Genomic DNA, 112,753 nt, shown 5'->3' on the forward strand with positions numbered 1-112,753 from the left:
CTCCCGCCCTCACACCACCTCACCCCGCTTCCGCCCGCGAGCCCCCGCACCCCGCCCGCTCCTGGCACGCGGATCCCGCACACCCTCCTGCATCCGCGCCCTCACCTGCGGCCACCTGGGTCTTGCGCCTCGTGGGCGGGCCCGCCGTCGCTCAGCGGCGGCGGGGTGCGTCGCTCAGCGGTGGCGGACGGTGCGGCGCGATCCCTGGGTTGGGCAGGCGAAGGCCCCGGGTCGTGTGGGACCCGGGGCCGGGGGGATGGTCAGCGTTCGCTGTCGAGGTGGGCCATCTGGGGCTCGGCGTAGCGGGCGCCGGCGACCGCGTCCCGCGGGACGGCGGCCTCGATCGCGGCCAGGTCGGCGGCGGCCAGCCGTACGTCCAGGGCCCCGAGCGACTCGGCCAGCCGCTCGCGGCGGCGCGCCCCCACCAGCGGGACGATGTCGTCGCCCTGCGCCAGCACCCAGGCGATGGCCAGCTGCGCGACCGTCGCGCCCGTGCGTTCGGCGATGCCGCGCAGGGTCTCGACGAGGGCGAGGTTGTGCTCGAGGTTCGCCCCGGTGAAGCGCGGGCTCGCAGCCCTGAAGTCGCCGGCCGCCAGCGCCCTGTCGCCCGACCAGTGCCCGCTCAGCAGCCCCCGCGACAGCACGCCGTACGCGGTGATGCCGATCCCGAGCTCCCGGCAGGTCGGCAGGATCTCACCCTCGATCCCCCTGGACAGCAGCGAGTACTCGATCTGCAGATCAGAGATGGGGTGTACGGCATGCGCACGCCGGATCGTGTCGGCTCCGGCCTCGGACAGACCGATGTGGCGTACGTGCCCCTTCTTCACCTCCTCGGCGATCGCCCCGATGGTCTCCTCGATCGGTACGGCGGGGTCGACCCGGGCGATCCGGTAGACGTCCACGTGATCGGTGCGCAGCCGCCGCAGCGTGTACGCCAAGGAGGTGTGCACGGCCTGCGGGCGACCGTCGTAGCCGAGCCACGTGCCGTCGTAGTCGCGCTGCGCCCCGAACTTGACGCTGATCTGCACGCCGTCGCGGTCGCGCCCGCGCAGGGCGTCGTGGATGAGCAGCTCGTTGTGGCCCATCCCGTAGAAGTCACCGGTGTCGAGCAGCGTGATGCCCGCGTCGAGCGCCGCATGGATCGTCGCGATCGACTCGCCTTCATCGGCGGGCCCATACAGATCCGACATCCCCATACAACCAAGCCCAAGATCGGACACGCGCGGCCCGTTGGTTCCCAGAGTTCTCATGCACCCAAGTATCGCCTATCGAATGACAGATTTCAATTTCTGTCATCCCAACTCTGCCTAAAGCCGCCGACACCTGGCAGTGCGCGCCATGCCTCCTCACCTTCCGCGCACTCCTCGAACCCGCCAGGAAGTCGCCCCCTTGACACGCAGGGAAGGGGGCGCCCCGGTCCCGCTCAAGCTCGGCCACCTCTTCGCGCGCCGGGAAGGGCACCCTGGTCGCACTCAGCCCTGGCCAACTTCTTGACGTGCCGGGAAGGGGCACCCTGGTCGCGCTCGGCCTTGGCCAGCTCTTCACGTGCCGGGAAGGAGCCTCTTTCGGGGCGAGACACCGCGATGCCCAGATCTTCGGGAAGCCCTCGGTTCGTCGGCGTAGCCCGTTGCCGTCAGAGCGGGTCGGCGACCAGCCCGCACTGCAGTGGTCGCCTGGCGATTCCGGGTGCCGCCTTCGGTGAAGGGATGGGCGTGGATGGTGGGAGTGATGGGCGTGCGTGTCAGCAGAGGCTGACACGCACGCGCGCTGTCAACCTATCTTGACAGCCTGCTTGAGGAAGACGACTCCGTCGATCAGGTCGAGCTGGGCCGGGTCCAGCGGGAAGTACGCGAAATCGTGGGAGATGCGCGGGGCGGGTTTCGTGACGGCCTTGGCCAGGCGGCGGGCGTCGATGAGCGAGTGGTCCCACGGGAGCGTGGACAGGATGCCCTCGACGGAGTCCGGGGGCGGGGTGTTGTCGCCGGCCGTGCCGAGGGCCGAGGCCAGGAAGGCGTACCGGTCGCCCAGGTGCGCTTCGGCGATCGCCCCCGCGCTCCACCACTCCAGTTGCTGGTCGCCGAACGACATGAAGGTCTTGTTCCGCTGCAGGTGGAGGTTGCTGGCGAAGACCAGGGCCGGGCCGTTCTCGGCGACGGCACGCAGGTTGGCCGCCATCATCGCGTCCCGCAGCGCCGACAGCCGGGTCCACCGTGCCGGGGAAGCGTCGGCCATCCAGTAGTGGTAGCGCAGCAGGCCGGTGGCGGTGCGCGCGTACAGTGCCGCCCGCTCCCTGTCCTCCGCGCTCAGCTGCGGCATTTGCGTGTCGAGCAGCGCCACCAGGTCGTCGGCGATCAGTCGCAGCCGCTGGGCGTCGGCGGACTGGCCGATCGACTGGGACGGATCCATGGCCGAGGCCTCGTTCGCCCACCGGTCGTCGGGGCCCAGCAGCGTGTCGAGGGTTTCCCTGGTGACCACGGTGCCGGGGAGCGGGCCGTCGAGGAGGTCGTAGAGGCCGGTGAGCGCCTGGCGCGGGCTCGCCGCCCAATACTCCAGAGGACCGTCGAACCCGAAGAACCGGAGCTTTTCGTCGTGTTCCTCGTTGTAGGCCCGCATCCAGCGCACGAGCTCGCGGTTGGCGGGGAACGAGCCGAAGTTGTGGCTGAAGCCGCGTTCCATGACGTCATCGAGCGTGCCCGCGCCCGTCGCGATGTAGTCGTCGACCACGAGGCCCATGAGGCAGTCGCTCTCGATGGCGAACGATCGGTAGCCCTCGTGCTCGACCAGATGCCGGAAGATCTCGTTGCGCAGCTCGCCCAGTTCCCCCACGAAGTGCCTGGCCTCGCCCAGGCCGAGCACCAGGGGCTTGGCGGGAAGCGACCGGAGGAATGCCGAGACGCCCGCGCCATCGAGCAGCCGGGCCGTGTCCTTGATATCCATACCTTCAACGGTATCGTTGAAGCCTCCATGTAAACTTTTCGCCGAATTCCCGGCCTTCTTGGCACTGAACCTTCAATCGATGGTGCACCTATGAGGCCAGTGGTCGCGAGCACGGCCGGGCCCCTGAACGCGCCCTCACGGCTATCGCACCTACACACCGCTACACACGCAAGCCCTGCGCGCGTTACTCCAGGTCCGTCGAGGCCGCGCCGGCGAGAGGCATCGTTCCATCGAGGCTTGAGGCTTTCTCGTCCACCGTCCACGGCAGGCGGCGGAAAAGTCTCCGGGGACCGTTCAACGACAGCCTTGAAGGCATGAGTTCTGACGACCACGAACAGCCCCCCATCGAGACATTCGTCCCGCCGCTGCGCCGCGGACCGGCCGCCCGGCCACGGCCCAGCGGCTCCGAACCCGCTCAACGACGCGTGGGGGTGAGCGCGTGAGCCTCACCTCGACCTCCGCCCCGCCTGCGTGGCGGGAGTTGCTGGGCCGGGAGCATCTCGGCGCGGCGATCGTGCTGGCCGGCGGAGTGCTCGTCGGCGCGATCAACATCTACCTGGCGGCGAGCCTGCTGCCGACCGCGGTGGCCGAGCTCGGCGGCGCGAGTTTCTACGCCTGGAACATGACGATCTACCTCGTCGCCATGGTGATCGCGACGATGCTCACTGGCCGGCTCCTGTCCCGATGGGGGAACGTCGGCGCCTACCTCCTCGGCTTCGCCACGTTCACCGCGGGCTCGCTGGCCTGCGCGGTGAGCCCGGCGATGGCGGTGCTCCTGGCTTCCAGGGGCGTCCAGGGACTGGGTGCCGGGCTGCTGTCCGGGCTGGGGTTCGCCGTCATCCGAGCGGCGCTGCCGGCCCGGCTCTGGACACGCGGCACCGCGCTGATGTCGGCGATGTACGGCGTCGGCAACTTCGCCGGCCCGGCGATCGGCGGCCTGTTCGCCCAGGTCGGCTCGTGGCGGCTGGCGTTCGGGGCGATGGCGCTGATCGGGGCCGTGTGCGGCGCGATCGTGCCTCGGGCGCTGCCGCGCAGCGAACGCGGCACCAGGCGGGTGCCGATCCCGGCCGTGTCGCTGCTGCTGTTGACGGCCGCGGCCGGCGCGGTGAGCGTGGCGGGGGTCGTGGCCGGCACGCCGTCGAAGGCCGCCGGTATCGGGGTGGCGCTGCTGCTGATGGCCGGGTTCGTCGTCCACGAGCGGCGCGGCGAGCTGCGGGTCTTCCCGCGTACGACCTATCAGAGGGGGTCGTCGTTGAAGTGGGTCTACCTGACGCTCGGGCTGCTGGCCTTCGGCGTCGCGGCCGAGTCGTTCCTGCCTCTGTTCGGCCAGCGGCTGGCCGGGCTGCCGCCCCTGGTGGCGGGGTTCTTCGCCGCGGCCATCTCGCTCGGCTGGTCGGTGACCCAGATCGGCAGCTCGTCGGTGACCGGGCACCGGGCCGTGCGGCGGCTGCGCGTGCTCGGCCCGGTGCTGCTGGCCGCGGGCCTTGTCGTTCAGGGGCTGCTGCAGCGCGAGGACACGCCGATGTGGCTGGTGCTCGTGTGGGTGCCGGTGCTGTTCGTCGCCGGGGCGGGAATCGGTCTCGCCTACCCGCACCTGTCCGTGGCCGCCATGTCCAGCACCCAGGATCCGGAGGAAGGCGGACGGGCGGCGGCGGCGATCGCCACCGTGACGAGCCTGTCGATCGCGTTCGGCACGGCGGTGGCCGGGGTCCTGGTCAACCTGGGCGGCGCCTCGATGCTCGACGCGGCCAGGAACGTGCTGTTCGGGCTCGCGGTCATCTGCGCGACCGGCGCCCTCAGCGCCCATGCCGCCAATCGATGACGCCGCTGGATCTCGCTGAAGAGAAAACCGGCGCCCAGCGTGGACCACCGGGCACTAGCCGAAGACGGCCGCCGCCTGGTTCACCTCGATCAGCCCGAGATCGGCCACCGTCGTGACGAGGTGTTCGAGCAGCGTGCGCGAGGCGCTGTCGTAGCCGGGAAGGGCGAGCCAGCCGCTCTCGGCGGACACCGCGTACGCGTTGGCGATACGGTCCTCCGAGACGCCGGTGGCGAGGTCGCCGCAGCGCCCTGACTCGGTGGTGCAGGAGCCGCCGACGGGGTTGCCGAGCGCCAGGAGGAGCTGCCAGCCGCCCCACTCCTCGAAGACCCGCACGCCGAGGAGGTCACCGGCGACGTCGGTGAAGACGGTGGACGGCAGCGCGTCGTTCGTGGCCAGGGCGTTGAGAAGGTTGCGCAGGGCGCCCCAGACGACGGAGGTGCGTGCGTCGGCGGTGCTGTCGGGGCTGATCGCCGACGCACCGTCGGCCATCGTCGCGTAGGCGTCGTGCAGTTGGCCGTGCAGGCTGAGCTGTCCGGCTAGGCGAGCGAGCGCGGCGAGGGTGCCGACGGTGCCGCGCGGGACGACGCACCAGTCCTCGGCGGCTGGATAGCGGGCCATGGTGACCCTGGTGACGCCGGCGATCTTGGGGTCGTCGGCGCGAAGCGCCAGGTAGATCGGCAGCTCGATGGAATCGGACCAGGCGGGTGCCACCTCCTCGTGGGAGATCGACACCTGGGCGACGACGCCGGCGCCGGGATTCCAGGTGGAGGAGTCGAATTCGGCGCGGGTGCGGTTCGTCTCCATGACCATGACCTGATCGCCCGAGGCGTCGAGGAAGCGCAGGAGATACTGGCGGAAGCCGTCGACCGGCTCCCAGGTGAAGACGACCGTGGTGCCGTCGTCCGCCACGGTGAGGTTGGCCGGGATGTTCGACGCCACGGGTGGCGTCACCTCGTACGTCACGGGGCCACCCCACTCGCCGGGCAGTTCGGCGGCGCGCAGCGCGCGGATGCGCACCTCGTAGGTCGCGGCCTGCATCGGGAGGACCTCGACGCGGGCCTCGGTGGCGTCGGCGGCGAGCTGCTGATCGATGACGGCCGTCCCGTCGTCGGCACGCGTGACGAGAACCCGGTAGCCGTCCGGCGTGGACGCGCCGTCCGGTTGCAGCCAGGTGATCACGAGGTACGGCGCCTCGTACGCGATGATCGGATGCGGTGGGGCGGTCCTGGTCAGGCTCGCCTCGACCCACGCGCCGACCTCGTTGCCGCGTACGCCGCGGACGCGGCAGACATACCGGCCGTACGCGCTGAGCGCGTCGGGGCCCGCGGCGACGGACGCGCTCAGCGCGAAGTCGGCGTAGGCGGAGCCGATGACGTGGCCGTCGGGCGCCACGACCTGGAAGGTGTATCCCGCGGCGTAGCGCGAGGGGCCCCAGGCGGCGGTGAAGCGGGTGCCGTCGTAGGCGAACCGGCTGATCACGGGCGCTTCCGGCGCCGGGTTCTGCTGCGTGCCGCCACCGGACGAGCCGGAACCGGAGCCGCTGGACGAGCCCCCGCCTGACGAGCCACCACCGGAGGAGCCTGAAGAACCGCCGCCGGAGCTGTGGTGGCTGAGCGCGGCGCTCACAGCCGCGGTGAGCGCCGCGCCCGTCACCATCGCCGCGCCTCCGGCGGCCACGACGGCGTCGAACGCCGCCTCCGCGGCCGCGCTGACGGCGGCGTCGACCAGTCCCTGGCAGGCCAGCTGGAGTCCCGCTTTCGCGGCCTGCTCGGCGGCGACGACGCCGAGCATGATCGAGATCGCCTCGGAGTCGGCCAGCAGGTCGCGCACGATCGCCTCGCCCAGCGCCGTCACGCCGTGAGCGAGCGCCTCGGGCAGGTCGGCCCAGGTCGTGACGATCGGTATCGGAACCGGCAGCGGCCGCAGCGAAACGGACAGGAACGGGTTGCCGGCGACGGACAGCTCGTAGGACCCGGTCAGCTCGAAGAGCAGGTTCGTGCCGTCCAGCCGTACCGTGGGACGCAGGCGCCACCTGGTCTGGAACACCTCGTTCAGCACCACGTCGGCGAGCGCGCCGCACCCCTTGGACAGGTCCGACAGCGACCGGATGACCTCCATGAAGTCGACCAGGTCGCGGACCCAGTCGAACCCCGGCCAGTCGTCGATCCTGAACTCGGCCGAGTCGTCCCCGTGGTCGACGTAGACGAACGAGCAGCGCAGCGTGCCGAAAGGATCGAGCCTGCCGGGCGCCTGCAGGGTCCCGCGGTAGGTCGTCGGCCCGTCCGTCGCGCTCTGCACGGACACCGACGCGTCGATGAACGGCTGGCCGAGGAAGCTGACGCCGGTCGTGAGCCGGAACAGGTTGTCCACGGTCCTGATGGTGACGACGGGCGGCCCGGTGAGCTGGACCACGACCAGGTCGAGGGGTTCCCGCAGGGCGATCTGCGCTTCGACGCCGCTGTAGTGCCCGTTCACCTTCACGATGGACACGAGCGTGTCGAGCGTGATCGAGGTGATCAGCGTCAGCCGTACGCTCGCGCCGATCGTGAAGCCCGCCGGGATCGGCGTCCCCGCGTAGGTCGTCTCGGCCGCGGCGTAGCTGATCCGGCTGCCGCGGAGCACCGTCACCTCGAGGAAGTCGCTGGGCCAGCTCCCTCCGGGAACGCACTGCGCGATGAAGGCGCCGATGGGCAGGTCGTCGTCGAGCGTGGCGTGGAACAGCGCCGACTGCCCGTCCACGAGCGCGATCGCCGCGGTCGTCCGGACGCCGCCGATCGTGACGTGGCCGCGCAGCGCGTAGAACGACGTCGTGGTGGGCGACCACGTGTAGGCGACGGCCAGTTCGAGGCCGGAGACGACGATGCCGGGCAGCTCGAACGGGTTGCTGATCGTGTCGCCGGAGGGGCCGACGGTCGAGGTGAGGCCGGTGTCGGTGATGGCGAGGTGGATGTCGAAGCGGTAATCCGCGTCGAAGATCCCGGTGAGCGCGGCGGTCGCGTCGAGTGTCAGCGTGTTCGCCAGCGCCGGTGTGTAGGCCAGCCGTACGCCGGTGAAAGCGATCGTGCCCGCGACCACGATGTCCGGCAGGAGCGCGCCGAACGTGCTGCGCGTGCCGACGCGGTCCACCAGCGCGTACAGCCGTACGGCGTCGCCGGTCGTGGAGCCGATCTTCAGGATGTTGGCCGGGAGGCCGAAGGAGAAGTCGAGATCGGCGAACGCGTACACGCCCGCCGTGAGCGCCGTCTGCGGATCGTCACCGCTCGGGTACGGCGACGCCGTCCCCGATCCCACCGCCTGGAGGGCGGACTGGACGACGGTCGCGACGTCGCCCAGCGTCTGCCCGGCCGGGAGGTCGCAGACGACGGCGAACGCCTGCCGCACGCGCAGCACGTCGTCGACGACCCGCAGCGCGGGGAACAGGTCGCCGAAGCGGAATCCGTCGGCGAGTGTCAGCGACACCGCGTAGGCCCACCGCCCGCCCACCTGCGCGCAGTAGGCCAGCGCCTGCGCCGTCGCCGCCGTGCCGTACCCGACGGCTCCGGCGAGCAGGAAGCGCTCGCCGGTCAGGTCCAGCCAGAACGCGGCCTCGGTGAAGCGGCCGAGCGCGAGGTCGGCGGGCACGACGGCGTCCCAGGTCCCAGGTCCGATGCTGGTGACGGCGGGGAGGTTGACCGTGCCCGCGGTCGAGGCCTGCCCGGTGATGATCGTGGGGGTGCCGGCCTGGCCGAGCGCGACGGTGACCTCGGCGATGATCCCGGCGAAGGTGAACACGCCGGTGATGGCCGCGGTGAGGGGTTCGTCCTCGCCCTCGACGTCAATGCGCCCGCCGATGGCCAGGATGTCGAGGGACACGGCGCCGAAGCCGATGGTCCAGTCGGTGAGCATGAGGCCGGCGAAGTGGAGTTCGCCGAGGTCGGGGACGGCGGTGACCTCCGCGGAGGCGATGGTGATCGAGGACGGCAGGCCGTGGGCGAGGGCGTCGGCGGGCAACGCGAACCCGGCCGATGCCGACAGGGTGGTGAGCGCGCCGATGAGGTCGATGGTCAGGCCGTCCACCAGGTCGCCGGTGAAGGTCCACGGCGCGCCGCCGCCCGGGGTGGAGGCGGTGACGCCGATCCGGACACCGCCGATGGTGAGGATGCCGTTGACGTCGGCGACGACGTTGGCGGCCGACACCGGCTCGGTGAGCGCCAGGTCGGCGCCGACCTCGGTGAGCGACAGCATGCCGGGGACGACGGTCCACAGGTCCTCGGCGTAGAAGCTGAAGCCGAACCCGCGGTAGCTTCCGTCCTCGTCGAACTCGGCCCACACGTCGGCCAGGTCGAAGCCCTGCGCCAGCGGCAGCCGGTCGGGCAGCCCGCCCCCGGCGGCGCCTCCGGGGTTCAGCCAGGCGTCGAGCTGCGCCAGCCCGGGGACGTGGACGACCTCCGCGTAGGCGGCGCGCACCAGCCAGCCCTCGCCGGCGTCCTTGATCAGGCTCGCGTCGGTGCGGAGGCCGACGATGACGACGGTCCCCAGGATGCGTCCCGACACGCCCGCGCCGCTGTCGAACCGTAGGTACGCGTCGAAGTCCTCCAGCACGAGCCCGTCGGGGACGACCACCCACGGCGCGGCCGAGGCGATGCCGACCACGAGCCTGGCGAGCTTCAGGTCGCCGGGGTCGAAGGCGAGCTCCAGACCGGTGATGTCGAGGTCGCCGAGCGTGGCCAGGCCCGGCGGCAGGGCGGGGGCCGCGCCGAGCGTGGCCAGCAGGTCGGCCAGGCTCGGCAGGTGGATCCGGCTGCCCGGCTCGAGTTCCGCCGTCCACAGCGCGCCGCGTCGGACCGGCGCGGACAGGCTCACGCTCATGTCGGTGCCGGCGACGCCGATCGTGCCTTCGATCTCGGCGACGGGCGACCAGTCCAGGTCCGCGGCCAGCCGTACGTGGACGGTCCAGTCGCGCAGGCTGAACGGCCCGGCGTTCCAGGTCCTGGTCTGGCCGATCGTGAAGGCGACGGCGAGGAGCTCGACGGCTTCGGGGTCGATGACGAGCGAGGCGTCGAGGATGCCGATGCCGGGGTCGAGGCTCATCGGGAGGATCGCGGCGACGTGCGTCATGTCGGTGCCGGCGGCGGCGGTGATCGCGTCGGGAGTGATGGCGCTGGTGATCGCGACGGTCCAGGGCTGGTCGGCGTAGGCGCCCGCGGTGACCTCGTAGCGCGACTCGCCGAGCCGGACCGTTCCGTGGACCACGACGGACCCGCCGGGGTCGTAGCCGGTCAGGTTGTGCAGCTCGGCGGTGACGTGGAAGCCGGACAGCGTCACCCCCGGCGCCAGGGTGACGCTCCCGTCGCCGAAGTCCACCGTCACGGTGGTCACGGACGGCGTGCCGCGTGGTGACAGGCCGATCGACAGGTCCCTGACCTGGACGCCGAGCAGGTCGAGCAGCGGCTGCGGCAATCGGCCCGCGACGCCGGTGAGGCCACAGGCGTCCAGCACCTGCGCGGCGCTGCCGGGCGGCACCTCCGCGACGCGTAAGGCCGCCTTCTCGCTGACCAACGTCGGCAGGTCCAGGGTCCCGGTGACGGCCGTCTCGCCGAACTGGAGCGTTCCGGTGATCGTGACGCCGCGTTCGGTCATCGTGACCTGGCCGCCGGTCATGGTCAGCGGCGGGAGGCCGACGCGTTCGATCATGAGCGGGCCGGCCGCGCTCTCCCCCGCCCAGGTGAACGTCCCGTCGGCGTTCACCGGACCGCCGACGCGCACGCCCGGCGCGTTGTCCGGGTCCGGCCACAGGTCGGGCGGCACCGGCAGTTCCGCCGTGAACGTCGTGCCCGCCCCGGTGTCCACGGTGAAGACCTGCTCGCGCAGGCCGAGGTAGTCGTAGTCTTCCGGCAGGTCGGGCCAAGTGTCCGCGAGCAGGTAGCCGTCGGGTGGCGTGGCCGTCCACAACGCTTCGACCTGCCCGTCCGCGACCGTGAAGACCACGAAGGCCGCGGTGTCCACGTCGCCGGTGACCGCCTGCGACCTGCCTCCGAGCGTCAGCGCCGTCGCGGTGAGCACGGACTCGTCCTGGGCTGTCATCGTGAACGGGGCGATCGCCGTGTCCCTGCCGACGACGTCCGCGCCGAACACGTAGGTGTATCCGCCCTTGTCGTCGGGCGCCCTGGCCGCCTCCAGGCGGGTACGCAGCGCCGCGAGGATCTCGGCCGTGTCGTAGGGGACGGTGAAGCGCACCGGGTCGCTCGGCACGCCGACCGGGGTGACGACCGCCGTGTAGGTGGCGCCGTGCACCGGGGTGAAGTCGCACACGCGCGGCGAGACGTCCACGTCCGCCTGGTCGACGAACCTGCCATCGGCGTCCCGGACCACGACGCGGTACTGGAAGGCGCCGGTGACCCCGGTCCACGACACCACGAGCCGCCCGTCGACATACTCGACTGTAACGACCGGCCCGCCGTCGCTCATGGGCTCTCCTCCGGTGTGTATTCGTCGACCTCGTCGACGGTGGCGTTCTTCGCGTCGGACGGCAGGTAGCGCAGCGTCCGGTAGGCGGGATAGCCGTCGCGGCGCACGGCCGCCATCGTGAAGTAGGAGGTGTCGACCTTCATGTCCTTGGTCTCCGGCTTCGTGACCAGGTCGGTCATCCTCTGGCCGATGTCGTCCATCGACAGCGTCACGGTCTCCGCGGGCGTGCGCACCGCGGTGAGCTCGAGCGCTCGGCGGGCCGGGTCGTACTGCATCAGCGCGCCCCATCGGAAGGCCGCGATGGCCGTCAGATGGCTTCCCCGCGTCTCCTTCACCGGCTTCCCGCACAGGATCGTGGTGTAGGCGATCTCGATGGCGAACTCCTCGAACTCCAACGCGTACAGCGGACGGTCGTAGCCGCCGTTGCCCCTGCCGGGCGGCGCCTTCAGCACCAGGTCCTTGGCCTGCTTGGTGGCGATCTGGTAGGCGGCGATCCGGCCGAACAGGTCGGCGACGAGCCTGCTCCTGGTGGACTCGACGTCGAAGGGCGAGATGCGGTAGACGGGGATGTCGTACGACATGCTTTGCCACAGCGCGGGCGGCACGACGTAGGTCGGGCGGAAGTCCTCGGAGTCGGGCAGCTCGATCAGCACGTAACCGCCGATCGCGCGCACGACGAACTGGCCGGGCGGGATCGAGTCGGTCTCGGCCTCACCGGGGACCGGCATCTCGACGTCGTCGTCTCCGGCGGGCTCGGTTTCGGTGAGTAACTCCCTGATGACGGTCTTGTACGGCTCCTCGCCGACCACGCTGGTCACGCTCGCGTACGGCTCGTCGTCGCCGATCATCAGCTTGAGGTCGTCGGGGGTGAGCAGCTCCCCGCAGACGTCGGCGACGATCGTGGCGTACCGGGACTCGTTGTCCGGCGGTGTCTCGGGGCCGGGCGGCGGCGTCGTGGACTTGGGCGAGGCCTTCTTGCGCAGCAGGGACCCGTTCGGCTGGGGGTGCTGGTAGAAGTCGTTGACGGCGAGGAACAGGTCGCGCAGCGAGCCGTTGAAGGCATAGAACGGGTCCATCGCCCCGATGGCCCGCAGGTCGGCCGGTCCCATCATGTCGACGAAGCGGAGGGTCTTGTCGTTCACGACGTACGGCCGGCGATCGGCCAGCCGCGGGTCGAACACCCACGGCGGGATCGGCACCCCGCGGAAGAGTATCTCGGCAAGCTGCACGTACCCGACATGCAGGTATTCCTTGAGGCCCCGCGGCGCGAACGCCGGATCGTAGACGGCCCGCATCACGGGCACGTCGAACGCGTCGTCGAAGGCGACCCAGTGCGGGCCGACGCGCTTCAGCCAGGTGCCGAGCCGGGTCGAGTCCGTTCCCGCGCGGGTCAGGCCGGTGGCGTACCAGGCGTCGTCCTTCTTCTCCGGCGTCAGAGTCATGCCCGGGGCCTCCTACGGGTCGAGCGTGTGCACGTAAGGACCGATCAGGTACGCGCCCTTTTCCCGCGGCGAGTTCTTGGGTTCTCCGGCGCGGGCCTTGGTGTTCGTCGTCTTTTCTGTGGTCTTCGCGCCGTTCCCGAACACCTGGACGCGCAGGGCGGTGCTCTTCGTGGCCTTGCGGACGTCGACGATCGAGCCGTCGATCGGGCGCAGCACGATGTCGCCGATCTGCTTGGTGGCGGCGGCGGGCACCATCGAGAACGTCTTTTTGACGAACTTCTTCTTTTTGCCGTCTTTCTTCGTCACCGTGTACGTGTCGGTGATCTCAGTGACGTAGATCGCGTCGACCTTGTTCTTCGCGGTGCCGCCGCCGCGCTTGTCCCACGTGGGGTTGGTGGCCTTGTCGCACCGGAACATCACCGCGGGCGTCGGGTGCCCGTGGTGCTTGGCCCGCGGCCCCGTGGACATGAGCACGATCCGGGGCCGCACCGTGGCCAGGAAGTAGGTGTCCACGCTGGAAGCGCTGGCGTGGTGGCTGGCCTTCATCACCGTGCAGTGGCCGGCGTTCGGGAACCAGTCCTTGTCCTTGGCCCAGCTCGCCTTCGCCTCGAGCGACTTCTCCATGGCCGGGCCGAGGATTTTCTCGACGTCGCCGTGTGTGCCGGAGCCCGGTGTGCTCTTCTTGGGCATCTTGGCCTTCCCGGTGTTGCCGCCGCCCTCCATCCCGTCGCCGGCGATGTCGCCTCCATGGAAGTACCGGAAGGACCCGTATTCCAGGACGAAGCAGAGCGACCTGTCGTTCTCGTCCCACAGCTTCTTGCCGTCCTTCTTTTTCTTCACCTTGGACGGGACGGGTTGGAGCGTTCCCTTGTCCTTGCCGGTCTTCTCGTAGACGGCGGCCCCCGCGGCCAGCATCGTGATCGTGATGGGGATCGGCTCGCCCTTGTACGAGACGCCGTCGCCGAACTCGATGACGAGGGGTTTCTTCGTCGTGGTTTTCGCCGCGAGCAGGACCTGGTGCTTGGTCGCCTTGAGGACCTGCATCCCGCCCTCGGCGATCTCCACCACCTTCGAATCGGCGCCCACCGCCAAGTCGAAGGCCTGCCAGAACAGCGGCATGTTCTTGGTGCGTGGGGTCCTGGGGTGCTTGCGCGGGCTGCAGTAGATGTACTTGGGCGGGTATCTCACTTTCCACTTGGTCTTGATGATGTCCTTCAGGTCGACCCCGCCGGCAGGCGGCTCGACGAACACCGTGCGCAGTCCTTGGTCGTGGTCGTCGTGGAAGTGGCTGACCATCACCGAGAAGTTCTCGACGACCTCCCCCTTGTTGCCGGGGTCCACCACGCCGTACTCCTCGAGCGCGATCACGATGGCGTCGCCGACGAAGTCGTCACCGCCGTCCACCAGCAGGCAGTTCTTCACGGTGCCCAGCAGGCTGACATCGTTGGCGACGGCGAACGGCATCCAGTCGATGGGGTCCGCGGGAACACCGGTGAGGGCGGGGGTGACGGCGTCGATCTTCTCCTTGACCTTGTCGACATCCCTCAGGATGATCATCACGGAGTCGCCGTGGCTGACGTTGAGCATGTGGATCTCAAGGCAGGCGCTGTCGGGCACGGGCATCTCGTCTCCGCAGATCAGCCCCGATTTACGTCACCGCGCACTTCGACCATACGTGGGCATATCACCCGAGTCGACGTCCGGATGCGGCCACCCAAGTCCTACCGGCACCATTATGCGGTGTCCCATTCTGGCCACGGTGGCGGGCTGGCCCGGCACTGGGAACGGGGAGATGATTCCCGCGAGGAATCCAATTCGTCTCGTTCGAGCTTGTCGAAACTCGGCTGCGTGCCCCTCTTTTCTTTCCAGAGGAATGGGGCTTGTTTGACGCCCGTAACAAAGCGCCGCATCGGCGTCGGCTCCGCGACATTTCGTCGAGTGGAGAGAAGTCTCCCGCCGGAAAGGTGATGACTTTACGTGTCCGATGAAACGCAGCCCCGCCTGGACGAGGTGTGGGTGGCCTGGACCGATGACCGGAAGCTGTGGGCAACCGCGCGGGGTGGGCCGGAGGCGGCGAACTTGCAGGCGCAGTGGCCGGACGGCAACTGGGGGAGCATCGGCGACTTCCGTCCCGATCTCACGGTGACCAACCCCGACGTGCCTGCGGATCGCATGTGGGACCGGAACACGATGCGCCTGCGAGCCCACAAGTACGGCCAGGTCTCCGCGATGTGGGAGGTCACCGTGCGCCCGGCGCTGGCCGTGACCGCGATCTGGACCGCCCAAGGCGGGCTGCAGGTCTCGGCACGGGGCGGGCCGCAGGGGGCGAACCTGCAGGCGCAGTGGCCGGACGGCAACTGGGCGAGCATCGGCGACTTCCGCGCTGACGGCACCGTGACCAACCCCGACGTGCCCGCGAACTACATGTGGGACCAGACCACCCTGCGCCTGCGCATCTCCAAGAGCGGCCTCACCTTCCCCGCCTACACGCAGGTCACCGTACGTCCTCCGCTGACCGGGCTCTCGGCGGTCCGGACCTCCGACGGCAAGCTGCAGGTCTCGGCGCAGGGCGGGCCGCAGGGGGCGAACCTGCAGGCACAGTGGCCCAACGGCAACTGGGCGAGCATCGGCGACTTCCGCGCCGACGGCACCCTGACCAACCCCGACGTGCCCGCGAACTACATGTGGGACCAGACCACTCTCCGCCTGCGGGTCTACCACAACGGACGGGCCTTCGACCCGGTCGAGGCGACCGTCGACTTCCCGCAGCCGCGCGTCCTGGCCATCGGGCCCTCGGTCACCGCCGCCGACGAAGAGGCGCGACTGCAGCACTGCCTCCAGTTCGCCGACTACCAGCCCACCGGCTACTACGCACCGGCCGGCCAGGAGATCACCATCACGGTGTACGGCAACGCGCCAGGGATGCAGGCGCTCATCGGCACGCAGGGCCTGGCCGACCGGAAGGACACCAGCCGGCAAAGCCCCAGCATGCGCGTGACCGCCCTCCGGCCCGGCGCCAACAGGATCACCGACCCGTACGGCGGCATCGTCCACCTCCGCTACACCACCGCCTCCGGCGACGGCGACGCCGTGTGGCTGACCCTGAGTGGCGCCACCCAGCCCATCCCCTACTTCGTCAAGGGGAAGACGACCACCGCCCAGTGGTCCACCATGCTGGCCAAGACATCGGCGCCGGAAGTGGAGATGGTCAGCGACTTCGTCGTCATCACCGCCCTGCTGCCCACCGCCCGGTCCTTCAAGGACACCGACCCCGGCGCAACCCTCGCCGCGCACGAGGAGATCCTCGCCATCCAGGAGAGCATCAGCGGCCTGGACGGCACCTCTGCCCTCCATGCCCGCCCGCGCCTGCGACTGTACGCGGTCGAAACGAGCAGCAACGTCCCCCCGCACGCGACGACGGGATACATCGGGCTGCCTCACGAGTCCACACCCGGGTACTTCACGAAAGCCCTGCTGACCGAGGCGGCCGCAATTCGTGGGTCATGCTGCATGAGTACGGTCACCACTTCCAGCAGGAGACCACCTACGGAGGCACCGAGGGGATCACCGAGATATCGGTCAACCTCTATGCTCTCGCCGTCGGCCGGAAATACACGAACGAATACGCGAACGAATTCCCGAAACGCTGGACAGCCACGCAGGCATATCTGGCCCGCCCCCGCGCGGAGAAACAATTCGATGCCAACCAGGTCGACGCCCAGGCAGTCTTCGAGCAGTTAAGGCGCGGCCTCGGCGAGGACTTCCTGCGCACCTGGCACAAATATGTCCGGGCCGAGCGTGCAAGCACGATGGACAACCCCGAACGCAAGAAATGGTTCGTGGTCTCGGCCTCTTTCGCCGCTCAACTCGACCTCGGCGACTTCTTCGCCGACTGGGGCCTGCTCAAGGAGACCGAGAAGGACATCTGGGACGCCGTGCACGGGCTGGGCCTGCCCAAGCCTGCCACGGACATGACCAAGCTCGAGCCCTACAAGTAAGAAGCCAGGAACACCGGTTTCGGCGGCGCTGTGCCTTGAACGTAAGACACAGATCCCTGATCAACGTTCCGTATGGCCGCGACTGTGACCATACGGAACGTTGAACACGTGGCGGCGCACTGTCGCACCGTGGGCTTGGCATTGTCCCGTCCGACGCTCCGCCACCCGCGCCAGCACGTCAGTCTCTGCTGGGACGGGAATAACCCCTGAGGCGGGTAGGGCTGTGGTTCGGCATGAGCGTGATTCTTGTGACGGGTGCGACCGGAAACGCCGGGCGTCAGGTCGTGCGCCATCTTCTGGACCAGGGCGTCGCGGTGCGTGGGCTGGCGCGCGATCCTGGTCGGGCTGCGGATGGCGGGCCTGCGGGGGCGTTGCAGGTTGTGGCGGGGGATCTGGCGAGGGCGGAGTCCTTGGCGGGGGCTCTGGGTGGGGTTGAGACGGTGTTCCTGGTGTGGCCGTTTCTGACCACGGAGGGGGCGCCTGCCGTACTGGATCTGCTCAAGAGACATGTACGGCGGGTCGTCTACTTGTCGTCCTCGGGGGTGCGGGACGGGGCCCGGCGGCAGACCGATCCGATCAACCAGTTGCATGCCGACATGGAGGCTCTGATCGAGGGGTCCAGGTTGGAGTGGACGGTGCTGCGGTCGAACACGATCGCGACCAATGCGCTGGGGTGGGCCGAGCAGATCCGGACCACCGGGGTGGTGCGGGGGCCCGACATCGCGGCCACGGCCGTGATCCATGAGGGGGACATCGGGGCCGTGGCCGCGCGGGTTCTGACGTCTCCTGGGCATGAGGGTGCGCGTCACGTGCTGACGGGACCGGAGGTCGTCAGCAGGGCGGAGCAAGTCCAGGCGATCGGCGACGCGATCGGACGGGTGCTCCGCTTCGAGCCTGTCGCATTGGACGTCGCCCGCGAACGCATGCTCGCCGACGGCCGCCCTCCCGCGCTCGTCGAAGCCCTCCTCGCCAGCGCCGAGTCCCGCCCCGAATCCCGCCTGGTCACCACCACGGTCGAGCACCTCACAGGCACACCCCCTCGCCCCTTCACCACCTGGGCCCACGACAACGCCCACGCCTTCCGCTGACCCATCGCGCCGCCCTGTCTTCCCGCCCGCCCTACCGCAGGGACGGGCGCCCGCCCCTCGTACGGACGCACCCGCCTGCCATGCCGCCTGGCCTCACGCCACGCCCGCCCTTCGTGCGCACGCATCCGCCTGCCGTGCCGCCCGACCTTTCGCCACGCCCGCACAACGCTCTCCTGTACGACCGTCTCCACCACGGCGGCAAGACTTCCTGGGCGCACGCCTCAGGGAACCCCGCGCCAAACCTCCATGGCGCACGCCTCCGCTATGCCTGCCGTCCGTGTGGCCGCGCGAGACCCTGCGCAGGCGCCCTCCGGGATGCCCCGCGCGGGAGCTGGGGCGATGGAGCCCGTGTGCCTACAGGACCGGGGGCGGGCCAGGGGTGCGGTGGAGGCGGCGTTGGGTACGGGGTGGTGATCGGCGCAGCAGGAGCGGCGGCGGGTCGTGCTGCTTGACGACGCCCTGATCACCAGTGTGACCGCCGACGAATGGCCAACTCACAAGGTTTGACTGACAGAATTGGTCATATGACAGAGGGCACGCTGACCGCCGACCACATCCTCGCCGCCGCCGAGGACGTGCTGAGGCGGTACGGCCCGGCCAAGGCGACCGTCGTGGACGTGGCCAGGGCACTGGGCGTCAGCCACGGCAGCGTCTACCGGCACTTCCCCAGCAAGGCGGCGCTGCGGGAGGCCGTCACCCAGCGCTGGCTCGACCAGTCGCAGACCGCCCTCGACGCCGTCATGAACGCGGGCGGCCCGGCGGAGGCTCGGCTGCAGGACTGGCTGACGGTCCTGTTCGGCAGCAAGCGCAAGAAGGCGCTCGACGATCCCGAGCTGTTCGCGACGTACATGGTGCTCGTGGCCGAGGCCAGCCAGGTCATCGAACGCCACGTCGCCGACCTCGTCGGGCAGATCCGCGCCATCCTCGTGGACGGCGTGGCGCGGGGCGAGTTCGTCGTGCAGGACCTCGAGCTCACGACCCGCGCGGTCTTCGACGCCACCAACCGCTTTCACGACCCGGCGTACGCCTCGGAGTGGTCGCAGCCTGGCATCGAGGACAACTTCGACGCCCTCTGGCACCTCCTCCTCCACGGCCTCAGATCCAACTGACGCTCCTCGGAGGCGCCGAGTTCGCCCGAGTGAGGCTGACCAGTAACCCAGGCATTTCGCGGGCAGCCTCCTGGTACCGCCGGGGACCTCACCATGCGATTCCGGCGCGGCGAGGAGGCCTCACGGTGCTCGCCAACATGGCCCTGGTCAACCGGGCAGGACTACGAGATGGGCGAGGAGATCCCTGGGCTTGTGATGGTCACGATGGACTCCCCCGCGTCTGCCGCCGCCGTGTGCTTCACGCTCCAGGTGGTGCTCAACGCCGACCTGTCACCGACAGGTCGGCGGTGGAGCGCTAGAGGGCGGCGCGGATGGCGGATTGGGCGGTGTCGCGGAGGTGGGCGTGGATGGCGGCGTTCGTCTCGCGGTCCGTGCGGACCTCCACCACGCGCGGCCCCTGCCCCCGCAGCGCCTTGGGCAGCTCGCTCACGTCCGTCACCAGCGTGTACGGCGTGCCCGTCGCGGCGGCCACGTACCCCAGGTCCACCCCGTGCGGCGTGCCGAAGACCCGCTCGAACGGGTCACGCAGGGACGCCTGCGGCAGCAGGGAGAAGATCCCGCCCCCGTCGTTGTTGACCACCACCAGGCACAGGTCGGGACGCGGTTCGCGAGGGCCGAGGATCAGCCCGTTCTGGTCGTGCAGGAACGACAGGTCGCCGATCAGCGCGAACGAGGGCCCGTTGTGCGCCAGCGCCGCCCCCATCGCCGTCGACACGACCCCGTCGATCCCGGAGGCGCCCCGGTTGGCGAGCAGCCGGATCCCGCGCCGCGGCCGCATCGCCTGGTCCAGGTCGCGGATCGGCATGGAGGACCCGCAGAACAGCAGCGCCCCGTTGGGCAGCGCGTCGACCAGGTCGCGCGCCAGCCGCGGCTCGCTCAGCCCGGAGGCGTCGAGCACCTCGTCGATGGCCGCGCGCGCCGCCGCGTCGGCGGTGCGCCAGGCGTGCAGCCAGCCGTCGTCGCCGGAGGCCACCGGGATCTCCACCGCCTGCGCCACCTGCGTGGCCGACCGGGTGGGATCGGGCCAGCGGGCCAGGTCGGTGGCCACCACGATGTGCTCGTCGGCCCGCTTCAGCCACGAAAGCAGCGGCCGCGACAGCCCGGGGCGGCCGAGCGTGACCACGACCTCGGGCCGGTGGGCGTCGGCGAACTCGGGCGTGCCGAGCAGGTAGTGGTAGGTGGAGATGGCGTGGTCACCGTAGCGGCCGCCGCCGTTGGGCTCCGAGAGCACCGGCCATCCGGCCATCCCCGCGGCGGCGACGTAGCGGCGCACGTTGGCGGCGCCGTCGCCGACGACCAGCACGCCCCGCCGGGTGGGCGGCAGGTGCAGCGCCACGGGCGGCGGCGCGACCCGGGCGCGCACCCACGGACCGTCGGCATCCAGAGGTTCGCACCAGGTGGTGTCGCCATCTGGGATCAGCGGCTCGCGGAAGGCCAGGTTGAGGTGCACGGGCCCGGGATCCGACGGCCCGAGGGCGCGCTGGTAGGCCCGGCACGCCAGCGAACGCCAGTACGCCACCTGGCCGGGCCGCTCCTCGGGCACTCCCAGCTCGGCGAACCACCGTACGGCCGGGCCGTACAGCTTGAGCTGGTCGATCGTCTGGTTGGCGCCGGTGCCGCGCAGCTCGGGCGGCCGGTCGGCGGTCAGCACGAGCAGCGGCACGCCAGACTCGCTCGCCTCGATGACCGCGGGGTGGAAGTTGGCGGTGGCGGTGCCGGACGAGCAGATCAGCGCGACCGGCCGCTCGGCCCGCTTGGCCAGCCCGAGCGCCAGGTAGGCGGCCGAACGCTCGTCGATGCGCACGTGCAGCCGCACCCGGGAGTCGGCGTGCAGCGCGAGCGCGAGCGGGGCCGAACGCGAGCCGGGCGACACCACCACGTCGGTGAGACCACAGCGCACCAACTCGTCGACCAGCACGGTGGCCAGCGCGGTAGCGGGATTCACAGCGAGGCCTCCTGCATCCGGCGAAGCCACGAGGGAGATTCAATCTCAAACGACGAAATATCCGACAAGTCCTGAATAGGTCGCGCAGGTACGGCGAGCCGCCCGGAATCCGGCACCAGCGACTCCCCCACCACATCCCCCGTCAGCAGCGACATCGTCCCCAGCCCGCACGCGTACGGCAGCGACGGCAACGCCCCCGCCAGCGCCAGCCCCGCGGCCAGCCCCACCGACGTCTCGACCGCGCTGGAGACCACGGCCGGCAGCCCGCACGCCTCGACCACCCGCATCGCGTTGCGTACCCCGCCCAGCGGCTGCACCTTCACCACGGCGATGTCGGCCGCCTCGGCCGCGCGCACGCGCAGCGGATCCTCGGCCCGCCTGATCGACTCGTCGGCCGCGATCGGCACGTCGCACAGCAGCCGCACCTGCGCCAGCTCCTCCAGCGTGGCGCACGGCTGCTCGGCGTACTCCAGATCGAAACGGTCCAATTCCTTCAGCCGCCGCACGGCCTCCTCGACGTTCCACGCCCCGTTGGCGTCCACGCGCAGCTTCCCACCGGGCCCGAGCGCGTCCCGCACGGCCTCCACGCGCGCCACGTCCTCGGCGAAGCCCTGGCCGCGCTCGGCGACCTTGACCTTGGCGGTCTCGCAGCCGGCCTGCCGTACCAGGGCGAAGGCCTGCTCGGGCCCCACGGCCGGGACGGTGGCGTTGACAGGGACGAAGGAACGCACAGGGGCGGGCCAGCCCTCGAAGGCGGCCTCGTGGGCGGCGGCCAGCCAGCGCGCGCACTCGCGCGGGCCGTACTCGGGGAACGGCGAGAACTCGCCCCACCCGGCGGGACCGCGCAGCAGTACCCCTTCTCTGATGGTCTGTCCCCTGAACCGGGTGCGCATCGGAATGCGGAAGACCACGGGAGAATGCGTCACGACCCTCCCCGCACTCATGTCCGAACTGTCGCCACTAACCTTACGAGCATGAGGAGGAACCCGTCGCATCCGGATCGCCCGTTGCACGCCCTTGTCCGGCGGCCCGGCCCGGAGCTTTTCGCCGCGATCCGTGACGCGCTCACCGGCGACGGCCCGGCGGTCCTCCCCCTCCATCCCGACCACGCGGACGCGGCGCTGGCGGCGCTGCGCCCGACGCATGTCGACGGCGTTCGGCAGGCTGACGGGATCGGCGTCCCCGCCGACGTCGCCGTCGTGATCGCGACCAGCGGCAGCACCGGCAAGCCCAAGGGGGTGCAGCTGTCGGCCACCGCGCTGCGCGCCTCGGCGGCGGCCTCGCTGCGCCGTCTGGAGGCCTCCAAGGGCGAGCGGTGGCTGTGCTGCCTGCCGCCCTCGCACGTATCAGGGCTGCAGGTGCTGGTCAGGGCGATGCTGAGCGAGACCGACCCGATCATCCACGAGCGCTTCGACGCGGCGGACGTGCTGGCCTCCGGCGCGGAGCACGTCTCGATGGTGCCCACGCAGCTGCACCGGCTCGTCGAGCTTGGCGCCGATCTGTCGGTGTTCCGCACGATCCTGCTCGGCGGGGCGGCTCCCCGGCCGGGGCTGGTCGGGGAGGCTCGCGACCTCGGCGCCCGGGTGGTGACCTCGTACGGCATGAGCGAGACCAGCGGAGGGTGCGTCTACGACGGCCAGCCCCTTTACAATGTAGATCTCAAAATCGCGGAGGACGGGCGGATCATGATCTCCGGACCCGTCCTGTTCTCCGGGTACCGCTTCGCGTCCGCGCCGCTGGAGGGCGGCTGGTTCACCACTTCCGACCTGGGCGAACTGTCCGGCGGCCGGTTGCGGGTGCTCGGGCGGGTCGACGACGTCATCAACACCGGCGGCGAGAAGGTGGTCGCCGCCACGGTGGCCGCCGTCCTGTCCCGCCACCCGGAGGTCGCCGACGTCGCCGTCATCGGCCGCCCCGACCCAGAATGGGGCGAACTCGTCACCGCGATCATCGTCCCCGCCGACGCGACGCGCCCGCCGACGCTCGCCCACCTGCGCGCCTACTGCCACGACCGCCTCCCACCGCACGCCGCCCCCCGCGCCCTGCGCCTCCTGCCCAGCCTCCCCCTCCTCCCGAACGGCAAGCCCGACTACGCCACCCTCCGCACCACCCTCTGACCCGAGCCGTACGGCAAGCCCCAACCTCCCCGGCGGACCCGCCCACAGCACCCGCCGGACCCGCGACACCCACCGCCCTATGGCCCCACCGACGGCCACCACCCATGGGCGTGCTCCTACGGCCCTCCCGCGTCGGGGTCGAGGTCGGAGCGACACGCGTCAAGGAACCCGGGACACGCCCGCCGCCCACCGCACGCCGCACGCCCCCGCGCCGCGCCGCGCCGCGCCGACGACGGCAACCCCCAGGCGCCGGGTCGGCGAGAAGGTGTACGGCGGAGCCCGGCGCCCAGTACGGCGAGCGACGCGGTGAACCCAGGTACGGCGGCCAAGGGACGACCCCGGGGACCACGGTTCCGTGCGCCGTAGCGGCGGGTACCACGCATCGCCGGAGGAGCGTCTCCCTGGACGGGGCCAAGCCGAAGTGCGGCGAGTGGCGGTGGGGGCGGCCCGCCGTAACCCTTGATCAGAAAGGGGGGCGGCGCGTCGTAACCCCTGGTCAGAAGGCCAGGTGCGGGCGGACTCGGGACAGCGCCTGGCGGGTGCTGGGCTCGGCGGCCAGGGCCGCCATGAGCAGGAGCCGGGCCTTGGGAGCGGTGAGCGAGCCGGCGAACACGGCACCGGCCTCGGCCAGCCCCGCCCCGCCCCCCGCCCCGTAGACGGGCAAGGCGGGACCCTGCCGGCAGCGCGAGGTCACCAGCACGATCATGCCGTGGTCGAGGCACGCACGGATCTCCTCCAGCACCCCCGGCGTGGGATTACCCGTCCCCAGGGCCTCCACCACCAGCCCGCGGGCCCCCGCGGCGCGGCAGGCCGCGATCTGGACGCCGTCGGCGCCCAGGTACACGGGCACGACGTCGACCCGGGCGTCGAGGGCGGCGAGCTCGCTCAGGTCGAACCCGGCAGGCCGTACGGGGCGGGCGGCGAGGTGGACCCGCTCGCCGTACACGTGTCCGATGGGCCCGTGGCCGGGTGAGGCGAAGGCGTCCAGCGCGAGAGTGTGCGTCTTGGTCGCGTGCCGGGCGGCGTGGATGGCCTGGGCCATGGTGATGACGGCGCCGAGCCCGTGGCCGAGGGCGGCCACCCGGATGGCGTCGGAGAGGTTGCGCGGCCCGTCGCCGTCGGGCGTGGCGGCGTGGCGCTGGGCTCCGGTCAGGACCACCGTCCGGTCGGGGCCCAGGACGAGGTCGAGGAAGTAGGCGGTCTCCTCCATGGTGTCGGTGCCGTGGGTGACGACCACCCCGTCCAGGCTGGGGTCCGTGGCGCGTTCGGCGATGCGGAGCAGGTCGGTGAGCGTGAGGTTGAAGCTGTGGGTGAGCATGAGCTCCTCGACCTCGACGGTCACCCCGGGCCCGGCGGCGCCGACCAGGTCGCGGCCGGGGACGGCCACGCTGACGGTCCCGCCGGGGTCAGGACGGGAGGCGATGGTGCCTCCCGTCGTGATGACGCGAACGCGGCTCGTCATCGCGAGGCCACCGGCAGGTCCGCGGGAACCCGGCTGCGCGCGCCCCGCGTCAGCAGGTAGTACAGCCCTCCCGCCACCAGGCCGCCCGACAGCCAGGAGAAGTCGGTGTTGTCCAGGGCGCGCGCGATGGGCCCCTGAGTGGCGGGGACCAGCCCGTACTCCCAGCTCCATGCGGCGACCAGACCCAGGCCCAGGCTGACCAGGGCCTTGCGGCTCACGGGGCCGTCCGGCGAGGCGTCGTCGCGGTAGAGGGAGGACACGTCGACCCTGCCTCTTCTGACCACGAAGAAGTCGACCAGCACGATGGCCGCCCACGGGCTGATCCACACCAGGATCGAGACCATCCAGTTGTCGAAGGCGTGGGCGAAGCTGTCCGCCTGGACGAACACCACGAGCACCGCCGAGGCCGCGACACCGGCGATCAGCGTCAGCTTCCAGCGCGCGATCCGGATGCCGACGGACAGGGCGGCCAGGGAGCAGGAGTACAGGTTGAGGATGTTGGTCGCGACGGGCCCGTGCATGATCAGCAGGAGGACGGGGACGGCCATCACCCCGAAGGTGTTCGTCACCAGGCTGGACGGGTCGTCGCCGCCGCCCGCGCTGCTCAGGTAGGCGCCGAGCGCGGCCAGCCACACCGTGGGCACGTACATGCCGAGCGCGGTCGACCAGAACACCGCCTTGCCGGACGATCGGACCCGGACGAAGCGGCTGTAGTCGGCGGAGTAGGGCAGCCAGCTGATGCCCCAGCCGATGCCGATCGCGGTGAGCAACTGGGTGACGGCGGTGAACTTCGACCCGTGCATCGTGGCAGTGGCCGTCCAGGACGGGTCGGCCTGCGTCACGGCCAGGACGGTCATGATCGCCATGAGCAGGACGGTGATCGGGACCGTGTACTTCTCGAAGGTGCGGATGGCGTAGAAGCCGTACAGCGCGAGGAACAGCTGGACGGCCATGATGATCGCCGCCACGAGGTACTTCAGGCCGGTCCCGCCGTGCACGCCCATCCGGGCGAGGATGGCCAGGACCAGGTCGAGCACGACCCAGGTGTTGACGCCGACCCAGCCCATGGTCAGCAGCCCCTGGACGACCCCGGGGACGATCGCTCCCCTGCGGCCGAAGGCGCCGCGGCCGAGCACCATCTGGCCGACCCCGGTCCTGTGCCCCATCAGGTTGAACAGGCCGAACACGGCACAGCCGACCAGGTTGCCGACCGCGACCACGGTGATGGTCTCAAGCAGGCTGAGTCCCAGCGTCACGCCGAGAGCGCCGAGCACCCAGTTGATCGGGGCGATGTTGGCCCCCGTCCAGATCCAGAACTGCTGCCACGGCGTCGAGTCGCGTGCGCCGGGCGGAATGGGTTCGACGCCGTGGCTGTCGAAGCGGACCGCATCGTTGGTGGACATTGGCTTCCTCCTCCGTGATGCGGACCACACAAGCACCTGCCGGTTTCGCTGAGGAGTGGAGGAACCTCTAGAGATTCGCCGGATCGGTGTCTATATTCACAGGGTGTTCACTCTGGAGTCCCTGGTGCGCAACGACTCGCTGGAGCTCAGGGTCCTCGTCGCAGGACCGCCGGGCGCGCTGGGCGAGCCCGTGGCGTGGGTGCACAATACCGAGCTGCCCGACCCGTCGGTCTACGTCAGGGAGCGGGAGCTCGTCCTGACCAACGGGCTGTGGGCGGCCCAGGTGACGGCGGCCGCGTTCGTGGCGAACGTCAAACGGGCCGACGCCGCCGGCATCGTGTTCGGGCTGCGAGCCGAGACGCCGCGGACGCCGCCGGAGCTGATCGAGGCATGCCGGGCGGCCGACGTGCCGCTGCTGGAGATCTCCACCGCGGTGCCGTTCACCGCGATCTCCGAGGCGGTCGCCGCCATGTACACCGACGAGCGCCAGCGGACCCTCGTCGGCATGGTGCGCAGGGGCGACGCCCTGGCCACGGCGATCTCGAGGGGCGCGGGGGCCTCGGGGGTGCTCAGCGTGCTCAGGAGCGACCACGACCTGCCTCTGGCGGTCGTCGACAGGATGGCACGGCTGCTCGCGGCGTCCGGCGCCGAACTCGACGCCGACCAGTTGCACGCCGTGGCCGCCGGGCTGTCGCGCCGTCCCCCGGCGCTGGAGCTGGACCTCGGCGAGGTCGGGCGGGCGGCGCTGTTCCCCGTGGGGGCGGTCGGCGACATCGACGCGGCGCTCATCTGCCTGCGGCCGCTGTCCACCCTCGACCGCGGCGAGCGGGACGCGCTTGAGCAGGCCGCCAGGTTCCTCAGCCTCGAGGTGGCCAAGCAGCAGGCGGTGCAGGCCATCGAGATGCGCTTCGCCAGCGAGCTGCTGGAAATGGTGCTGTCGGGCGGGCGGCGCGCCGCGGAGGTGCCCGGCAGGCTGCGCGCGTTCGGCGTGGACCCCACGGGCCCGCTGACCGTCTGCGCCGTCGCCTTCGCCGCGGGCGAGGCGGCCACCGTGCACGGCCTGGCCGAGGTGATCGGCGAGTTCTTCGCCGCCGAGGGGATCCCGGTGGTCGTCGCGAGCGGCAGCCAGGACGTCGTGGCCGTCCTGCCCTGGCGCCGCCCGGAGGTCGAGGTGCCACCGTTGGCGGAACGGCTGGTGAAGGCCGTGGAGAGGCGGTTTCCCGGGCTGCGCCCCGTCGTGGGGGTCGGCGGGATGGCACCGCACTCCGGGGAACTGCGCCGCCCGCTCGTGCAGTCGCGGGAGGCGTGCCGGGTGCTGCGCCGCACGCGCAGCCGGACGCTCAACGGGCCGGCGGTGCGCAGCTTCCTCGAACTGGGCACGCACCGGCTGCTGCTCGGCCTGCTGGACACCGAGACCCTGCACGGCTTCTCCCGCGACCTGCTGGCCCCGCTGCGCGAGCACGACGCCCGGCGCGACGGCGACCTGGAGCCGACCCTGCGGGCGTTCCTCGATCATGACGGGCAGTGGGCGGCGACGGCCTCGGCGCTGCACGTCCACGTCAACACCCTGCGCAACCGGCTCGCCAAGATCGCCGATCTGACCGGCAGGGACGTGGGGCACACCGAGGACCGGGTGGACCTGTTCCTGGCCCTGACCATCGACGCCATGGACTAGGTGGGATACACCTCCGGGTCCACCACGGGCGGCCGGGGCGTGCGGGTGGGCAGGCCCGGATCCGCCGCCGCGGCCTCGGCCACCTCCCTGCCGCGGGCGAAGCGGACGTCACCGCACTCGAGCGCGTACTCGATGAACCGGCGCAGAGCCAGGGCCCTGCCGGGACGACCGGACAGGAACGGATGGATGCACAGGTTGAACAGGCACCTGTAGTGCCGCATCCCGTCCAGCTCGGCCCGCCACAGCTCGAGAACCTTCGCCGGGGACTCGATGACCGAGCCGATGTGCGGGGCGGGCAGGTAGGCGTACTGCTCCCAGTCGTCGAGCGACCAGTGCACCGGCAGTTCGACGATCTCCCCTGAGCCGGTGGCGACCCGGTAGGGCCGGTCGTCGCCCATCAGGGACGAGTCGTAGCGCAGGCCGTGCTCGGCGACGAGGTCGGCGGTCTGCCAGGTGGCCTCCCACAGCGCCGCGCGGTGCCCGAGGATCTCGATCCCCTGGTTGGCGAAGACCGCCAGGGCGCGCTCGAAGTCCGCCCGCTCCTCCTGCGGGGTCATCGACGTGGGCGCCCGGTGACTGTAGGAGTGGTGGGCCACCTCGTGTCCGCGCTCGACGATCGAGGCGGCCAGGCCGGGCCGGTGCTCGGCCACCCAGCCGGGCACGAAGAACGTGGCGGGCACGTCCAGCTCCTCCAGCAGATCCAGGACGCGGGGCACGCCCACCTCCGGGCCGTAGGCCTGGTGCGACATCGTGCTCGCGTGCCGGGCGTAGTCGCGCCCGGCCGCGAGGATCGGCGTCTCCGCGTCGACGTCGAAGGTCAGCATCACCACCGCTGACGCCTCGCCGTTCCACGTGCTGCTCATGGCCCTCCCCTTCAGACCGCCACCTGCCGCCACTGGCGGGCGTTGCTCAGCGTCGCCATGGGTTGCAGCATCATATGGTCGAAGGCCTCGAGCGGCAGTCCGCGGGTCAGGCGTCGGGGCAGGTCGGGGTTGGCCAGCGCGCCCCTGCCGATGGACACGACGTCGGCGTGGCCGTCGTCCAGCACCTGCGCGGCCTGGCCGAGGTCGTGCATGCCGCCGTTGGCGATCACCGGCAGCCCGGTCACCCTCCTGGCCAGGCCCGTGATCGTGACGTCGCCGTCCAGCCGCGCCGTCTCGATCCAGTCCCTGCCCTCGCTCGCGATGTGCAGGTACGTCGCGCCCGCGTCGGCCAGCGCGGAGAAGGTGATCTCCGCGTCGTGGACTCCTCCCGCCCAGCGGTGGGTGAAGTCGTTGACCTTCCCCTGGGACAGCCGGATCCCGACGCAGAACTCGGGCCCCACCTCGGCCCGGATGGCGGCCACCACGTCCGCGGCGAAGCGCACCCGGTTGGCGACCGGGCCGCCGTAGGAGTCGTCGCGCCGGTTGGTGTAGTCGGTGAGGAACTGGTCCACCAGGTAGCCGTTGGCGCCGTGCACCTCCACCCCGTCGAAGCCGGCCGCGCGCGCCCGCACCGCCGACGCCACGAACCCGCTTACCGCTTCGTCGATGTCGGCCTGGCTCATCGCCCTGGGCGTCGGCCACTTGCCGTGCCCGCCGTACTCGGGCATCATCTCGCCGCGCGGCGGCACGGCGGACGGGGCCAGCCTGTCGTCCCGGTAGCGGTTGCCCTGCGACAGCGCGCCCCCGTGCATGAGCTGCAGCACCATGGCCGACCCGGCGGCGTGGACGCGGCCGGTGATCTCCCGCCAGGCGGCCACGTGCGCGTCGGAGACGATTCCCGGCTGGTTGGTGTAGCCCTGGCTGTGGAGCGCGTCGGTGTAGGTGCCCTCGGTGATGACCAGGGCGAACTCTCCCCTGGCGTAGGCCTGGTAGTAGTCGGCCATCTCGGCGGTCGGCGTGCCGTCGGGCGCGGCCGAGACCCTGGTCATGGGCGAGACGGCGAACCGGTTGGCCAGCTCGAGCTTGCCGAGGCGCTCCGGCCGGAGCGCCGGGTGAATCGTGGACATGACTTACTCCCTGTCATCAAGTGCGGAAAGGACCTCGATCGCCAGCGGGGTGGGGCCGTCGCCGCTGATCCCCACGACGTCCTGCGGGCAGGCGGAGACCACGAACACGCAGTCCATGGCCGCCTCGAAGGTGATCGCGTCGCCTGGACGGCTGGCGGCGCTCAGCCAGCTCAGCCGCCCGTCGCCGGCCACCGGGATCCGCATGAACACGTTGACCGGCTGCGGCGTGACGGGCACGGCGAGGCCGAGCTCGTCCAGGCTGCCGCGCAGGTTGTCGGCGCAGGAACGGTGGAACCCCTCCACGCCCAGCGTCGTGTAGCGCTGCGGGTCGCACGCGGCGATCAGCATGTCGTGCCCGCCCGGAGAGGTGTCGGAGACGAGAGTGAGGATCGGCCTGCGCCGGTCGGTGACGAAGTGCTCGCCGACCGCCGGGAAGAGGCGGCTGGTCCAGGCACGGGTGTGCGAGGCGCTGAGGTGCTCGGTCACGTCGCCGGCGGCGAAGGCGAACACGTCGCCGACCTGGGCCCCCTCGACGTCGACGACGCGCACGCGCTGCCCCGCCTCCACCCGTACGGCCCGCCCCTCACCGGCGGGCACGATGACTCTCGCTACGGATTCCATGGCAGGCAGCAAACCATCGGGCACCCGACCGTCGCCATAGAGCTTCATCCAGAGAATCAATCGATGGGTGGATGAACATCCATCACGGCCCGGAAGTGCGAGAAGGCGAACCAATGCAGCAGCAGGAGCCATAACGCCAGCGTCTGGGCAGGAACCTGATGTCACCCGGATGCGTCATATTGGGGACAGCAAGGAGGGAGCCTTCATGAACCAGACCCGCAAGATGTGGGCATCCGCGGCGGTGATCGGCGTCGTCGTCGTCGGCGGCACCACGGTCGCGGCGGCCGCCACGGCGGGCAGGCTCGAGAAGGGACAGGAGACCAGAGCCGTGGTGGACGACCGCCAGCCGCAGCAGGTCCCGCCGGCGCTGCCCGAGACCGTGGCGCCCAGGACCGAGGCGCCGCAGACCGACCCGCCCACGATCGCCAAGCAGGACGACGACAAGGTCGTCTCGCACGAGGTGAACCAGGACCCGCAGAAGGTCATCCAGTACTGGACCGACAAGCGGATGGAGAACGCCCAGCCCATGCCGATGCCCGAGGTGCGTCAGGGCAACTAGGTACCGCAGGGGCGCCTCGCCGCTTTGGGCGATCCGCCCCTTTTTCATGTCCGCGGGAACAAATGGCCGCGATTGACGTTATTGATACTGGTGCGCTGAGCGGCCGCAGCCGCCCCACCACAACCTGCCTTGATTGCTTCGACTCCGTTTGGAGGAGGTGTCCTCATGCCCCGAACCGCCGTGGCCACTCCACCGGCGACCCTCGATCAACTGCTCGCCCGAGGGCGATCGCAGGGTCACCTTTCCCTGGCGGAGCTCCGTGACGCGTTCGCCGAGGCCGGGATCAGCCCGGCCGACGGCCGATCCATTCTGCGTGAGCTGACCGAGGCCGGCGTGAGCCTGGCCGCGGAGAACGAGCCCGCCCTGGGCAAGAAGGCCCCGGCCCAGCGCAAGAAGGCGGCCACCGCCACGAAGACTACCGCCAAGCGAGCGGCGAAGCCAAAGAAGGAGCCGGAGCCCGAGGTCAAGGCCGAGGACGAGGAGCCGGAGGCGCTCGTGCTCGAGGACGCGGAAGACCTCGAGGACGAGCCGCTCGACCTGGACGACAACCAGTCGGTCATGGGCGACTCCGTCCACACCTACCTGAAGTCGATCGGGCGCCGCACGCTGCTGACCGCCGCCCAGGAGGTCGACCTGGCCCGCAGGATCGAGGCCGGCCTGTACGCCGAGTACAAGCTGGAGACCGAGACCGACCCTGCCGTGCGCGAGGGCCTGGAGCTGGTGGTCCAGGACGGCAAGGAAGCCAAGGACCACATGCTGGAGGCCAACCTCCGGCTGGTGGTGTCGGTGGCCAAGAAGTACACCGACCGCGGCATGTCGCTGCTCGACGTGGTCCAGGAAGGCAACCTGGGCCTGATCAGGGCGGTCGAGAAGTTCGACTACACCAAGGGTTTCAAGTTCTCCACCTACGCGATGTGGTGGATCAGGCAGGCCATCCAGCGCGGCTTCGCCGACTCGGCCCGCACGATCCGGCTTCCCGTGCACGTGCTGGAGATGCTGTCCAAGCTGTCGCGGATCGAGCGTGACATGCACCAGCGGCTGGGCCGCGAGCCCACGCCGGAGGAGCTGGCGCACGAGCTGGACAAGACGCCGGACCAGATCGAGGAGCTGCTGCGCACCAGCCGCCAGCCGATCTCGCTGAACGCCACGATCGGCGAGGACGGCGAGACCACGATCGGCGACCTCATCGAGGACGTCGACTCGCCGGAGGCCTCGGAGATCGTCGACCGCCAGCTGCTGGGCGACCAGCTGCGCGGCGTGCTCGAGAACCTCTCGCCGCGGGAGTCGAAGATCATGGCGCTGCGCTTCGGCCTGGTGGACGGCAAGCCGCACACGCTCGACGAGATCGGCAAGCACCTCGGCCTGACCCGCGAGCGCATCAGGCAGCTGGAGAAGGAGTCGCTGTCGAAGCTGCGCCACCCCAGCAACACCCGCCCGCTGCTGGACTGGGCGAGCTAGACCGCAGGACCGGCATCCCGCGAGGGAGGCGGTGTGCCGGTCGGACAAAAAGTACGGCGAGCCGGTTTCGAACCGGCTCGCCGTACTGCTGTCTATCGGGCCGCGGGCACCGGGCGCGGGACGCGCGGGATCCCCCACATGCGGTTCTCCTCGCGCAGCGTGCGCAGGTTGTCGACCTCCTTGGTCCAGGCCGCGCCCTCAGGCGTCGCCTTGGCCTTGCGGCGGGCGATGCGGTCGTCGTAGGCCTTCACGCCGAACGTGGCCCGCTGACCGGACTCGGCCGCGCGCAGCGCCTCGGTGAGGGCCTTGTCGAAGACCAGCCCCGCGGCCCGCAGCTCCAGCTCGTCGGCGTCGCCCGCGCGCAGCTCGCTCAGCACCTGCTCGGCCTCGCGAGCCTTGTCGAGCAGCGCGGGGAAGCCCTTGGAGATCTCCAGGTCCGCGTGGTAGCGGACCTCGGCCTCGCGGCTCACCCGCGGACGGAAAAACGCCATCGACACTCTGCCTTTCACTCGTCGCCAGGGCTAAGCGTACGACACGCGCGGGATGGCACCGTCCCCAGGCCCTTTACATAGTAGATTCGCAATCATGCCAGCCAAGCGACCCCCCGTGCCCCTGTCCAGGGAACGCATCATCGAGGCCGCGCTGCACATCGCCGACAGCCAGGGCCTGCGCCGCCTGACCATGCGCAGGCTCGGCGACGCGCTGCAGGTGGAGGCGATGGCCATCTACCACCACCTGCCCCGCGGCAAGGAGGCGCTGATGGACGCGCTGGCCGAGCACGTCACCGCGGTCCACGCCGAGCAGGCGGCCACCTGGCAGGACACGGCCAAGGCCTGGGCGCGCGCCGCCCGCGAGCGGCTCAGGGACCATCCGGGCGTGCTGGCGCTGGCGCTGACCAAACCGCCGAAGGGCGGCACGGCCATCGCGATCGGCGAGCAGACCGAGCAGCTGGCCGACGGCGGCCTGGACGGCGCGGCGGAAGCCGTGCGGGCGCTGCGCGCCTTCGTCTTCGGCAGCGTCGCGGTCGAGGTGCAGCAGTCGGGCTGGGCCGATCCGGAGGTGGACACGTGGACCAGACGCGACGCGCGCGCGGATACGGACTTCGAGCGGGGCCTGGAAGCTTTGCTCAAGGGCTTGCAAACCTAGTGGGCGTGTCGAGCTTGGACCGTTATCCTGCATAAGGCACTCTGTGTCGTGAGTCACACGCCTCAGGCATCCTCCTCTAACAGTCCTAATGGGCTATGTCGGAACGTGTGACATACGTCGCACACTTGCTGAAACGACAACCCGAGCGCACTTACTAGATATCGGAGGCACGCCGATGTGCCCGCACGACCCGGTCTGTCCGTCTGCGGAGGCCCCTGACCGCGAGGCTGCACGTACCCTCGCCAGCCACCCTGAGCAGGGGTGGAGCCTTCTCTGCAACGGCGTCGTCCTCTTCGAGGACACCGGGGAGCTCCTTCCCAGCGGCACGGTGATCGCACCGCACCGCCCCGACCCCCTGGTCGGCGCGGCCTGAGCAGGCCGGAATCGGGGGCTTCCTCACGGCGCGTAGTGGAAGATCCACTCCGCCACCACCTCGCCCACCCGGGCGGGATCCTTTTTCAGGTCATGGCCTTCCCCTGGCATGATCACGAGCCGCGCCGCGTCCGCGGGATCAGGCACGCCGAACGGGTCACGATCCCCGTTCACCACCAGCACGTCCACGCCGGCGCCGCGCAGCTCGTCGGCCCTGGACCGTTCCGGCTTGCCCGGCGGGTGCAGCGGAAACGCCAGCGCGACCACGGCCTCGGCACCGACCCGCTCGGCCGTACGGCAGGCCACCCGAGCCCCGTTGCTCCGCCCGCCCTGCACCAGAGGCAGGTCCGGCCAGCGCGAACGCAGCTCTGACAGCACGGCCGCCCACGCCTCGTCCTGCCGGTCGGGTGAGCCGGGCGCGCGGGCCCCGGCGATCCTGAACGCCTGCATGACCCTGGCCACCACGGCCCCGCCCTCGAGCGCCGCGTCGCGCACGGCGAGCAGGTCAGGCGCGTCGACCCCGCCGGCCGAGCCGTGGGTCAGCACGAGCAGCAGGCGGGCCCGCTCCGGCTCGTCCACCTCGACCACGGCGGGACCCCGCGGCGTCATGACCTCCATGGCAGCACCGTACCTGGGGAGGAGTCACGCATAGACCTCAGGTCGGATGACGGCGTGCGGATTCGCCGCGACCATTAACCTCATGGCAGACATGCGCCCCCTACGGGAGGATCTTCAGGCGACGCTCGACGCCCGCCGCGATCTGGGGCCCGAGTACGAAGCCGCGCTCGTCGAGTCGTTCGTCGAGCGCCTGGACGCCACGATCGCCGCGCGGGTGCACAGCGAGCTGCACGGCCAGGCCCCCAGCCCCTACGCCCCCTACTCCTCTCCCCCGCCTCCCCCGAGGGCCAGGACCGGCTCTGGCCACATGGTGCTGCTGGCGCTGGGTTCGATGGCCCTGGGCGTGCCGCTGGTCGGGATCGCCGCGGTGAACGCCGGTTTCATCGGCATGCTGGTGACGCTGGTGGCGATCGTGCTCATCAACGTGGCGGGCGCGTCGGCGATCCGGCACCGGTGACTTGACTCTGACGCACACGTCAACCCCGACGATCGGGACATGCGTGAGATCCGCCTGGCCGAGCAGGCCCTTGAACCCCCTGCCATGAAGCACTTCCGCCTGGAGAGCCTCCCCACGCCCAGCCCGGGTCCCGGGCAGGTGCTGGTGCGCAACTCCTGGATGATCGTCACCGCGGCCATGCGGACGCTGATGGGCGCCACCCACGTCCCGCTGCCGATGTACCGCCCCGGCCAGGCCCTGCACGGGCCCGCGCTCGGCCAGGTGGTCGAGTCCGCTTTCGAGGCCCTGCCTCCCGGTTCCTGGGTGCGCCACGACCACGGCTGGCGCGACCACGTGGTGGCCGAGCCCGAAGGGCTGCGCCGCGTCGAGCCCGTCACGGGCCCCGAGCAGGCGGTGGCCGAGCTCGGCCAGTCGCTGACGGCCTACGCCGGCCTGCGCACCGCTCCGGTCCGGCAGGGCGACACGGTCCTGGTCACCGGCGCGGGCGGCGCCATCGGCGGGGTCGCCGTCCAGCTGGCCCGCCTGCTCGGCGCGTCCCGAGTGATCGGCACATCCGGTACGGCGGGCAAGGTCACCGGCGCCGACGCCGTGGTCACCCGCGACGACCTGGCCGCGCTGCGGGAGGCCGCGCCGGACGGGCTCGACGTGGTGTTCGACACCGTGGGCGGCCGGCAGCTGGCCGCGGCCGCCGAGCTGGCCAGGCCCGGGGCCAGGATCGCGCTGTGCGGGGCGCTGGACCACCAGCTCGGCGGCGAACCGGCCGCCGTGGGGATCGACGTCATGGCGATGATCTCCCGGCGGGTCATGCTGCGCGGCTTCACCGCCTCCGACCATCAGGACCTGGCCGCCGAGTGGCCGCGGGTCAGGGACGCGTGGCTGGCCGACGGCTCGCTCCGCCTGCCGTACACCCTGGTCGAGGGGCTGGAGAACGCGCCGGGCGCGCTGCTCGACCTGATCGCGGGACGGCACGCGGGCACCGTGGTCGTGCGCGTGTGAACATGGGAGGCATGCGGATCTCCGAGGCGGCCCGCGCGGCGGGCACCACCCCGCGGGCCCTGCGCTGGTACGAGCAGCACGGGCTGCTGTTCCCGCCGCGGTCAGGCGACGGCGGCTACCGCGACTACGACGAGCGGGCGCTGCGCCGCGTCAGGCACATCCAGGAGCTGCTGTCGCTGGGCTTCACGCTGACGGACGTGAGCGACTTCGCCGACCTGCTCGACCAGGAGGTGCCCGGCTCGTTCGCCGATCCGGTCAGCCCTGTCTGCGTGCGGGCCGTCGACCGGGCGCGCGAACGGCTCAAGGTGCTCGACGAGCGCATCGCGGCGGCCACGGAACTGCGCGAACGGCTGGCGGCCAGGCTGGGAGTCGATCCCTTGTAGGATCGCGGATCATGCAACGCATGACTGGTTTGTTGATCGGCGCCGTTTTCGGGGCGATTTTCGTTTTTGTCAATGCTCATGCCCCGCTGGGCGCCACTGCCGGGATTGCGCTTCGGGTGCTGGCCGGGATCGCGCTGGCCGCCGTGATCGGCCTGTGGTTCCGGGCGGCCAGGCCAGGGGCCGCCGCGCCGCCTTCCGACGACGTCCCCTCCGCGCCGTTCTTCGGGGTCGGCTACCGGTGGGTGGTGGCCGGTGAGGTCGTGCTGCTGTTCGGCGGCATGTGGCTGATGCGGGCGATCGGGGTGCCCGAGCAGGTGAACGTGGCGTGGATCGCGTTCGTGGTCGGCGTCCACTTCGTGGCGCTCGCCCCGGTCTGGCGCCAGCGCAGCATCCTGGTCCCCGGCGTCACCCTCACCGTCCTCGGGGTGGCGGGCTTCATCATGGCCGCCGCCTCGGCTCTCACCTGGATCCCCTTCGTCAGCGGCGTCGTCTCCGGCGTCGTCCTGCTCGCCGGCTCGCTCACGTTCGCCTGGCAGGCGCGGGCCTGAGGAAGCCCGCCACCACCCTGCGCACCTTGTCCGGCGCCTCGTCGTCGCCGAGGCGCAGAGCGGTGTTGGCGGCGCGCAGCACCGCGTCGATCTGGAACGCGGCCAGCTCGGCGTCCAGGTCGGCGATCTCTTCCAGCTCCGCGGCGTGGCGCAGTTCGGCGGCGATGCGGGCCGTCCAGTCATGCTGGTGGCGCAGCAGCGCGTCGCGGACCTGCCCCGGCCTGCTGTCGAACTCGGCCAGGTTGGCCACCCAGAAGCACCCGCCGGGAAACAGCGGCGTCTCCACGTAGGCGATCCAGCGCTCCACCAGCGCGCGCAGCCGCGCGGCGCCGCGGGGGGCCTCGAGCGCCGGACGGATGACCGCCCCGGAGAACGCCTCCCCCGCCGACTCCACCGCGGCCAGTTGCAGGTTCTCCTTCGTCACGAACAGTGTCTGCACGCCGCTCTTGCTCAGCCCCAGGTCGGTGGCCAGGCGGCCGAGGCTCAGCCCGGTCAGCCCCTCCAGCGAGGCCACGTCGACGGCGTGGCGGGCGATGGCCTGCCTGCTCTGCGCCCCTCTGAGGAGACGGCGGTCCACTGGTTGTCGCACGCGATCCATCCTGCCACATTCTCTGTTGCATTAAACATACGACCGGTCGTATGTTCTCGGCGTGACTGATTTCCTTGCAGAGCGATCTGATCCTTTCTGCCTGCCTCCTGAGGCCGCAGCCCGGCTGCTGGCGGGCGCGCCCTGGCGCCGCTTCGCCTCGATGGGCGACAGCCTCGCGGCCGGCGTTGGCGACCCGAGCCCCGGTTACGCGCCCCAGGGGTGGACCGATCGGCTGGCCGACGTCCTGCGCCGCGTGCATCCCGGCCTGGCCTACCTCAACGCCGCCCGCACCGGCGCCACCGTCGAGGACACGCTGGCCGGGCAGCTCGACCGGGTCCGCGCCTTCGGGCCCGACCTGCTGCACGTCTCGTGCGGCGCCATCGTGGCCGACATGTGGGACCACCCGGTCAACTCGCGGGCGGACCTGCTGAGCGCCGACGGCGTGCACTTCTCCTGCGCCGGCCAGGCCGTGCTGGCGGCGGAGCTGGTCAAGGCCCTCGCCCAGGTGCCGGCATGACGGGGCGGCGGGCGGTGGCGGTCGTGCTGGCCGGCACGTTCATGGCGGTGCTCGACTCGTTCATCGTGCTGGTGGCGGCCCCGGCGATCCGGGCCGACCTCGGCGCGTCCGGCGGCGAGCTGCAGTGGGTCCTGGCCGGCTACCAGCTCACCTACGCGGTGTTCCTCACCACCGGAGGCCGCCTGGGCGACCTGCACGGGCGCAGGCGCGTCTTCCAGCTGGGCATGGGGCTGTTCACGCTGGCCTCGATCGCGTGCGCGCTGTCCGGCTCGGCGCTCGCGCTCGTGGTGTCCCGGCTGGCGCAGGGGCTGGGTGCGGCGCTGATGGTGCCGCAGGTCGTGGCCGTGATCACGGTGCTGGTTCCCGAACGGGAACGCCACCGGGCCTTCGGCGTGCTCGGCCTGGTGATGGGGCTGGCCACCATCGGCGGGCAGCTGGTCGGCGGCCTGCTCATCGGGGCGGACCTGTTCGGCTCCGGCTGGCGGCCCGTGTTCTGGATCAACGTTCCGATCGGGCTGGTTACCCTGCTGCTCGCCGCCCGGTACGTGCCGGAGTCGCGGGCGGCGCGTGCCCGCCGGATCGACGTCGCCGGGGTGGCCCTGCTGTCGGCCGCGCTGTTCCTGCTCGTCTACCCGCTCATCCAAGGTCAGGACGCGGGATGGCCCTGGTGGGCGTGGGCCTGCCTCGGCGCGAGCGTGCCGGCGTTCTGCGCGTTCGCGGCCGTCGAGCGGGCGCTCGCGCGCCGGGGCGGCGATCCGCTGCTGCGCCTCGGGCTGTTCGCCACGCGCTCGTTCTCGGTGGGGCTCGTCCTGGTGCTCGCGGTCTACGCGGTGATCACCTCGTACTACCTGGTGCTGTCCATCTCGCTGCAGGAGGGGCTGGGCATGTCGGCGCTCGGCGCGGGCCTGGTCTACACGCCTGCCGCGGTGATGTTCTTCTCCTTCAGCCTGCCGGCCGGCCGCCTGGTGCCCAGGTACGGCAGGCGGGTGCTGGCGGTCGGTGCCGTGGTGCTCGCGGCCGGATACGCCTCGACCGCGGCGGTCCTGCTGGCCGGCCTGCCGTTCACGCCCGGGGTGGTCATCCCGACGCTCATGCTGCAGAGCGTCGGGGGCGGCCTGCTCATCACGCCGTCGCTCAACGCCGTCCTCGCCCGCGTCAACCCTGACGACGCCGGGACCGCCTCGGGCGTCCTGTCCACCGCCCAGCAGGTGGGTGGCGCCCTCGGCGTCGCCATCATCGGCGTCGTCTTCTTCAACGCCTACGACCCCGCCACCGGCAACGCCACCACGGCGGCCCACGGCCTGGCGATGGCCTCCCTGTTCACCCTCACCACCGCCCTCATCGCCACCGCCCTGGTCCACGCCCTCCCCACCACCCCCAGACCCCGCCCAGCCACCAAGCAGCAGTCGCGGGTCTAGCCAACGCACGGCGGGCCAGAAGAACCACGACACCCGGCGGCACCCACGCGCCGGGGTCGGCGAGGAGATGTGCGGCGGTCGTCCGGCGCGAGGTACGGCGGGCCAGGGAGACCGTGGCGCCTGCCTGCCGAAGCGTCGTGACGGCGGGCAAGGGGCACCGACTCGCCGGAAGCGCCGGGCGCGGGCCCTCAGCCGCAGTACGGCGGGCGGCCGGTGGCGGTGGCCTCGCCGTACAGAAGAACTGCCGTACAGGAGAACGGCCGTAGCGAAAGAGCTCGCCGTAAGGGGCAACTCGCCGCGTCAGGGGACGGTCAGCGCGCGTGGCGGAGGCGGACCTCGTCGGCGACGGAGGGGTCCGGGTGGTTGAGGCCGTAGGACCAGACGTGGTCGGCGTCGTCCGCGCGGCCGCGCAGGGGAAGGGTGCGGGCGAGCAGTTCGATCGCCAGCGCCGTCGTGCCGGGATCGCCACCCTCCTCGACCGCGGTGGCGAGTTCGGCGCAGGCCAGCTCCAGGTGCGCGATGCCGAGCTGGACCCGCAGGCGCGGCGCCTCCGGGCCGGGTGCCGTCTCCAGCGCCGTGAGCAGCACGTCGGCGGCCGCGGCGGGGTCGCCCTGGTCGAGCAGCAGCTCGGCCAGGTGCTGGGCGGCGCGGGCGGCAAGCTCCGGGTCGTCGCCGGCGATGACCTCGGCGAGCTCGCGTTCCGCCTCGTCGGCGTCGTCTGCCTGCATGGCGAGCCTGGCCAGGGCGAGATGGGCCAGCGGCAGGTAGGCGGCGGTGCCGACGCCGAGCACGGCCTGCCAGGCGGCCCTGGCCTGATCGGCGCGGCCTTCGCGTTCGAAGCCGCGCGCCAGGTGGCAGGCGGCCTGGGCGGCGTATTCGGGGTGGCCGGTGGCCAGCGCGGTGCGCGCGGCGGCCCTGGCGCCCTCCAGGTCTCCCCGCTCCTCGAGCACGACGGCCAGACCCACCGCGGCCTGTGCCCTGTCGGGCCCGTCGGGGTCGGCGGCCAGCTCGGTCAGTATGGCCGCCGCACCCTCGAGGTCGCCCTGCTCGGCCAGGTGGCGGGCGGTGTCGAGGGGCGGAGACTCCAGCTCTGAGGACGTCATCGGCCCGACTCTAACGACTTCCCGCGATCATGTCTGCCGACTTGGCCGTGAAGGACTGGGCGGTTTGTCGCGGGTCCACAACCGGCGCACCGTCCTGATCATCACGAGGCCGAACGCGGCCTGGAACGTCGCCTGGCTGAGCACCAAATGCCCCGAGTCGGACAGCACGTACACGCCGGACACGACACCGCTGAGGAACTGCAGCGACACCAGCACGACCGCGAAGAGTTCGCCCGTGTCCCACACGACCAGCCGGATGGCCAGGATCAGCTGGAACAGGAACAGCCCCGCGCCGAAGGAGCGGTGCACCCAGTGCACCCCCTCCCCCAGCGTGTAGGGGGTGAGCAGGACGCCGACCAGCAGCAGCGCGAAGGAATCCCCGGCGAGGCGGACGAACCCGGGGGCGGGCAGCACGGGCGCCGCCGCCCGCAGCCCCCGCCGGGTGAACAGACCGGCGCCCACCAGGCCGATCGCGTAGGGCACGATCGTGCGCCAGTGGACGCCGAAGTCACTCATCCCGCAGTTGCCGGTCACGCACGTGGGCATGGCGACCATGCACACCAGCAGTCCGCCTAACAGGCAGACCTGACCCTTGATCAGGTCGCCCACCACGTCGTCGCGCGCCAACCCGGGAGACCTCCCTGCAGAGTCAGCCCGTCGTCACAACCACGGTACTGGTCAGTCTTCGTAGGCCTCCAGGGGAGGACATGCGCAGACCAGGTTGCGGTCGCCGTAGGCCTGGTCGATGCGGCGGACCGGAACCCAGTACTTGCCATCGCGCAGCGACGCCACCGGGTAGGCGGCCTCGGTGCGGGTGTAGGGGTGGGTCCACTCGTCCGCGGTGACCGCATCGGCCGTGTGCGGGGCGTTGCGCAGCGGGTTGTCCGTCCGGTCGTAGTCGCCCGACCCGACCTTGGTGATCTCGCCCCTGATGGCGATCATCGCGTCGGCGAACCGGTCGAGCTCGTCCAGGTCCTCGCTCTCGGTCGGCTCGATCATCAGCGTGCCCGCCACAGGGAAGGACATCGTGGGCGCGTGGAAGCCGTAGTCGATGAGGCGCTTGGCCACGTCGTCCACGGTGACGCCGGTCTCCTTGGTGATCTGGCGCAGGTCGATGATGCACTCGTGGGCGACGAGCCCGCCGCGGCCGGTGTAGAGGACCGGGTAGTGCGGGGCGAGCTTGCGGGCCAGGTAGTTGGCCGACAGGATCGCCTGCTCGGTGGCGGCGGTCAGCCCGTCGCCGCCCATCATCCTGACGTAGGCCCACGAGATCGGCAGGATCCCCGCGGACCCGTACGGCGCGGCCGAGACGGGACCGGTGCCCCGCCCGGGCAGGAACTGGGCCAGGTGACCGCGGACCGCGACAGGCCCGACGCCGGGCCCGCCGCCGCCGTGCGGGATGCAGAAGGTCTTGTGCAGGTTCAGGTGGGAGACGTCGGCGCCGAACTCACCCGGCTTGGCCAGGCCGACCAGCGCGTTGAGGTTGGCGCCGTCGACGTAGACCTGGCCGCCGGCCTCGTGCACCTTGGCGCAGATCTCGGTGATGGCCTCCTCGTAGACGCCGTGCGTCGACGGGTAGGTCACCATGATCGCGGCGAGCGTGTCGCGGTGCTTGGAGATCTTGGCGTCCAGGTCGGCGAGGTCCACGTTGCCCTCGTCGTCGCAGGCCACGACCACGACCCGGAGGCCGGCCATGACGGCGCTGGCGGCGTTGGTGCCGTGCGCGCTGGACGGGATGAGGCAGATGTCGCGCTCGGCCTGGCCGTTGGCCTGGTGGAAGGCGCGGATGGCCAGCAGCCCGGCGAACTCGCCCTGCGAGCCGGCGTTGGGCTGGATGGAGACCTCGTCGTAGCCGGTGACCTCGGCCAGCCAGCCCTCCAGCGTCCTGATCAGCTCGCGGTAGCCCGCGGTCTGCTCCTCAGGCGCGAACGGGTGGATCGCGGCGAACTCCGGCCAGGTGATGGGCTCCATCTCCGTGGTGGCGTTCAGCTTCATCGTGCAGGAGCCGAGCGGGATCATCGACCGGTCGAGCGCGATGTCCTTGTCCTGGAGCTTGCGCAGGTAGCGCAGCATCGCGGTCTCGGAGTGGTGGGTGTGGAAGACCGGGTGGGTCAGGAAGTCCGACTCGCGGGCCAGCGTGGCGGGCAGCGCGTCCTGCCCGGCCAGGTCGGTCAGGGCGACGGCCACGCCGAAGGCGGCGGCGACCTGCTCCAGGTGGGCGAGCTCGGTCTTCTCGTCGCAGGAGACCGACACGTGGTCGGCGTCGACCTGCCACAGGTTGACGCCGCGCTCGGCGGCCCTGGCCACGACCTCGGCGGCCCTGCCGGGCACGCGGGCCAGCACGGTGTCGAAGAACTCGCCGTGCACGACCTCGACGTTGCCCGCGCGCAGCGCCGCGGCCAGCGTCACGGCCATCCGGTGAGTACGGCGGGCGATGCGGCGCAGCCCGTCGGGCCCGTGGTAGACGGCGTACATGCCGGCGATGTTGGCCAGCAGGACCTGGGCGGTGCAGATGTTGCTGGTGGCCTTCTCGCGGCGGATGTGCTGCTCGCGGGTCTGCAGGGCCAGCCGGTAGGCGGGCGAGCCGTCGGCGTCGACGGAGACGCCGACCAGGCGGCCGGGCAGCTGGCGCTGCAGGCCCTCGCGTACCGACATGTAGGCGGCGTGCGGCCCGCCGAAGCCGAACGGCACGCCGAAGCGCTGGGAGGAGCCGATCGCGATGTCGGCGCCCAGTTCGCCGGGCGCGGCGAGCACGGTCAGCGCGAGCAGGTCGGCGGCGGCCACGACCAGCGCGCCGGCGGCGTGCGCCCGCTCGGCGATGCCGCGGAAGTCCCTGACCCGGCCGGAGGCGCCCGGGTACTGCACGAGCACGGCGAAGCACTCGGGCAGCTCGCCCTCCAGGTCGGAGTAGACCAGCTCGATGCCCAGCGGCTCGGCGCGGGTGGCCAGCACGGCCTTGGTCTGCGGCAGGGCGTCGGCGTCCACGACGAAGACGTCGCTCTTGGACTTGCCGGCCCGGTGCGCCAGCGTCATCGCCTCGGCGGCAGCCGTAGCCTCGTCGAGCAGGGAGGCGCCGGCGACGTCCAGGCCCGTGAGGTCGGAGACGACGGTCTGGAAGTTGAGCAGCGCCTCCAGGCGGCCCTGCGAGATCTCCGGCTGGTAGGGCGTGTAGGCGGTGTACCAGCCCGGGTTCTCCAGCAGGTTGCGGCGGATGACCGCGGGGGTGATCGTGTCGAAGTAGCCAAGGCCGATCATGGAGGTCATGACCTTGTTGCGGCTCGCCAGGGCGCGCAGCTCGGTGATCGCCTCGGTCTCGCTGGCGGCCGCGGGCAACCTGAGCCGGTCCTTGGCTCTGATGGCCTCGGGCACGGCCACCGCCACCAGGTCCGCGACGGTCTCGAAGCCGACGGCCTCGAGCATGCGCTGCTGCTCGTCGGCGTTGGGGCCGATGTGCCTTGTGGCGAACGGCGGGGCTGACAGATCGGTCATGATGACTCCCGAGTGGAGACCGGCGCGCGGACGGTTCTCCCCCTCTGTCATCGGGACCTGAGAGCTTCACCCACGTAAAGGGCTTGCACCGTCGGTGTGACACGTCTGGCGGACGCGCCCGCTTTCCAGAGTTGCCTCGCCCGAGCGGTACGGGATGCCTGAGAGATTCCGGGGAGGGTTGCTCCTTCGGCGCCCCGGACGCGGCCGGGGACTCTCCCGCACGGGGTCGTCAGCCGTTATGTTCCTAGATTACTACGATGGACCGCCTTCACCGGCCCATCGCAGGTCGTGGCGTTTTGTACCTCTAGCCTATGCGCCGCGCGCGACGGCGGCGAGCGAGTTCGTCAGCGGGGTGGTCGGCCGGGACGTCGTCCTCGACCGCCGCCCGTTCCCCCGGCAGCTCCGCGAGGGATCCCTCGACCTCGCGCCAGACCCTGCCGAGCGCGATGCCGAACACGCCCTGGCCGCCCTGGAGCAGGTCGATCACCTCGTCGGCCGAGGTGCACTCGTAGACGCTGACGCCGTCGCTCATGAGCGTGATCTGCGCGAGGTCGGCCACGCCGCGATCGCGCAGATGCTGGACGGCGGTGCGGATCTGCTGGAGCGAGACTCCTGTGTCGAGCAGGCGCTTGACCACCTTGAGCACCAGGATGTCCCTGAAGCTGTACAGGCGTTGCGAGCCGGAGCCCTGGGCGGCTCTTATCGTGGGCTCGACCAGGCCCGTGCGCGCCCAGTAGTCCAGCTGCCTGTAGGTGATGCCGGCCGCCGCGCAGGCCGTCGGGCCGCGGTATCCGATGTCATCGGGCAGTGACGCGGGCTGCTCGTCGAAGAGCAGGCCCTGCTCCCCGGCACGCTGCCGCGCACTCTCACGCCGCACCGGATCTTCCTGGCCGGCCGTCTTTCCCTCGCCGCTGCTGACCGCCACGCGGACCTCCGGCTTTCTCTCATCCCGCGGCCTGATCTGGGGGTTCGTAACGCGCGACCACGGGTTTCACTTGCACCGTAGGACCGTGACCATGCTCAGTCAACGATCCCGCCCGGCGCGTCGTGAAGCGTAAATGCAATGAAATACCTACCCCGCCCTGCCAAAGTCTTCTGGAGTGATCGTGTCAAGGAACTCCTTGAACTTCTCCACCTCTTCCTCCTGGTCGTCAGGGATGACCACTCCGGCCTCCTGGACGACCTCCTCGCTGGCGAAGATGCGCGCACCGGTGCGCAGTGCGAGCGCGATGGAGTCCGACGGCCTGGCACTGACCTCGACCCCGTTGGAGAAGACCAGGTCGGCGAAGAAGATGCCGTCGCGTAGGGCGACGATGTTGACAGCGCGCAGGCCGACGCCGAGCGCGCTGAGGACGTCTCTGAACAAGTCATGCGTCAGGGGCCTCGGAGGTGGCTCCTCGGCCTGAGCGAGCGCGATCGCGGTCGCCTCGGTCATGCCGATCCAGATGGGCAGGAACCGCTCCCCGTGTGCCTCCTTAAGCAGAACGATTGGCTGATTTGTGGGCATTTCTACGCGAACACCCACGACCTCCATCTGCAACACGGGCTGCTCCGTATTCGACTGGCCATGTGACCCGGCTCTTCTGCATTTCAACGTAACACCGCGCGGGGCCCTCACGCCTCATCGGCCCAGAACGCTCCTGACGCCCGTCCGCACCAGCGCGGCGTGCAGGTCGAGCAGCAGGCTCGACAGCTCCCTGGCCACCTCGTCGGCCTCGCCGATGGCGCCGGGGGCGCGACGTTTCAGAATCGGGGCCACGGTCTGCTCGACCAGGCCTGTCTCGCGCTCGGCGGCGGCCTTGACAGCGCGCAGATGGCGCGGGTGCAGGCCGAAGTGGGCCAGGGCGCCGACGCTGCGGGCGATCTTGAGCGCCTCCTCGTCGTAGCGGCGGGCCCTGTCCGAGAGCAGGCCGTAGTCCTCCAGCTCGGTGAGCGTCTCCTCCTCGATGCCGGCCGCCTCGAGCAGCTCCTCGCGGCTGAGGCGGATCTCCTTGGCCTGCTGTACGGCGTGCGGACGGCCGAAGGACTCGGCCATCTTGTCCTTGATCACCCGCAGCGGCAGGTAGTGGTCACGCTGCTCGGTCAGGATGAAGCGCAACTGCTCGACGTGCAGGTGGGTGAACTTGCGGTAGCCGGACGGGCTGCGCTCGGGCTCGATGAGCCCCTCACCCTCGAGAAAGCGGATCTTGGAGATGGTGACGTCGGGGAACTCGCCTTGGAGCAGGGCGAGCACCTCCCCGATGCTCATGTGCGAGCGCGCCGCCTGAGCACTCATGCCTGGGCGTGGCTCCGCTGCAGGAACAGGAGGCGGAACTTGCCGATCTGCACCTCGTCGCCGGAGTGCAGCCCAACCTCCTCGATGCGCTCCCTGTTGACGTAGGTGCCGTTGAGGCTGCCCACGTCGCGCACGGAGAACACGCCGCCGGGGTGACGGTAGAACTCCACGTGGCGCCGGGAGACGGTGATGTCGTCCAGGAAGATGTCGCTCTCCGGGTGGCGCCCGGTGGTCGTCAGGTCCTTGTCGAGCCGGAACCTGCTGCCCTGGTTGGGGCCCCTGGTCACGGTCAGCAACGCCGCGCCTGGCGGCAGCTGCTCGACCAGCGCACGCTCCGCCAGGAGCATGTCCCCTGTCTCAGCCTCGTATGCCTCGATTCCCGCGACGGAGATCGTCGACGTCGTGTCCCCCGCGACCTCGGGCCTGGTCAGCGGTGAACCACACCGGGAACAGAAACGGGCATCCTCGGGGTTGGCGTGCCCGCACTGCGTGCAGTAGACGCTCGGCATCGATCGGCTCGGCCTCCTACCGCGAAGACGCGGCAACGGTGCTCGGGGCGCGCCTCGCTTCGCTCTTCAAGTTTGCGAATGCCGCAACTTACGCTGATCAGCGAGAAAGGTCAAGGCGGGGCACCGCGCGACTGGTTTGGACGGTGACAAAGTTACCGCCGCTCCAGTCCCGGGTCCATCCGCACCGCTCTCTCTCCGCATTGATCTTATTCACGTTCCAGCCGTCTTTCATCCCCTCATCCGCCACAGTCTCCCGGCCGCGCCGACTACTCACCGTCACACTTCCCCCCTGCGCCCCTCCTGGCGCTCGCCCACCCCCAACCCAAGACCCACCCCTCCCAAGCGCCCCCAGCACCCCTACAGCCTCCCCTGCGCCCTTCTCACGTCCACGCCAGGCCTTGCGACGTACGGCGAGCCGCCCCACCGCCAGTCGCCGCACTTCGGCTGAGATCTGTCCAGGGAGACGCCACGCCAGCAGGACGTGGCGGGCCACCGTAACGCCTCCAGTGATCGTGGCACCCAGGCCTCCGGTCCCCCGCCGTACCGGGCGCCGCCTTCCACCGTCCCCCTCCCCACCGACCCGGCGCCTGAAAGGCCGCACCGCGGGCACCAAGACGCCCTTCCTCTCCCGGGCCCCGCCCCCGTCCGGCGCCTCGTACGGCGGGCAAGGGAACCGTGGTGCCTGGGTCACGAAGGGCCGTGGCGGCGGGCAACCGTCATCGACTCGCCGGAAGCGCCGGTCGCGGGCCCTCGGCCGCAGTACGGCGGGCGGCCGTGGGCGGCGGCCCGCCGTACAACATCATGGCCAGATCGTGGCCAGAACAGGAGTCAACGGCCGGTCGCTCTTTCGACGATGCGCGCCCAGCGTTCGAGGAGGGATTGGGCGGAGTCGACGTCCTGGGCCTCGGCCCACAGGGCGGTGACGGGGTCGCTGGCGGCGGGCAGGATGAGGACCCAGCTGCCGTCCTGGGCGGCGACGCGGACGCCGTCGGTGGTGTCGACGCGGTGGCCCTCGGCTTCCGCGGCCTCGATGACCGAGCGCATGACCGCGCCCTTGGCCGCCCACGGGGTGGGGACGGTGCGTTTGAGCAGTTTGGCCTCGGGGATGCGGGCGTCGATCTGGCTGAGCGACAGCCGGGTGCGCGCCACCAGGCCGAGCAGCCGCATGAAGGCCGCGAGCCCGTCGATGCCGGCGCTGAACTCGGGCACGATGAAGCCGCCCGCGCCGTCGCCCGCGAAGACCATGTCGTCGCCCTCGGCGGCGGAAGTGAGGGCGTCCAGTGCCGTGGAGGTCCATTCGACCTGCACGCCGTGGAAGCGGCAGACCTGCTCGGCGACCCGCGTGGTGGTGACGGGCAGCGCGACGCGGCCGCGGCGGCGTTCGGCGGCGACCAGGTCGAGGACGACGAGCAGGGCGCGTTCCTCGCCGATGAGCTGGCCCATCTCGTCCACCAGCGCGATGCGTTCGCCGACGGGGTCGAAGCGGACTCCGAAGGCGGCCCGCGAGGAGCTGACGAGCTCCGACAGGCGCTGCAGGTCGCGGCGGCGCTCGGCGAGGGTCTCGGTGGGCGAGATGTCGTCCAGGCGGGCGTTGACGGTGAGCACCTCGATGCCGACGCGGCCGAGCAGGGTGGGCAGCACCAGCGAGGAGGTGCCGCCCGCGCAGTCGACGACGACCTTCATGTCCCGCACGCCCGTCATGTCGATGCGGCGCAGCAGTTCGTGGGCGTAGTCCTCGACGACGCGGGAGGGGTAGGTGAGCTCGGCGATCTCGCCGGGGAAGGCGCGGCGGAACTCCTGGCGGGAGAAGACCCGCTCGAGCTTGCGCTGCGCGGTGGGCGGCAGGTCGGCGCCGCGGGCGTCCATGACGATGATGTCGACGCTCTGCGGGTCGCCGGCGGTGGTGCGCAGCGCGATGCCGCCGGAGGACGACTCGCGGGAGGTGTGGAAGCGGGCCACGGGCAGCGGCGCGGCCTCCAGGTCGAGCACGTTGATGGCGCTGGCGGTCAGCGCGCTGATCACGGCCCGCTTGAGCGCCCGCGCGGCCAGCGAGGAGTCGCGGGAGGTGACGACGCTCTCGCCCTTCTTCAGCGTGGTGGCGTAGGCGCTGGCCAGCCGTACACACAGTTCGGGGGTGATCTCCACGTTGACCAGGCCGCTGACGCCGCGCGGGCCGAACAGGCTGCGCTGGCCGCGCGACTCCCAGATGACGCTGGTGTTGACGACAGCGCCGGCCTCGACGGTCTTGAACGGGTAGACGCGCACGCCGCTGGAGACGTAGGCCTCGGCCTCGATGACGCACTCGTCGCCGATGATCGCGTCCTCCTCGATGCGGGCGCCGGTCATCACGTCGGTGCTCTTGCCGATCACGCAGCCGCGCAGGTTCGTGCCGGGCCCGAGGTAGACGTTGTCGTGGATGACGGCTCGGTGCAGGAAGGCGCCCTCGCGTACGACGGCGTTGTTGCCGAGCACGGTGTACTCGCGCAGCTCGGCGCCCGCCTCGACCTTGGCGTAGTCGCCGATGAGCAGCGGGCCCTTGAGCACGGCGTCGGGGTCGACGGTGGCCGACTCGGCGACCCAGATGCCCGGGGAGCGTTCGAAGCCGCCGATGTCCACGCGGACGCGTCCGGACAGGGCGTCGGCCTGGGCCTTGAGGTAGCTCTCGTGGGTGCCGACGTCCTCCCAGTAGCCGTCGGCGACGTAGCCGTAGAGCGGGGCGCCGCGGGCCAGCAGTCTGGGGAAGACGTCGTGGGCCCAGTCGACGACCTCGCCGGCGGCCACCTCGTCCAGGATCTCGGGTTCCATGACGTAGATGCCGGTGTTCACCGTGTCGGAGAAGACCTGGCCCCAGGTCGGCTTCTCCAGGAAACGCTGCACCCGGCCGAGCTCGTCGACGATGACGATCCCGAACTCCAGCGGGTTCGACACCCGCTTCAGCCCGACGGTGACCAGCGCCGAGTTCTCCCGGTGGAAGCGGATCATCGCCGATAAGTCGACATCGGTCAGGGCGTCGCCGGAGATGACCAGGAACCGGTCGTCCCTGAGGCGGTCGGCGGCGTTCTTGACGCTGCCGGCGGTGCCGAGCGGCAGGTCCTCGGTGGCGTACTGCAGGCTCATGCCCAGCTCGTCGCCGTCGCCGAAGTAGTTGCGCACCAGCGCGGCCAGGAACTGCACGGTGACCACGGTCTCGGTGATGCCGTGCCGTTTGAGCAGCCGCAGCACGTGTTCCATGATCGGACGGTTGACCACGGGAAGCAGGGGCTTGGGCTGGTTGGCGGTCATCGGGCGCAGCCGAGTCCCCTCCCCGCCCGCCATGACGACCGCCTTCACCCGATCACTCCTTCTTGGCGTCCGCTACGAGCTGCCGCACCTGTACGACATACAACAACCCTGCCCACCAGTACAGGCCAGTCCCCCACAGCGCGAAAGCCCAGCCCGCAACCCTGGAGATATCGGCATACCACCCCGTATGGGATGCAAGGAAGAGGAGCGGAAAGGCATACATAAGGCAGAACATGGCTGCCTTGCCCAGGAAATGCACCTGGAGTGCCTTGTAGCCGTGTTTGCGGAGTACGGGGGCGAAACTCACGACGAAGAGTTCGCGACCCAGGATCACCGCGACCAGCCACCACGGGATGACGTCCCGCAGCAGCAGCCCGACGATCGTGGAGAACACGTAGAGCTTGTCGGCGGCCGGGTCGATCAGCCGGCCCAGGCGGCTGGTCTGGTTGAACGCCCGCGCGATCTTGCCGTCCAGCCAGTCGGTGAACCCGGCGACCGCCAGCAGCGCGATCGCCCACCCGTCAGCCTTCGGCCCCAGAATCAGCCAGAGGAAGACAGGGACACCGAGGAGGCGCAGGAAGCTCAGCAGGTTCGGAACCGTCCAGATCCGGTCCTCGGCGGAAGTTTCGCTCACGCAGCAGACCCTACTGCGTGGATCGCGCCCGACTTTCTCCCACCCAACAGGAATTTCTCCAGCCCAGAGCTCCCTCTTCTCCGGGGGAACCGTGACGGCGGGAAGCGTCATCGACTCGCCGCACGCGCCGCGCACGGGTCCTCAGCCGAAGTACGGCGGGCGGCCGGTGGGGGTGGCTCGCCGTACAGGACAAGATCCGCCGAGGGCAGTGTCAGGAGCGGGCGGCGGTGAGGAAGGCCTGGATCAGGGGGGTGCTCTTGATGCCGGGGGAGGTTTCGACGCCGCTGGAGACGTCGACCCCCCAGGGGGCGGCGGCCGCGATGGCGGTGCGGACGTTGGCAGGGGTGAGGCCGCCCGCCAGGAGCCAGTGGCCGGTGGGGCGGCCGTGGATGGCCGCCCAGTCCCACGCCTGGCCGGAGCCCGCGTGGGGCGCGTCGACCAGCAGCAGGTCCTCGTCGAAGGCGCCGCAGCGCAGGTCGGCCGAGGAGTCGACGGCCCTGATGAGCGTCCTGGACAGGTCCTTGAGCGCGGTGAAGTGGGAGTGCGGGTGCTTGGGCCCGTGCAGCTGGATGGCGCGCACGCCGGAGGCGAGCACCGCCTCGCGCACCGCCTCGGGCTCCTCACCGCGGAAGACGCCCACGGTGAGCACGTGGCCGGGCACCAGGGCGGCGAGCTCGGCCGCCCGCGCAGGCGTGATCTGGCGGGGGCTGCGGGTCATGACCAGCCCGATGGCGTCGGCGCCCGCCTCGACGGCCGCCTCGACGTGCTCGGGCTCGCTGAGCCCGCAGATCTTCACGAACACCCTCACAGGCTAGCGGCGCCGAGCGGCTCCGGGCGACCAGGACCAGATGACCATGGCGCCGATCAGGCCGAACAGCAGCACGCCGTTGGGCAGGTGGGCGCCGAGCCAGAGCCAGGTGACGTGCTGCAGCCCGCCCACGATGAACAGGGCGACGCTGGCCAGGGCGGGCCATCCGGCGCCGCGTCCCGGCCGCCAGACCAGGATGGCCAGGACGATCTGGATGAGGGCGACCAGGTGGACGACCAGCCCGGCCATGACGTGGGCATCGGCGAGCGCCCCGTTGGTGGCCACGGCCTGGCCCGCGAAGGAGGCGGCGACCAGCAGCGCGGCGGCCTGGGCGATGATGACCAGGCGCAGGCTGTAGAGCAGGCCGGGCGTGACGCGCCTGACCGCCGGCGGGGCGAGGGTTTCCTGCATCGGTGTGATCCTTTCCTGAGTGGGAGAAGGACCACAGGATGTCCGTCAGGAGATCAACGGGTCGTCACCCTGCCGGTGGACTCGAAAGTCCGCCCCGGGGCGGACGCACCGGGCGGAAGGCGGCGTCCACGAGCCCTGAGCGGTGGGCGACGACGGCGGCCTGGATCCGGTTGCGCAGCCCGAGCTTGTCCATCGCGGCCGCGATGTGGGTCTTGACCGTGGTCACGCCCACGTGCAGTTCCTCGGCGATCTCGGCGTTGGACAGGCCGGTGCCGACCAGCGCGAGCACCTCCAGTTCCCGTTCGGTGAGCCCGGCGGGCGGCGGCGCGGCGGCCTGCTCCTCGGCGGCCAGGAAGCGCTCAAGGACGCGCCGCAGCACCGACGGGGCCAGCAGCTGCTCGCCCGAGGCGGCCCGGCGGACGGCGTCGACCATGCGTTCCGGCTCGTCGTCCTTGACCAGGAAGCCGACGGCTCCGGCGCGCAGCGCGGCGTAGACGTTGGAGTCCTCGGCGAAGGTGGTGAGCACGACGATCCTGGTGGCGGGGCGGGCGGCCAGCACCCGTTTGATCGACTCCAGGCCGTCGACCCTGGGCATGCGCAGATCCATGAGGATGACGTCGGGCAGGTGCCGTTCCGCCAGCCGTACGGCTTCCGCGCCGTCGTCGGCCTCGGCGACCACCTCCATGTCGCCCGCCGCCTGCAGCAGCATCTTCACGCCCGCCCTGACCAGCGCCTGGTCGTCGGCGATGAGCACGCGGATCATGCCGAGCCCCTGGCGGCGGGCAGGCTGGCGGCCAGCAGCCAGCCGCCGTCCTCGTCGGGTCCGGCGCGCAGCGTGCCGCCGAGGGCTTTGACCCGTTCGCGCATCCCGGCCAGTCCCTGCCCGGAGGAGGGCAGGCGGTCCATGACGGTGGGCGGGCGGCCGTTGCGGATCTCGATGGCCAGCCCGTCGTCGGCGGTGGCCACGCTGACCCGGACCTTGGTGCCGGGGCCGGCGTGTTTGAGCACGTTGGTGAGGCCTTCCTGAACGATGCGGGCCGCCGAGGCGCGAGCCACGAGGGGCGCGCCGTCGGAGGCGGGGTCGAGTTCCAGGTCTACCAGAAGCCCGGCGGCGGACATGCGTTCGGCGGCCTCGCGCACCACGTCGGCGGGGTCGGCCAGCAGGTCGGGCTGCCTGTCGGGGTCGCGCAGCAGGTCGAGCAGGCCGCGCAGGTCTTCAAGCACCTGGTGGCCGGTGTCGCGGATGTCCGACAGGGCGTCGGCGACGGGCCCGTCGGGGGCGGCGTAGCGGGCGGCGCTGGCGCGCAGCACCATGGCGCCGACGTGGTGGGCGACGATGTCGTGCACCTCGCGGGCGATGCGCTCGCGCTCGGCCAGTTGGTCGGCGCGCACCTGGGCGACGGCCAGGCGGGCCGACTGGGAGGAGCGCAGCCGTTCCGCGGCGGCCGCGGCCTGCCTGGCGCCCAGGTAGCGGCCGATGGCGATGGGCGTGGCCACCAGCGCCATCAGCACGGCGGTGCGGAACGGCGTGACCTCGGTGCCCGGTTCGACGACCGCGACGGCGGCCAGCAGGCATCCGGCGAAGTAGGCGGCCGCGGTCCAGATCCACGAGGCCACCCGCATGGCGAACACGCCCAGCGCGATCAGGGTGAGGATCAGGCAGGTGTTGGCCACCTCCTGCAGGTAGGTGTCGGCGGCGAACAGCAGCGCGCCCTGGAACAGGAACACCATGCCGGGCAGCCGCCTGGCCACCCCGAGCGAGAGCCCGCCGAACACGGCGAACATGCCGACCACCCAGACGGGCAGCGAGCTGCTGTGCCAGGTGGTCCAGGTGCTCAGCACGGTGTCGGCCACACCGCCGCCGGCCAGCAGGATGTCGGGCGTGATGTCGCCCTCCTCCAGCCGCCCGGCGGGTCCGCGCAGGTAGGCGCCGACAACGGCGGGGAAGCCGGGCACCAGGACGGAGTAGATCCAGGAGTTGGCGGTGAAGGCCAGGCCGGGGTCGGCCATGTTGAACGCGGTGGCGGCGACCGCGGCCACCAGCGCGATCGGGATCGCCCGCCAGCCGGAGCGGTGCGCCACCACGCCGACCGCCACGCACAGCAGGATCTGGGCGGTGTTGGAGGTGAACGCGCCGATCTGGTCGGTGAAGACCAGGAAAGCCGACAGGTAGAGGCTGATCGGCAGCGGCCACTTCCTGACCAGGCCCATGGGCGCGCCGACCAGGATCGCGAAGGGCAGCACCATCACCTCGGGCAGGCCCTGCGCCAGGCCCGCCTTGCCAGACAGCAGCAGGTCGAGCCCTATTCCCGAGACCGCCAACAGGATGTCGAGCGGCATTCCACGCCAACGCATGGGCACACGGTATCCGCCAAGTACCAGCCGGCCGATCCTCCCGGCGGAGGAGTCCGCCTCCTCCAAGTGGCCGCAACAACGTCCCGACGGCGGAGGGGAGCAATGGGTGACGCACCGTAGTGTCGTGTCATGTCCAATGACACCGCGTTGTTCCTCGGCCAGTTTTTGCGAGCCCCCACCACCATCGGTGCGGTGGCGCCAAGCTCCCGGCGCCTGGCTGAGGCGGTATGCGCGCCGGTTCCCGAGCGGGGCGAGCCGACCGTGGTGGAGCTGGGTCCCGGCACGGGGCCGTTCACCGCGGAGATCCAGCGCCGGCTGTCCGGCCGCGGGCACCACCTGGCGGTCGAGGTGAACAAGCCGATGGCCGACCTGCTTGCCGCCCGTTTCCCGACGGTGGACGTGGTCAACGCCGACGCGGCGAAGTTGTGCTCTTTGCTTGGCGAGCGCGGGCTCGGGCAGGCGGACGTGGTGGTCAGCGGGCTGCCGTGGGCGGCCTTCCCCGATTCGGCGCAGCGGGAGCTGCTCGGCGCGGTGATCTCGTGCATGGGCCCCGCGGCGGTCTTCACCACGTTCTCCTACATCCACGCCATCCCGCTCAGCTCGGCGCGCCGCTTCCGCGCGCTGCTGGCCGAGCGGTTCGAGGAGGTCGTGCCCGGGCGCACGGTGTGGCGCAACGTTCCCCCGGCGTTCGTCTTCAACGCCCGCAGGCCCCGTGCGTGAATCTTGTCGGCGGGAACAGAACTTGATTCTATAGCGTGATGGATTTCACGCTTCCCGAGAGCGCGCTTGCCGTGCAGCGCGGTGTCGCCGACATCTGCTCGCGCTACGACCTGGACTACTGGCAGCGGTGCGAGGCCGACAGGCGCTGGCCCGAGGAGGTGTGGGCGGAGCTGGCCAAGGGCGGCTGGCTGGGCCTGGCGGTGCCCGAGGAGTACGGCGGCGCCGGGCAGGGGCTGCTGGAGCTGGCCGTGGCCACCGAGACGCTGGCCGCCTCGGGCGCGGCGGGCGGCTCGGCCTTCACCTACGTGCTCACGCCGGGCTTCGGCGCGCTCACCCTGGCCAGGCACGGTACGGCGGAGCAGCGCCAGCGCCTGCTGCCGGGGCTGGCCACGGGCGAGGTCGAGACCTGCTTCGCGCTGACCGAGCCGGACGCCGGCTCGAACTCCCTGGCGATCACCACCAGCGCCCGCCGCGACGGCGACGGCTTCGTCATCAACGGCCAGAAGATCTGGATCACCGGGGTGCAGCGGGCGACCTGGATGCTGCTGGTGACGCGGACGATCCCGGCCGCCGAGGCCAAGCCGCGCACGAACGGCCTGACCGTCTTCCTGGTGAACGTGCCCGAGGCGGTGGCCGCGGGCACCCTGTCCTACCGCCCGATCCCCAAGCTGGGCGCCAACACCACGCCGTCGAACATGGTGTTCGTCGACGACCTGCGGGTGCCGGCCTCCAGCGTGGTCGGCGAGGTGGACCAGGGCGCGGCCGTGCTGTGGGACATCCTGAACCCCGAGCGCATCCTGCTGGCCGCCTCGGCGCTCGGCGGGGCGGAGGTCGGGCTGCGGGTGGCGGTGGACTACGCCAAGCAGCGGGAGGTCTTCGGCCGCCCGATCGGCGCGAACCAGGCCATCGCGTTCCCGCTGGCGCAGGTCAAGGCCAAGATCGAGCTGGCCAGGCTGATGCTGTACAAGGCGGCGTGGGCCTTCGACCGGCACGAGCCGTGCGCGACGGAGGCCAACATCGCCAAGCTGACGGCCTCGCAGGCGGCCTGGGAGGCGGCGGACGCGGCGTTCCAGACGCACGGCGGGATGGCCTACTCGCTGGAGTTTCCGGTGGCCAGGCTGCTGACCGACGCCCGTATTGGCAAGGTCGCGCCGGTGACGGAGGAACTGCTCCTCAACTACCTGGCCACGCAGGTGCTCGGGCTGCCGCGCTCGTTCTAGCGGAACGTGGGCGGGCGCTTCTCGCGCACCGCCCGCACGCCCTCTTTCACGTCGGGGCCGGTGAAGCCGAGGAACTCCATGGCCAGCGAGGCGTCGAAGGTCGGGCCCGCCAGGCGGAGCCAGTTGTTGAGCGAGTACTTGGTCAGCCGGATCGCCTCCTGGGAGCCGTCGGCCAGCCTCCGCGCGATCTCCAGGGCTTTCTCGTGCACCTGCGCGTCGTCGACGCACAGGCTCACCAGCCCCATCCGCTCGGCCTCCTCGCCGGTGACCGGCTCGCACAGCAGCAGGTGGTACTTGGCCTTGGCCAGCCCGCACAGCATCGGCCAGATGATCGCCGCGTGGTCGCCCGCGGCCACGCCGAGCCGGGTGTGGCCGTCGATGATGCGGGCGGTGCGCCCGGCGACGGAGATGTCGGCCAGCAGCGCCACCGCCAGCCCGGCGCCGACGGCGGGACCCTGGATGGCGGACACGACCGGCTTGGAGCAGTTGAGCACGTTGTAGACGATGTCGCGGGCCTCGGCGAAGATCCGCAGGCGGGTGGCGTGGTCGTCGATCATCTCCTCGATCATCGACAGGTCGCCGCCGGCGGAGAACGCCTCGCCCTCTCCCCTGACCACGACCGCCCTGACCGAATCGTCGCGGTCGATGTCGCGCCAGATCTCGGCCAGTTCGCGGTGGCCCGTCATGTCGACGGCGTTGAGCCTGCGCGGCTCGCTGATCGTGATCCGCAGCACGCCCTCGGCGGGGGTGTCGGTCTTGAGCTTCTGGTAGCTCACAGCGCCTCCCGCAGCCTGTCGGCGACGTAGTCACGGGCCTCCATGGCCTGGTCGAACATGCCGGGCAGGCCGAAGAAGCCGTGCACGGCACCGTCGAACCTGCGCACCTCGACCGGGACCCCGGCCTGGGCGAGCCGCGTGCCGTACAGCTCGGCCTCGTCGCGCAGCACGTCGCACTCGGCCGTCACGATCGTGGCGGGGGGCAGGCCCGCGCAGTCGGCCAGCCGCAGCGGCGCCAGGCGCGGGTCGGCCGGGTCGGTCTTGTCCGCGTACTGATCGATGAACCAGGCCATCTCCGCGGCGGCCAGGCCGTAGCCGTCGGCGAACTCCCGGTAGGACGGGGTGGTCATGGCCACGTCCATCACCGGGTAGATCAGCGTCTGGTGGGCCAGGGTCAGTCCGGCGTCGCGGGCCTGCCAGGCGGCCACGGCGGCCAGGTTGCCGCCGGCGCTGTCGCCGACGACGGCCACGCCGCCGTTGCTCTGGTAGAAGGCGGGCCGCGCGAACAGGTCCCTGACCACGGTCCACGCGTCGTCGGCCGCCGCGGGGAAGGGATGTTCGGGAGCCAGCCGGTAGTCGACGGAGACCACCACGGCGCCGGCGCGGATGGCCAGGTCGCGGGCCACGGCGTCGTTGCGTTTGACGCTGCCGAAGACCCAGCCGCCGCCGTGGAAGTAGACGATTACCGGCAGCGCGTCGTCGCCGCGGTCGGCCCGGTAGATGCGGATCGGCACACCCTCGGCGGTCTCGTCCCTGACGAAGGGCAGCTGGGTGTGCGCGCCGCGTTTGAGCGCGAACGCGTCCTGCCCGCGCATCTCGTTGATCTTCTCCAGGTCGAGCGTGGCCAGGTCGACGCCTAGGTCCGTGGGGTACTGCGCGACGTACTCCCGCGCCTGGGGGTGCAGCGGCATGATCGCAGCCTAGCGGGCTGCCTCCACGAGCGCATCGAACAGCTTGCTGTCCGTGCCGCCTTCCTTACCCCGCTCCGGATGCCACTGGACGCCCACGCCGAAGCGGTGGCCCTGCAGCTCGATGCCCTCCACGATCTGGTCCTCCGCCCAGGCCACGGCCAGCAGGCCGTTGCCGAGCCTGCGCACCGACTGGGTGTGCGGGGACACCACCTCGATCTTGTCGCCGACGGCCTTGCCCAGCTTGCTGGAGACGCTCACCTGGATGACGTGCGGGGTGTGCGGCTCGCCGTGCCTGTCGTTGTCGAGGACCTCGGGCAGCCACGGGATCAGCGTGCCGCCCTGGGCGACGTTCAGCACGTGCATGCCCCTGGCGATGCCCAGGATCGGCACGTCCGCCTGCACGGCGGCCCTGGCCAGCGCGAGCTCGAAGCGGTCGCGGTGGGCCTGCGCCTCCTCGACCCGCTCGTCCCGCTCGGCGCCGTAGGTGTCGGCGCCGAGCGGCACGCCGCCGGCCAGCACGACGCCCCGCAGGCCGCGCACGTAGTCGTCGATCGCGTGCAGGTTGAGCGGTGGCAGCACGATCGGCGCGCCGCCCGCCCGCTCGATCGCCTTGGCGTAGGCCGGGGGTGACAGCACCGCCTCCCTGACCCACGAGCCCCAGCGGGCGGCTTCGAAGTAGGCGGTGATTCCGATCAGGGGTCGAGACATTTGGATCTCCAGGGCACGCGATGGGCTTCAGCCACTCAGCCCATCATGGCGCACACCATTTCGGTTATGTCACCTCTCCCGGAGATCCCGTTCTTTCACTTCCTCCCCCGTCGAAACGGTTCTTGTGCGGTACGGCGGGCCACACGGGCTTGCCGTACCCGAAACCCTCAGGACAGCCGGACCGGCAGCACGGCGGCGCTGTTGGAGAAAAGCGACGGCACAGGGGCGAGGCTGGACACGGGCGCTGCGAGCGACAAGTCCGGATATCTGGTGAAGAGCCCCGACAGCGCGATCGTGGCCTCCTGCCTGGCCAGGGACGCTCCCAGGCACACGTGAGGCCCGCCGCCGAAGGCCAGGTGCCGTTCCTGCGACCGGGTGATGTCGAAGCGGTCGGCCGTCTCCCCGTACCGGCCGCCGTCGCGCCCGGCCGCGCTGTAGGGCGCGAGGATGGCCTCGCCCGCCGGGATCGTCACCCCCGCGACCGTGATGTCCTCCAGCGGGTAGCGGGCCATGAAGTTGCCGATCGGCGCGTCCCAGCGCAGCGTCTCCTCCACCACCGCGTCCCATGAGCGCCCCGCGACCGCCAGGGCGAGCTGGTCGGGGTGGGTGAGCAGCGCGCGGACGGCGTTGACGATCAGGCTGAGCGTGGTCTCGTGGCCGGCGGCCAGCATCAGCCAGAGCGTGCCGGCCAGTTCCTCGTCGGTGAGCCGGTCGGGGTCGTCCTGCTGGGCGGCGATGAGGGCGCTGGTCAGGTCGTCGCCCGGGTGCGCGTGGCGCAGCGCGACCAGGCGGCCGAGCAGCAGGTAGATGTCGCGCTGGGTGGCCAGCACCTCCTCGGCGCTGGTGGTCGAGCGGAAGATGCTGTCGACCAGGTGGCGCAGCTCGTCCCGCTCGTCCTCGGGCACGCCGACCAGCTCGCAGATGACCCGCATCGGCACCGGGTAGGCGAAGTGCTGCCGCAGGTCCACGGCGCCGTCGGCGGCGGCGTGGCCCGGCAGCTCGTCGAGCAGGCCCGCGACGATCTCCTCGATGCGCGGGCGCAGCCCCTGGACGCGGCGCGGGGTGAGCGTCTGGGTGACGAACTTGCGCAGCCGGTGGTGCTCGCGGCCGTCGGCGGTGACCATGTTGGTGACCTTGACCATGCCGACCAGCGGCCAGTCGTCGGGGATCTCGCCGCTCTTGATGGCGTTCCAGTTGCGCCAGTCCTTGCTGACGCGCCGGTCGGCGAGCAGCTCGGCCAGCAGGTCGTGGTGGGTGACGGCCCAGGCGTGCACGTCGCCGGGGAGAACGACGCGCACGACCGGGCCGAGTTCGCGGAGTTCGGCGGCCTCGCCGTGATGGTCGGACCCGGTGGGGTCCAGGGTGACGACCGGGATCATGAGCGGCCTCCTGGGGTGGCGCTGAAGTGGACCGGCAGTGACGCGGGGCAGCGGGTCCACGGTGAGGGATGCGGGGTCAGCTCCCCGGCGACCACCGCGAGGCGGACGTCGGGCAGCAGGTGCAGGGCCGTCTCCACCGCGGTGCGGGTGATGAGGCGGGCGGGCACGGGGGCGGGGCAGACGTGCGGCCCGGCGCTCCAGGCCAGGTGGGCGCGGTTGCCCAGCTCGATCGTCTGGTCGCCGGTGTGCACGCGGGGGTCGGCGTTGGCCGCCGACAGGCCGAGGATGAGGGCGTCGCCGCGGCGGATGCGCTGGCCGCCGAGCTCGGTGTCGCGCAGCGCGTAGCGGGCGGGCATGTTCGTCATCGGCGGGTCGCGCCACAGCACCTCGTCCAGGGCGTCGTCCACGCCGAGCCGCCCGCCGCGCAGCCGACCGGCGAAGCGCGGGTCGGTGAGCATGAGGCGCAGCGTCTGGGAGATCCAGGTGGTCGTCGTCTCCTGCGCGGCGGAGATCATCACGACCATCGACTGGAGCACCTCAGCGTCGCCGTTGAGGTCGGGGTGGGCCAGGAAGCGGGTGGTCAGGTCGTCGGCGGGCAGGCTCTTCCTGGCGTGCATGACGCCGCCGAGGATCTCCTCGAACCTGCGGTTGCCCTCCTGGGAGTCCTCGGCGCTGCCGAACAGGGCGCGCAGCGCGGCGAGCAGCTCGTGGCCCTGTTCGACGTCCAGCCCGAACAGGTCGGCGATGGCCAGCATCGGGATGACCGCGGCGTACTCGGCCACCAGGTCAGCGCTGCCGCGCTCGGCGAAGCGGGCGATCAGCTGACCGCACATGGACTCCACGGACTTGCGCATGCGGCGCTGGTCGATGGCGCCGACCCCGTCGTCCAGGGGGCGGCGCAGCCGCCGGTGCTCGGCCCCGTCGGCGCCGATCACGTTGGGCCGCCAGAACATCATCGGCCCGAGCCCGGAGTCGGGCGGGACGACGCCCTCCTGGAAGAGCCGCCAGTTGCGGGCGTCGCGGGAGTAGAGCTTCTCCTGCCTGGCGATGGTCAGCAGCTCGTGGTAGCCCATGACGAGCCAGGCGCCCACGCCCGGCTCCAGCTCCACCCAGGCGACCTCGCCCCACTCCCTGCGCAGCCTGCGGAAGACGGCGTGCGGGTCCTGGCAGGTGGTGGTGGCCGACAGCGGGATCATGCGTTCACCTTCTGCGCGTGCTCGACCAGGGTGATCAGTGCCTCGACCGAGGAGGTGCGGCTCCTGGCGTCGCAGTCCACGACGGGCGTGTCAGGAGGCAGGTCGAGCGCCTCGCGCAGCGCCTGCGGGCTGTGCCTGCGCGAGTCGGGGAAGTGGTTGACGGCGATCGCGAACGGCAGGTCGCCGCGCAGCTCGAGCTGGTCGAGCACCTCGAAGCTGCCTTCGAGGCGGCGGGTGTCGACGATCACGAGCGCGCCCACGGCTCCGCGTGACAGGCCGGACCACAGGTCCCAGAAGCGGCGCTGGCCCGGCGTGCCGAACAGGTAGAGCGCGATGCGGCGGCCGAGCGTGATGCGGCCGAAGTCCATGGCCACCGTCGTGGTCTTCTTGCCGTCCAGGCCCGCCAGATCGTCGACGCCGACGCTGGCCTCGGTCATCGTCTCCTCGGTGCGCAGCGGCTCGATCTCGCTGACCGAGCCGATCATCGTGGTCTTGCCGACGCCGAAGTCGCCGACGACGAGGATCTTCACGGCGTGCTCCACCGTCTCGGGCAGGTAACGGTCAGCGGAGCTTGCGGAGACCATCCAGCACCTCCTGCAGGGTTTCCAGGTTCGGCCTTCCGGCCTCGGGGATGCGCGAGCGGGCGGTCAGGTGACCGGAGTCGACCAGGTCGGAGGCCAGGATGCCGACGACGCTCAGCGGCAGCTCCAGGTGGGCGGCCGCCTCGGCCAGCGACAGCAGCCGCGCGCACATGCGCAGCAGCGCCCGCTCCTGGCGGCTGGCCGAGACGGGCAGCGACCTGGCCGGATCCGCGGCGACCAGCAGCGTGTCGAGCCCGATCGTGTTGCGGGTCGGGCGCGACCTGCCCTGGGTGAGCACGTAGGGCCGGACGGCGCTGTCCTGGTAGTCGGTCATGGTCTGGCCGGAGTGCTGAAGTTCCTCTCGCCGAGCTTGTTGACCTGGGCCTGCATCTGCTGGGCGATGAGCCGGGGATCGACCACCGGGTCGGTGATGACCACCAGGTGCGAGCCCGTCCCCGCCGCGCGGGCGAACAGGAACCCGCCCTCGAAGCCGACCATGAGCTCCCTGACCGCCCTGCCGCCGCTGCCGAACTCGCGCCCCACGCTCTGGGCCAGCGACTGCAGCCCCGAGCAGGCGGCCGACAGCCGGTCGGCGACGTCCCTGTCGGTGCCGGCGGAGCGGGCCTTGAGCAGGCCGTCCGAGCTGAGCACGACCACATGCCTGACCCCCGGCACCCAGACGACCTCGTCGATCATCCAGTCCTGATCCTGCTGCTGCATGCGTTCCCCCTTCATCACTAGTCCTCCGGCTGACCTGGAGGCTCCTCGTCCTGGTCGAAGAAGGCCGCCATCCACGCGCCCGCCTGCTCAGGGCTGGGCTGCGCGGCAGGCGGCGCCGCCTCGGGCGCGTCGGCCCGTTCCCCTCGGCGGGAGCGCCTGCGCGGCAGCTCTCCCCCGCCGCCCAGCAGGTCCCCGTCGGGCGGGATCACGTCGATCGGGCCGGTCTCGTGCACCTCGATCTCGCGTACGGCCGGCGGCTCGCTCTCGTGGGGCCGGACCGCCGCCGGGTCCGTCTCGGGCGTCCCTGCTCCTCGCGCGTCCGCTTCGGCGGGCCGCACCTCGAGGGGGTCCACGTCGGCGCGCCGCACGCCGAGCGGGTCCGCGTCCGCGGGCCGTACCTCGAGGGGGTCCACGTCCGCGCGCCGCACTCCGAGCGGGTCCACGTCGGCGCGCCCCACGCCGAGCGGGTGCTGTTCGGCCTGCCGTACGGCGGGCGGCGGCGGGAGACGGGGTGGCTCGGGCGCGCGGGCCAGCGGCGAGGTGAGCGGCTCGAGCGTCTCGACGATCTCGGAGGGCACCAGCACGACCGCGCGCACTCCGCCGTAGGGCGAGGGCAGCAGGTCGGCGAGGAAGCCGTGGCGGCGTACGTAGTGGCCGATGACGGCCAGGCCGGTCTGCGGGATCTCGCCGACCTCGCCCACGTCGACCGGGCGGCGACCCGAGACGACCTCGCGGGCCTGCTCCAGGTGGTGCTCGTCCATGCCGACGCCGCCGTCGTCGATCTCGATGACCGCGCCGCGCTGGACGTTGCGGACCGCGACCAGCACCTTGGTCGAGGGCGGCGAGGACTGGGTGGCGTTGGCGAGCAGCTCGGCCACCAGGTGGATGAGCGGCTCGACGACCTGCGAGGCGGCCGCGGTGTCGGGGTCGCCGGACACCTCGATGCGCTTGTAGGCGACGATGCGGGAGGCGGCGGCGCGTACGACGTCGACCAGGGCCAGCGGGCGGGGCCACTGCTGTCCCGGCCACTCGCCGCACAGCACGGCCAGGCTCTGGGCGTGGCGTCCCTGCTGGGCGGCCGCGTGGTCGACCTGCATGCTGGACTCCAGCACGTCCGGATTGTGCGGATGGCGGTCGGCCATCAGCGACACCGTCTCCTGGATGCGGTGCGCCGAGGTCTGCACCCGCCGCGCCAGCGCCAGGACGGCCAGCCGCAGCGACTCCTGGTGGTCCCGCTCGCGTTCGGCGGTCCTGGTCACCGTGTCGAGCACGTCCTCCAGCGCGGCGGCCGCCTTCTCGTCCAGGGCGTTGCTCTGGTACGGCGCGGGCGCGGGCTGCCCGCCGAGCACGGCGGGGATCCGCACCTGCACCAGTTGCCCGATCGCCTCCTCCAGCGCGGCCGAGCGGGCGGCCAGGTGGTTGGTCCACTGGGTGTTGCGCTGCTGGAGGTGGTGCTGGAACTCCTTCTCGCGGCGCTGCATGGTGCTCTCACGCTGGGTCATCGTGCGCTGGAGCTCCCGCTGCGCCTGCCGCAGCATGCTCACCGCCACTGCTGTGAGCAGCGCGAACACGCCGGCACCCAGGGATGTCCAGACGAGGGCGGGCCTGCCGCCGGCCAGCACGGCACCCACCGAGCAGGCGGCGGCCAGCAGCGGCAGGGCCAGCGTCGCAGGCCAGAGCCACGGCGCGGGAGGGGGAGAAGCCATGATCACCTTTTGCGGAACGGCGGCGAGACGGCGGTCGGACGGTGGCGGCGCGCGATCTCACGGGGACTCTCGGTGGCGATACCGCGGTTGCGCACGCCAACCAAGATCCGATTATTCCGACTCGACCCGATCAGTCAATCGACTCCACGCGATCTGTCAGATATGTAACAAAGGTAGGCTTTGCCGCCTTTATCCACTTTTACGCTGATATCCCACTACCAGCCGCGCGATGTAGGCGGCCGCGAGGAGGGCCAGGGCGCCGCCGAGGAGCATCACCGTCGAGGGGGACGTGGCGTCCACCACGATGCCGCCCAGGAGCGCCCCGGCCGAGAGGGTCGCCTGGAAGGATGAGGTGAACAGGACCGTCGCCGCCTCGGGCGCGTCCGGAGCCGCCAGCGCGAAGAAGGTCTGCGAGCACACGGGCACCGCCCCGTACCCGAGCCCCCACACCACCAGCAGCACTCCCGCCCCGAGGGGTGACCCGCCGAGCAGGGGCAGCGCCAAGGTGGCCGCGGCGACCAGGCAGGCGGCCGCCGCGAAGACGCCCCGCGGCCGGCGCCCGGCCCACGAGCCCGCCGCGAAGTTCCCTGCGACGCCCGCCGCGCCGTACACCAGCAGCAGCCCGGTGACCAGCCCCGGCCCCGCGTCGGTGACCGTCTGCAGCAGCGGCCGGACGTAGGTGTAGGCCGCGAAGTGCGCGAGCACGATGAGGAAGGTCGCGACCAGCGCCCGCAGCGTCCCCTGACGCCCGAGCAGGCCGGCCGCGCGAGGGGCCGTGAGGGCGGGCAGCGGCGGCAGCCACACGGCGAGCGCCACGACGACGCCCACCGTCAGCACGCCCATGACCGCGAAGACCGCGCGCCACCCGGCCAGCTGCCCGAGGAGCGTCCCCACGGGCACCCCGAGCACGGATCCGAGCGGCACCGCCGAGAAGATCACCGCGGTGGCCGTACCGGCCTGCGAGGGCGTCGCGAGCCTGCCGCCGAGCCCCGAGCCGAGCGCCCAGAACCCGCCGATCACGAGTCCGACCAGCACCCGCGAGACGATGACGAGCCAGTACCCGGGCGCAACCGCCGCCAGCAGGTCGGCCAGCGCCAGCACGGCCATCAGCCCGCACAGCACCACCCGCCGGTCGGTACGGCCGGCCGCGGCGGCGACGGCCGGTGCGGCGACCGCGGCGAGCACCCCCGGCATGGTCATCATCAGCCCCGCGGTGCCGTCGGAGATGCCGAAGCTCGCCCCGATCGGGGTCAGCAGCCCGATGGGCAGGATCTCGGTGGTGACGATCGAGAAGATCCCCAGCATGACGGACACGACCGCGGGCCAGCGCGTGGTGGTGAGCATGCGCCCCACTCCAGCAGCAGGCACCCTGCGGTCGCTGGCGGGTTCAGGACCTCACCAGGCTCAGTCCGCGATCCCGACCGCCTGGCGGATCGTCTCGGGCCGCTCCAGGGCCCGCAGCATGCAGTGCGCCACGTCCGCCCGCGAGATGTAGCGCCCGCGCGGGACGTTCCGCCCGACCTCGGTCCGGTAGGACCCGGTCATGGGCTTGTCGGTGAGCTGGACGGGGCGTACCGAGGTCCAGTCGAGGCCGCTGCCGCGCAGCACGTTCTCCATCCGGGCCAGGTCGGTGTAGGTCCTGCGGAGGAACAGCTTCAGCAGCGGATACATCACCCGGCCGAGGATCACGCCGTCGCCCGGGTCGGGCGCGGCGGCGGGGAGCCCCGGTCCCGGCATGGTGGCGACGGGCGCCGCGCTGACCGCGACCAGCCGGCGTACCCCGGCCGTGCGCATGGCCTGCACGATGGCCCTGGTGCCCACCCAGGTGGTGCCCGCCTCGGAGTTGCGCGGCGGACCGAGCGCCGACAGGACCGCGTCGGCTCCCTGTACGGCGGGCAGCAACGAGGCGGAGGTGGCGTCCGCGAGATCGGCGACCACGACGCGGGCCCGCGTGGCTGGCAGCCTGCCCGGGTCGCGCACCACGGCCGTGACGTCGTGGCCGGCCGCCAGCGCCTGCTCGAGGATGTGGCGGCCCACCCTGCCCGTGGCCGCGAAGACGGTGAGTTTCACACTGTGCTCCGTTTCAGTCGTCACCTGTGTGACGGATCACGGCCGACGAGTGTGACAACAGCCATTCTTCTGTCGAATGCGATTTACTTTCACTTTCGCCCCCGAAAACAGCGCACCATTGAATGCAGAAAATAACGTTACCGTCACGGATAGTTGTGGTTCGCACCGTATTGGGGTGAAACGGTTGTGACGTCCGAGGGGCGGTGTAACACTCAATTTCGGAGCGATCGGATGAGCCGGGGCCCGCCGAACGTTCTTAACCCGGAACCGTCAGGGAGGTGGAACGACACGATCGGAATTCGATTCCGGTCAATAGGTGGGGACTGGTATATGTCGCTGAACCCGCGCCTGGTCAAGGAGAGTTTCTCTGTCGTCGAGCCGGTGGCGGACAAGGCGGCCGCGTACTTCTACGGCCGCCTGTTCGCCGAGAATCCGCACCTGCGGGGAATGTTCCCGCCGGCCATGGACGTGCAACGCGACCGGCTCTTCAGCGCGCTGACCCGCATCGTCTGGAGCCTGGACAGCCCGGACAGCCTGGCCGGATTCCTGGCCCAGCTGGGCCGCGACCACCGTAAGTACGGTGTGATCACCGAGCACTACACGGCGGTCGGCTCCGCGCTGCTGGCCACGATCCGGCACTTCGCCCGCGACATCTGGACCGACGAGATCGAGGCCGCGTGGGTGGCCGCCTACACCGTGGCGGCCGACCTGATGGTCGAGAGCGCGGAGGCGGACGCGGGCGTCTCGCCCGCCTGGTGGCTGGCTGAGGTCGTCGACCACGAGCGCAGAGCCAGGGACATCGCGGTGCTCACGCTGCGGCCCACGCAACGCCTGCCGTACACGGCCGGGCAGTACGTCAACGTGCAGACCGCCAGGTGGCCGCGGGTGTGGCGGACCTTCTCGATCGCCAACGCGCCGCGGACGGACAACACGATCCGGCTGCACGTGCGCTCAATCCAGGGCGGGTGGGTGTCCACCACGCTGATCAGGGACACCCGCATCGGCGACACGGTCATGCTCGGCCCGCCCGTCGGCACGATGTCGGCGCCCGAGCGCAGCGCGCGGGACATTCTGTGCGTGGCGGGCGGCACCGGGCTGGCGCCGCTGAAGGCGATCATCGAGCACGTGATCGCCTCCGGGCGGCGGCCCAACATCCACCTGCTGGTCGGTGCCCGCAGCGCGGCCGAGCTGTACGACCTGCCCGACCTGATCAGGATGGAGTCGTCTTTCCCGTGGCTGCGGGTGCTACCCGTGGTCTCCGGCGACCCCTGCTACGACGGGATGCGCGGCCACCTTCCCGACGTGGTCGAGCGCTTCCATTCCTGGGCCGAGCACGAGGTGTTCGTCTGCGGGCCGCCCGCCATGGTCAACGAGACCGTGCGCCGCCTGCAACTGGGCGGCGTACCGCTGACCCGCATCCACCGCGACATCGTCCACTGACCCTTCCGGAAGGCACGTTTCAGCGGAAGGCGGCGGCGGTTTGCTCGTCGGCCGGCCAGAACGTCTCGATGGCCAGTTCGGAGACCGTGACGTCGAGCGGGGTGCCGAACGTGGCGATCGTGGTGAACATCGACAGCACCTGGTCGCCGTTCCTGATCCGCAGCGGCAGCAGGATGTCCCCCGGGCCCGGCACGTGCGCCACGTTGAGCTGGACGCCCGGGTAGGTGTAGCCCGCCAGCTCGTCGTGCAGTTCGGCCAGCTGCCCGTCGCCCGACGCGTCGGCCTGGCGGCGCAGCTGGGCCAGCAGGTAGGCGCGCACCTCCGCAAGATTGAGCAGCTTGCCGCCCAGCGCCTGCGGATGCAGCGACAGCCGCATCACGTTGACCGGCTCCTGCAGCAGCTCCTCCGGCACGCCGTCCATGAACATGGCGACCGCGCTGTTTGCCGCCACCAGGTTCCACCCCGCGTCCACGACCAGCGCCGGGTACGGCTCGTGTCCGGCCAGGATCTTGTCCAGGGCCTGCCGTACCACCTCCATCTCCGGCGCGCGCACCTCGCGCTCGCGGAAGACCGGGGCGAACCCGGCCGCCACCAGCAGCCTGTTGCGGTGCCGCAGCGGCACGTCCAGTTCCTCGGACAGTTTCATCACCATCTCGCGGCTCGGCCGGGCGCGCCCGGTCTCCAGGAAACTGATGTGGCGGGCCGACACCTCCGCCTCGATCGCGAGGTCCAGCTGGCTGACCCTCCGCCGCTGACGCCACGATCGCAGCAAGTCACCAAATGTCTCTTCCTGTATAGCTAGCGCTCCCATGTCCGAAACGCTATCGATCGCAGGGAAGCGTGGCGATTACCCCCCAGGTAAAGCGCGACCAGAACGACCTTCGGCGCAATTCGCACAGACCCCGGCGGTGTCCGCAATGGCGTGACACGATGGCCAAGAGGCGAACATGGGAGCGATGGGAGCGTGAAATGAGCGAAGCGCTGCTCGCGATCGGCACCCGCAAGGGCCTGTTCCTGGCCCGTTCGACGGACGGCGGCCCGTTCGAGGTCGAACCGATCCAGTTCTCCACGGTCGCGGTGCCCTCCGTGGCCATCGACACCCGCGAGACGACGCCCCGGCTGCTGGCCGGGATCGAATACGGACACTTCGGGCCATCAGTAATGTACTCCGACGACCTCGGCAAGACCTGGCAGGAGGCCTCCAAGCCGCCCATCGCCTTCCCCGAGAGCACGGGCGCGACGCTGGCCAAGGTCTGGCAGCTGCTGCCCTCGCCGTCCGAGCCCGGGGTGGTCTGGGCCGGGGTCGAGCCGGGCGCGCTGTTCCGCTCCGAGGACAGGGGCGTCACCTACCAGCTGGTCCAGGGGCTGTGGGACCACCCGCACCGGGATAAGTGGCAACCCGGCGGCGGCGGGCTGTGCCTGCACACGATCATCAACCACCCGAGCGACCCCGCGATCATGGCCGTGGCGGTCTCCGCCGCCGGCTTCTACCGCAGCACCGACGGCGGCGGCAGCTGGGAGGCGTCCAACCACAACATCAGGGCGCCGTTCCTACCCGAGGGTCAGCAGTACCCCGAGTTCGGCCAGTGCGTGCACAAGGTCGGCATCGACCCGGCCCGTCCCGAGCGGCTGTACCTGCAGCACCACTTCGGCGTCTACCGCAGCGACGACTTCGGCGGTTCCTGGCGCGACATCGGCTCGTCGCTGCCGTCGGACTTCGGCTTCCCGATCGTGGTCCACCCCACGCGGCCCGACACGGTGTACGTGCTGCCGCTGCAGGCCGACATCGACCGCACCCCCGTCGACCACCACTACCGGGTCTTCCGCAGCCAGGACGCCGGCTCGACCTGGGAGCCGCTCTCCGAAGGACTGCCCTGCGAGCCGGTGCACGCCAGCGTGCTGCGGGACGCGATGACCGCCTCACCCGCCGGGATCTTCTTCGGCACGCGCGACGGCGAGGTGTACTGCTCACGCGACGACGGCGAGACCTGGACGCGGGTGGCAGGGCACCTGCCCGACGTCCTGACCGTGCGCGCGACGGTGCTGTAGTTCCATGGCCAAACCCGTGACGCTGGTCGTGTTCGTCCTGCCCAGCTCGCTCCGGCACTGGGTCAGCGGCGAGACGGAGGTCAAGGTCTTCGCCGTCGGAGCCGACCACGAGACGCCGCCCACCCTCGGCTCGGCCCTGGACACGCTCCGGCGTACCCATCCCCGCCTCGAGGAACGCCTGCGCGACGACTACGGCCGCATCAGGCGCCACATCAACATGATCATCTGCGGCGAGAACGCCCGCGGCCTCGGCAGCCTCGACTGCGCCCTCCCCCCGGCCGCCGAGGTCTACGTCCTGCCCGCCCTCGCCTGACACCACGAAGCGCTGGGCGAGCGGCGGACGAAAAGCCACTCGCCCAGGCGAGGAAGGGGGTCAGACCTTGCGCCAGCCGGGGATCCAGGCGCCGTCCTCGACCACGTAGTCGCCGAAGAGGGCGGGGGCCTCCTTGCGCATGAGTTCGCCGATGCGCTGGAACAGCAGGCGGATCTCCTCCTCCGCCCCGGCGGCCGTCCGGGCCTCGATCGTGTGGCGCAGCGTGCGGACGTTGGCCGTCCACACCAGCCCCGTCGCCAGCCCCTCGGGAGCGAAGCGCCGCATGAAGGACGTGCGGTGCTTCTTCTCCGCGAACGGCACGCCTTCCTCATCGAGCCCGAAGTGGTCGGCCATCCACATCTGGAACTGCTCCAGCTGCTCCAGCATCGACGTGGCCCGCTTCATCAGCTCGGGGTCCTCCTGCGCCCACTCGGGGAACCAGAACGGCAGCTCCGTGAGCCGGACGAAACGCAGCGACTCCTGGGAGATGGCCACGCCCGGGCGGTGCCGTACCAGCTCGTGGGTGAGCACCCGGCTCACGTTGTGCAGCACGAAGCTGAAGGAGACGTGCTCGAGCACCGAGCCGTGCGCGCTGGCCAGGATGTTGCGCAGGTAGTCGTCCTGGTCGGTGCGGATCTTGACCACGTTGGGGTTGAGGCCGGGCTCGAAGGAGCGGTAGCACAGGCGGCCCGCGAACTCGGCCAGGTTCTGCGCGTCGAGCTCGCCCCTGTCGAGTCGCTCGAGCCAGCTCTCACCGCCGACCTCGCCCAGGTATCGGGCCAGCTCGTCGTAGTCCAGCTCGGGACGGGCGACGATGAAGACCTCGGGTTCGACGGTGCGCATGGCGAGCCCCCGCTCGGTTCGGCGATGTGACGGCCCAAGCAAACCAGCTCCCGTCCCCCAACGCGAGCCGCCCCGCAAACCCCCGCGGGGGTGCCGGAGGTCGGGGGGTGGGATGGTTGGGTGAGGTGGGGATCGTATCGTTGACTGTTGACGGAGTTTCGGATTCGGAGGGGCCGCTTGTGATCCCGATCGCCCGCGTTTCGCTCGGTGAGAGGGTGGCGCACTCGCTGCGGCTGCTGATCATCGGCGGTGAGCTCGCGAGCGGCACGCATCTGGTCGAGGAGGCGCTCGCGGAGCGGTTCGGCGTCAGCCGGGGGCCGATCCGCGACGCGCTGCGGGTGCTTGAGGCCGAGGGGTTGCTGGAGTCGCGGCGCCGCGGAGTCTATGTCACGGGGTTGACCGACGCCGACGTGGACGAGCTCTACTCGTTGCGCGAGTCGATGGAGTCGCTGGCTGTACGGCTGGCCATGCGCAGAGCGTCCGACGGGGACTGGGCGGAGGCCGCCGAGGCGCTGGCGAGCATGCGGCGCGCCGCCGAGCGGCGTGACGTGGACGCGTTCTCCCAGGCGGACCTGGAATTCCACTCCGCCTTCTACCGGCTGTCCGGCCATCGGCGGCTCGGCGCGGTGTGGGAGCAGTACCGGCCCACGTTCGCGGTGATCCTGGACGTCACCAACGCCCGCGACCGCGAACTCCTGCCCGCCGCCGCAGCCCATGCCGACCTGCTGACCCTGGCCCGCTCCGGCGACGAGGACGCCGCCGTGACCGCCCTGTCGGCCCACCTCCTCGGCGCCCGCCACCGCCTGCGCCAAGCCCTCCACCGATAGCCGCACCAGGCGCGCTGCCGAGCGTCTCGCCGGCAAGCTCACCATGCCCAAGTCCGCCCTCCAGCCCCGCCTGCCGTACCTCGAGGACTTCACGCAGGGCCAGATGCGCGCGATCGGCGCGGCGGGGCCGGCCATCACGATGATCGTGGCGGGTGTCGTTCACCTTCGACGCAAGGAGAATTTCGCGATTAACCTAGTACTGCTGGCGATGGCGGTCATCGTCGCGGTCGGACGGTTCTGACGCTGGGGGACGCTTGCTGGAGGGGCTCCACGAGGACGAGCAGCGCGCCTGGCAGGGATTGCTGGCGGTCTTGCTCGTCGGCATGCCGCAGGTGGAGCGCACCTTCCGTGCGCACGGGCTGGTCCACATCGAGTACGGCCTGCTCAACATGCTCGCGGCACGCCCGATGCGGCTGAGCGACCTGGCGATGATCAGCAACGTGTCGATCAGCCGCCTCAGCCACCGCATGAGCAAGCTGGTCGACCGCGACTACGCGCTGATCAGGCCGGACGAGAACGACGGCAGGGCCAGCGTGGCCGAGATCACCGACCAGGGCAGGGACGTGATCGCCGCGATCGCCCCCGAGCACACCAGGGCGCTGCGCGAGGTTCTCTTCGACCACCTGACGCCCGAGCAGACGGCCGCCCTGGCCGACGCCATGCAGATCGTCGGCACCAAACTCGGCGCCTGCATGCACGGCCCCGAGGGACCGCACCGGCCTACGTGATGTCGCGCCGCAGCGTGGTGACCGAGGCCACGGCGGCGAACACCAGCGCGTACCCAAGCAGGACGGCCGCGCCGCCCCAGGCGGGCAGCAGGTATCCGGGGTCGTAGCCGAGGCTCACCCCGCTGCTGGTGACCGCGTTGGCAGCACCGCCGGGGGTCCACCGGCCGACCGGGTGCAGCGCGGGTATCGCCCCGACCAGCGACTCGACCAGGAACACCCACCCGACCGCGGCCAGGACGGCGCCCACCTGGTTCCTGACCAGCGCCCCGATCCCGATGCCGAACAGGGTGTAGAGCACGAACACGCCGAGCACCCCCACGGCGATGCGCGCCACCCGCCCCGACAGCACGAGCGAGCCCCCGGTCAGCGCCTCGGTGACGACCAGGGCGATCGCCGTCAGCAGCAGGACGGCGAGCCCGAAGGCCACCCCGACCACGCCTCCCGCCAGCAGCTTGGCCGCCACGACCCGTTCGCGCCGCGGCGTGGTGAGGAAGGTGCCGGTGATGGTCTGGTAGCGGTACTCGGCGGTCACCATGACGACACCGATGATCATCGCGAAGAGCGTCGTGGCCGCGCCGAGCCCCCAGACCACCTCCTGGAACTGCGCGGTCGTCCTGCCGGGCAGCAGCGGCGGAGCCCCGGGCGCGACGGGCTGGTCGGCGAGGCCGATGGTCAGCCCGAGCTGCAGCGCCGCGTACAGCAGGTTGGAGCCGAGCATCACCCACCACAGCCTGGTGGTGGTCAGCTTGAGCAGTTCGGCCCTGACGAGCGCCATCACGCCTCCCCGGTCAGCTCGAGGAACACCCGCTGCAGGTCGGATCGCTCCTTGGCGAGCTCGGAGACGACGATCCCGGCCTCGAGCGCGATCCGCCCGATCCCCTCGCCGTCCAGCCCGCGTACCCGGAGCACGCCGTCGGCCTGCTCGACGGTGCCGCCGCCGCGTTCGAGCGCGGGCACGAGCCCGCCGGGGTCCGGGGTGCGGACTCGCATGGCGTTGCCGGCGACCACGTCGGCGAGGCTGCCCTGCCGTACCAGCCGGCCCTTGGCGATGATGACGACGTTGTCGACGACCTGCTCGACCTCGGCGAGCACGTGGCTGGAGATCAGGACGGCGGCGCCGCGCTCGTGCGCGAGGTGGCTGAGGAAGCCGCGCAGCCACTGGATCCCCGCGGGGTCGAGGCCGTTGGCGGGCTCGTCGAGGATGAACACGCTGGGGTGGCCGAGCAGCGCGCCGGCCAGGGCCAGGCGCTGGCGCATGCCGAGCGAGAACGTCAGCACCCGCCTGTCGGCCACGTCGGCGAGTCCGACCTGCTCGAGTGCAGCGGTGACCCGCTCGGCGGGTAATCGGGCCGCCCGGCACAGCACGCGCAGGTGGTTGCGGGCGGTGCGGCCGGGGTGGAAGTTCGTGGCCTCGAGCACGGCGCCCACCTCGGCCAGGGGCCTGGCCAGGTCGCGGTAGCGGCGACCGTTGACCCGCGCGGTGCCCGAGTCGGCCGTGACCAGGCCGAGCAGGCTGCGCAGCGTGGTGGTCTTGCCGGCTCCGTTGGGTCCGAGGTAGCCGGTGATGGTGCCGGCCTCGACCGTGAAGGAGACGCCGTCGACGGCGCGCACCGGCCCGAACGACTTCGACAGGTTCTGGATCTCGATCGCGGACATCGCCGTGATTATGACCCAGGTCGCCGTCAGAGGCGATAGACCCTGCGGGCATTGGCGGAACCGATCATGTGGACGACGCGGGCGGCGTCGGCGGCGCTCCACTCCCCCGCGTCGATGCGCGACTTGAGCGCCATGGCCAGGGACCTGCGATAGTAGAGCGCGCCCAGGTGGCAGGTCTCGGCCACGCCGTAGCAGTCGGAGCTGAACATCTGCTTGTGGAAGGGCGCCAGTTCGAGCAGCTCGTCCATCACGCGGGGCGAACCGGCCGCGGTGTGTGTCATGGCCAGCCCGACGTCCACGTAGACGTGCGGGTAGATCCCCGCCAGGTAGGCGGCCTGGCGGTGGAACGGGTAGCCGTGCAGCAGGATCACCGGCACGCCCAGCGGCTGCAGGGCCCTGATGAAACCGGTCATCAGCGACGGGTTGGCGCGGTGCAGGTCCAGGTCGGAGTCGCCGAACCCGGTGTGGAACTGCAGCGGCAGCCCGCGCTGGTGGGCCACGTCGACCGCGGTCCACAGCAGGTGGCGCAGCAGGATCGGGTCGTCGAGCCGCTCCTTGGGGTCCGACAGGCGCCGGTTGGCGGCGGCGATCACCGAGCCGCGGCTGGGCCTGGACGGGTCGAAGTCCAGCCCGCACCGGTAGCCGATGATCGTCTTCATCCCGACGGCGCGCGCGGCGCGGGCGGCCAGCTCCTCGGCCAGGCTGTCCATGTAGTCGACCGCGACGTCGGCCAGCTCGGCCACGTCCTGCTCGACCTGCTCGATCCTGATGATCTCGTCGGCCGCGGCCCCGCCGTGCCTGCCCATCTCGGCGGCCGTCAGCAGCTCCGGCCGCTCCAGCCCGGTGTCGACCAGGAAGGCCACCACGCCGGCGGCCTGCAGCAGCCGCCGGTTGACCTCGCCCGCGCCCAGCTCGGCCCGCCGCGCCAGGTAGACCGCCGGCGCGGCGTGCGGCTCCAGGTCGAGCACCGGCGCGCACCAGCGGCGGATGGCCGCACCGAGCGGGGTGTCGAAGTGCGTGGTGCCGGGCGGGGCCGGGCTGTCACTCTCGGTGATCTGCAGCTCGAACTGCGCCCTGGACAGCTCGTCCCGCCGCACGCCGTGGCAGTGGTGGTCCACGAGCGGCGCGGCGAGGGCGTCACGCAGCGCATCGGGCAGGTCTGCGGGGAGCATGCCCGCGACTCTAGGGGCTCTCCCCACCCGGCACACGCTGTTTCGCGTCAGCGCTTGGTCAAGCGCAGCACGTTCGCGATGACCTTCGCCCCGGCGCCGCCCTCCGTCGTCAGGATCGACTCGGGGTGGAACTGCACGGCGAAGCGGCGCTTGCCCGTGTCCTCGATGGCCATGACGTTGCCGTCGGGCGTCGTCGCGGTGGCGGCGAAGCCGACCACGCCGGGCACCTTGGCGTGCAGCGAGTGGTAGCGCGCCGCGGTGAACTCCTCGGGCAGCCCGTCGAGCAGGGCGCTCTCCCCCTGGCGGGTCACCTGGCCGCGCTTGCCGTGCTCGGGGTAGTCCAGCAGCTCCAGCTTGCCGCCCGCGTGCTCGACCATCGCCTGCAGGCCCAGGCACACGCCGAAGACGGGCAGGTCACGGGCGTAGAGCTGGTCGATCAGGGCGGACATGCCGAAGTCCGACGGCCAGCCGGGCCCGGGCGACAGCACGGCCAGGTCGGGCGCGATCTCGTCGAGCATCGCCGCGGGGAAGCCGTGGCGCAGCGTGACCACGTCGGCGCCCTGCTGGCGGAAGTAGTCGGCCAGGGTGTTGACGAAGGAGTCCTCGTGGTCGACGAGCAGCACCTTCATGCCCAGGCCTGGCTGCTCGCGCACGGGCACGGCCGGCGCGGGGGCGGTCTTGTTGACCGCGGCGAGCGCGCCGAGCAGGGCGCTGGCCTTCAGTTCGGTCTCGCGCTCCTCGGCGTCGGGGTCGGAGTCGAACAGCAGGGTGGCGCCGGCCCGCACGGTTGCCACGCCGTCCTTGATCTGCGCGGTGCGCAAGGTCAGGCCGGTGTTCATGGAGCCGTCGAAGCCGATGAAGCCGATGGCCCCGCCGTACCACCTGCGCGTGGTGGCCTCGTGGTCCTCGATGAACTGCATCGCCCACGTCTTGGGGGCGCCGGTGACGGTGACGGCCCACATGTGGGTGAGGAAGGCGTCCAGCGCGTCGAACTCGGGACGCAGCCGCCCCTCGATGTGGTCGACGGTGTGGATCAGGCGGGAGTAGAGCTCGATCTGGCGGCGGCCGATGACCTGGACGGTGCCGGGGACGCAGATGCGCGACTTGTCGTTGCGGTCCACGTCGGTGCACATGGTCAGCTCGGACTCCTCCTTCACGCTGGACAGCAGCGTGCGGATGGCCTCGGCGTCCTCGACGGGGTTGCTGCCGCGGGCGATCGTGCCGGAGATGGGGCAGGTCTCCACGCGATCGCCGCTGACCCGGACGTACATCTCGGGCGAGGCGCCGACGAGGTGCTCGCCCTCGCCCAGGCTGATGATGAACTCGTACGGGGCCGGGTTGCTGTGGCGCAGCGAGCGGTAGAAGGCGGACGGGTCGGTGCAGGCGGAGTGGAACACCTGACCGGGCACGACCTCGAACAGGTCGCCGCGCTTGAACTTCTCCTTCGCCTTCGCGACGACGTCCGCGTAAGCCCCCTTTTCCGGATTTTTCGGGATCTCAGGGTTCACGGCGGGCCGGACGTTCTCGCCGGCGCGGTCGAGCCCGCGGGTGGTGACACCGTCGACGGTGAACTCGTAGCGGTACTCCAGGCTGGTCTCGCGCTGCCGGTCGATCACCACGAGCCTGTCGGGCAGGTGCAGCACCAGGTCGCGCTGGTCGCCGGGGCGGACGAGTTCCTGCCTGATCGGCTCGAACTGGAAGGCCAGGTCGTAGCCGAAGGCGCCGTACAGGCCCAGGTGCGGGTCGTCGCCGCGGAAGGCGGCGATGACCTCGCGGATCGCGGTGAACACGGTCGGCCTGCGGCTGCGCATCTCCTCGGGCAGCAGGTCGGCCGACTCGGGCACGTACACCTCGACGTGCACGGCCGTGGGCTCGGTCACCGGCTTGCCGGCGGCCAGCAGGCAGGAGGCCACGGCGGGCAGCACGACCTTGCCCCGCTCGTTCAGCGCCCGGGCCGAGATCGTGCGGCCCTTGGCGACCAGTTCGAGACAGGGGTCGACGTATCCGAACGCCCATCGGCTGTAGCGGCCGGGGTAGTCCATCCCGGAGGAGAACGCGCCGCCGCGCCGCTCCCCGAGCGCGGTCACGATCTCCTCGAGCGCGGCCTCCGGCACCTCGCGCGTCTCGCGCTCGACGGCGATGCCCCCGGCGGTGGTATATCCGCTCGTCTCCACTTGCTGCCCCTCATGTTGAAAGATGAGCCCCGGGGCAGACACACAGAAGGCCGCCTACCGGGGCGGCCGTCGTCTGAGAATGCGAAACTCGCGCCGCCTACGAGCGGCGCCACCACTGAGTCAAGTTTCGCATGCCGACAAGCGTAACCGGACACCTGAAGATCGCGCAACGAACTCGCCGACGCTGCGGCCAAGATGTACGGCAGGCCGACGCGACGCCACCCGCCGCCCCCTGCTCACGTCCGTGCGAGAACGGCGAGCAGCCGCACGGGGCGGCCCGCCGTGACGAGGTGGTCTCCGAGGGAGCGGGTCGGTGGGATAGTTGACTGACGGTCCGATTATCGAGCGCAGGGGGACGGATGCCGCGGCCGAGTGTTGAGGCGGAGCGCAAGGAGCAGATCCTGCGGGCCGCGTGCGAGGTCATCGCCGAGGTCGGCCTGCGGTCGCTGCGGGTCTCGGACGTGGCCCGCCGGGCGGGCACCAGCAACGGGACCGTGCACTACTACTTCGCGAACAAGCGCGACGTGGTGCACGCCGCCTTCGAGTACAACTTCCAGCGTTCCATCGAGCGGCGCAAGCCCATCTTCGAGGCCGAGGACGATCCGCGCGACCGGCTGATGGCCTTCGTGCGCTCCTACCTGCCGGAGGGCGAGGAGACCGTGCGCGCCTGGCGGGTCTGGATGGAGCTGTGGAGCGAGGCCTTCCGCGAGCCCGAGCTGCAGGAGCTCAACGAGCGTGTCTACGGCGAGTGGCGCAGGATCGTGGCCGGGGTGATCCGCGACGGCCAGACCCAGGGACTGCTGCGGGCGGGCGACGCCGTCGACTACGCCAACCGGCTGATCGGCATGATCGACGGGCTGGCGATCCAGGTACTGGTGGGCTCGAAGAACATGACGGTGGAGCGGATGAGCGCCGTCTGCCAGGCGTTCCTGCTCGATCTGCGGAAGGTGTAGCGGACCGGCTGTTGACAGACGCGAGTGGCGTGGGCCACAGTCCTTCATTAATAACTGGCTCGCCAGTCAACTATTGGAGGCGGCATGGCGCGCAAGGTGCTCATCGTCGCGGTGGCGGGCGCGCTCGCGCTCACGGCCTGCGGTGGCGGCAGGGCGGCGTCGGGCGGCGCCAAGCAGCTCACCGTGGTCATGTGGGGCGGCGACGACCAGAAGAGGGCGGTCGCCGCCTACGTCGAGCCGTGGGCCAAGGCGCAGGGCGTGACGGTCAAGCAGGACTCCCCCACCGACTACGCCAAGTTCCGCGCCCAGGTGGAGTCGAAGCAGGTCAGCTGGGGCGTGGTCGAGGTGGAGCCGAACTTCGCCGAGAACGCGTGCAAGAACGGCTGGGCGGTCAAGCTCGACAAGGTCGACACCTCGCCGGTGAAGAAGGAGCTCGTCGGGCCGTGCGCGGTGCCGACGCTGGAGTACGCCTTCACGATCGGCTACAACACCAAGGCCTTCCCCACGACCCATCCGAAGACCTGGGCGGAGTTCTTCGACACCAGGAAGTTCCCCGGCAAGCGCGGCTTCTGGAAGTACGCCACGGGCGCCATGTTCGAGGCGGCGCTGCTGGCCGACGGGGTGCCCGCGGACAAGCTCTACCCCCTGGACCTGGACAGGGCCTTCAGGAAGCTCGACACGATCAAGAAGGACATCGTCTGGTACGAGACCGGCGAGGAGCAGCAGCAGCTGATCTCCAGCGGCGAGGTGTCGGCGATCCAGGCGTGGAACGGGCGGATCTTCGCTGCCCAGCAGGAGGGCCAGCCGGTGGCCAACGAGTGGAACCAGCACCTGCTGTCCTACGACCAGCTCGTCATCCCTGCCGGGTCGAAGAGCGCGGAGCTGGCGCAACAGTGGCTCGACCACTACCTCAAGGACACCAAGGGGCAGGCGGCCTACGCCGACTTCACCGGGTACGCGCCGGTCAACGCCAAGGCCCTCGACCTGATCAAGCCCGAGGTGCGCAAGGAACTGCCCAACGCGCACGAGTCGCAGCGGGCGGCGATCATGAACTACTCGTACTGGGCGGAGAACTACGACAAGGTCACCGCCCGGATGAACGAGTGGATGGCGAAGTGACCGCTGTCCCCCAGCAGGCGCCGGGCGGCTCCGCCCGGCATCTCAGGAAGCTGGTCGACGGCTGGGGCGCGCTGGTCCTGCCGGTGACCGCGTTCCTGCTGGCGGTGTTCGTCTACCCGCTGGCCGGGATGCTCGCCCGCAGCCTCAGCGACCCCGCGCCGGGACTCGGCAACTACGCCGCCTTCTTCGACTCGCCCGTCTACACGCGGGTCCTGGTCAACACCTTCACCACCTCGGCCCTCGTCACGCTGGTGACGCTGCTGCTCGGGTTCCCCTACGCGTACCTGATGACGCTGGCCAGGCCGTTCTGGCGGGGCGTGCTGATGGCCGCGGTGCTGGTGCCGTTCTGGACGAGCCTGCTGGTGCGGACGTTCGCCTGGGTGCTGATCCTGCGCGACACCGGCGTGCTGAACGACCTGATCCCTGGCCCGCCGGTGCCGCTGCTGCGGAACCTGCCCGGCGTGCTGATCGGCATGGTGCAGGTGATGCTGCCGTTCGCGGTGCTGCCGATCTACGCCACGATGCGCTCCATCGACCGGCGGCTGCTGCAGGCCGCCGAGGGGCTGGGGGCGCGGCCCGCGTTCGCCTTCTGGCGGGTCTACGCGCCGCTGACGGCGCCCGGCGTGGCCGCCGCGACACTGCTGGTGTTCGTGTCGTCGCTGGGGTTCTACGTGACGCCGGCGCTGCTCGGCGGGCCGAAGAACGTGATGATCGGTGAGCTGATCGTGCAGCAGCTGTCCGGGGTGCTGCGCTGGGGGTTCGCCTCGGCGCTCGCGGTGATCCTGCTGGTGGTCACGGGCGCGCTGCTGCTGCTCGCCTCCCGGCTGGTGGACCTGCGGAGGTTGCTGCGATGAGGAAGCTGCTGTGGGCCCTGGCCGGGCTGACGGCCGTGTACCTGGTGCTGCCGGTGTTCATCGTGATCCCGACCTCCTTCTCCGACAGCGCGTTCCTCGAGTTCCCGCCGAAGGCGTGGTCGCTGCGCTGGTACGAGAACTTCTTCACCGACGACACCTGGCTCGACAGCGCGGTCGACTCGCTGCAGATCGCCTTCCAGGTGACGCTGGTGTCGCTGGTGCTGGGCACGGCGGCCGCGCTCGGCATGGTGCGCGGCCGGTACCCGCTGCGGTCACTGGTGTCGGGGCTGGTGATGGCGCCGATCCTGGTCCCTTACGTGATCGTCGGGCTGGCGGTCTACGCGGTGTTCCTGCGGGCGGGGCTCACGCAGACGCCTGTCGGGTTCATCCTGGTCCACGCGACGCTGGCCGTGCCGTACGTGATCATCACGGTGTCGTCGGCGCTGATGTCGTTCGACCGGCGGCTGGAGCAGGCGGCGATGAATCTCGGCGCGGGGCCCGTGACCACGTTCGCGCGAGTGACGCTGCCGCTGATCGCGCCGAGCCTGGCCAGCGGGGCGCTGTTCGCGTTCGTCACGTCCTTCGACGAGGTCGTCACCAGCGTGTTCCTGTCGGGTCCCGACCTGACGACGCTGCCGGTGCGGATGTGGTCGGGCGTGCGGGTGCAGATCGACCCGACCGTGGCGGCAGTGTCGAGCATGCTGCTGATGATCACGCTGGCGCTGTTCGGCGCCGCCGGGCTCACCCGGCTGATCCTGCGGAGGAAGGCATGACAGGGACCGTTGACGTGCGCGGCGTGTCCAAGATGTACGGCGAGGCGGTCGCGCTGGCCGACGTGTCGCTGCACGTGCGGGCCGGGGAGTTCATGACGCTGCTCGGCAGCAGCGGCTCGGGCAAGTCGACGCTGCTGAACGTGGTGGCCGGGTTCACCGAGCCGACCTCCGGCTCGGTGGAGGTGGACGGGGCGGACATCACCTCCGCGCCGCCGTACAGGCGTGATCTGGGCATGGTGTTCCAGCACTACGCGCTGTTCCCGCACATGTCGGTGTTCGAGAACGTGGCGTTCCCGCTGCGGCGGCGGCGCGTGCGCGGCAAGGAGCTGGCCGAGCGGGTGGCGGCGGCGCTGGACACGGTCGAGCTGGGCGCGCTGCGTGACCGGCGGCCCGGGCAGCTGTCGGGCGGGCAGCAGCAGCGGGTGGCGCTGGCGCGGGCGATCGTGTTCCAGCCGCGGGTGCTGCTGATGGACGAGCCGCTCGGCGCGCTGGACAAGCGGCTGCGCGAGCAGCTGCAGCTGGAGATCAAGCGCCTGCACAGGGAGCTGGGGATCACGTTCGTGTTCGTCACGCACGACCAGGAGGAGGCGCTGACCATGTCGGACCGCATCGCGCTGCTGCGCGACGGCCGCGTGGTCCAGGTCGGCACGCCCGCCGACCTGTACGAGCGGCCCGCCTCGCGGTACGTGGCGGAGTTCCTCGGCGAGTCGAACCTGCTGCCCGGCGACGTGCTGGTCAGGCCGCAGGACGTCGAGCTGAGCCCGCCGGGCACCGCGCTGCCCGCCGAGCACGAGGCGGTGGACGGCAAGATCCGCGAGGTCATCTACCTGGGCAGCGGCCTGCGGGTGGAGGTGGAGCTGCGTGACGGGACCCGGCTGATCGCCCGCACCGGGTCGCGCCTGGACCCGCCGCCGGTGGCCGACGACCCGATCGTGGCGCACTGGAGTCCCCGGGTCCGCGTCACCATCCCTTCTGAGCAGCAGTGAGGAGCCCGTATGCGTGCCATCCGTGACGGCCTGGAGCTCGACGCCGAGCAACGCGAGTTCGTCGAGCTGGCCAGGGAGTTCGCCCGGCGCGAGATCCGGCCGCGGGCGCGGGAGGTGGACGACGCCGACCACGAGTCACCGCTGGACCTGTGGTCGCGGGCGGCCAAGCTGGGGCTGACGTCGTTCATGCTGCCCGCCGAGCACGGCGGTGGCGGGGTGTCCTCGCTGGTCACGCAGGTCCTGGTGACCGAGGAGCTGTGCCACGGCGACATCGGCATCGGCAACCTGCTGACCTCCAACGGCTTCTTCGCCGGGCCCGTCGAGGCGCTCGGCACTCCGGAGCAGCGGGAGCGGTGGCTGGCGCCGCTGTGCACGGAGGACCCGCCGCTGACGGCGCTGGCCGTGACCGAGCCCGGCGTGGGCTCCGACGCGGCCTCGCTGACGACGCGGGCGGTACGCGACGGCTCAGGGTACGTGCTGACCGGGCAGAAGACGTGGATCTCGAACGCGCCCTACGCCCGGTGGATCGTGGTGTTCGCGACGGTCGACCCGGCGCTGGGCTCGCGGGGCGTGACGGCGTTCGTGGTGGAACGTGACACGCCGGGGCTGCGGATCGGGCGGGCGCTGCCGAAGATGGGGCAGCGGGCGATCGTCAGCGCCGAGGTGTTCCTCGACGGCGTGCGGGTGGAGGCCGACCAGCGGCTGGGCGAGGAGGGGCAGGGCTTCTACGGCCTGATGCGCACGTTCGACGCCTCCCGGATCCTCATCGCGGCCGCGTGTACCGGGTTATCACGCGCGGCGCTTGATGCGGCCGTCGACTACGCCAAGCAGCGTGAACAGTTCGGCAAGCCGATCATCCAGCACCAGGCGGTGGCCTTCCGCCTGGCCGACATGGCGGCCAGGACCGACGCCTCTCACCTGCTGGCGATGCGCGCCGCCCGGCTCTACGACCAGGGCGACCCGGCCACCGAGGAGGCCTCGATCGCGAAGCTGACCGCCTCGGAGAACGCCATGTGGTGCACCTGGGCCGCGCTGCAGACCCACGGCGGCTGGGGCTACTCGCGGGAGTTCCTGCTGGAGAAGTGGATGCGCGACGCCAAGCTGGAGGAGATCGAGGAGGGCACCTCCGACATCCAGCGCCTGATCATCTCCCGGTCGCTGGCCCGATGAGCGAGCTGTTCGATCCGGCTTCCGTGGCGGTCGTCGGCGCCTCCGCCAACCCGGCCAAGTGGGGATACTGGCTGGCCAGGGGCGCGCTGCGCGGTTCGCACCGGCGCAAGGTGCACCTGGTCAACCGCTCGGGCGCGGTCGTGGACGGCGTGCCGTCGGTCCCGTCGCTCGACCTGCTGCCCGAGGCGCCGGAGCTGGCCGTGCTGTGCGTGCCGGCGCCCGCGCTCGACGGGGTGGTGTCGCAGGCGCTCGACCTGGGGGTGCGCGCCTTCGTGGCGATCACCGCGGGGCTGGAGCGGGAGCGCGAGCAGGAGCTGGCCGCCCGGGTCCGCGCCGCCGGCGCCCGCCTGGTCGGGCCGAACTCGCTGGGCGTCTACGACTCGACCACCGCGCTCGAGCTGGCCTGGGGGACGTTCACGCCCGGCTCGCTCGGGATCGTGTCGCAGTCGGGACAGCTCGGGCTGGAGCTGGCCGGGCTGGCCGCGCAGGCGGGCATGGGCGTCTCGCGCTTCGTCTCGGTCGGCGACCAGGTGGACGTGACGGCCGCCGAGGTGCTGGCCGGGCTCGCCGGCCACGACGCCACGGCCGCCGTGCTGCTGTACCTGGAGAGCTTCCACGACGGCCGCGCGCTGGTCGAGACGCTGGTACGGCTGCGCGAAGCCGGCAAGCCGGCGGTGGTGCTCACCGTGGGCGCCAGCCGGGCGGGCCGGGAGGCGGCCCGCTCGCACACCGGCGCGCTCACAGCGGGCACCGAGGTGGTCGAGGCGGCCTGCCGGGCTGCGGGCGCGGTGCTCGTCCAGACCCCGGCGCAGGCGGTGGACGTGGCGCAGTTCCTCGTGCACGCCCCCGCGCACCGGGTCGAGACGGTCGCGGTGGTGGGCGACAGCGGCGGCCAGGGAGCACTCGCCGCCGACGTGCTGACCCGCCACGGGCTGCACCTCCCGGCCGCCCCGATCGACCTGGCCGGAGCCGGGGAGCGGGACATGGCCGCCTACGCCCAGGTGATCGAACCGCTGCTGGCCTCCGGCGAGGTGGACGCGGTGGTGCTGACCGGCTACTTCGCCTCCTACGGCGCCGACACGCCCTCGCTGGCCGCGGCCGAGCTGGAGGTGGTGGCGGCGCTCGGCGACCTGGTGCGCCGCCACGGCCGCCCGGTCGTGGTGCACAGCATGACGCGCGACTCGGCCGCCGTCCGCGCCCTGCGCGAGCGCGGGATCCCGGTGTACGCCACGATCGACCAGGTCGGCTGGGCGCTGGCCCGCCGCTCCCCCGCGGCTCCCGCCCGCGCCGCGACGCCGGGCGCCCCGTCCCCCGGTCGCGGCTGGGGGTATCTCGAGGCCAGGGCCCTGCTGTCCGGGTACGGCGTGCCGTACGGCAGAGCCGTGGGCGTGAAGTCGGACGGCGAGGTGGCCGCCGCGGTGCGTGGGATGCGGGGACCGTACGTGGTCAAGGCCGGCTGGCTGGAGCACAAGACCGAGGTTGGCGGTGTCGCCGTGGGTGCGACCGACCCGGCCGCCGCGGTCAGGGAGATGCGGGAGCGGCTGGGCGAGGGCGAGTACGTCGTCGAGGAGCTGGACGGCCGCGACGGCGTGGTGGAGCTCGTCGTCGGCGGCAGGCGCGATCCGTCCTTCGGGCCCGTGGTGGCCGTCGGGATCGGGGGGACGGCGAGCGAGGTGTACGCGGACGTGACGGTGGAGCTGGCGCCGGTGGACCCGGGCACGGCGGAGGCGATGCTGCGCAGGCTGCGCGGCTTCCCGCTGCTGGACGGCTGGCGCGGCGCGCGCGGGGCCGACCTGCGGGCCGCCGCCGAGGCGGTCGCGGCGGTGTCACGGCTCGTCGCCGAGCGGGACGACGTGGCAGAGTGCGAGGTCAACCCGCTCCGGGTGGGCCCTGACGGCGCGCTGGCGGTGGATGCGCTGGTGGTCGCGAGACAGGAGGGGCGATGAGTCTGCTGGAGATCACCTGGACCGACCCGGTGACCGCGCGGCGCGGCTACGTCGTGATCGACCGGCTGGTGCGCGGCGTGGCCAGCGGCGGGCTGCGCATGCGCGAGGGCTGCACGCTGGCCGAGGTGCGCGGCCTGGCCAGGGGCATGTCGCTGAAGGAGGCCCTGGTCTACACGCCGGGCGACAGGTACGTGCCGCTCGGCGGCGCCAAGGGCGGCGTCGACGTGGATCCGCGCGATCCCGAGGCGCCCGCGGTCCTGCGCAGGTTCATGGCCGCGGTGCTGCCGGTGCTGCGCGAGCAGTGGAACACCGGTGAGGACTTCGGCCTGCGCCAGGAGCAGCTCGACGAGGTGGCCGCCGAGCTCGGGCTGGCCTCCACGGTCGAGCCCGCCTTCGGGCTGGTGGAGGACGAGCAGGCCGCCCGCGAACGGCTCAGGGCCGCGATGGCGCAGGTGGTGGACGGTGTCGCGCTGGCCGACCTGGTGGGCGGATACGGCGTGGCCAGGGCCGCGCTGGAGATCGCCCCGGAGGTCGGGACGGCCGTGGTGCAGGGGTTCGGCTCGATCGGCGGGGCCGCCGCCCGCTACCTGGCCCAGGCGGGCGTGAAGGTGGTGGCGGTGGCCGACCGCGAAGGGCTGATGGTGCGCGAGGACGGCCTGGACGTCGAGCGGATGCTGGCCGCCCGCGACGCCCGCGGCGTGGTCGACAGGTCGCGCCTCGACCCGGGCACCCGGCTCGAGGACCGGGAACGGTGGCTGGACGTGCCCGCCGACCTGCTGGTCCCGGCCGCCATGTCCTACGTGATCGGCCCGGACGACGCCGCCAGGGTCGGGGCGCGGGTGGTCGTCGAGGGCGCCAACCTGCCCACGCTGCCCGAGGCGGAGGCCGCCCTGCTGGCCAGAGGCGTCACGCTGGTGCCCGACTTCCTGGCCAACGTCATGACCAACGCCTGGTGGTGGTGGGTCGTCTTCGGCGACATCGACCCCACCCCCGAGGCCGCCTTCGCCAAGATCACCGCCACGATGCGGCGGCTGGTCACCTCCGTCAGGGACGCCCCCGACCTACGTAAGGCCGCGCGACTGCTGGCCGAAGCCAACCTGGTGATCTAGTTTGGGCAATCATGAAGCTGCCCTTCGCGTGGCGCTCCGTCACGTTGATCGCGGTACTGCTGTTAGCCGTCCTGCTCGTGCTCAGCGCCGGGTACGGCTACCACAGGGACGAGCTCTACTTCCGGGTCCTGGCGGACCATCCGGCCTGGGGATACGTGGACCAGCCGCCCTTCACGCCGATGGTGGCCAAGCTGTCGCTCGCGCTGTTCGGCGACACCGTCACCGCCCTGCGGATCTTCCCTGCGCTGGCATCGGCCGTCCTGGTCGTGCTGGCCGCGCTGATCACGCGCGAGCTGGGCGGGACCGGCGCGGCGCAGATCCTGTCGGCGCTGGGCACGGCGATGGCCGCCTACCCGCTGGTGGCCGGGCACATCCTGCTGACGCTCAGCTTCGACATGCCGCTGTGGGCGGCGGCGATCCTGTTCATGCTCAGGGCGCTGCTGCGCGACCAGCCGCGCTGGTGGCTCGCCGCGGGCCTGGCGGTCGGGGTGGCCACCTACAACAAGCAGCTCATCGTGATGCTGCTGATCGGGCTGCTCGGCGGGTTGCTGATCGCCGGGCCGCGGCGGGTGCTGGCCAGTCCCTGGTTGTGGGCGGGCGCGGCGATCGCGGCGGTGCTGACCGTACCGAACGTGCTGTACCAGGTCACCCATGACTGGCCGCAGCTGAAGATGGCGGCGGCGCTCAGCGAGGACAAGGGCGCTGATTTCCGCACGTTCTTCGTGCCGTTCCAGTTCATCCTGTTCGGGGTGGTCGCGGCGATCATCGGGATCTTCGGGTGGCTGCGGCTGTGGCGCGATCGCCGGGTGCGGGCGCTGGCCGTCGCCTACCCGGTGACGGCCGTGGTGACGGTGGCCAGCGGCGGGCGCTACGACTACACGGCCGGGCTGATCCTGCTGCTGTTCGCCGCGGGCTGCGTCGGCGCGGCCGCCCGTCCGCGGCTGGCGTCCGTGGCGCTGGTGGTCAACGGGCTGGGCAACGCGGTGGTCGCCCTGCCGCTCATCCCCGTGGCGCAGCTGGCCGCGACGCCCGTGCCCGCGATCAACGAGACGGCGCGCGAGCAGGTCGGCTGGCCGAGCTTCGCCGCCACCGTCGCCGGGGTGCTGCACGCGCTGCCGCCCGCCGACCAGGCCAAGGCCGCGATCCTGGTCGGCAACTACGGCGAGTACGGCATGCTCGACAAGGCCGGGCTCCCCCGCGTCTACAGCGGGCACAACCAGCTCTACGAGTACGGCCCGCCGCCCGAGACCGCCGACGTGGCCGTCGTCATGAACGTCGACCGCGGCGCGGCGCTGGCCCAGTTCGACACCTGCGAGCTCAAGGCACGCGTGGACAACGGGGTCGACGTCGACAACGAGGAGCAGGGCCTGGAGGTCTACCTCTGCCGGGGGCACAAGCAGCCGTGGGCGACCGCCTGGCCCCGCTGGCAGCACTTCAGCTGAGCGGCGTGAGCTCCGGCCGCTTGGCCTGGACGCCGTCGCCGGAGGAGGTGCCGTGCAGCCGCCTGCTGATCCACGGCCACAGCGCGTCCTTGGCCCAGCGCAGGTCCTGCCTGCGGGCGTCGCTCCACACCGGCGGCCTGCGGGCCGGGTACGGCTCGCGCCAGTCCTGCTCGACGGGCACGCCGAGCACCTCGGCCGCGCACAGCGCCACCCGGCGGTGCCCGTCGGGGCTGAGGTGCAGCCGGTCGGCGAACCAGGCGCGCGGGTCGCGGAAGATCGTCATCGGCCACAGGTCCACGAGCACCGCGTCGTGGCGCCGGGCGATGTCGTGGATGTGCAGGTTGTACAGCTCGATCTTGTGTGCCGCCAGCCGCATCACCGGCACGTGCCTGAGGTCGAACCCGGTGAACAGCAGCACCCGGGCGCCCGCCTCGGTCAGCGTCCGCACCGCCTGGTCCAGCCTGCGCGCCACGATCGCGGGCCCGCTGCCGGGCCGCAGGATGTCGTTGCCTCCCGCGCACAGTGACACCAGATCCGGCTTCAGCTCGACCGCCCGCGGTACCTGCTCCGAGGCGATCTCGTCGATCAGCTTGCCGCGCACCGCGAGATTGGCGTATCGGAGGCCGGGCTGATCGGCCTGGATGTGCTCGGCGAGCCGGTCGGCCCACCCCCTGAAGCCGACGTCGGCCGGGTCCTCGAGTCCCTCCGTGAAACTGTCCCCTAGGGCGACATACGACGTGATTCGTCCCATGACCGGATAGTTTGCCATAAAAGTGTTTTGCTTTACTGGTCAGTATGCGGGTGCGGGTGGACAGGGACCTGGCGGTCCCGGTGGGCGACGGGGTGCGGTTGCTGGCGGATCACTACGCCCCGGTGGGCGTGCAGGGGGCTCCGGTCATCCTGATCCGCTCGCCGTACGGCAGGCGCGGGCTGTTCGGGTGGGTGTACGGGCGGGGCTTCGCCAGGCGCGGGTTCCAGGTGCTGATCCAGAGCTGCCGGGGCGGGTTCGGGTCGGGCGGGTCGCTGGATCCGCTGGGCGACGAGCGCGACGACGGGCTGGCCACGGTGGCCTGGATGCGCGAGCAGAGCTGGTACGGCGGGTCGTTCGCGATGTTCGGCCCCTCCTACCTCGGCTACACGCAGTGGGCGATCGCGGCCGAGGCGGGCCAGGAGCTGAAGGCGATGGCCACGCAGATCACCGCCTCCCAGTTCCGCGACGCGGCCTACGTGGGCGGGGCGTTCGCGCTTGAGTCGGCGCTGAGCTGGACCACGCTGACCGACGGGCTGTCACGCCGCTTCGGCGGCACGGCGCCGCTGATCGCGCCGCGGCTGACCCGCAAGGCGGTGCTGTCGGGCCGGCCGGTGGCCGAGATGGACCTGGTCACCGCCGGCCGGCCGCTGCGCTTCTACCAGGATCTGATCGATCACCACGCCGAGCCGGCCGACTGGTGGGACCGGCGCGACTTCTCGCCGCGGGTGGGCGAGGTGAGCGCGGCCGTGACCATGCTGGGCGGCTGGTACGACGTCTTCCTGCCCTGGCAGCTGAAGGACTACGTGGCGATGCGGGCGGCCGGGCGGCAGCCGTACCTGACGATCGGGCCGTGGTACCACGTGGACGCCCGGCACGGGCGGCCGTCCATGCGCGAGTCGCTGGCCTGGTTCCGCGCGCACCTGCTCGGCGACGACTCGGGGCTGCGGGCCGACCCGGTGCGGCTGTACGTGACGGGCGCCGGGGAGTGGCGGGACTACCCGGACTGGCCGGTGCCGGGGATGTCGCCCGAGCGGTGGCACCTGCACGACGGGTTCGGGCTGGGCCTGGCGGAGCCGAAGCTGTCGGAGCCCGACTCCTTCAGGTACCACCCCGGCCATCCCACGCCGGTGATCGGCGGGCCGGTGCTGCTGGCCGACTCGCGGCCGCGCGACCAGCGGCGGCTGGAGGCCCGCAGGGACGTGCTGGTCTACAGTTCGCCAGCGCTGGAGTCGGACGTGGAGATGATCGGCCCGGTGAGCGCGGAGATCTTCGTGCGGTCCAGCCGCCCCTACCTGGACGTGGTCGTGCGGGTGTGCGACGTGCATCCCGACGGGCGCTCGTTCAACGTGTGCGAGGGCGTGCGCCGGCTGACGCCTTCGCCGGAGTCGGGAGACGTCAGGAAGGTGGAGGTGGATCTGTGGCCGATCGGGCACCGGTTCGGGCGCGACCACCGGATCCGGGTGCACGTGGCGGCCGGGGCGTATCCCACGATCGCCCGCAACCCGGGCACCGGTGACCCTCTCGGCAACGGCGGTCCGATGGTGACCAACGACGTCGAGGTCTTCCACTCCCCCGAGCATCCCTCCGCCGTGGTGCTGCCGCGATGCGCGCCGCCCGTTTGATGTCGCTGCTCCTGCTGCTGCAGGGGCGCGGCGGGATGACGGCGGCCGAACTGGCCAAGGAGCTGGAGGTCTCCGAGCGGACGGTGCACCGCGACGTGCTCGCGCTGTCGGAGGCGGGTATCCCCGTCTACGCCGACCGCGGGCGCGGCGGCGGGTACCGGCTGCTGGACGGCTACCGGACGCGGCTGACCGGGCTGGACCGGGCCGAGGCCGAGGCGCTGTTCCTGTCAGGCGTGCCGGGGGCGCTGCGCGAGATGGGGTTGCAGGAGGTCGCGGCCACGGCCAGGCTCAAGGCCGCCGCGGCCCTGTCACCCGGCCTGCGCGACGCGCCCGCGACCGCCGCGCAGCGCTTCCACCTGGACGCGCCCGGCTGGTTCGCCGGGGAGAAGCCGCCTCCCGACGCGCTGGCGCCGCTGGCCCGCGCGGTGTGGAACGACCGCAGGGTCGCCACCGTCTACAAGGACCGGCTGCGCGTGCTCGACCCCTACGGCCTGGTGCTGAAGGCGGGCGCCTGGTACCTCGCGGCTCTGGCGCCGAGCGCGCGGGCCGGGGGCGGAGGTTTCCTGATCTTCCGGGTCGACCGCTTCGCCTCGGCCGAGGTGCTGGAGGAGTCCTTCGACCGGGACCTCGACTTCTACCTGGCGGCGTTCTGGGCCGAGCAGTCGGCGGGCTTCTCCCGCTCCCTGCTCAGGACCCGGATCACGCTGCGCCTCACCGAACGCGGCGTGCGCCTGCTCCGCTTTGTCGCCGACCCCGCCGCCCTCGACGACGCGCTGGCCTCACTCCAGCCTGACGGCACGGTCCAGCTCGGCGTCGAGGGCGTCAACGTCGCCTTCTCCCAGGTCCTCCGCTTCGGCCCGGAGGCCGAGGTGCTCGACCCGCCGGAACTGCGGGAGATGATCCGCGACGCCGCGGCACGCATGTCCGCGCTGTACGGCTAGCGGTACTCCTCCGGGTCGACGTCCTTGCCCGGCTCGCGGACCTCGGTGATGTAGCCCCAGACGTCGGGCCGGCTGCCGTCCACGTCGGTGAAGCCGTAGACCTTGGCCAGGGCGCCGCTGTCGACCGACTTGCCGTTCCAGCGCTGCTTGTCCGCGTCCTGGGCCACGGCGGCGACCGCGCGGCCGACGTAGGCGGGGGTCTCCGACACCGCCCAGCTGGGCTCGTGGACGATGCCGTCGCGCCAGGTCTCCTCGGTGACGCGGAAGTTCTCCAGCATCGCCTCCGACCGCAGGAAGCCGGGCGTGATCGCCACCGCCGTGCAGCCGTGCTTGGCCAGGTCCTGCGCCTGCCCGAAGGCCAGCCGGTTCACCGAGACCTTGGCCAGGTCGTAGAAGGGCGAGACGCGGTAGCGGGTGGCGTTGTAGTCGGTGGTGCCGTCGGTCACCTCGACCACCAGCCCGCCCGGGTTGCGGATCAGCAGCTTCAGCGCGTGGTGGCTGGTGATCATGTGCGTGTCGATCGCGAGCCGCAGCAGCCGCAGCCCGTTGTCCAGGTCGTGCTCCCAGATCGGGGTGTCCCACTGGAAGAGGTGGTCGCCGCCCCAGATGTCGTTGACCAGGACGTCGAGCCGTCCCTGTTCCTTGTCGATCCGCTCGACCAGGGCCTTGACCTGGCCGGAGTCCAGGTGGTCGACCTGGACGGGGATGCCCTTCCCGCCCGCGGCCGTCACCAGGTCGGCGGTCTCCTCGATCGTCTCCGACCTGTTCATCTCCGAGCGCCGCTCGCGCGTCGACCGTCCGGTGCAGTACACCGTTGCGCCGATCGCGCCCAGCTGGACCGCGATGCCCCGTCCCGTGCCGCGGGTCGCGCCCGCCACCAAAGCAATCATGAGCATGATGCTTTCCCGGAAAGAGGACATCTCATGTCATGTTTTTCGCGGGAAGCCTGTGATAAGTAGTTGGTTACTATGAACAGCGAATTCGAGCTCCGCGGCGTCAACCACCTCGCGCTGGTCTGCTCGGACATGAAGCAGACCGTGGACTTCTACTCCGGCGTCCTCGGGATGCCGCTGATCAAGACGATCGAGCTGCCGATGGGCTGGGGGCAGCACTTCTTCTTCGACTGCGGGGGCGGCAACGCGCTGGCGTTCTTCTGGTTCCCCGACGCTCCCGAGGCGGTCCCCGGGGTGTCGGCGCCGAAGAACCTGCCCGACAGGGGCGAGCTGCTGTCGGCGGTGGGCTCGATGAACCACATCGCCTTCGACGTGCCGCCGGAGAAGATCGAGGAGTACCGCGACAAGCTGATCGCCAAGGGCGTGGACGTGGGCGTGCTGCTCAACCACGACGACAGCGAGTTCGGCGTGGCGCCGAAGCTGCACGACGGGGTGTTCGTGCGCTCGATCTACTTCAAGGATCCCGACGGGATCCTGATCGAGTTCGCCTGCTGGCTGCGCGAGCTCGACCGTCCCGAGGACGTGCGGCACGAACCCAGGACCGCCGCCGATCGGACGGTCTGATGCCGCGGCTGCGCCAGGTCCCCCGCGAGGAGGTGACCGATCCGCTGACCGCGTTCTTCTACGACCAGTTTCTGACCGCCGACGGGACCACGAAGACCGGCTCGCCCGGCGACTGGTGGCGGGTCTTCGCGCTCGATCCGAAGATCTTCCGGCACTGCGTCCAGGGCTTCCAGCTCTACCGCGAGTCGTCCCTCGACCCGGTGCTGCGCGAGCTCGGTCAGACCCGGGCGGGCTGGGCGCGGCAGTCGCAGTTCGTCTTCTCCCAGCACTGCAAGCAGCTGCGGGCCCTCGGCGTGTCCGAGGAGAAGATCGAGGCGGTCGCGCACTGGCAGGTCAGCGACCGGTTCGACGAACTGGAGCGCGCCGTGCTCGCCTACACCGACGGCCTGGTGCTGGACGGCGGGCGGGTGCACGACGAGGTGTTCGCGGTGCTCGAACGGCACCTGACGGACGAGCACCTTCTCGAGCTGACCTACGTCACCTGCCTCTACGAGATGCACGCCACGATGGTGCGCGCGCTGCGGCTGGAGTTCGACGACCGGCCCGACCCGATCGTGGAGGTCCCCGCTCCCGAGGGGTACGGCACGCGCGACATCGCCGACGAGTTGACCGTTCGTCGCGAGTAGCCGACCACTCGGCGATCGGTGACCCGAACGCGATATTCGCGTCCTTAGAGTGCGGGCACTGTGACGCTCCCATAAGGAGACCGCCGTGCCCGATGATAAGCGCGACCGCAGCCCCTGGTACTGGCTGCTGCTCGTCCCCATCGTCATCCCCCTCCTTCCGTTCCTGTACAACTCCGACTCTCCTCGCCTGCTCGGCTTCCCGCTGTTCTACTGGCTCCAGATCGCCTTCATCGCGCTCGGGGTCGGCACGACCGCGCTGGTCTACCAGATGACCAAGAGGCGGCCATGAGCGAGCACATCACCGAGATCGTCATCTTCACCGTGCTGTTCCTCGTCGTCAGCGGCATGGGCTTCGTGGCGGCCCGCTGGCGCAGGCCGGGCACGCTGGCCAGCCTCGACGAGTGGGGCCTGGGCGGGCGCAACTTCGGCTCCTGGATCACCTGGTTCCTCATCGGCGGCGATCTGTACACCGCCTACACATTCGTGGCGGTGCCCGCGCTGCTGTTCGGCGCGGGAGCGGCGGGCTTCTTCGCCGTGCCGTACACGGTGATCACCTACCCGCTGGTCTTCCTCATCATGATCAGGCTGTGGTCGGTGTCGCACGTGCACAACCTGGTCACGCCGGCCGACTTCGTCCGGGTGCGCTTCGGCTCGCCGACGCTGGCGCTGCTGGTGGCGATCACCGGCATCGTGGCCACGATGCCCTACATCGCGCTGCAGCTGGTCGGCATCTCCTCCGTGCTGAAGGCGATGGGCTTCACCGGCGGCGGCCTGGCGGCCGACCTGCCGCTGATCATCGCGTTCGTGATCCTGGCGGCCTACACCTACCAGTCGGGGCTGCGGGCACCCGCGCTGATCGCGTTCGTCAAGGACGTGCTCATCTACCTGGTGATCGTGGTCGCGATCATCTACATCCCGGCCAGGCTGGGCGGCTGGGGCAGCATCTTCGACGCGGCGGCGGCGAAGTTCGCCAAGACCCCGAACCCTGCCGACGGCACCCTGCTCGGCCCCAACAACCAGCTGCAGTACGTGACCCTGGCGCTGGGCTCGGCGCTGGCGCTGTTCATGTATCCGCACAGCGTCACCGGCGTGCTGGCCTCGCGCAACCGCAACGTGATCAAGCGGAACATGTCGGCGCTGCCCGCCTACAGCCTGCTGCTCGCGCTCATCGCGCTGCTCGGCTACATGGCCATCGCGGCCAAGGTGGTGCCGCTGCCGGGCACGAACGGGCTGCCCGACGGCAACACGGCGGTGCCGCTGCTGTTCGACAAGATGTTCCCCGACTGGTTCACCGGCATCGCCTACGCCGCCGTCGGCATCGGCGCGCTGGTCCCCGCGGCGATCATGTCGATCGCGGCGGCGAACCTGTTCACCCGCAACATCTACCGCGAGTACATCAACCGTGACGCCACCGAGGCGCAGGAGGCGGGCGTCAGCAAGGTCACCTCGCTGGTCGTCAAGGTGGGCGCGGTGCTGTTCGTCCTGGCCATCGACCCGCAGTTCTCCATCGACCTGCAGCTCATCGGCGGTGTGATCATCCTGCAGACGCTGCCGTCGGTGGCGATCGGGCTGTTCACCCGCTGGTTCCACCGCGGCGGTCTGATCGCCGGGTGGGTTGCGGGCATGGGCTCGGGCCTGTGGATGCTGTACACGGTCGAGAACCCGGCCACCAAGCACCCGCACTTCGGCGGGTCGGCGTTCTCGCTGTCCAAGCTGGGCCTCGACACCAAGATGACGATCTACGCCGGGTTCCTGGCCCTGCTCGTCAACCTGGTCGTGGCGATTCTCGGCACGATCATCGCCAAGGCCGTCAAGGCGCCCGACGGGCCGGACGCCACGCAGCCCGGCCACTTCACCGCCGACGAGGGCGACCCACGGGTCAAGGATCTCGACCTGACCGCGTCAACATGATTTACTCCAAACCGTAATACTGCTGTCATCGGGGTTATAACCCCGGCAAAGCTAATCTCCATGACAGAGACCAGCCGAAAGTGGCTGGTCTCTGTCATATGGAGGTTATTCATGACGACCCGGGACCCCGGGCAGCCACGTAGCGACCGCAGCCCGTGGAACTGGCTGCTGATCGTGCCGATCGTGCTCCCGCTGTGCACGTTCCTGTTCAACGCCGACCAGCCACGCCTGGCGGGCTTCCCGCTGTTCTACTGGCTGCAGATCGCCTTCATCGCGGTCGGCGTGGCCGCCACGACGATCGTGTACAGGATGACCAAATGAGCGTGAACGTCACCGAGGTCGTCGTCTTCGGCGCGCTGTTCCTGCTGGTCAGCGTGATGGGGTTCGTGGCCGCGCGCTGGCGGCGGCCTTCCAACATCGAGAGCCTGCACGAGTGGGGCCTGGGCGGCCGTAATTTCGGCTCCTGGATCACCTGGTTCCTGGTCGGCGGTGACCTGTACACGGCCTACACGTTCGTGGCCGTGCCCGCGCTGGTGTTCGCCTCCGGCGCGATCGGGTTCTACGCCCTGCCGTACACGGTGGTGGTGTATCCGCTGGTGTTCCTGGTGCTGGCGCGGATGTGGTCGGTGTCGCACGTGCACGGCTTCGTCACGCCGGCCGACTTCGTCCGGGCCAGGTTCGGCTCGCCGACGCTGGCGCTGCTGATCGCGATCACCGGGCTGGTGGCCACGATGCCGTACATCGCGCTGCAGCTGGTGGGCATCGAGTCGGTGCTGAAGGCGATGGGGATCACCGGGCACCTGCCGATCGTCATCGCGTTCGCGATCCTGGCGGCCTACACCTACCAGTCGGGGCTGCGGGCGCCGGCGCTGATCGCGTTCGTCAAGGACTCGCTGATCTACATCGTGATCCTGGCGGCCGTCATCTACATCCCGGCCAAGCTGGGCGGCTGGAGCTCGATCTTCGACGCCGCGGCGGCCAAGTTCGCCAAGACCCCGGCGCCGGCCGACGGGATCCTGCTCAACGCCAACAACCAGCTGCAGTACATCACCCTGGCGCTGGGCTCGGCGATGGCGCTGTTCCTGTACCCGCACAGCCTGACCGGCGTGCTGGCCTCCAAGAACCGCGGCGTCATCAAGCGGAACATGGCGGCGCTGCCCGCCTACAGCTTCCTGCTCGGCCTGATCGCGCTGCTGGGCTACATGGCCATCGCGGCCAAGACGCCCATGGTGGGCACGGACAAGAACACGATCGTCCCGATGCTGTTCCACCAGATGTTCCCCGACTGGTTCGCGGGCGTGGCCTACGCCGCGGTGGGCATCGGCGCGCTGGTGCCCGCGGCGATCATGTCGATCGCGGCGGCGAACCTGTTCACCCGCAACATCTACCGCGAGTACATCCGCAAGGACGCCACCGACGCCCAGGAGGCCAAGGTCTCCAAGCTGGTGTCGCTGGTGGTCAAGGTGGGCGCGGTGCTGTGCATCCTCCTGCTCGACCCGCAGTTCTCGATCGACCTGCAGCTGATCGGCGGCGTGATCATCCTGCAGACGCTGCCGTCGGTGGCGCTCGGCCTGTACACGCGGTGGTTCCACAAGGGCGGCCTGATCGCCGGTTGGGCGTTCGGCCTGGCGGCGGGGACCTGGATGCTGTACCAGATCCCGAACCCGGCCAACGGCAAGCTGCACTTCGGCGGCTCGGCGTTCCCCCTCGGCAACCTGGGCTTCGACACCAAGATGACGATCTACGCCGGGTTCCTGGCGCTGATCGTCAACCTGGTCGTGGCGGTGCTCGGCACGCTGCTGTTCAAGGCGCTGAAGGTGGCCGACGGCCAGGACGCCACCACGAGTGGCGACTACGTCGCCGACGAGGGCGACCCCGGGGTCAAGGACCTGGACCTGGCCGGCTCCCACTAGCGGGGTCCGGCTCCACGAGGCCCGCCTCCGTCCACGGGGGCGGGCCTCGGCGTCTGTCGCCGCGCTCCCTGCCCTCCTACGATGGCGGCCATGGAGCGCGCGAGGGTGGCGGAGGTCCTGCGGCAGGTCGCGCAGTGGCAGCTGACGGAGGGGCGCTGGGTCCGGGTCGACAGGGCGCTGTCCGCCGTCGAACAGACGCTGAGCTCTGGCGCCGAGGACGCGATCGCGCCCGCCGTACACGATCTGGAGCTGGCGGGGCCGCTGCGGATCAGGACCAGGGTGGGCGACCCGCCGCGGGTGCCCGCGCCGCCCGAGACCAGGGAGCGGTTGAACAAGCTCGTCCTCGAGCTGGCGGAGCAGCCCGCCGAGGACCGCGACGCTGATGGATGACCGCGCCCTGGTCGTCCACCTGTACGTGGCCGCGCGGCGGGAGGGCGTCGCGGAGCGGCTCGGCGAGCTGTGGCGGCGGCTCGGCGACGAGCTGGGGCTCACCTGGTCGATCCCGGAGATCGCGCCGTACGAGCTGCGCCTGGACGCCCGGGGCGGCGGTGAGGCACTGGCGGCCCGCCAGACGAGGTCGCGCGCCGAGGGCGTCTTCCAGGCGGTCGTGCGGCGCAGGCACGACCTGCTGGTGCTGTCGGTGGCGCTGGCGCCGTCCGGCGGGCAGGACGGCTGGGCGGAGCTGGAGCAGCGGTGGGCGCGGGTGGCCAGTGACACGGCGGAGTGGGCGCTCGGCGAGGCCCGGCTGCTCACCGGGGTGCTCCCCGAGCCGGAGCGCGGGCTCGTCATGGGCGGGCACACGGCGGTCTGGGAGGACGCGGGACCCGACGGCGGGTTCCTGCGCAGGATCCACGCGGTGGCCGTCGCGGGCAGGCAGGACGAGTCCGATGCCTGGCTGTGGTCGCGCGGGGACGAACGGCTGCCGCCGTTCGCGGTGCACCTGTCGCACGCGGCCAAGGTCCGCCACCAGTCGCGGTTACGGGAGGACAGCCCCTACGACGAGTTGCTCGAGCGGGCGGAGGAGTTGCTGCGGGCGCGCGCCGCCGCGGGTCCGGCGGATCCGGCCGACGGGCTCGCCGAGCTGCGCCGCCGGCTCGCCGGGCTGCTGGCGGGGCCCGGCGGGCTGACCCAGATGGCGACGCGGCTGCGGGAGATGGAGCGCACGGCGCGGATCGCGGCTTCGAACATGCGCCTGACGGCGGCTGACGTGGCGGAGGGCCCCGGGCTGGTGGCGCGGGACGTGGCGCTGGCCGACTGGCTGGCGGAGCAGCTGTGCGACGACGTGCTCTACCTGGACGCGGCCCGGGAGCGGGCACGTGACGGGCTGACCGAGGCGACGATGGCGGCCGAGGAGGCGGTGCAGGACCGGCGCGAGCGGCTGCAGCGCCGCCAGGAGGCGGCCCAGCGGCGGCGTGAACGGATCGATCTGCTGCAGACGGCCGTGCTGGGGTCGGTGCTGATGGTGCTGGCGGCGATCCAGGCGTTCGGCTACCGGGTGCCGCTGCCCGCGCCCATCACGCCCGCGGTGATCGGGTTGCTGGGGTCGCTGGCGCTGCTGCTGGCGACGGTGACGCTGTGGTCGGCGCGTGACGAGGGCCGCCTCGCCGGGGTGGCGCTGCGGGTGTTCGCCGGGCTGGCGGTGGCCTGGGTGGGCTGCTCGGTGGCGGTCCAGCTGCTGTCCGGTACGGCGGCGCCGCCCTGGCTGACGGTGACGCTCGCCATACCGTCAGCGGCGGCGGGCCGGTACTGGGCGACGGTCTCCTCGCGGTCCTTCTCGTCGCCCGAGCGTTCCCACCTTTCCGCCAGTGCGCGCGCCAGGTGGTAGCGCGTCACCGACTGCAGGGGGTCGCCCTCCGCGACGCCTTCCACCGCGTCCCGCTGCAGCCGGATCGCCCTGTCGAGCTGCCTGCCCTTGCCCGTGAGGGTGTACTGAACGGTCAGCGTCAGGCCGAGCTGGCCGGCGGCCCTCGACCTGGCGGGGTCGCCGGGCGGCAGCTCCTTGATCGCCTCCTGCAGCAGCGTGATCGCCTCGTCGAGTCGCTCCGTCTCCTCCAGCCGGCGCCGGGTGGCGAACTCCTCCACGGGCGGCTCACCCGTCGCCCCGTCGAGCAGCCAGCTCATGACCGCCAGGCGCTCCTGGTCCGTCAGCTCGATCTCGTCCGAGCCGAAGGACCGCTGGATCAGGGCGATGGCCAGCCCGGAGCCCGCCCGGTGGACCACCGCGGTCCCCGGCGGCGCCGTCCGCTTGGCCTCGCGCATGACCTCGACGGCCTCGTCCAGCGCCGCGAGGGTGCCGACGCCGAGCAGCGCCCTGCCGAGGTTGATCAGAATCAGGTGCCGCTGGAAGTGCTCGCGGGGCGACAGCTCGAGCGCCTCGCGGAACAGGGTGATCGACTCGTCGAGCGCGCTGCGCTGCTCGGTCCTGTTGTGGCGCATGAACAGCCCGGTGGCCAGCGAGGACAGCCACGCGCCGCGATGCGGGTGCGCGGGCGGGGCCAGCGCGACGCACTCGCGCATGACCGCGAGCGAATCGTCCAGGTCGGCGAGGGAGCCGGTCGCCTCATGCCTGCGGAACAGGGCGTTGCCCAGGTTGGCCAGGTAGAGCGGGCGATACTGGTCGTCCCGCGGGGTGATGGCGACGGCCGCGCGATGCCTGTCGATCGCCTCGTCCAGTTCGGGCAGGCCGCCCCATCTCTCGTGCGCGCCGAACAGCGCCGAGGCCAGGCCCGTCAACGCCCTGGCCCGCTCCTGCCGCTCCTCCGGGATCTGCTCCAGCGCCCGCCGGTAGACGGCGATGGCGTCCTTCAGCACGTCGTCGCCGCCGACCAGGGTGTGCTTCAGCACCAGCCCGTTGCCGAGGTTGGTCAGGTAGAGACCGCGATCCGGGTGGGTGGGCGGCGCGGCGTCGACGGCCTGCCTCAGCACGTCGACCATCTCGTCGACGCCGTCGAGGTCCTTGGTCCACTCGATGCGCTGGCCGAGCATCCGGCCGAGATTGGTGAGCAGCCCCGCCCTGTCCGCTTTCCCCGAGGCGGCGGACAGTGCGTCGCGCATCATGGCGATGGCGCCGTCGACCTCCTCAAGCTTGCCCGACTGTATGGCCTGGGCCACGACGGCGCTGCCCAGGTCGCTGAGGACGGCGCCGCGCAGCTCGACCCCGGTGTCGCCGCGCTGCTGCATATCTCTCATGACCTGGCGCAGCATCGCGAGCTGCTCGGCGTCGAAGGGGGGCAGGTCGCCGTACAGCTGCACGCCCGCGATCAGGTGGATCTCCCTGCGCATGGGCTCGGGCACGCCGGACAGGCCCGCGCGCACGGTCTCGATCGCCCGCCGGAGCTCCTCTTCGACGCCGGGCTCGTCGCGCACCAGCTGGAGGGCGGCCACCAGTTTGGCGACGCGGAACAACCGGTAGTGGTCGCCCGCGGTGGTCGCCGCCACGACCGTACGTAACGTGGCCGCGTGTTCGCGCAGGTCGGCGATGTCGCCGTCACGGATGTAACGGAGCTTGTAGCCATCCGCCCGGTTGCTGAGGGCGAGGGTGGCGTTCGCGTCGTCGCCCGACAGCATCTCCGCCGCCTGCCCGAGCAGCTCGATCCCCTCGTCGAGGTGCTCGGAGGGGCCGCCTGCGCGGAAGTCGTTCAGGCGGGCGATGCCCGCGCTGATCCTGACCCGGCCCGCCGCCGGGTGGCTCGGCGGGGCCGTGCCCAGCGCCCTGCTCAGGAGGGTCAGCGCCTCCTCCAGGTAGGGACGGTGGCCCGTGAGGTCGAAGCTCTGCGACAGCGTGTCGCTCAGGTCCGCGAGGCGTTCCGGGTACTGCTGATCGTCCTCCGACGTCAGCGCGACGGCTTTGCGCATGGCGGCCGTCGCCTTCTCCATCTCCTTCAGTTCGCCCGTCTGGCTGAATCTGGCGATGTGCAGCATGGCCGATCGCGTCAGGACGTCGGCTCTGAACCCGCGCAAGTTCATGAGCACATCGTGCGCCTCCCGGCTTGCAGGACGCCTGAGTACTCCCCTACTCGACATAGCCGGGATTGGCGACCTCCAGCTTGGCCCTGACGCTCTGGCGGAGCACGTCGACCAGGGCCGAGTCGTCGAATCTGCCATCCCTGATGGCGGCGGCCAGTTCGGCGTCGTCGGCCACGCCCAGCTCCGCCAGCCGTACCCGGTGGTCGCGGGCCTGGCCAGGGCCGAGCTCGATCTCCCGCTCGACCATGCCGAGCACGTTGATCGCCACGCGGGTGTGGAAGCGGACCCGGCCCTCGACCGCGGGCAGCACGTCGGCGGTGAGGAAGTCGCGGACCGCGGCGACGAGCTGGGCGGCCGTGGGGACGTCGTGCGGCGACATAAGGGACCCCTTATCCGTTGACCGGGCAACGATTTTCCGCTGAGATCCTTTCATGAGCTTCGCCGTGCCCGACAGCGTCCGCCCGGTCCGGGATGCCGTCTACCAGTTCATGACCGAACGGGTGGAGCCCGCGGAACCGGCCCTGCACGCCGGCGACGTGGCGACCCTGGACGAGCTGCGGCGGGAGGCCAGGAAGGAGGGCCTGTGGGCGCTCGGCCACCCGAGGGAGCTGGGTGGCGGCGGCCTGCCGTTCCTCGACTACGTCTACGTCAACGAGGTCCAGGGGCGCAGCGAGTTCGGCCAGATCGCGCTGGGCACGTACACGCTGCAGGACTCGCTGATGCTGCACGAGAACGCCTCCCCCGAGCAGCGCGAGCGGTACCTGGAGCCGCTGGTGCGCGGCGACATCTCGCCGAGCTTCGCGATGACCGAGCCGGAGATCTCCTCCAGCGACCCCACCCAGATCAGGACCGCGGCGGTCCTCGACGGGGACGAATGGGTGATCAACGGGCACAAGTGGTTCACCACGGGCGCCTCCCGGGCCGCCTACACCACCGTGATGTGCCGCACCGAACAGGACGCCCCGCCGCACCTGGCGTTCTCGATGATCCTGGTGCCGACCGACACGCCGGGTTACACCATCGTGCGCGAGACGCCGGTGCTCGGCCTGGACGGCGCGCACTGCGAGGTCCGCTACGAGGACGTGCGGGTGCCCGCCTCGAACCTGCTCGGCGAGCGCGGCCACGGCTTCGTCATCGCGCAGAAGCGGCTCGGGCCCGGGCGCATCTTCCACTGCATGCGCTGGCTCGGCCAGGCGCAGCGCGCCTTCGACCTGATGTGCCGCCGCCTGCACGAGCGGACCGCGTTCGGCGAGCCGCTGGCCAGGAAACAGCTCATGCGGCAGCACGTGTTCGACTCCTACACCGAGATCCAGGCCGCTCGGCTGCTCACGCTCAACGCCGCCGAGGCGATCGACGCCGGGTCCGAGGCGCGGGTCGAGATCGGGGCGATCAAGGTGGTGGGCGCGCGCATGCTGCACAACGTGATCGACCGCGCGATCCAGGTGTACGGCGCGGCGGGCCTGACCCCCGACACGCCGCTCGACCGGATGTACCGGCACGCCCGCGCGGGCCGGATCTACGACGGGCCCGACGAGGTGCACATCGACTCCGTGGGCCGCCGCGTCCTGGGCGCCTACTCCGCCGGCGGCAACTGGGAGTTCGGCCTGCGATGACGGTCGAGGAGATCGTACGGCAGGCCCTCGGCCCCGCCACCGAGGTCACGTCCAAGGTCCGGCTGCCCGGCGGCGCCTCGCGCGAGACGTGGTCGGTGGACGCTGTCGCGGACGGCGTCGTCCACGAGCTCGTCCTGCGGCTCGACTCGCCGGGCGCGGCGCTGGAGGCGGGCAGCGGGCTGGCCGCCGAGGCGCGGCTGATGCGGGCGGCGGAGCAGGCGGGCGTTCCCGTGCCGCGGATCGTGGCGGCGGCCGAGCCGTACATCCTCATGCAGCGCGTGGCCGGGGAGACGATCCCGCGCAAGATCCTGCGCGACGAGGCCTACCGGCAGGCCCGGCCGCGGCTGGCGGCGCAGTGCGGGCGGGCGCTGGCCGCGATCCACCGGATGCCGCTGGACGCGGTCGCGCAGGACGCGCCCCAGGACCCCCTGGCCCAGTGGCGGGACGTGCTGGACGCGCTTGGCGAGCCGCACCCGGTGTTCGAGTGGGCCTTCCGCAGGCTCGCGCGCACCAGGCCCGCGACGGCCCGGACGACCGTCGTGCACGGCGACTTCCGCAACGGCAACCTCATCGTCGGGCCCGACGGCGTCAGGGCCGTGCTCGACTGGGAGCTCGCCCACGCGGGAGACCCCATCGAGGACCTCGGCTGGCTGTGCGTGAAGGCCTGGCGCTTCGGCGAGCAGCCGCCCGTGGGCGGGTTCGGCGGCTACGACGAGCTGGTCGAGGCCTACGAGAAGGCCGGCGGGCAGCCCGTCGACCGCGACGCGCTGCGCTGGTGGGAGACGTTCGGCGTGCTCAAGTGGGGGATCATCTGCGTCATGCAGACCATGCGGCACCTGCGCGGCGGCGCCCGCTCGGTGGAGCTGGCCGCGATCGGACGGCGCGTGTGCGAGAACGAGTGGGACCTGCTCGGCCTGCTTGAGTAGGGGGTTACTCCGGCCGCGCGACTTCGACTGGAACGTCAGCGGCACCAACCCATCGGCACCGTCGGCGCGATCATCGCGTTGGTCTGGGTACGGCCCGCCGTACGGGATCCATGGCGGCGACGATGACGTCGACCAGGCCCTCGACCACCTCGCCCCGGTCGACCTCGGGGTGGTCGAGCCACCAGTCGCCGGTCGTCTGGACCATGCCGACGAAGGCGTGGCCGAGCACCTGCGCGCGCACCGGGTCGGGCACCACCCGCTCGGCCGCGAACACCGCGCCCAGCTCCTCGCCCAGGCTGCGGACCAGGGATGTCATGTGCGAGCGGATCCGGGTGTCCTCGGCGCTGGCCCGGTGGAACAGGAACCGGTACAGGTTCAGGTTGGCGGAGATCAGGTCGAGGTAGACCGCGATCGTCAGCCGGGCGCGCACGCGCAGGTCGGCGCCCGGCTCGCTGAAGGCAGGCCGCAGCTGCGCGATGACCGTGCGCACGTGGCGGTCGGCCAGCGCCTGGTACAGGCCGCTCTTGTCGCCGAAGTGGCGGTAGAGGATGGGCTTGGTGATGCCCGCCTCGGCCGCGATCGCCGCCATCGACACCTCTGGCCCGTCGCGCATGATCGCCCGGTCGGCTGCGTCAAGCAGCGACCTGCGACGATCGGGATCGCGTCCGCTCACCCGCCAAGAATAGTGCGCAGCCGCCCCGGCAGCAGTGCGGAGAACACCAGTACGAAGCCGATCACCCCGTACAGGCCGCCCACGCCCGCCAGCGTGCCGGCGGGCTCGCCCGGCAGCGCCCCTACCTGCGGTAACCGGGCGGCCAGGCCCGCGGCGTAGTCGGGCACGAGGGTGAACAGCGCGCCCGCCATGGCCAGCGGCAGCCCGCACGCCAGCGCGGCCACGGGCGACAGCGACACCACGGTGACGATCGCGGCGGCGCCCGCCAGGCACGCCAGCCCGGCCGTGCCGGGATCGAAGGCCGTGTAGGCCACGCGCAGGGCTCGGGCGCCCGCCTCGGTCAGGTAGTACACCAGCGGCAGCGCAACCAGGCCGGCGGCGGTTCCGATCAGATGGCGCACCCCGTCATCATCCCCCGGAGTTACCGTCGAGGCATGACGATCACACCGAACAGCGGCACAGGACCGGGATCCATCACCCCCGACGGCTCCCCCGTCGAGTTCTACACGCTGCTCAAGCCGGAGGGCGAGGCCGAGCTGATCGCCCAGGTGGTGCCGATCGGCGGCACCGTCCTGGAGATCGGCGCGGGAGTCGGCCGCGTCACCCACCGGCTGGTGGAACTGGGCTTCGAGGTGGTCGCCGTGGACGAGTCCGCCGAGATGCTGGCGCACATCCAAGGCGCGCGGACCGTGCACGCCCGCGCCCAGGACCTGCGGCTCGATCGCCGCTTCGACGCGGTCACGCTGGCCTCCCAGCTGGTCAACACCGACGCGGCCGGCGACCTGCTGGCCGCCGCCGCGCGCCATCTCAAGCCGGGCGGCGCGCTGCTGATCCAGTGGATGCCCGCGGAGCGGCACGACGCGTGGCGGCCGGGCCAGGGCCGCACCAAGGACGGCCTCACGATCGAACTGGCCGACGTGCGGGAGGTCTCGCCGGGGCTCTTCCACGCCACCATGCGTTACCGGCACGGCGAGGACGAGTGGACCCAGTCGTTCTCCTCCAGGCGGCTCACCGACGAGCAGCTCGAGGCGGAGCTGGCCGAGGCCGGGCTGCGGCTGGTGCGCTTCCTCAACGAGGAGCGCACCTGGGTACTGGCCGTACTGTAGGCGTGTGATGGCCGGTATCGACTTCTTGCTCGGGATCCAGGACGGCACGGTGCCGCTGTCCAACCACATGCGCCACCTCGGGTTGCGGCTCAGCCTCGTCACGCCTGGCCGGGTGGAGCTCACCTGGGAGCCGGGCCCCGCCCTGCTCAACCGCTCCGGCGTCGTCCACGGCGGCTACATCGCCGGGGCGCTGGACGACGCCTGCAGCATGGCCGGTGGCAGCGCCGCCGACCGGCCCACGCTGCACCTGACGATGAACCTCAACGTCGACTACATCCGCCCGCTGCGCCCCGGCACGATCTACACGGTCACGGGGACTCTCACCCACCGCGGCAACACCCGCCTCCTGGCCCACGCCACGATCACCTCCCCCGACACCACCCTCCACGCCCAAGCCACCGCATCTCTTACTCCGAGCCGCTCTCCTGCTGTTTAGGTTTCCTGCTCTTGTACGGCGGGCCGGCTCTCTGGAGTCTCCTGTACGGCGAGCCGACCCGGCGCCTGGGCGGACCCGGCGGGCTTCCACGACGGGGACGGCGGCACGTGATGCGGCGGGCTTCCACGACGGGCGCGCGTTCGCGGGCGCGGCGGGCTTTCGCACCGGGGGCGGTGGCGGCGGCTCGCCGGACATGCGACGGAGCCGCACAGGTGCAAGCTAGGCTGAGCTCCTTCAGCACGAGGGTGGAGGGGGCGCCGGGTGGATCGGCTGGCCGCGCTGCGGGGGACGACCCCGCCAAGACCACACGATGCCCGGGCGATCGCGGCGCTGGCCGCCAACCCCGGCTGCACCCGGCGGGCGCTCATGGACGGGGCGGGCATCGACAAGTCGTCCACGGCCCGGCACCTGGGCTTCGCGCCGCCCTTCGGCCAGTCGCCTTTCGCGATCGCGCGAAGCAACGCCTTCGAGGCACAGGTCAGGGGCTCGCTGGCGGAGCTGCTCGGATCCGTGCTCGGACTCGCCGACGTCGCCTACGAGGACCTGCGCGGCGCCTGCCCGCCCAGCGCGCACGACCAGGACGACCCGCCCACGCTCTACGACCACCCCGGCCTGACGCTGCCGATCGCCGGGGAGTCGACGGCTCTGGAGCCGTCGGTGCCGGTGCTGTCGTACGGCGGGCGGTGCCACGTCGTGGTGGTCAAGTCGTTCGCGGTGATCGACGGGCAGGCCGACCCCGCCGCCGTGGCGGCCGCGGCCAGGCAGGGCGCCGTCTACGCGCTCGCGTTGCAGGCCTGCGACCTGCGGGTGGCCGACGACATGGTGCTCGTCTGCCCGGAGAACTTCGCCAACCGCCCCGTCGCGACGCTCGTGGACGTGCGGCGGCAGCTCGCGGTGCTGCGGCGTCAGCTCGGCCGTATGGCGTCCCTCGACTCGCTGGCCGCCACGCTCCCGCCGGAGGTCACCTTCGACCTGCGGCCCGACGCCTCCGGCGAGCCCACCCGCCCGGCCGCGGACCTGGCGGCGGACCTCGGTCACGCCCCTGCCCGCTACGCGCCCGAGTGCCTGTCGACGTGCGACCTGTGCTACTTCTGCCGCGACGAGGCCCGCCAGGCCGGGGCCTCGGACCAGCTCGGCAGGCCCGTGCGCGACGCGCTCGGCGGCGTGGCCACGGTCGGTGAGGCCCTCGCGCTCGCCGACGGCACCCTGGACCCGGCGCCTGGCCAGGAGGAGATCGCCCGCCTGCTGCGCGAGGCCGCCCGCCTGCGCACGGAGTGCCTCACGTGAGCGTGCTGGCGGCGCTGGCGCGGTTGCGGGCCATGGCGGCGGGGATCGGGCAGCCGCTGGTGACCGTACGGCACTGTCATGTGGCGGCGCGGCCGCTGGTGTTCGTGCCGCTGAAGCTGTCCGGCGAGGCCGCCGCGCCGCTCGGCGCCATGGTGGGCACCGACAGGGACGACCCGCGGCTGCTCGTCGTGCCGCAGCCGCGCAACCGGGACCACCGGTTCGGGTGGGCCGCCGAGCTGGCCGAGATCGTCGTGCCGTACGTCGAGGGGTTCGCGAAGGACACCGAGACCGTCGAGCGGAAGAACGCCGACCCGTACGAGCGGGCGCTGGACGCGCCGCAGCTGGTGCTGCCGAACCGGGCGGGCGTCGCGTTCACCGCGCTGCTCGGCCGCTCGACGCGCTTCCGCAGGCCCGACGGGCCCTACCCGGTGGATCCGCGGGTGCCGGTGCTGGGCAGGTGGCTGACATACTTCGCCGAGCGGGCCGCCTACCCGGGCTCGTCGCTCACGCTGGCCGTGACCGAGGAGCTGTCACGCCACTGGGCGACCGGCCAGAGCGCGCTCGAGGACGCCAACCTGGCCGCGCTGCTCGCCTGGATCACCACCGGCCCCGACCCCGGCGCCGAGGACCCGGCGATCTGGCCGCCCGCGGGACCGGCCACCGACCCCGGGTTCGACGCCCGCGTGCTGGCCCCGGCGATCGACGGCCAGGACGAGGCCAGGATCGCCGCCGCGCTCAGCACCCAGCTCGAGCCCACCTGGCGCCTGGTCTGGCAGGCGCTCGACCTGCTGCGGGACCTGACGCCCGGCGCGAGCGTGGCGCAGCGCTGGGAGCACGACCGCGCCTCGTTCAGCGGCATGGCCGCCCAGCTGGCCGAGGGCGCTCCCCCGCAGGCCCGGCGCGACGGCGCGGTCGCCGCCGCCGCCCGGCTGGCCCGCATGGAGCGCGCCCAGGCCGGCTACGACGTCCAGCGCGCCTACGACGACCCGCTCGTCATGGCCGAGTACCGGCTGTCCGGCGAGGCGTTCGCGGGCGAGGTGGTCTCCTGCGACCCGGCCAACGCCGAGGGCCGCAAGCTGCGCCCGCTGGTCGTGATCAAAACCGACGATCCGGTACGGCTGGCGCCGGGCGCCTCCCTCGGCACACCGCAGCGGCGCGGCCAGGGAGCCCAGCTCGTCTCGGCCGAGGACGGCCTGGTGACCGTGAAGATCGTGAAGGGCATGGGCCGCGGCAAGACGGCGGCACCCGGCTCCGTTCCTGAGGCCGGCGAGCGGGTCTGCTACACGAGCCTGACCGACGACTTCCAGGGCTCCCCCGCGCTGCCGGAGGCCGAGCTCACCCCGTGGACCCACGGCGGTCCCCCGCCGGCGTACGAGCCCAGCGACGCGGACGCCAGGGAGGACTGGTCGTGACGCCCGAAGAGGTGATCCAGGCGGTCCTGGACGACCTGCCGCGGCATCGCGGGGTGGTGGTCGACTCCCCTCCGGGCGCGGGCAAGTCGACGCTGGTCGTGCGGGCGGCCGCGCACCTGGCAGCGACCGGCGAGCCACTGATGATCGTGGCGCAGACGAACGAGCAGGTCGACGACCTGGTCGTGCGGATCGTGGACAAGCACCCCCACCTCACCGTGGGACGGCTGTCGGCGAGCGGGTACGAGGCGCCGCAGCGGCTGCTCGACCTGCCGGGCGTGACGATCGGCAGCCGCGTGCAGGACCTGGGCGAGCAGGACGTCGTCATCGCCACGTCCGACAAGTGGGCCTGGGTGGCCGATCGCCGCTGGCCGTGGGCGATCGTGGACGAGGCCTACCAGATGCGCTCGGACAAGCTGCTGCGCATCGCCGGCCTGTTCGAGCGGGCCCTGTTCGTCGGCGATCCCGGCCAGCTCGACCCGTTCTCGATCGTGGAGGGCGGGCGCTGGTCGGGGCTGTCGTGGGATCCGCTGCAGAGCGCCGTCTCGGTGCTGCTGCGGCACAACCCCGACCTGCCGGTGCACCGGCTGCCGGTGTCATGGCGGCTGCCCGCCTCCGCGGCCCCGGTCGTCTCGCGCGCCTTCTACCCGTTCACCGGCTTCCGCTCGGGGACCGGGCCCGGCGATCGGAGCCTGGAACTGGCCGGGGCGGGCGACGGGAGCGTGCACGACCGGGCGCTCGAGGAGGCGGCGCGTTCCGGGTGGGCGCTGCTAGAACTGCCCGAACGGCACACGGTCCGCACCGACGCGGAAGCCGTGCAGGCCGTGGCGCTGCTCGGTGAGAGGCTGCTGCGGCGCGGCGCCGTGGCGACTTCGGAGCAGGGCGAGCGGCCCGTCACCGCGGACCGGATCGCGGTGGGCGCGGCGCACCGCGACCAGGTGGCGGCGATCCGCGCGGCCGGGCTGCCGCCCGAGATCACCGTGGACACGGCCAACCGGCTGCAGGGCCGGGAGTACGACGTGACGATCGTGCTCCACCCGCTCTCGGGCCGCAGGGACGCCACGGCCTTCCACTTGGAGTCGGGGCGGCTGTGCGTGCTGGCGTCCCGGCACCGGCACGCCTGCGTGGTGGTCGCCAGAGCCGGCATCGCCGAACTCCTCGACGCCCACCCCTCGGCCGAGCCGGTGTCGCTCGGGGTGCCGATCAAGTTCCCCGACGGCTGGGAGGCCAACCAGTCCATCCTCGCCCACCTGTCGGCCCACCGCGTCTAGAGGCGGCGGCGCCAGACGTCGATCACCAGGACCGGGCGCATCCCCGCCGAGGTGTACAGGCCGAGGGCCGGGGTGGTGTTGTTGGAGTCGACGTGCAGGATCGTGCCCTTCCTGCCGCGGGCCGCGTCCTGGGCGAAGGCGTGGCGCAGCAGGAAGCGGCCGAGCCCGTGCCCGCGGAACTCCGGCCGTACGGCGAGCGTGGCCACGTAGCCGCAGTTCTCGTCGGGCAGGAACATGTTCGTGCACTGCACCATCGCCGCCGGCTCGCCGTCGACGCGGGCCAGGGTGAGCTGGGACCAGTCGTTGACGCTCTGCGCCTGCCTGCGCTCGTACCAGTGGTCGTAGTCGACCTTCACGAACCCGAAGTGCTCGGCGAAGCCCTCCTGGTGCACGGCGTGCGCCTCGCGCCTGACCTCGTCGGTCTCGCCCGTGTGCAGGCTCACCCCCGGCGGTGGCGCGGGTGCCTCGACCGGGCCGTCGAAGTCGACGCGCATCCGGTGGAAGTTGGTGGCGGCCTCGAACCCGTGCTCGGCGGCGGTGGCCCGCTTGCCGTCGTCGTCGCGGTAGATGCCGATGTCGGCCGTGGCGTGCGCGTGTCCCGCCTCGGCGGCCAGCTCCTTGGCGCGTTCCAGCGCCAGCCGCCACAGCTCGTCCTTCACCCCGTCGACGCCCGGCCGGACGATGACCTCGACGTCGACGTTCTCGCTGTCACCCTTGCGGAAGGCCCAGGCCCAGCCCACCAGCCGGCCGTCCGGTTCGTGCCAGAGCCAGGCGTCCTTGTCCAGGTCGAATCCCGGCTCGACCAGCTCGTCCGCCACGTCCTGCGGGGTCATGTCGGGCGCGCCGATGACCGAGGTGTCATAGGCCGAGATGAGCTCGTAGATGGCGGCGGCGTCCTCGGCCCGCGGCCGGCTGATCCCTTGATGCATGCCAGGCATTCTGCACGCCCACCGCCCTCCGAAGCACCGCATTTTTCGCGTCCCGCCTTCTTCGTGACGGCGGGTCATGCGCATCGCCGGAGGAGCGTCTCCCTGGACGGGGCCCGGCCGGAGTGCGGCGGGTGGCGGTGGGCGTGGCTTCGCCGTACAAGAGCCCTGAGGTTCTTGTACGGCGAGCAACGTCAGGTGGCGGCGACGGCTTCCTTGGAGGCGTCGACCGTGGCGGCGCCGCGCAGCGGGATCTCCTTGATGAACACCGCCAGCACCGGCACGACCACCGCGAACAGGATCGCCCAGCCGAACACCCCCGAGATGGAGGTGGCCAGCGACTCCAGGATGCCGGTGCGGACCTGCGGCTGCAGGTGCGCCAGCGCGGCCGGGTCGAGGCGGCCGCCACTCTTGGTCATCTGCGCGGCGGCCTGCGGGCCGAATCTGTCGGTCATCTCCGACAGCAGGTGGTTGTTGAAGATCGCCCCGAACAGCGAGACGCCGAACGAGCCGCCGATGGAGCGGAAGAACGTGCTCGCGCTGCTGGCCACGCCGAGGTCGCGCTGCTCGACGCTGTTCTGCGCGATCAGCATCGTGGTCTGCATGAGGAAGCCCATGCCCAGGCCGAGCACGGCGATGAAGACGCCGGTCTGCCAGCTGGGCGTGTTGACGTCCATCATCGACAGCAGCCACATGGCCACCGCCATGCCGACGCCGCCGATCACCGGGAAGATCTTGTACTTGCCCGTCGAGGTGATCACCTTGCCGACGAACAGCGAGACCACCATGGCCGAGGCCATCATCGGCAGCAGGAGCAGGCCGGAGTTCGTGGCCGAGGCGCCCTGCACGGTCTGCTGGAACAGCGGCAGGAAGTTCATCGCGCCGAACATCGCGAAGCCGAGCAGGAAGCCGACCGCGGAGATCAGGGTGAAGTTGCGGTTGCGGAACAGCTGCAGCGGCATGATCGGCTCTTCGGCGGAACGCTCGAAGTAGATGAACGCGGCCAGGAACACCACGGCGACCGCGACCAGCGTCAGGATCTGCCAGGAGCCCCAGGCGTACTCGTTGCCGCCCCAGGTGGTGATCAGGACCATCGCGGTGATGCTGACCGACAGCAGGATCGCGCCCACCCAGTCGATGCGCACCTTGTTGGTGAGTTTGGGCAGCTTGAGCTGGAGTGCGATCAGGGCCAGGGCGACGAAGCCGACGGGCAGGTTCACGTAGAAGGCCCAGCGCCAGTTGAGGTTGTCGGTGATGAAACCGCCCACCAGCGGGCCGGCGATCATCGCCAGCGACATGACGCCGGCCATGATGCCCTGGTACTGCCCGCGCTCGCGGGGCGGGACCAGGTCGCCGATGATGGCCATGACGTTGACCATCAGGCCGCCGGCGCCCAGGCCCTGCAGCGCACGGAAGCCGATCAGCTCGGCCATGCCGTCGGCGGGGCCGCCGAGCATGCTGGAGCCGGCCATGCCGCAGAGCATGGAGCCGACCATGAAGATCACGATGGATGTGATGAAGATCGTCTTACGGCCGTAGAGGTCGCCGATCTTGCCCCAGATGGGCGTGGAGACGGTCGTGCCCAGCACATAGGCGGTGACGACCCAGGACAGATGGGTGAGGCCACCCAGTTCGCCCACGATCCGGGGCATCGCCGTACCGACGATCATGTTGTCGAGCATCGCCAGAACCATGGCGAGCATCAGCCCCGGAAGGACGACCATGACCTCCCGTCGTCGTCCAGCAACCTCTGCCACCGACACACCCCCTGAGTTCGATCTTGCTTACTTGCCGACCGGCAAGCTTAGAATAAGCTAGATTCTGTACTTGCCGGCCGTCAAGTCGAAAAGGTGCACATTGCGGGAAGACACCCGGACTCGGATCCAGGAGATCGCCCTCAGGCTGTTCATCGAACAGGGTTATGAGGCGACCTCCTTGCGCGAGATCGCCGAGGAGCTCGGCGTGACGAAGGCCGCACTCTATTACCACTTCAAGACAAAGGACGACATCGTCGCCAGCCTGGTGGAGCAGCGGCAGCAGCAGCTCGAGGAGTTGCTGGCCTGGCTGAAGACCCAGCCCAAGACGCCGGAGACCCGTCGCGAGCTCGTGCACCGCTACGCCGACACCATGCTGGGCTCCAGCCACCACAAGGTCGCCCACTTCCTCGAGCGCAACCAGACGGCCCTGCGCGACCATCCCACGCTGACGCGCATCCGCGAGGTCATGCTGGAGATGGTCCGTGAGCTGAGCTCCGGCGACGACGCGCTGGAGGTACGGCTGGCGCGGACGATGGCACTGTTCTCGCTGCACGCCAGCAAGTGGTTCACCCTGGACG

103 protein-coding genes, 1 pseudogene and 2 riboswitches (1 of these 106 cut by a window edge) are annotated in these 112,753 nt (G+C 71.3%); of the genes and pseudogenes, 52 read left to right on the forward strand and 52 right to left on the reverse strand.

Annotation, left to right across the window (positions count from 1 at the left end; all coding sequences use genetic code 11):
- Positions 1-260: 260 nt before the first annotated feature.
- Positions 261-1,250 (reverse strand): aldo/keto reductase, encoded by a 990-nt coding sequence (locus KIK09_RS00005; protein WP_275955982.1) that lies wholly within the window; start codon positions 1,248-1,250, stop codon positions 261-263.
- Between the two features lie 520 nt (positions 1,251-1,770).
- The gene (locus KIK09_RS00010) at positions 1,771-2,937 is read right to left on the reverse strand and encodes an erythromycin esterase family protein (protein WP_214316514.1); all 1,167 of its coding nucleotides are present in this window, start codon (positions 2,935-2,937) and stop codon (positions 1,771-1,773) included.
- Between the two features lie 439 nt (positions 2,938-3,376).
- Here KIK09_RS00010 and KIK09_RS00015 point away from each other — a divergent pair, with 439 nt between their 5' ends.
- Positions 3,377-4,759, forward strand: a complete 1,383-nt coding sequence (locus KIK09_RS00015) for an MFS transporter (protein ID WP_214316515.1) — start codon at positions 3,377-3,379, stop codon at positions 4,757-4,759.
- A gap of 54 nt (positions 4,760-4,813) precedes the next feature.
- Here the strand turns inward: KIK09_RS00015 and KIK09_RS00020 are convergent, their stop codons facing one another.
- Genes KIK09_RS00020 through KIK09_RS00030 form a run of 3 tightly spaced genes read right to left on the reverse strand, consistent with a single transcriptional unit; the run spans position 4,814 to position 14,271 of the window.
- Positions 4,814-11,206 (reverse strand): hypothetical protein, encoded by a 6,393-nt coding sequence (locus KIK09_RS00020; protein ID WP_214316516.1) that lies wholly within the window; start codon positions 11,204-11,206, stop codon positions 4,814-4,816.
- A complete protein-coding gene (locus KIK09_RS00025) occupies positions 11,203-12,648 on the reverse strand; it encodes a hypothetical protein (RefSeq protein ID WP_214316517.1) in 1,446 nt (481 codons plus the stop codon). Before KIK09_RS00025 ends, KIK09_RS00020 begins: the two co-directional genes overlap by 4 nt.
- Positions 12,649-12,660: 12 nt before the next feature.
- A complete protein-coding gene (locus tag KIK09_RS00030; protein WP_214316518.1) occupies positions 12,661-14,271 on the reverse strand; it encodes a ComEC/Rec2 family competence protein in 1,611 nt (536 codons plus the stop codon).
- 1,059 nt (positions 14,272-15,330) lie between these two features.
- Between KIK09_RS00030 and KIK09_RS57220 the strand changes: the two are divergent.
- The 4 genes and pseudogenes from KIK09_RS57220 to KIK09_RS00050 all read left to right on the forward strand — a co-directional run.
- Positions 15,331-16,098: pseudogene (locus tag KIK09_RS57220) on the forward strand (M60 family peptidase N-terminal accessory domain-containing protein); the annotation flags it as partial.
- Between the two features lie 53 nt (positions 16,099-16,151).
- Positions 16,152-16,646, forward strand: a complete 495-nt coding sequence (locus KIK09_RS57225) for a M60 family metallopeptidase (protein WP_250572458.1) — start codon at positions 16,152-16,154, stop codon at positions 16,644-16,646.
- Between the two features lie 233 nt (positions 16,647-16,879).
- Complete coding sequence (locus KIK09_RS00045) at positions 16,880-17,734, forward strand: NAD(P)H-binding protein (protein ID WP_214316520.1); 855 nt, start codon at positions 16,880-16,882, stop codon at positions 17,732-17,734.
- Positions 17,735-18,258: 524 nt separating this feature from the next.
- Positions 18,259-18,843: a TetR/AcrR family transcriptional regulator gene (locus KIK09_RS00050; protein ID WP_214316521.1), complete on the forward strand. Its 585-nt coding sequence runs from the start codon at positions 18,259-18,261 to the stop codon at positions 18,841-18,843.
- Between the two features lie 295 nt (positions 18,844-19,138).
- Here KIK09_RS00050 and menD read toward each other — a convergent pair whose 3' ends face one another.
- The gene (gene menD, locus KIK09_RS00055) at positions 19,139-20,788 is read right to left on the reverse strand and encodes a 2-succinyl-5-enolpyruvyl-6-hydroxy-3-cyclohexene-1-carboxylic-acid synthase (protein WP_214316522.1); all 1,650 of its coding nucleotides are present in this window, start codon (positions 20,786-20,788) and stop codon (positions 19,139-19,141) included.
- Entirely contained in the window at positions 20,785-21,732 is a 948-nt protein-coding gene (locus tag KIK09_RS00060; RefSeq protein ID WP_214316523.1) for an o-succinylbenzoate synthase, read from the reverse strand. The genes menD and KIK09_RS00060 overlap by 4 nt, the downstream gene beginning before the upstream one ends.
- A gap of 30 nt (positions 21,733-21,762) precedes the next feature.
- Between KIK09_RS00060 and KIK09_RS00065 the strand changes: the two genes are divergently transcribed.
- On the forward strand, positions 21,763-22,905 hold the full coding sequence (locus KIK09_RS00065) for an AMP-binding protein (protein ID WP_214316524.1): 1,143 nt from the start codon (positions 21,763-21,765) through the stop codon (positions 22,903-22,905).
- Between the two features lie 496 nt (positions 22,906-23,401).
- Here the strand turns inward: KIK09_RS00065 and KIK09_RS00070 are convergent, their stop codons facing one another.
- The gene (locus KIK09_RS00070; protein WP_214316525.1) at positions 23,402-24,367 is read right to left on the reverse strand and encodes an asparaginase; all 966 of its coding nucleotides are present in this window, start codon (positions 24,365-24,367) and stop codon (positions 23,402-23,404) included.
- Positions 24,364-25,770: a purine-cytosine permease family protein gene (locus KIK09_RS00075; RefSeq protein WP_214316526.1), complete on the reverse strand. Its 1,407-nt coding sequence runs from the start codon at positions 25,768-25,770 to the stop codon at positions 24,364-24,366. Before KIK09_RS00075 ends, KIK09_RS00070 begins: the two co-directional genes overlap by 4 nt.
- A gap of 103 nt (positions 25,771-25,873) precedes the next feature.
- On the opposite strand from KIK09_RS00075, the gene KIK09_RS00080 reads away from it, so the two are divergent.
- Positions 25,874-27,445 (forward strand): PucR family transcriptional regulator, encoded by a 1,572-nt coding sequence (locus KIK09_RS00080; RefSeq protein WP_214316527.1) that lies wholly within the window; start codon positions 25,874-25,876, stop codon positions 27,443-27,445.
- On the opposite strand, the gene KIK09_RS00085 is transcribed toward KIK09_RS00080, so the two are convergent.
- From KIK09_RS00085 to KIK09_RS00095, 3 genes are read right to left on the reverse strand one after another with little or no spacing between them, the layout of a single operon-like run.
- Positions 27,442-28,308: a polysaccharide deacetylase family protein gene (locus KIK09_RS00085; protein ID WP_214316528.1), complete on the reverse strand. Its 867-nt coding sequence runs from the start codon at positions 28,306-28,308 to the stop codon at positions 27,442-27,444. The genes KIK09_RS00080 and KIK09_RS00085 overlap by 4 nt on opposite strands.
- A gap of 11 nt (positions 28,309-28,319) precedes the next feature.
- On the reverse strand, positions 28,320-29,435 hold the full coding sequence (locus tag KIK09_RS00090) for an oxidoreductase (protein ID WP_214316529.1): 1,116 nt from the start codon (positions 29,433-29,435) through the stop codon (positions 28,320-28,322).
- Between the two features lie 3 nt (positions 29,436-29,438).
- Positions 29,439-30,056: a DUF1989 domain-containing protein gene (locus tag KIK09_RS00095; RefSeq protein WP_250572459.1), complete on the reverse strand. Its 618-nt coding sequence runs from the start codon at positions 30,054-30,056 to the stop codon at positions 29,439-29,441.
- Positions 30,057-30,261: 205 nt separating this feature from the next.
- Here KIK09_RS00095 and KIK09_RS00100 point away from each other — a divergent pair, with 205 nt between their 5' ends.
- Together KIK09_RS00100 and KIK09_RS00105 are read left to right on the forward strand one after the other, a co-directional pair.
- Positions 30,262-30,615 (forward strand): hypothetical protein, encoded by a 354-nt coding sequence (locus KIK09_RS00100; RefSeq protein ID WP_214316530.1) that lies wholly within the window; start codon positions 30,262-30,264, stop codon positions 30,613-30,615.
- Positions 30,616-30,780: 165 nt separating this feature from the next.
- Positions 30,781-32,073 (forward strand): RNA polymerase sigma factor, encoded by a 1,293-nt coding sequence (locus tag KIK09_RS00105; protein ID WP_214316531.1) that lies wholly within the window; start codon positions 30,781-30,783, stop codon positions 32,071-32,073.
- A gap of 92 nt (positions 32,074-32,165) precedes the next feature.
- Here KIK09_RS00105 and KIK09_RS00110 read toward each other — a convergent pair whose 3' ends face one another.
- Positions 32,166-32,564, reverse strand: a complete 399-nt coding sequence (locus KIK09_RS00110) for a hypothetical protein (RefSeq protein WP_214316532.1) — start codon at positions 32,562-32,564, stop codon at positions 32,166-32,168.
- 94 nt (positions 32,565-32,658) lie between these two features.
- On the opposite strand from KIK09_RS00110, the gene KIK09_RS00115 reads away from it, so the two are divergent.
- Together KIK09_RS00115 and KIK09_RS57230 are read left to right on the forward strand one after the other, a co-directional pair.
- Positions 32,659-33,219 carry a TetR family transcriptional regulator gene (locus KIK09_RS00115; protein ID WP_214316533.1) on the forward strand — a complete coding sequence of 187 codons (561 nt, stop codon included), beginning with the start codon at positions 32,659-32,661 and terminating at the stop codon, positions 33,217-33,219.
- A gap of 175 nt (positions 33,220-33,394) precedes the next feature.
- Positions 33,395-33,592, forward strand: coding sequence for a DUF5999 family protein (locus tag KIK09_RS57230; RefSeq protein ID WP_250572460.1), 198 nt, complete (start codon positions 33,395-33,397; stop codon positions 33,590-33,592).
- 23 nt (positions 33,593-33,615) lie between these two features.
- Here the strand turns inward: KIK09_RS57230 and KIK09_RS00120 are convergent, their stop codons facing one another.
- Positions 33,616-34,209: an alpha/beta hydrolase family protein gene (locus tag KIK09_RS00120; RefSeq protein ID WP_214316534.1), complete on the reverse strand. Its 594-nt coding sequence runs from the start codon at positions 34,207-34,209 to the stop codon at positions 33,616-33,618.
- Positions 34,210-34,291: 82 nt separating this feature from the next.
- On the opposite strand from KIK09_RS00120, the gene KIK09_RS00125 reads away from it, so the two are divergent.
- The 4 genes from KIK09_RS00125 to KIK09_RS00140 are packed head-to-tail and all read left to right on the forward strand — an operon-like array spanning position 34,292 to position 36,593.
- Complete coding sequence (locus tag KIK09_RS00125; protein WP_214316535.1) at positions 34,292-34,666, forward strand: hypothetical protein; 375 nt, start codon at positions 34,292-34,294, stop codon at positions 34,664-34,666.
- Positions 34,667-34,705: 39 nt separating this feature from the next.
- The gene (locus KIK09_RS00130) at positions 34,706-35,662 is read left to right on the forward strand and encodes an MDR family NADP-dependent oxidoreductase (RefSeq protein WP_214316536.1); all 957 of its coding nucleotides are present in this window, start codon (positions 34,706-34,708) and stop codon (positions 35,660-35,662) included.
- 11 nt (positions 35,663-35,673) lie between these two features.
- Positions 35,674-36,045: a MerR family transcriptional regulator gene (locus KIK09_RS00135; protein WP_214316537.1), complete on the forward strand. Its 372-nt coding sequence runs from the start codon at positions 35,674-35,676 to the stop codon at positions 36,043-36,045.
- Between the two features lie 20 nt (positions 36,046-36,065).
- Entirely contained in the window at positions 36,066-36,593 is a 528-nt protein-coding gene (locus tag KIK09_RS00140) for a hypothetical protein (protein ID WP_214316538.1), read from the forward strand.
- Here the strand turns inward: KIK09_RS00140 and KIK09_RS00145 are convergent.
- Complete coding sequence (locus tag KIK09_RS00145) at positions 36,565-37,182, reverse strand: TetR/AcrR family transcriptional regulator (RefSeq protein WP_250572461.1); 618 nt, start codon at positions 37,180-37,182, stop codon at positions 36,565-36,567. The genes KIK09_RS00140 and KIK09_RS00145 overlap by 29 nt on opposite strands.
- Positions 37,183-37,243: 61 nt before the next feature.
- On the opposite strand from KIK09_RS00145, the gene KIK09_RS00150 reads away from it, so the two are divergent.
- Both KIK09_RS00150 and KIK09_RS00155 read left to right on the forward strand, forming a co-directional pair.
- Positions 37,244-37,699 (forward strand): GDSL-type esterase/lipase family protein, encoded by a 456-nt coding sequence (locus KIK09_RS00150; protein ID WP_308163857.1) that lies wholly within the window; start codon positions 37,244-37,246, stop codon positions 37,697-37,699.
- Positions 37,696-39,117 (forward strand): MFS transporter, encoded by a 1,422-nt coding sequence (locus KIK09_RS00155; protein ID WP_214316540.1) that lies wholly within the window; start codon positions 37,696-37,698, stop codon positions 39,115-39,117. Before KIK09_RS00150 ends, KIK09_RS00155 begins: the two co-directional genes overlap by 4 nt.
- 311 nt (positions 39,118-39,428) lie before the next feature.
- On the opposite strand, the gene KIK09_RS00160 is transcribed toward KIK09_RS00155, so the two are convergent.
- The 13 genes from KIK09_RS00160 to KIK09_RS00220 form a co-directional block, all read right to left on the reverse strand.
- Positions 39,429-40,220, reverse strand: a complete 792-nt coding sequence (locus tag KIK09_RS00160; RefSeq protein WP_214316541.1) for a tetratricopeptide repeat protein — start codon at positions 40,218-40,220, stop codon at positions 39,429-39,431.
- Positions 40,221-40,247: 27 nt separating this feature from the next.
- Complete coding sequence (locus KIK09_RS00165; RefSeq protein ID WP_214316542.1) at positions 40,248-40,847, reverse strand: hypothetical protein; 600 nt, start codon at positions 40,845-40,847, stop codon at positions 40,248-40,250.
- Positions 40,848-40,898: 51 nt separating this feature from the next.
- Complete coding sequence (gcvP, locus tag KIK09_RS00170) at positions 40,899-43,709, reverse strand: aminomethyl-transferring glycine dehydrogenase (RefSeq protein ID WP_214316543.1); 2,811 nt, start codon at positions 43,707-43,709, stop codon at positions 40,899-40,901.
- A 34-nt stretch (positions 43,710-43,743) separates the two neighbouring features.
- Positions 43,744-43,844, reverse strand: a riboswitch (glycine riboswitch).
- Positions 43,845-43,938, reverse strand: a riboswitch (glycine riboswitch).
- A 75-nt stretch (positions 43,939-44,013) separates the two neighbouring features.
- On the reverse strand, positions 44,014-44,634 hold the full coding sequence (locus KIK09_RS00175; RefSeq protein WP_214316544.1) for a MerR family transcriptional regulator: 621 nt from the start codon (positions 44,632-44,634) through the stop codon (positions 44,014-44,016).
- A gap of 147 nt (positions 44,635-44,781) precedes the next feature.
- The gene (locus KIK09_RS00180) at positions 44,782-45,252 is read right to left on the reverse strand and encodes a bifunctional nuclease family protein (protein WP_214316545.1); all 471 of its coding nucleotides are present in this window, start codon (positions 45,250-45,252) and stop codon (positions 44,782-44,784) included.
- Between the two features lie 78 nt (positions 45,253-45,330).
- On the reverse strand, positions 45,331-45,957 hold the full coding sequence (gene ftsR, locus KIK09_RS00185) for a transcriptional regulator FtsR (protein WP_250572462.1): 627 nt from the start codon (positions 45,955-45,957) through the stop codon (positions 45,331-45,333).
- 23 nt (positions 45,958-45,980) lie between these two features.
- Positions 45,981-46,493 carry a double zinc ribbon and FHA domain-containing protein gene (locus KIK09_RS00190; protein WP_214316547.1) on the reverse strand — a complete coding sequence of 171 codons (513 nt, stop codon included), beginning with the start codon at positions 46,491-46,493 and terminating at the stop codon, positions 45,981-45,983.
- Between the two features lie 828 nt (positions 46,494-47,321).
- Complete coding sequence (locus KIK09_RS00195; RefSeq protein WP_214316548.1) at positions 47,322-49,823, reverse strand: mannose-1-phosphate guanyltransferase; 2,502 nt, start codon at positions 49,821-49,823, stop codon at positions 47,322-47,324.
- A 4-nt stretch (positions 49,824-49,827) separates the two neighbouring features.
- Positions 49,828-50,409: a cardiolipin synthase ClsA gene (gene clsA, locus KIK09_RS00200; protein WP_308163858.1), complete on the reverse strand. Its 582-nt coding sequence runs from the start codon at positions 50,407-50,409 to the stop codon at positions 49,828-49,830.
- Between the two features lie 211 nt (positions 50,410-50,620).
- Positions 50,621-51,211 carry a phosphoribosylanthranilate isomerase gene (locus KIK09_RS00205; protein WP_214316550.1) on the reverse strand — a complete coding sequence of 197 codons (591 nt, stop codon included), beginning with the start codon at positions 51,209-51,211 and terminating at the stop codon, positions 50,621-50,623.
- Between the two features lie 9 nt (positions 51,212-51,220).
- Complete coding sequence (locus KIK09_RS00210; RefSeq protein ID WP_214316551.1) at positions 51,221-51,628, reverse strand: hypothetical protein; 408 nt, start codon at positions 51,626-51,628, stop codon at positions 51,221-51,223.
- Positions 51,629-51,692: 64 nt separating this feature from the next.
- Complete coding sequence (locus tag KIK09_RS00215) at positions 51,693-52,391, reverse strand: response regulator (protein WP_214316552.1); 699 nt, start codon at positions 52,389-52,391, stop codon at positions 51,693-51,695.
- A complete protein-coding gene (locus tag KIK09_RS00220) occupies positions 52,388-53,983 on the reverse strand; it encodes a sensor histidine kinase (RefSeq protein ID WP_250572463.1) in 1,596 nt (531 codons plus the stop codon). Before KIK09_RS00220 ends, KIK09_RS00215 begins: the two co-directional genes overlap by 4 nt.
- Before the next feature lie 129 nt (positions 53,984-54,112).
- Here KIK09_RS00220 and KIK09_RS00225 point away from each other — a divergent pair, with 129 nt between their 5' ends.
- Positions 54,113-54,703: a class I SAM-dependent methyltransferase gene (locus KIK09_RS00225; protein ID WP_214316553.1), complete on the forward strand. Its 591-nt coding sequence runs from the start codon at positions 54,113-54,115 to the stop codon at positions 54,701-54,703.
- A gap of 38 nt (positions 54,704-54,741) precedes the next feature.
- Positions 54,742-55,923, forward strand: coding sequence for an acyl-CoA dehydrogenase family protein (locus tag KIK09_RS00230; protein WP_214316554.1), 1,182 nt, complete (start codon positions 54,742-54,744; stop codon positions 55,921-55,923).
- On the opposite strand, the gene KIK09_RS00235 is transcribed toward KIK09_RS00230, so the two are convergent.
- From KIK09_RS00235 to KIK09_RS00285, 11 genes are all read right to left on the reverse strand, one after another.
- The gene (locus KIK09_RS00235) at positions 55,920-56,699 is read right to left on the reverse strand and encodes an enoyl-CoA hydratase/isomerase family protein (protein ID WP_214316555.1); all 780 of its coding nucleotides are present in this window, start codon (positions 56,697-56,699) and stop codon (positions 55,920-55,922) included. The genes KIK09_RS00230 and KIK09_RS00235 overlap by 4 nt on opposite strands.
- Complete coding sequence (locus tag KIK09_RS00240; RefSeq protein ID WP_214316556.1) at positions 56,696-57,610, reverse strand: alpha/beta hydrolase; 915 nt, start codon at positions 57,608-57,610, stop codon at positions 56,696-56,698. Before KIK09_RS00240 ends, KIK09_RS00235 begins: the two co-directional genes overlap by 4 nt.
- A gap of 9 nt (positions 57,611-57,619) precedes the next feature.
- On the reverse strand, positions 57,620-58,318 hold the full coding sequence (locus KIK09_RS00245; protein WP_214316557.1) for a gamma-glutamyl-gamma-aminobutyrate hydrolase family protein: 699 nt from the start codon (positions 58,316-58,318) through the stop codon (positions 57,620-57,622).
- Positions 58,319-58,485: 167 nt separating this feature from the next.
- Positions 58,486-59,697, reverse strand: a complete 1,212-nt coding sequence (locus tag KIK09_RS00250; protein WP_214316558.1) for a cytochrome P450 family protein — start codon at positions 59,695-59,697, stop codon at positions 58,486-58,488.
- The gene (locus tag KIK09_RS00255) at positions 59,694-60,893 is read right to left on the reverse strand and encodes a cytochrome P450 (protein WP_214316559.1); all 1,200 of its coding nucleotides are present in this window, start codon (positions 60,891-60,893) and stop codon (positions 59,694-59,696) included. The genes KIK09_RS00250 and KIK09_RS00255 overlap by 4 nt, the downstream gene beginning before the upstream one ends.
- Complete coding sequence (locus KIK09_RS00260; protein WP_214316560.1) at positions 60,890-61,477, reverse strand: GTP-binding protein; 588 nt, start codon at positions 61,475-61,477, stop codon at positions 60,890-60,892. The genes KIK09_RS00255 and KIK09_RS00260 overlap by 4 nt, the downstream gene beginning before the upstream one ends.
- Positions 61,455-61,808 (reverse strand): DUF742 domain-containing protein, encoded by a 354-nt coding sequence (locus tag KIK09_RS00265; protein WP_214316561.1) that lies wholly within the window; start codon positions 61,806-61,808, stop codon positions 61,455-61,457. The genes KIK09_RS00260 and KIK09_RS00265 overlap by 23 nt, the downstream gene beginning before the upstream one ends.
- Positions 61,805-62,194: a roadblock/LC7 domain-containing protein gene (locus KIK09_RS00270; RefSeq protein WP_214316562.1), complete on the reverse strand. Its 390-nt coding sequence runs from the start codon at positions 62,192-62,194 to the stop codon at positions 61,805-61,807. Before KIK09_RS00270 ends, KIK09_RS00265 begins: the two co-directional genes overlap by 4 nt.
- Positions 62,195-62,211: 17 nt before the next feature.
- Entirely contained in the window at positions 62,212-63,900 is a 1,689-nt protein-coding gene (locus KIK09_RS00275) for an ATP-binding protein (RefSeq protein ID WP_214316563.1), read from the reverse strand.
- Positions 63,901-64,089: 189 nt separating this feature from the next.
- On the reverse strand, positions 64,090-65,244 hold the full coding sequence (locus KIK09_RS00280) for an MFS transporter (protein ID WP_214316564.1): 1,155 nt from the start codon (positions 65,242-65,244) through the stop codon (positions 64,090-64,092).
- A gap of 60 nt (positions 65,245-65,304) precedes the next feature.
- Positions 65,305-65,970 (reverse strand): NAD(P)-dependent oxidoreductase, encoded by a 666-nt coding sequence (locus KIK09_RS00285; RefSeq protein WP_214316565.1) that lies wholly within the window; start codon positions 65,968-65,970, stop codon positions 65,305-65,307.
- A gap of 330 nt (positions 65,971-66,300) precedes the next feature.
- Here KIK09_RS00285 and KIK09_RS00290 point away from each other — a divergent pair, with 330 nt between their 5' ends.
- A complete protein-coding gene (locus KIK09_RS00290; RefSeq protein ID WP_214316566.1) occupies positions 66,301-67,410 on the forward strand; it encodes a globin domain-containing protein in 1,110 nt (369 codons plus the stop codon).
- A 19-nt stretch (positions 67,411-67,429) separates the two neighbouring features.
- Here the strand turns inward: KIK09_RS00290 and KIK09_RS00295 are convergent, their stop codons facing one another.
- Positions 67,430-68,182, reverse strand: coding sequence for a helix-turn-helix domain-containing protein (locus tag KIK09_RS00295; RefSeq protein ID WP_308163859.1), 753 nt, complete (start codon positions 68,180-68,182; stop codon positions 67,430-67,432).
- Positions 68,183-68,379: 197 nt separating this feature from the next.
- On the opposite strand from KIK09_RS00295, the gene KIK09_RS00300 reads away from it, so the two are divergent.
- Positions 68,380-69,459 carry a WD40/YVTN/BNR-like repeat-containing protein gene (locus KIK09_RS00300; protein WP_214316568.1) on the forward strand — a complete coding sequence of 360 codons (1,080 nt, stop codon included), beginning with the start codon at positions 68,380-68,382 and terminating at the stop codon, positions 69,457-69,459.
- A 4-nt stretch (positions 69,460-69,463) separates the two neighbouring features.
- Complete coding sequence (locus KIK09_RS00305; protein WP_214316569.1) at positions 69,464-69,772, forward strand: ubiquitin family protein; 309 nt, start codon at positions 69,464-69,466, stop codon at positions 69,770-69,772.
- A gap of 60 nt (positions 69,773-69,832) precedes the next feature.
- Here the strand turns inward: KIK09_RS00305 and thyX are convergent, their stop codons facing one another.
- Entirely contained in the window at positions 69,833-70,615 is a 783-nt protein-coding gene (gene thyX / locus KIK09_RS00310; protein WP_214316570.1) for an FAD-dependent thymidylate synthase, read from the reverse strand.
- Between the two features lie 179 nt (positions 70,616-70,794).
- Between thyX and KIK09_RS00315 the strand changes: the two genes are divergently transcribed.
- Genes KIK09_RS00315 through KIK09_RS00325 form a run of 3 tightly spaced genes read left to right on the forward strand, consistent with a single transcriptional unit; the run spans position 70,795 to position 72,170 of the window.
- Positions 70,795-71,442, forward strand: coding sequence for a GntR family transcriptional regulator (locus KIK09_RS00315; RefSeq protein WP_214316571.1), 648 nt, complete (start codon positions 70,795-70,797; stop codon positions 71,440-71,442).
- Positions 71,443-71,485: 43 nt separating this feature from the next.
- Positions 71,486-71,683: a hypothetical protein gene (locus KIK09_RS00320; protein ID WP_214316572.1), complete on the forward strand. Its 198-nt coding sequence runs from the start codon at positions 71,486-71,488 to the stop codon at positions 71,681-71,683.
- Positions 71,684-71,696: 13 nt separating this feature from the next.
- On the forward strand, positions 71,697-72,170 hold the full coding sequence (locus KIK09_RS00325; protein WP_214316573.1) for a MarR family winged helix-turn-helix transcriptional regulator: 474 nt from the start codon (positions 71,697-71,699) through the stop codon (positions 72,168-72,170).
- On the opposite strand, the gene KIK09_RS00330 is transcribed toward KIK09_RS00325, so the two are convergent.
- From KIK09_RS00330 to KIK09_RS00345, 4 genes are read right to left on the reverse strand one after another with little or no spacing between them, the layout of a single operon-like run.
- Positions 72,163-72,945 (reverse strand): ABC transporter permease, encoded by a 783-nt coding sequence (locus tag KIK09_RS00330; protein WP_214316574.1) that lies wholly within the window; start codon positions 72,943-72,945, stop codon positions 72,163-72,165. The two genes, KIK09_RS00325 and KIK09_RS00330, sit on opposite strands and share 8 nt — an antisense overlap.
- On the reverse strand, positions 72,945-73,826 hold the full coding sequence (locus KIK09_RS00335) for an ABC transporter ATP-binding protein (RefSeq protein ID WP_214316575.1): 882 nt from the start codon (positions 73,824-73,826) through the stop codon (positions 72,945-72,947). The genes KIK09_RS00330 and KIK09_RS00335 overlap by 1 nt, the downstream gene beginning before the upstream one ends.
- 26 nt (positions 73,827-73,852) lie before the next feature.
- On the reverse strand, positions 73,853-74,998 hold the full coding sequence (locus tag KIK09_RS00340; RefSeq protein WP_214316576.1) for an amidohydrolase family protein: 1,146 nt from the start codon (positions 74,996-74,998) through the stop codon (positions 73,853-73,855).
- A gap of 47 nt (positions 74,999-75,045) precedes the next feature.
- Positions 75,046-77,172, reverse strand: a complete 2,127-nt coding sequence (locus KIK09_RS00345; RefSeq protein WP_214316577.1) for an anthranilate synthase component I — start codon at positions 77,170-77,172, stop codon at positions 75,046-75,048.
- Positions 77,173-77,531: 359 nt separating this feature from the next.
- Between KIK09_RS00345 and KIK09_RS00350 the strand changes: the two genes are divergently transcribed.
- The 9 genes from KIK09_RS00350 (at position 77,532) to KIK09_RS00390 (ending at position 87,524) form a co-directional block, all read left to right on the forward strand.
- Positions 77,532-78,125 (forward strand): TetR/AcrR family transcriptional regulator, encoded by a 594-nt coding sequence (locus tag KIK09_RS00350; RefSeq protein WP_214316578.1) that lies wholly within the window; start codon positions 77,532-77,534, stop codon positions 78,123-78,125.
- 84 nt (positions 78,126-78,209) lie between these two features.
- Positions 78,210-79,244: an ABC transporter substrate-binding protein gene (locus tag KIK09_RS00355; RefSeq protein ID WP_214316579.1), complete on the forward strand. Its 1,035-nt coding sequence runs from the start codon at positions 78,210-78,212 to the stop codon at positions 79,242-79,244.
- Entirely contained in the window at positions 79,241-80,098 is an 858-nt protein-coding gene (locus KIK09_RS00360) for an ABC transporter permease (protein WP_308163860.1), read from the forward strand. Before KIK09_RS00355 ends, KIK09_RS00360 begins: the two co-directional genes overlap by 4 nt.
- Positions 80,095-80,871, forward strand: a complete 777-nt coding sequence (locus tag KIK09_RS00365; protein ID WP_214316581.1) for an ABC transporter permease — start codon at positions 80,095-80,097, stop codon at positions 80,869-80,871. The genes KIK09_RS00360 and KIK09_RS00365 overlap by 4 nt, the downstream gene beginning before the upstream one ends.
- Positions 80,868-81,857: an ABC transporter ATP-binding protein gene (locus KIK09_RS00370; protein ID WP_214316582.1), complete on the forward strand. Its 990-nt coding sequence runs from the start codon at positions 80,868-80,870 to the stop codon at positions 81,855-81,857. The genes KIK09_RS00365 and KIK09_RS00370 overlap by 4 nt, the downstream gene beginning before the upstream one ends.
- Positions 81,858-81,866: 9 nt before the next feature.
- A complete protein-coding gene (locus KIK09_RS00375; protein ID WP_214316583.1) occupies positions 81,867-83,027 on the forward strand; it encodes an acyl-CoA dehydrogenase family protein in 1,161 nt (386 codons plus the stop codon).
- Positions 83,024-84,973, forward strand: coding sequence for an acetate--CoA ligase family protein (locus tag KIK09_RS00380; protein WP_214316584.1), 1,950 nt, complete (start codon positions 83,024-83,026; stop codon positions 84,971-84,973). The genes KIK09_RS00375 and KIK09_RS00380 overlap by 4 nt, the downstream gene beginning before the upstream one ends.
- Complete coding sequence (locus KIK09_RS00385) at positions 84,970-86,082, forward strand: Glu/Leu/Phe/Val dehydrogenase dimerization domain-containing protein (protein WP_214316585.1); 1,113 nt, start codon at positions 84,970-84,972, stop codon at positions 86,080-86,082. The genes KIK09_RS00380 and KIK09_RS00385 overlap by 4 nt, the downstream gene beginning before the upstream one ends.
- Before the next feature lie 11 nt (positions 86,083-86,093).
- Positions 86,094-87,524 (forward strand): glycosyltransferase family 39 protein, encoded by a 1,431-nt coding sequence (locus tag KIK09_RS00390; RefSeq protein WP_214316586.1) that lies wholly within the window; start codon positions 86,094-86,096, stop codon positions 87,522-87,524.
- Here the strand turns inward: KIK09_RS00390 and KIK09_RS00395 are convergent.
- A complete protein-coding gene (locus KIK09_RS00395; protein ID WP_250572465.1) occupies positions 87,517-88,275 on the reverse strand; it encodes an SGNH/GDSL hydrolase family protein in 759 nt (252 codons plus the stop codon). The two genes, KIK09_RS00390 and KIK09_RS00395, sit on opposite strands and share 8 nt — an antisense overlap.
- Positions 88,276-88,319: 44 nt before the next feature.
- Between KIK09_RS00395 and KIK09_RS00400 the strand changes: the two genes are divergently transcribed.
- Positions 88,320-89,897 (forward strand): CocE/NonD family hydrolase, encoded by a 1,578-nt coding sequence (locus KIK09_RS00400; protein ID WP_214316588.1) that lies wholly within the window; start codon positions 88,320-88,322, stop codon positions 89,895-89,897.
- On the forward strand, positions 89,879-90,838 hold the full coding sequence (locus KIK09_RS00405) for a helix-turn-helix transcriptional regulator (RefSeq protein WP_214316589.1): 960 nt from the start codon (positions 89,879-89,881) through the stop codon (positions 90,836-90,838). The genes KIK09_RS00400 and KIK09_RS00405 overlap by 19 nt, the downstream gene beginning before the upstream one ends.
- Here KIK09_RS00405 and KIK09_RS00410 read toward each other — a convergent pair.
- Entirely contained in the window at positions 90,835-91,728 is an 894-nt protein-coding gene (locus tag KIK09_RS00410) for an SDR family oxidoreductase (protein ID WP_214316590.1), read from the reverse strand. The genes KIK09_RS00405 and KIK09_RS00410 overlap by 4 nt on opposite strands.
- Before the next feature lie 78 nt (positions 91,729-91,806).
- On the opposite strand from KIK09_RS00410, the gene KIK09_RS00415 reads away from it, so the two are divergent.
- The 8 genes from KIK09_RS00415 (at position 91,807) to KIK09_RS57235 (ending at position 98,630) form a co-directional block, all read left to right on the forward strand.
- On the forward strand, positions 91,807-92,355 hold the full coding sequence (locus KIK09_RS00415; RefSeq protein ID WP_214316591.1) for a VOC family protein: 549 nt from the start codon (positions 91,807-91,809) through the stop codon (positions 92,353-92,355).
- Complete coding sequence (locus tag KIK09_RS00420) at positions 92,355-92,981, forward strand: carboxymuconolactone decarboxylase family protein (protein WP_214316592.1); 627 nt, start codon at positions 92,355-92,357, stop codon at positions 92,979-92,981. The genes KIK09_RS00415 and KIK09_RS00420 overlap by 1 nt, the downstream gene beginning before the upstream one ends.
- Positions 92,982-93,066: 85 nt before the next feature.
- Complete coding sequence (locus KIK09_RS00425; protein WP_214316593.1) at positions 93,067-93,270, forward strand: DUF3311 domain-containing protein; 204 nt, start codon at positions 93,067-93,069, stop codon at positions 93,268-93,270.
- Entirely contained in the window at positions 93,267-94,892 is a 1,626-nt protein-coding gene (gene mctP, locus KIK09_RS00430; protein WP_214316594.1) for a monocarboxylate uptake permease MctP, read from the forward strand. The genes KIK09_RS00425 and mctP (KIK09_RS00430) overlap by 4 nt, the downstream gene beginning before the upstream one ends.
- 111 nt (positions 94,893-95,003) lie before the next feature.
- Entirely contained in the window at positions 95,004-95,213 is a 210-nt protein-coding gene (locus tag KIK09_RS00435) for a DUF3311 domain-containing protein (RefSeq protein WP_214316595.1), read from the forward strand.
- Positions 95,210-96,805 carry a monocarboxylate uptake permease MctP gene (mctP, locus tag KIK09_RS00440; RefSeq protein WP_214316596.1) on the forward strand — a complete coding sequence of 532 codons (1,596 nt, stop codon included), beginning with the start codon at positions 95,210-95,212 and terminating at the stop codon, positions 96,803-96,805. The genes KIK09_RS00435 and mctP (KIK09_RS00440) overlap by 4 nt, the downstream gene beginning before the upstream one ends.
- Before the next feature lie 90 nt (positions 96,806-96,895).
- Entirely contained in the window at positions 96,896-97,195 is a 300-nt protein-coding gene (locus tag KIK09_RS00445) for a CATRA system-associated protein (RefSeq protein ID WP_214316597.1), read from the forward strand.
- On the forward strand, positions 97,188-98,630 hold the full coding sequence (locus KIK09_RS57235; protein ID WP_250572466.1) for a CATRA conflict system CASPASE/TPR repeat-associated protein: 1,443 nt from the start codon (positions 97,188-97,190) through the stop codon (positions 98,628-98,630). The genes KIK09_RS00445 and KIK09_RS57235 overlap by 8 nt, the downstream gene beginning before the upstream one ends.
- Positions 98,631-100,817: 2,187 nt before the next feature.
- Here the strand turns inward: KIK09_RS57235 and KIK09_RS00455 are convergent.
- A complete protein-coding gene (locus KIK09_RS00455; protein WP_214316599.1) occupies positions 100,818-101,150 on the reverse strand; it encodes a DUF6285 domain-containing protein in 333 nt (110 codons plus the stop codon).
- Between the two features lie 52 nt (positions 101,151-101,202).
- Here KIK09_RS00455 and KIK09_RS00460 point away from each other — a divergent pair, with 52 nt between their 5' ends.
- Both KIK09_RS00460 and KIK09_RS00465 read left to right on the forward strand, forming a co-directional pair.
- Positions 101,203-102,384 carry an acyl-CoA dehydrogenase family protein gene (locus KIK09_RS00460; protein WP_214316600.1) on the forward strand — a complete coding sequence of 394 codons (1,182 nt, stop codon included), beginning with the start codon at positions 101,203-101,205 and terminating at the stop codon, positions 102,382-102,384.
- Positions 102,381-103,310, forward strand: coding sequence for a phosphotransferase family protein (locus tag KIK09_RS00465; RefSeq protein WP_214316601.1), 930 nt, complete (start codon positions 102,381-102,383; stop codon positions 103,308-103,310). Before KIK09_RS00460 ends, KIK09_RS00465 begins: the two co-directional genes overlap by 4 nt.
- Positions 103,311-103,380: 70 nt before the next feature.
- Here the strand turns inward: KIK09_RS00465 and KIK09_RS00470 are convergent, their stop codons facing one another.
- Together KIK09_RS00470 and KIK09_RS00475 are read right to left on the reverse strand one after the other, a co-directional pair.
- The gene (locus KIK09_RS00470; RefSeq protein ID WP_214316602.1) at positions 103,381-103,983 is read right to left on the reverse strand and encodes a TetR/AcrR family transcriptional regulator; all 603 of its coding nucleotides are present in this window, start codon (positions 103,981-103,983) and stop codon (positions 103,381-103,383) included.
- On the reverse strand, positions 103,980-104,384 hold the full coding sequence (locus KIK09_RS00475; RefSeq protein ID WP_214316603.1) for a hypothetical protein: 405 nt from the start codon (positions 104,382-104,384) through the stop codon (positions 103,980-103,982). The genes KIK09_RS00470 and KIK09_RS00475 overlap by 4 nt, the downstream gene beginning before the upstream one ends.
- Before the next feature lie 33 nt (positions 104,385-104,417).
- Here KIK09_RS00475 and KIK09_RS00480 point away from each other — a divergent pair, with 33 nt between their 5' ends.
- The 5 genes from KIK09_RS00480 (at position 104,418) to KIK09_RS00500 (ending at position 109,492) form a co-directional block, all read left to right on the forward strand.
- Entirely contained in the window at positions 104,418-105,089 is a 672-nt protein-coding gene (locus KIK09_RS00480) for a class I SAM-dependent methyltransferase (protein ID WP_214316604.1), read from the forward strand.
- A 7-nt stretch (positions 105,090-105,096) separates the two neighbouring features.
- Positions 105,097-105,525, forward strand: coding sequence for a PaaI family thioesterase (locus KIK09_RS00485; protein ID WP_250572572.1), 429 nt, complete (start codon positions 105,097-105,099; stop codon positions 105,523-105,525).
- Between the two features lie 261 nt (positions 105,526-105,786).
- Positions 105,787-106,812, forward strand: a complete 1,026-nt coding sequence (locus tag KIK09_RS00490; protein WP_214316606.1) for a hypothetical protein — start codon at positions 105,787-105,789, stop codon at positions 106,810-106,812.
- Positions 106,809-108,224, forward strand: a complete 1,416-nt coding sequence (locus tag KIK09_RS00495; protein WP_214316607.1) for a serine/threonine-protein kinase — start codon at positions 106,809-106,811, stop codon at positions 108,222-108,224. The genes KIK09_RS00490 and KIK09_RS00495 overlap by 4 nt, the downstream gene beginning before the upstream one ends.
- The gene (locus KIK09_RS00500) at positions 108,221-109,492 is read left to right on the forward strand and encodes an AAA family ATPase (RefSeq protein ID WP_308163861.1); all 1,272 of its coding nucleotides are present in this window, start codon (positions 108,221-108,223) and stop codon (positions 109,490-109,492) included. Before KIK09_RS00495 ends, KIK09_RS00500 begins: the two co-directional genes overlap by 4 nt.
- Here the strand turns inward: KIK09_RS00500 and KIK09_RS00505 are convergent.
- Positions 109,489-110,421, reverse strand: a complete 933-nt coding sequence (locus tag KIK09_RS00505) for a GNAT family N-acetyltransferase (protein ID WP_214316608.1) — start codon at positions 110,419-110,421, stop codon at positions 109,489-109,491. The two genes, KIK09_RS00500 and KIK09_RS00505, sit on opposite strands and share 4 nt — an antisense overlap.
- A 191-nt stretch (positions 110,422-110,612) precedes the next feature.
- A complete protein-coding gene (locus KIK09_RS00510; protein ID WP_214316609.1) occupies positions 110,613-112,142 on the reverse strand; it encodes an MDR family MFS transporter in 1,530 nt (509 codons plus the stop codon).
- Positions 112,143-112,275: 133 nt separating this feature from the next.
- Between KIK09_RS00510 and KIK09_RS00515 the strand changes: the two genes are divergently transcribed.
- Positions 112,276-112,753, forward strand: partial view of a TetR/AcrR family transcriptional regulator gene (locus KIK09_RS00515; RefSeq protein WP_214316610.1) — the 5' portion only. 68 nt of this gene lie beyond the right edge of the window; the window shows 478 of its 546 coding nt (coding positions 1-478); its start codon is at positions 112,276-112,278; its stop codon lies beyond the right edge, outside the window.

This window comes from Nonomuraea sediminis (genome assembly GCF_018531495.1).
Taxonomy (GTDB): Bacteria; Actinomycetota; Actinomycetes; order Streptosporangiales; family Streptosporangiaceae; genus Nonomuraea; species Nonomuraea sediminis.

Coding starts and splice junctions, on each gene's coding strand:
- KIK09_RS00005 (WP_275955982.1), bottom strand. CDS start 1,250: ATGAGAACTCTGGGAACCAACGGGCCGCGCGTGTCCGATCTTGGGCTT.
- KIK09_RS00010 (WP_214316514.1), bottom strand. CDS start 2,937: ATGGATATCAAGGACACGGCCCGGCTGCTCGATGGCGCGGGCGTCTCG.
- KIK09_RS00020 (WP_214316516.1), bottom strand. CDS start 11,206: ATGAGCGACGGCGGGCCGGTCGTTACAGTCGAGTATGTCGACGGGCGG.
- KIK09_RS00025 (WP_214316517.1), bottom strand. CDS start 12,648: ATGACTCTGACGCCGGAGAAGAAGGACGACGCCTGGTACGCCACCGGC.
- KIK09_RS00030 (WP_214316518.1), bottom strand. CDS start 14,271: ATGCCCGTGCCCGACAGCGCCTGCCTTGAGATCCACATGCTCAACGTC.
- KIK09_RS57225 (WP_250572458.1), top strand. CDS start 16,152: ATGCTGCATGAGTACGGTCACCACTTCCAGCAGGAGACCACCTACGGA.
- KIK09_RS00045 (WP_214316520.1), top strand. CDS start 16,880: ATGAGCGTGATTCTTGTGACGGGTGCGACCGGAAACGCCGGGCGTCAG.
- KIK09_RS00050 (WP_214316521.1), top strand. CDS start 18,259: ATGACAGAGGGCACGCTGACCGCCGACCACATCCTCGCCGCCGCCGAG.
- KIK09_RS00060 (WP_214316523.1), bottom strand. CDS start 21,732: ATGAGTGCGGGGAGGGTCGTGACGCATTCTCCCGTGGTCTTCCGCATT.
- KIK09_RS00065 (WP_214316524.1), top strand. CDS start 21,763: ATGAGGAGGAACCCGTCGCATCCGGATCGCCCGTTGCACGCCCTTGTC.
- KIK09_RS00070 (WP_214316525.1), bottom strand. CDS start 24,367: ATGACGAGCCGCGTTCGCGTCATCACGACGGGAGGCACCATCGCCTCC.
- KIK09_RS00075 (WP_214316526.1), bottom strand. CDS start 25,770: ATGTCCACCAACGATGCGGTCCGCTTCGACAGCCACGGCGTCGAACCC.
- KIK09_RS00085 (WP_214316528.1), bottom strand. CDS start 28,308: ATGAGCAGCACGTGGAACGGCGAGGCGTCAGCGGTGGTGATGCTGACC.
- KIK09_RS00090 (WP_214316529.1), bottom strand. CDS start 29,435: ATGTCCACGATTCACCCGGCGCTCCGGCCGGAGCGCCTCGGCAAGCTC.
- KIK09_RS00095 (WP_250572459.1), bottom strand. CDS start 30,056: ATGGAATCCGTAGCGAGAGTCATCGTGCCCGCCGGTGAGGGGCGGGCC.
- KIK09_RS00100 (WP_214316530.1), top strand. CDS start 30,262: ATGAACCAGACCCGCAAGATGTGGGCATCCGCGGCGGTGATCGGCGTC.
- KIK09_RS00105 (WP_214316531.1), top strand. CDS start 30,781: ATGCCCCGAACCGCCGTGGCCACTCCACCGGCGACCCTCGATCAACTG.
- KIK09_RS00110 (WP_214316532.1), bottom strand. CDS start 32,564: ATGGCGTTTTTCCGTCCGCGGGTGAGCCGCGAGGCCGAGGTCCGCTAC.
- KIK09_RS00115 (WP_214316533.1), top strand. CDS start 32,659: ATGCCAGCCAAGCGACCCCCCGTGCCCCTGTCCAGGGAACGCATCATC.
- KIK09_RS57230 (WP_250572460.1), top strand. CDS start 33,395: ATGTGCCCGCACGACCCGGTCTGTCCGTCTGCGGAGGCCCCTGACCGC.
- KIK09_RS00120 (WP_214316534.1), bottom strand. CDS start 34,209: ATGGAGGTCATGACGCCGCGGGGTCCCGCCGTGGTCGAGGTGGACGAG.
- KIK09_RS00125 (WP_214316535.1), top strand. CDS start 34,292: ATGGCAGACATGCGCCCCCTACGGGAGGATCTTCAGGCGACGCTCGAC.
- KIK09_RS00130 (WP_214316536.1), top strand. CDS start 34,706: ATGCGTGAGATCCGCCTGGCCGAGCAGGCCCTTGAACCCCCTGCCATG.
- KIK09_RS00135 (WP_214316537.1), top strand. CDS start 35,674: ATGCGGATCTCCGAGGCGGCCCGCGCGGCGGGCACCACCCCGCGGGCC.
- KIK09_RS00140 (WP_214316538.1), top strand. CDS start 36,066: ATGACTGGTTTGTTGATCGGCGCCGTTTTCGGGGCGATTTTCGTTTTT.
- KIK09_RS00155 (WP_214316540.1), top strand. CDS start 37,696: ATGACGGGGCGGCGGGCGGTGGCGGTCGTGCTGGCCGGCACGTTCATG.
- KIK09_RS00160 (WP_214316541.1), bottom strand. CDS start 40,220: ATGACGTCCTCAGAGCTGGAGTCTCCGCCCCTCGACACCGCCCGCCAC.
- gcvP (WP_214316543.1), bottom strand. CDS start 43,709: ATGACCGATCTGTCAGCCCCGCCGTTCGCCACAAGGCACATCGGCCCC.
- ftsR (WP_250572462.1), bottom strand. CDS start 45,957: ATGAGCATCGGGGAGGTGCTCGCCCTGCTCCAAGGCGAGTTCCCCGAC.
- KIK09_RS00190 (WP_214316547.1), bottom strand. CDS start 46,493: ATGCCGAGCGTCTACTGCACGCAGTGCGGGCACGCCAACCCCGAGGAT.
- KIK09_RS00210 (WP_214316551.1), bottom strand. CDS start 51,628: ATGCAGGAAACCCTCGCCCCGCCGGCGGTCAGGCGCGTCACGCCCGGC.
- KIK09_RS00215 (WP_214316552.1), bottom strand. CDS start 52,391: ATGATCCGCGTGCTCATCGCCGACGACCAGGCGCTGGTCAGGGCGGGC.
- KIK09_RS00220 (WP_250572463.1), bottom strand. CDS start 53,983: ATGCGTTGGCGTGGAATGCCGCTCGACATCCTGTTGGCGGTCTCGGGA.
- KIK09_RS00225 (WP_214316553.1), top strand. CDS start 54,113: ATGTCCAATGACACCGCGTTGTTCCTCGGCCAGTTTTTGCGAGCCCCC.
- KIK09_RS00230 (WP_214316554.1), top strand. CDS start 54,742: ATGGATTTCACGCTTCCCGAGAGCGCGCTTGCCGTGCAGCGCGGTGTC.
- KIK09_RS00240 (WP_214316556.1), bottom strand. CDS start 57,610: ATGCCGCTGCACCCCCAGGCGCGGGAGTACGTCGCGCAGTACCCCACG.
- KIK09_RS00245 (WP_214316557.1), bottom strand. CDS start 58,318: ATGTCTCGACCCCTGATCGGAATCACCGCCTACTTCGAAGCCGCCCGC.
- KIK09_RS00250 (WP_214316558.1), bottom strand. CDS start 59,697: ATGATCCCGGTCGTCACCCTGGACCCCACCGGGTCCGACCATCACGGC.
- KIK09_RS00255 (WP_214316559.1), bottom strand. CDS start 60,893: ATGATCCCGCTGTCGGCCACCACCACCTGCCAGGACCCGCACGCCGTC.
- KIK09_RS00260 (WP_214316560.1), bottom strand. CDS start 61,477: ATGGTCTCCGCAAGCTCCGCTGACCGTTACCTGCCCGAGACGGTGGAG.
- KIK09_RS00265 (WP_214316561.1), bottom strand. CDS start 61,808: ATGACCGACTACCAGGACAGCGCCGTCCGGCCCTACGTGCTCACCCAG.
- KIK09_RS00270 (WP_214316562.1), bottom strand. CDS start 62,194: ATGCAGCAGCAGGATCAGGACTGGATGATCGACGAGGTCGTCTGGGTG.
- KIK09_RS00275 (WP_214316563.1), bottom strand. CDS start 63,900: ATGGCTTCTCCCCCTCCCGCGCCGTGGCTCTGGCCTGCGACGCTGGCC.
- KIK09_RS00280 (WP_214316564.1), bottom strand. CDS start 65,244: ATGCTCACCACCACGCGCTGGCCCGCGGTCGTGTCCGTCATGCTGGGG.
- KIK09_RS00290 (WP_214316566.1), top strand. CDS start 66,301: ATGTCGCTGAACCCGCGCCTGGTCAAGGAGAGTTTCTCTGTCGTCGAG.
- KIK09_RS00300 (WP_214316568.1), top strand. CDS start 68,380: ATGAGCGAAGCGCTGCTCGCGATCGGCACCCGCAAGGGCCTGTTCCTG.
- KIK09_RS00305 (WP_214316569.1), top strand. CDS start 69,464: ATGGCCAAACCCGTGACGCTGGTCGTGTTCGTCCTGCCCAGCTCGCTC.
- thyX (WP_214316570.1), bottom strand. CDS start 70,615: ATGCGCACCGTCGAACCCGAGGTCTTCATCGTCGCCCGTCCCGAGCTG.
- KIK09_RS00320 (WP_214316572.1), top strand. CDS start 71,486: ATGCCCAAGTCCGCCCTCCAGCCCCGCCTGCCGTACCTCGAGGACTTC.
- KIK09_RS00330 (WP_214316574.1), bottom strand. CDS start 72,945: ATGGCGCTCGTCAGGGCCGAACTGCTCAAGCTGACCACCACCAGGCTG.
- KIK09_RS00335 (WP_214316575.1), bottom strand. CDS start 73,826: ATGTCCGCGATCGAGATCCAGAACCTGTCGAAGTCGTTCGGGCCGGTG.
- KIK09_RS00340 (WP_214316576.1), bottom strand. CDS start 74,998: ATGCTCCCCGCAGACCTGCCCGATGCGCTGCGTGACGCCCTCGCCGCG.
- KIK09_RS00350 (WP_214316578.1), top strand. CDS start 77,532: ATGCCGCGGCCGAGTGTTGAGGCGGAGCGCAAGGAGCAGATCCTGCGG.
- KIK09_RS00355 (WP_214316579.1), top strand. CDS start 78,210: ATGGCGCGCAAGGTGCTCATCGTCGCGGTGGCGGGCGCGCTCGCGCTC.
- KIK09_RS00365 (WP_214316581.1), top strand. CDS start 80,095: ATGAGGAAGCTGCTGTGGGCCCTGGCCGGGCTGACGGCCGTGTACCTG.
- KIK09_RS00370 (WP_214316582.1), top strand. CDS start 80,868: ATGACAGGGACCGTTGACGTGCGCGGCGTGTCCAAGATGTACGGCGAG.
- KIK09_RS00375 (WP_214316583.1), top strand. CDS start 81,867: ATGCGTGCCATCCGTGACGGCCTGGAGCTCGACGCCGAGCAACGCGAG.
- KIK09_RS00380 (WP_214316584.1), top strand. CDS start 83,024: ATGAGCGAGCTGTTCGATCCGGCTTCCGTGGCGGTCGTCGGCGCCTCC.
- KIK09_RS00385 (WP_214316585.1), top strand. CDS start 84,970: ATGAGTCTGCTGGAGATCACCTGGACCGACCCGGTGACCGCGCGGCGC.
- KIK09_RS00390 (WP_214316586.1), top strand. CDS start 86,094: ATGAAGCTGCCCTTCGCGTGGCGCTCCGTCACGTTGATCGCGGTACTG.
- KIK09_RS00395 (WP_250572465.1), bottom strand. CDS start 88,275: ATGGGACGAATCACGTCGTATGTCGCCCTAGGGGACAGTTTCACGGAG.
- KIK09_RS00400 (WP_214316588.1), top strand. CDS start 88,320: ATGCGGGTGCGGGTGGACAGGGACCTGGCGGTCCCGGTGGGCGACGGG.
- KIK09_RS00405 (WP_214316589.1), top strand. CDS start 89,879: ATGCGCGCCGCCCGTTTGATGTCGCTGCTCCTGCTGCTGCAGGGGCGC.
- KIK09_RS00410 (WP_214316590.1), bottom strand. CDS start 91,728: ATGATTGCTTTGGTGGCGGGCGCGACCCGCGGCACGGGACGGGGCATC.
- KIK09_RS00415 (WP_214316591.1), top strand. CDS start 91,807: ATGAACAGCGAATTCGAGCTCCGCGGCGTCAACCACCTCGCGCTGGTC.
- KIK09_RS00420 (WP_214316592.1), top strand. CDS start 92,355: ATGCCGCGGCTGCGCCAGGTCCCCCGCGAGGAGGTGACCGATCCGCTG.
- mctP (WP_214316594.1), top strand. CDS start 93,267: ATGAGCGAGCACATCACCGAGATCGTCATCTTCACCGTGCTGTTCCTC.
- KIK09_RS00435 (WP_214316595.1), top strand. CDS start 95,004: ATGACGACCCGGGACCCCGGGCAGCCACGTAGCGACCGCAGCCCGTGG.
- mctP (WP_214316596.1), top strand. CDS start 95,210: ATGAGCGTGAACGTCACCGAGGTCGTCGTCTTCGGCGCGCTGTTCCTG.
- KIK09_RS00445 (WP_214316597.1), top strand. CDS start 96,896: ATGGAGCGCGCGAGGGTGGCGGAGGTCCTGCGGCAGGTCGCGCAGTGG.
- KIK09_RS57235 (WP_250572466.1), top strand. CDS start 97,188: ATGGATGACCGCGCCCTGGTCGTCCACCTGTACGTGGCCGCGCGGCGG.
- KIK09_RS00455 (WP_214316599.1), bottom strand. CDS start 101,150: ATGTCGCCGCACGACGTCCCCACGGCCGCCCAGCTCGTCGCCGCGGTC.
- KIK09_RS00460 (WP_214316600.1), top strand. CDS start 101,203: ATGAGCTTCGCCGTGCCCGACAGCGTCCGCCCGGTCCGGGATGCCGTC.
- KIK09_RS00465 (WP_214316601.1), top strand. CDS start 102,381: ATGACGGTCGAGGAGATCGTACGGCAGGCCCTCGGCCCCGCCACCGAG.
- KIK09_RS00480 (WP_214316604.1), top strand. CDS start 104,418: ATGACGATCACACCGAACAGCGGCACAGGACCGGGATCCATCACCCCC.
- KIK09_RS00485 (WP_250572572.1), top strand. CDS start 105,097: ATGGCCGGTATCGACTTCTTGCTCGGGATCCAGGACGGCACGGTGCCG.
- KIK09_RS00505 (WP_214316608.1), bottom strand. CDS start 110,421: ATGCATCAAGGGATCAGCCGGCCGCGGGCCGAGGACGCCGCCGCCATC.
- KIK09_RS00510 (WP_214316609.1), bottom strand. CDS start 112,142: ATGGTCGTCCTTCCGGGGCTGATGCTCGCCATGGTTCTGGCGATGCTC.